This is a genomic window from Cupriavidus taiwanensis, assembly GCF_900250075.1.
GTDB classification, from domain to species: domain Bacteria; phylum Pseudomonadota; class Gammaproteobacteria; order Burkholderiales; family Burkholderiaceae; genus Cupriavidus; species Cupriavidus taiwanensis_C.
Window position 1 is genome coordinate 1,256,969 of sequence record NZ_LT977071.1, and the last position, 112,787, is coordinate 1,369,755.

The 112,787-nt window shown below is 67.9% G+C and carries 104 protein-coding genes (2 of these 104 running past the window's edge); 39 read left to right on the plus strand and 65 right to left on the minus strand.

Annotated elements, in window-relative coordinates; translation table 11 throughout:
• From CBM2588_RS22020 to sctV, 10 genes are all read right to left on the minus strand, one after another.
• On the minus strand, positions 1–1,067 hold the 5' portion of the coding sequence (locus tag CBM2588_RS22020) for a FliI/YscN family ATPase (RefSeq protein ID WP_115682477.1). The gene continues 316 nt to the left of window position 1, outside the view; only the first 1,067 of its 1,383 coding nucleotides appear in the window; it begins with the start codon at positions 1,065–1,067; its stop codon lies off the left edge, out of view.
• A gap of 17 nt (positions 1,068–1,084) precedes the next feature.
• Positions 1,085–1,693 (minus strand): type III secretion system stator protein SctL, encoded by a 609-nt coding sequence (gene sctL, locus CBM2588_RS22025; RefSeq protein WP_115682478.1) that lies wholly within the window; start codon positions 1,691–1,693, stop codon positions 1,085–1,087.
• Positions 1,675–2,526, minus strand: coding sequence for a type III secretion system protein SctK (locus CBM2588_RS22030; protein WP_231942235.1), 852 nt, complete (start codon positions 2,524–2,526; stop codon positions 1,675–1,677). The genes sctL and CBM2588_RS22030 overlap by 19 nt, the downstream gene beginning before the upstream one ends.
• Positions 2,523–3,320 carry a type III secretion system inner membrane ring lipoprotein SctJ gene (sctJ, locus tag CBM2588_RS22035; protein WP_115682480.1) on the minus strand — a complete coding sequence of 266 codons (798 nt, stop codon included), beginning with the start codon at positions 3,318–3,320 and terminating at the stop codon, positions 2,523–2,525. Before sctJ ends, CBM2588_RS22030 begins: the two co-directional genes overlap by 4 nt.
• Positions 3,317–3,796 (minus strand): hypothetical protein, encoded by a 480-nt coding sequence (locus tag CBM2588_RS22040; RefSeq protein ID WP_115682481.1) that lies wholly within the window; start codon positions 3,794–3,796, stop codon positions 3,317–3,319. The genes sctJ and CBM2588_RS22040 overlap by 4 nt, the downstream gene beginning before the upstream one ends.
• A 61-nt stretch (positions 3,797–3,857) precedes the next feature.
• On the minus strand, positions 3,858–4,058 hold the full coding sequence (locus CBM2588_RS22045; protein ID WP_018007336.1) for a hypothetical protein: 201 nt from the start codon (positions 4,056–4,058) through the stop codon (positions 3,858–3,860).
• Positions 4,059–4,164: 106 nt separating this feature from the next.
• Complete coding sequence (locus tag CBM2588_RS22050; RefSeq protein ID WP_115682482.1) at positions 4,165–5,301, minus strand: type III secretion system protein SctD; 1,137 nt, start codon at positions 5,299–5,301, stop codon at positions 4,165–4,167.
• Positions 5,301–7,070 carry a type III secretion system outer membrane ring subunit SctC gene (gene sctC / locus CBM2588_RS22055; RefSeq protein ID WP_115682483.1) on the minus strand — a complete coding sequence of 590 codons (1,770 nt, stop codon included), beginning with the start codon at positions 7,068–7,070 and terminating at the stop codon, positions 5,301–5,303. The genes CBM2588_RS22050 and sctC overlap by 1 nt, the downstream gene beginning before the upstream one ends.
• Positions 7,071–7,123: 53 nt before the next feature.
• Positions 7,124–7,390 carry an EscS/YscS/HrcS family type III secretion system export apparatus protein gene (locus CBM2588_RS22060; protein ID WP_018007333.1) on the minus strand — a complete coding sequence of 89 codons (267 nt, stop codon included), beginning with the start codon at positions 7,388–7,390 and terminating at the stop codon, positions 7,124–7,126.
• 1 nt (position 7,391) lies between these two features.
• Positions 7,392–9,542, minus strand: coding sequence for a type III secretion system export apparatus subunit SctV (sctV, locus tag CBM2588_RS22065; RefSeq protein ID WP_115682484.1), 2,151 nt, complete (start codon positions 9,540–9,542; stop codon positions 7,392–7,394).
• Positions 9,543–9,745: 203 nt separating this feature from the next.
• Between sctV and sctQ the strand changes: the two genes are divergently transcribed.
• Together sctQ and sctR are read left to right on the plus strand one after the other, a co-directional pair.
• Complete coding sequence (sctQ, locus tag CBM2588_RS22070; protein WP_115682485.1) at positions 9,746–10,933, plus strand: type III secretion system cytoplasmic ring protein SctQ; 1,188 nt, start codon at positions 9,746–9,748, stop codon at positions 10,931–10,933.
• A 43-nt stretch (positions 10,934–10,976) separates the two neighbouring features.
• Positions 10,977–11,636, plus strand: coding sequence for a type III secretion system export apparatus subunit SctR (gene sctR / locus CBM2588_RS22075; RefSeq protein WP_115682486.1), 660 nt, complete (start codon positions 10,977–10,979; stop codon positions 11,634–11,636).
• Between the two features lie 42 nt (positions 11,637–11,678).
• On the opposite strand, the gene CBM2588_RS22080 is transcribed toward sctR, so the two are convergent.
• From CBM2588_RS22080 to CBM2588_RS22095, 4 genes are all read right to left on the minus strand, one after another.
• Positions 11,679–11,981 (minus strand): BrnA antitoxin family protein, encoded by a 303-nt coding sequence (locus CBM2588_RS22080; protein ID WP_115682487.1) that lies wholly within the window; start codon positions 11,979–11,981, stop codon positions 11,679–11,681.
• Entirely contained in the window at positions 11,965–12,234 is a 270-nt protein-coding gene (locus CBM2588_RS22085; RefSeq protein ID WP_115682488.1) for a BrnT family toxin, read from the minus strand. The genes CBM2588_RS22080 and CBM2588_RS22085 overlap by 17 nt, the downstream gene beginning before the upstream one ends.
• A 263-nt stretch (positions 12,235–12,497) precedes the next feature.
• Complete coding sequence (locus CBM2588_RS22090) at positions 12,498–13,016, minus strand: GNAT family N-acetyltransferase (protein WP_115682489.1); 519 nt, start codon at positions 13,014–13,016, stop codon at positions 12,498–12,500.
• Between the two features lie 65 nt (positions 13,017–13,081).
• A complete protein-coding gene (locus CBM2588_RS22095; RefSeq protein ID WP_115682490.1) occupies positions 13,082–13,729 on the minus strand; it encodes a TetR/AcrR family transcriptional regulator in 648 nt (215 codons plus the stop codon).
• 69 nt (positions 13,730–13,798) lie between these two features.
• On the opposite strand from CBM2588_RS22095, the gene CBM2588_RS22100 reads away from it, so the two are divergent.
• The gene (locus tag CBM2588_RS22100; RefSeq protein WP_115682491.1) at positions 13,799–15,274 is read left to right on the plus strand and encodes a phytoene desaturase family protein; all 1,476 of its coding nucleotides are present in this window, start codon (positions 13,799–13,801) and stop codon (positions 15,272–15,274) included.
• Between the two features lie 60 nt (positions 15,275–15,334).
• Here CBM2588_RS22100 and CBM2588_RS22105 read toward each other — a convergent pair whose 3' ends face one another.
• From CBM2588_RS22105 to pgaA, 15 genes are all read right to left on the minus strand, one after another.
• Positions 15,335–16,540 carry an MBL fold metallo-hydrolase gene (locus CBM2588_RS22105; RefSeq protein WP_115682492.1) on the minus strand — a complete coding sequence of 402 codons (1,206 nt, stop codon included), beginning with the start codon at positions 16,538–16,540 and terminating at the stop codon, positions 15,335–15,337.
• Positions 16,541–16,574: 34 nt separating this feature from the next.
• Complete coding sequence (locus tag CBM2588_RS22110; RefSeq protein ID WP_115682493.1) at positions 16,575–17,531, minus strand: Bug family tripartite tricarboxylate transporter substrate binding protein; 957 nt, start codon at positions 17,529–17,531, stop codon at positions 16,575–16,577.
• A 154-nt stretch (positions 17,532–17,685) separates the two neighbouring features.
• Positions 17,686–18,492 carry a TetR/AcrR family transcriptional regulator gene (locus CBM2588_RS22115; RefSeq protein ID WP_115682494.1) on the minus strand — a complete coding sequence of 269 codons (807 nt, stop codon included), beginning with the start codon at positions 18,490–18,492 and terminating at the stop codon, positions 17,686–17,688.
• 84 nt (positions 18,493–18,576) lie between these two features.
• Positions 18,577–19,836 carry an MFS transporter gene (locus CBM2588_RS22120; RefSeq protein ID WP_115682495.1) on the minus strand — a complete coding sequence of 420 codons (1,260 nt, stop codon included), beginning with the start codon at positions 19,834–19,836 and terminating at the stop codon, positions 18,577–18,579.
• 63 nt (positions 19,837–19,899) lie between these two features.
• Complete coding sequence (locus CBM2588_RS22125; protein ID WP_115682496.1) at positions 19,900–20,658, minus strand: maleate cis-trans isomerase family protein; 759 nt, start codon at positions 20,656–20,658, stop codon at positions 19,900–19,902.
• A gap of 19 nt (positions 20,659–20,677) precedes the next feature.
• Complete coding sequence (locus tag CBM2588_RS22130; RefSeq protein ID WP_115682497.1) at positions 20,678–21,127, minus strand: acyl-CoA thioesterase; 450 nt, start codon at positions 21,125–21,127, stop codon at positions 20,678–20,680.
• Entirely contained in the window at positions 21,124–22,284 is a 1,161-nt protein-coding gene (locus CBM2588_RS22135; protein ID WP_115682498.1) for an FAD-dependent monooxygenase, read from the minus strand. The genes CBM2588_RS22130 and CBM2588_RS22135 overlap by 4 nt, the downstream gene beginning before the upstream one ends.
• Complete coding sequence (locus CBM2588_RS22140) at positions 22,281–23,159, minus strand: VOC family protein (RefSeq protein ID WP_115682499.1); 879 nt, start codon at positions 23,157–23,159, stop codon at positions 22,281–22,283. Before CBM2588_RS22140 ends, CBM2588_RS22135 begins: the two co-directional genes overlap by 4 nt.
• A gap of 13 nt (positions 23,160–23,172) precedes the next feature.
• On the minus strand, positions 23,173–24,879 hold the full coding sequence (locus CBM2588_RS22145; protein ID WP_115682500.1) for an AMP-binding protein: 1,707 nt from the start codon (positions 24,877–24,879) through the stop codon (positions 23,173–23,175).
• Positions 24,880–24,923: 44 nt separating this feature from the next.
• Positions 24,924–26,111: an alpha/beta hydrolase gene (locus CBM2588_RS22150; protein ID WP_115682501.1), complete on the minus strand. Its 1,188-nt coding sequence runs from the start codon at positions 26,109–26,111 to the stop codon at positions 24,924–24,926.
• Positions 26,112–26,343: 232 nt separating this feature from the next.
• A complete protein-coding gene (locus CBM2588_RS22155; RefSeq protein ID WP_115682502.1) occupies positions 26,344–27,402 on the minus strand; it encodes a porin in 1,059 nt (352 codons plus the stop codon).
• Between the two features lie 208 nt (positions 27,403–27,610).
• Complete coding sequence (pgaD, locus tag CBM2588_RS22160) at positions 27,611–28,120, minus strand: poly-beta-1,6-N-acetyl-D-glucosamine biosynthesis protein PgaD (RefSeq protein WP_231942237.1); 510 nt, start codon at positions 28,118–28,120, stop codon at positions 27,611–27,613.
• A complete protein-coding gene (gene pgaC, locus CBM2588_RS22165) occupies positions 28,120–29,454 on the minus strand; it encodes a poly-beta-1,6-N-acetyl-D-glucosamine synthase (protein WP_115682503.1) in 1,335 nt (444 codons plus the stop codon). Before pgaC ends, pgaD begins: the two co-directional genes overlap by 1 nt.
• Positions 29,451–31,469: a poly-beta-1,6-N-acetyl-D-glucosamine N-deacetylase PgaB gene (gene pgaB, locus CBM2588_RS22170; RefSeq protein WP_115682504.1), complete on the minus strand. Its 2,019-nt coding sequence runs from the start codon at positions 31,467–31,469 to the stop codon at positions 29,451–29,453. Before pgaB ends, pgaC begins: the two co-directional genes overlap by 4 nt.
• 15 nt (positions 31,470–31,484) lie before the next feature.
• Positions 31,485–33,992: a poly-beta-1,6 N-acetyl-D-glucosamine export porin PgaA gene (gene pgaA / locus CBM2588_RS22175; RefSeq protein WP_231942238.1), complete on the minus strand. Its 2,508-nt coding sequence runs from the start codon at positions 33,990–33,992 to the stop codon at positions 31,485–31,487.
• Positions 33,993–35,002: 1,010 nt separating this feature from the next.
• On the opposite strand from pgaA, the gene CBM2588_RS22180 reads away from it, so the two are divergent.
• The 3 genes from CBM2588_RS22180 (at position 35,003) to CBM2588_RS22190 (ending at position 37,863) form a co-directional block, all read left to right on the plus strand.
• Entirely contained in the window at positions 35,003–35,716 is a 714-nt protein-coding gene (locus CBM2588_RS22180; protein ID WP_115682506.1) for a cytochrome c biogenesis CcdA family protein, read from the plus strand.
• Between the two features lie 3 nt (positions 35,717–35,719).
• Complete coding sequence (locus CBM2588_RS22185) at positions 35,720–36,259, plus strand: thioredoxin family protein (RefSeq protein ID WP_115682507.1); 540 nt, start codon at positions 35,720–35,722, stop codon at positions 36,257–36,259.
• Positions 36,260–36,531: 272 nt separating this feature from the next.
• Complete coding sequence (locus tag CBM2588_RS22190) at positions 36,532–37,863, plus strand: nucleobase:cation symporter-2 family protein (RefSeq protein ID WP_115682508.1); 1,332 nt, start codon at positions 36,532–36,534, stop codon at positions 37,861–37,863.
• Between the two features lie 27 nt (positions 37,864–37,890).
• Here CBM2588_RS22190 and CBM2588_RS22195 read toward each other — a convergent pair whose 3' ends face one another.
• Positions 37,891–38,466 carry a M23 family metallopeptidase gene (locus CBM2588_RS22195; protein ID WP_115682509.1) on the minus strand — a complete coding sequence of 192 codons (576 nt, stop codon included), beginning with the start codon at positions 38,464–38,466 and terminating at the stop codon, positions 37,891–37,893.
• Positions 38,467–38,614: 148 nt separating this feature from the next.
• Between CBM2588_RS22195 and CBM2588_RS22200 the strand changes: the two genes are divergently transcribed.
• Complete coding sequence (locus CBM2588_RS22200; RefSeq protein ID WP_115682510.1) at positions 38,615–38,929, plus strand: zf-TFIIB domain-containing protein; 315 nt, start codon at positions 38,615–38,617, stop codon at positions 38,927–38,929.
• A gap of 59 nt (positions 38,930–38,988) precedes the next feature.
• On the opposite strand, the gene ggt is transcribed toward CBM2588_RS22200, so the two are convergent.
• Positions 38,989–40,605 (minus strand): gamma-glutamyltransferase, encoded by a 1,617-nt coding sequence (ggt, locus tag CBM2588_RS22205; protein WP_115683690.1) that lies wholly within the window; start codon positions 40,603–40,605, stop codon positions 38,989–38,991.
• A gap of 368 nt (positions 40,606–40,973) precedes the next feature.
• Here ggt and CBM2588_RS22210 point away from each other — a divergent pair, with 368 nt between their 5' ends.
• Complete coding sequence (locus CBM2588_RS22210; protein ID WP_115682511.1) at positions 40,974–41,783, plus strand: AraC family transcriptional regulator; 810 nt, start codon at positions 40,974–40,976, stop codon at positions 41,781–41,783.
• 9 nt (positions 41,784–41,792) lie between these two features.
• Here the strand turns inward: CBM2588_RS22210 and CBM2588_RS22215 are convergent, their stop codons facing one another.
• On the minus strand, positions 41,793–43,433 hold the full coding sequence (locus CBM2588_RS22215) for a hypothetical protein (RefSeq protein WP_115682512.1): 1,641 nt from the start codon (positions 43,431–43,433) through the stop codon (positions 41,793–41,795).
• Positions 43,434–43,578: 145 nt separating this feature from the next.
• Between CBM2588_RS22215 and blaOXA the strand changes: the two genes are divergently transcribed.
• Together blaOXA and CBM2588_RS22225 are read left to right on the plus strand one after the other, a co-directional pair.
• On the plus strand, positions 43,579–44,418 hold the full coding sequence (gene blaOXA / locus CBM2588_RS22220; protein ID WP_115682513.1) for an OXA-1206 family carbapenem-hydrolyzing class D beta-lactamase: 840 nt from the start codon (positions 43,579–43,581) through the stop codon (positions 44,416–44,418).
• 192 nt (positions 44,419–44,610) lie between these two features.
• On the plus strand, positions 44,611–45,543 hold the full coding sequence (locus CBM2588_RS22225; protein WP_231942239.1) for a hypothetical protein: 933 nt from the start codon (positions 44,611–44,613) through the stop codon (positions 45,541–45,543).
• A 71-nt stretch (positions 45,544–45,614) separates the two neighbouring features.
• Here the strand turns inward: CBM2588_RS22225 and CBM2588_RS22230 are convergent, their stop codons facing one another.
• Positions 45,615–46,328 (minus strand): hypothetical protein, encoded by a 714-nt coding sequence (locus CBM2588_RS22230; protein WP_115682515.1) that lies wholly within the window; start codon positions 46,326–46,328, stop codon positions 45,615–45,617.
• A 247-nt stretch (positions 46,329–46,575) separates the two neighbouring features.
• Between CBM2588_RS22230 and CBM2588_RS22235 the strand changes: the two genes are divergently transcribed.
• Together CBM2588_RS22235 and CBM2588_RS22240 are read left to right on the plus strand one after the other, a co-directional pair.
• On the plus strand, positions 46,576–46,809 hold the full coding sequence (locus CBM2588_RS22235; protein ID WP_197717970.1) for an alpha/beta fold hydrolase: 234 nt from the start codon (positions 46,576–46,578) through the stop codon (positions 46,807–46,809).
• A 154-nt stretch (positions 46,810–46,963) separates the two neighbouring features.
• A complete protein-coding gene (locus CBM2588_RS22240) occupies positions 46,964–47,956 on the plus strand; it encodes an NAD(P)H-quinone oxidoreductase (RefSeq protein ID WP_115682516.1) in 993 nt (330 codons plus the stop codon).
• A gap of 362 nt (positions 47,957–48,318) precedes the next feature.
• Here CBM2588_RS22240 and CBM2588_RS22245 read toward each other — a convergent pair whose 3' ends face one another.
• Both CBM2588_RS22245 and CBM2588_RS22250 read right to left on the minus strand, forming a co-directional pair.
• On the minus strand, positions 48,319–49,194 hold the full coding sequence (locus CBM2588_RS22245; RefSeq protein ID WP_115682517.1) for a LysR family transcriptional regulator: 876 nt from the start codon (positions 49,192–49,194) through the stop codon (positions 48,319–48,321).
• Between the two features lie 118 nt (positions 49,195–49,312).
• Positions 49,313–50,344, minus strand: coding sequence for a LysR family transcriptional regulator (locus CBM2588_RS22250; RefSeq protein WP_115682518.1), 1,032 nt, complete (start codon positions 50,342–50,344; stop codon positions 49,313–49,315).
• A 152-nt stretch (positions 50,345–50,496) separates the two neighbouring features.
• Here CBM2588_RS22250 and CBM2588_RS22255 point away from each other — a divergent pair, with 152 nt between their 5' ends.
• Positions 50,497–51,576, plus strand: a complete 1,080-nt coding sequence (locus CBM2588_RS22255; protein WP_115682519.1) for a maleylacetate reductase — start codon at positions 50,497–50,499, stop codon at positions 51,574–51,576.
• Between the two features lie 13 nt (positions 51,577–51,589).
• Here the strand turns inward: CBM2588_RS22255 and CBM2588_RS22260 are convergent, their stop codons facing one another.
• From CBM2588_RS22260 to CBM2588_RS22270, 3 genes are all read right to left on the minus strand, one after another.
• Positions 51,590–53,053, minus strand: a complete 1,464-nt coding sequence (locus CBM2588_RS22260) for an aldehyde dehydrogenase family protein (protein ID WP_115682520.1) — start codon at positions 53,051–53,053, stop codon at positions 51,590–51,592.
• A gap of 31 nt (positions 53,054–53,084) precedes the next feature.
• Entirely contained in the window at positions 53,085–54,077 is a 993-nt protein-coding gene (locus CBM2588_RS22265; protein ID WP_439897474.1) for a tripartite tricarboxylate transporter substrate binding protein, read from the minus strand.
• Between the two features lie 83 nt (positions 54,078–54,160).
• Positions 54,161–54,445 (minus strand): hypothetical protein, encoded by a 285-nt coding sequence (locus CBM2588_RS22270; RefSeq protein WP_147298423.1) that lies wholly within the window; start codon positions 54,443–54,445, stop codon positions 54,161–54,163.
• On the opposite strand from CBM2588_RS22270, the gene CBM2588_RS22275 reads away from it, so the two are divergent.
• Positions 54,440–56,053, plus strand: a complete 1,614-nt coding sequence (locus CBM2588_RS22275) for an alkaline phosphatase D family protein (RefSeq protein ID WP_115682522.1) — start codon at positions 54,440–54,442, stop codon at positions 56,051–56,053. The two genes, CBM2588_RS22270 and CBM2588_RS22275, sit on opposite strands and share 6 nt — an antisense overlap.
• Before the next feature lie 235 nt (positions 56,054–56,288).
• Here the strand turns inward: CBM2588_RS22275 and CBM2588_RS22280 are convergent, their stop codons facing one another.
• From CBM2588_RS22280 to CBM2588_RS22300, 5 genes are read right to left on the minus strand one after another with little or no spacing between them, the layout of a single operon-like run.
• Positions 56,289–58,019: an acetyl/propionyl/methylcrotonyl-CoA carboxylase subunit alpha gene (locus tag CBM2588_RS22280; RefSeq protein ID WP_115682523.1), complete on the minus strand. Its 1,731-nt coding sequence runs from the start codon at positions 58,017–58,019 to the stop codon at positions 56,289–56,291.
• A gap of 5 nt (positions 58,020–58,024) precedes the next feature.
• Positions 58,025–59,662: a 5-oxoprolinase subunit PxpB gene (gene pxpB, locus CBM2588_RS22285; protein WP_115682524.1), complete on the minus strand. Its 1,638-nt coding sequence runs from the start codon at positions 59,660–59,662 to the stop codon at positions 58,025–58,027.
• Positions 59,663–59,689: 27 nt separating this feature from the next.
• Positions 59,690–60,502, minus strand: coding sequence for a putative hydro-lyase (locus CBM2588_RS22290; RefSeq protein ID WP_115682525.1), 813 nt, complete (start codon positions 60,500–60,502; stop codon positions 59,690–59,692).
• Between the two features lie 33 nt (positions 60,503–60,535).
• On the minus strand, positions 60,536–61,291 hold the full coding sequence (locus CBM2588_RS22295) for a LamB/YcsF family protein (protein ID WP_115682526.1): 756 nt from the start codon (positions 61,289–61,291) through the stop codon (positions 60,536–60,538).
• Between the two features lie 39 nt (positions 61,292–61,330).
• Complete coding sequence (locus CBM2588_RS22300) at positions 61,331–62,578, minus strand: MFS transporter (protein WP_115682527.1); 1,248 nt, start codon at positions 62,576–62,578, stop codon at positions 61,331–61,333.
• A gap of 298 nt (positions 62,579–62,876) precedes the next feature.
• Between CBM2588_RS22300 and CBM2588_RS22305 the strand changes: the two genes are divergently transcribed.
• Positions 62,877–63,545, plus strand: a complete 669-nt coding sequence (locus CBM2588_RS22305; RefSeq protein ID WP_115682528.1) for a GntR family transcriptional regulator — start codon at positions 62,877–62,879, stop codon at positions 63,543–63,545.
• 33 nt (positions 63,546–63,578) lie between these two features.
• Positions 63,579–63,866 (plus strand): hypothetical protein, encoded by a 288-nt coding sequence (locus CBM2588_RS31105; protein WP_231942241.1) that lies wholly within the window; start codon positions 63,579–63,581, stop codon positions 63,864–63,866.
• On the opposite strand, the gene CBM2588_RS22315 is transcribed toward CBM2588_RS31105, so the two are convergent.
• Both CBM2588_RS22315 and CBM2588_RS22320 read right to left on the minus strand, forming a co-directional pair.
• Positions 63,835–64,806 carry a Bug family tripartite tricarboxylate transporter substrate binding protein gene (locus tag CBM2588_RS22315; protein ID WP_115682529.1) on the minus strand — a complete coding sequence of 324 codons (972 nt, stop codon included), beginning with the start codon at positions 64,804–64,806 and terminating at the stop codon, positions 63,835–63,837. The two genes, CBM2588_RS31105 and CBM2588_RS22315, sit on opposite strands and share 32 nt — an antisense overlap.
• 339 nt (positions 64,807–65,145) lie before the next feature.
• Complete coding sequence (locus CBM2588_RS22320) at positions 65,146–65,532, minus strand: hypothetical protein (RefSeq protein ID WP_147298424.1); 387 nt, start codon at positions 65,530–65,532, stop codon at positions 65,146–65,148.
• Positions 65,533–65,916: 384 nt separating this feature from the next.
• On the opposite strand from CBM2588_RS22320, the gene CBM2588_RS22325 reads away from it, so the two are divergent.
• A complete protein-coding gene (locus CBM2588_RS22325; protein ID WP_115682531.1) occupies positions 65,917–66,843 on the plus strand; it encodes a LysR family transcriptional regulator in 927 nt (308 codons plus the stop codon).
• A gap of 7 nt (positions 66,844–66,850) precedes the next feature.
• Here the strand turns inward: CBM2588_RS22325 and CBM2588_RS22330 are convergent, their stop codons facing one another.
• A complete protein-coding gene (locus CBM2588_RS22330) occupies positions 66,851–67,759 on the minus strand; it encodes a LysR substrate-binding domain-containing protein (protein WP_115682532.1) in 909 nt (302 codons plus the stop codon).
• A gap of 186 nt (positions 67,760–67,945) precedes the next feature.
• Between CBM2588_RS22330 and CBM2588_RS22335 the strand changes: the two genes are divergently transcribed.
• From CBM2588_RS22335 to CBM2588_RS22375, 9 genes are all read left to right on the plus strand, one after another.
• A complete protein-coding gene (locus tag CBM2588_RS22335) occupies positions 67,946–68,980 on the plus strand; it encodes an ABC transporter substrate-binding protein (protein WP_115682533.1) in 1,035 nt (344 codons plus the stop codon).
• A gap of 68 nt (positions 68,981–69,048) precedes the next feature.
• Positions 69,049–70,128 (plus strand): ABC transporter ATP-binding protein, encoded by a 1,080-nt coding sequence (locus CBM2588_RS22340; protein ID WP_115682534.1) that lies wholly within the window; start codon positions 69,049–69,051, stop codon positions 70,126–70,128.
• Between the two features lie 34 nt (positions 70,129–70,162).
• Positions 70,163–71,044 (plus strand): ABC transporter permease, encoded by an 882-nt coding sequence (locus CBM2588_RS22345; protein ID WP_172583706.1) that lies wholly within the window; start codon positions 70,163–70,165, stop codon positions 71,042–71,044.
• A 12-nt stretch (positions 71,045–71,056) separates the two neighbouring features.
• Positions 71,057–71,851 carry an ABC transporter permease gene (locus CBM2588_RS22350; protein ID WP_115682536.1) on the plus strand — a complete coding sequence of 265 codons (795 nt, stop codon included), beginning with the start codon at positions 71,057–71,059 and terminating at the stop codon, positions 71,849–71,851.
• A 12-nt stretch (positions 71,852–71,863) separates the two neighbouring features.
• Positions 71,864–73,000, plus strand: coding sequence for an NAD(P)/FAD-dependent oxidoreductase (locus CBM2588_RS22355; RefSeq protein WP_115682537.1), 1,137 nt, complete (start codon positions 71,864–71,866; stop codon positions 72,998–73,000).
• Positions 72,990–73,352: a (2Fe-2S)-binding protein gene (locus tag CBM2588_RS22360; protein WP_115682538.1), complete on the plus strand. Its 363-nt coding sequence runs from the start codon at positions 72,990–72,992 to the stop codon at positions 73,350–73,352. The genes CBM2588_RS22355 and CBM2588_RS22360 overlap by 11 nt, the downstream gene beginning before the upstream one ends.
• A complete protein-coding gene (locus CBM2588_RS22365) occupies positions 73,345–74,724 on the plus strand; it encodes an NAD(P)/FAD-dependent oxidoreductase (protein ID WP_115682539.1) in 1,380 nt (459 codons plus the stop codon). The genes CBM2588_RS22360 and CBM2588_RS22365 overlap by 8 nt, the downstream gene beginning before the upstream one ends.
• The gene (locus CBM2588_RS22370; protein WP_115682540.1) at positions 74,714–75,871 is read left to right on the plus strand and encodes an NAD(P)/FAD-dependent oxidoreductase; all 1,158 of its coding nucleotides are present in this window, start codon (positions 74,714–74,716) and stop codon (positions 75,869–75,871) included. Before CBM2588_RS22365 ends, CBM2588_RS22370 begins: the two co-directional genes overlap by 11 nt.
• A gap of 45 nt (positions 75,872–75,916) precedes the next feature.
• On the plus strand, positions 75,917–76,270 hold the full coding sequence (locus CBM2588_RS22375) for a RidA family protein (RefSeq protein WP_018007284.1): 354 nt from the start codon (positions 75,917–75,919) through the stop codon (positions 76,268–76,270).
• A gap of 55 nt (positions 76,271–76,325) precedes the next feature.
• On the opposite strand, the gene CBM2588_RS22380 is transcribed toward CBM2588_RS22375, so the two are convergent.
• Both CBM2588_RS22380 and CBM2588_RS22385 read right to left on the minus strand, forming a co-directional pair.
• Positions 76,326–76,751: an SRPBCC family protein gene (locus CBM2588_RS22380; protein WP_115682541.1), complete on the minus strand. Its 426-nt coding sequence runs from the start codon at positions 76,749–76,751 to the stop codon at positions 76,326–76,328.
• Between the two features lie 35 nt (positions 76,752–76,786).
• A complete protein-coding gene (locus tag CBM2588_RS22385; RefSeq protein WP_115682542.1) occupies positions 76,787–77,806 on the minus strand; it encodes an aldo/keto reductase in 1,020 nt (339 codons plus the stop codon).
• A 126-nt stretch (positions 77,807–77,932) separates the two neighbouring features.
• Between CBM2588_RS22385 and CBM2588_RS22390 the strand changes: the two genes are divergently transcribed.
• The 3 genes from CBM2588_RS22390 (at position 77,933) to CBM2588_RS22400 (ending at position 83,102) form a co-directional block, all read left to right on the plus strand.
• Positions 77,933–78,859, plus strand: a complete 927-nt coding sequence (locus CBM2588_RS22390; RefSeq protein ID WP_115682543.1) for a LysR family transcriptional regulator — start codon at positions 77,933–77,935, stop codon at positions 78,857–78,859.
• 134 nt (positions 78,860–78,993) lie between these two features.
• The gene (locus CBM2588_RS22395) at positions 78,994–82,464 is read left to right on the plus strand and encodes an adenylate/guanylate cyclase domain-containing protein (protein WP_115682544.1); all 3,471 of its coding nucleotides are present in this window, start codon (positions 78,994–78,996) and stop codon (positions 82,462–82,464) included.
• Complete coding sequence (locus CBM2588_RS22400) at positions 82,461–83,102, plus strand: HD domain-containing protein (RefSeq protein WP_115682545.1); 642 nt, start codon at positions 82,461–82,463, stop codon at positions 83,100–83,102. Before CBM2588_RS22395 ends, CBM2588_RS22400 begins: the two co-directional genes overlap by 4 nt.
• Here CBM2588_RS22400 and CBM2588_RS22405 read toward each other — a convergent pair.
• From CBM2588_RS22405 to CBM2588_RS22415, 3 genes are all read right to left on the minus strand, one after another.
• Entirely contained in the window at positions 83,083–84,114 is a 1,032-nt protein-coding gene (locus CBM2588_RS22405; RefSeq protein ID WP_115682546.1) for a patatin-like phospholipase family protein, read from the minus strand. The two genes, CBM2588_RS22400 and CBM2588_RS22405, sit on opposite strands and share 20 nt — an antisense overlap.
• Before the next feature lie 169 nt (positions 84,115–84,283).
• On the minus strand, positions 84,284–86,428 hold the full coding sequence (locus CBM2588_RS22410; RefSeq protein ID WP_115682547.1) for a xanthine dehydrogenase family protein molybdopterin-binding subunit: 2,145 nt from the start codon (positions 86,426–86,428) through the stop codon (positions 84,284–84,286).
• Positions 86,425–86,910 (minus strand): (2Fe-2S)-binding protein, encoded by a 486-nt coding sequence (locus CBM2588_RS22415; protein WP_115682548.1) that lies wholly within the window; start codon positions 86,908–86,910, stop codon positions 86,425–86,427. The genes CBM2588_RS22410 and CBM2588_RS22415 overlap by 4 nt, the downstream gene beginning before the upstream one ends.
• Before the next feature lie 142 nt (positions 86,911–87,052).
• Here CBM2588_RS22415 and CBM2588_RS22420 point away from each other — a divergent pair, with 142 nt between their 5' ends.
• Positions 87,053–87,919, plus strand: a complete 867-nt coding sequence (locus CBM2588_RS22420; protein WP_231942242.1) for a LysR substrate-binding domain-containing protein — start codon at positions 87,053–87,055, stop codon at positions 87,917–87,919.
• 203 nt (positions 87,920–88,122) lie between these two features.
• Here CBM2588_RS22420 and CBM2588_RS22425 read toward each other — a convergent pair whose 3' ends face one another.
• On the minus strand, positions 88,123–89,085 hold the full coding sequence (locus CBM2588_RS22425; protein WP_172583651.1) for a sialidase family protein: 963 nt from the start codon (positions 89,083–89,085) through the stop codon (positions 88,123–88,125).
• Positions 89,086–89,657: 572 nt separating this feature from the next.
• Between CBM2588_RS22425 and CBM2588_RS22430 the strand changes: the two genes are divergently transcribed.
• Positions 89,658–90,716 carry a glycosyltransferase family 2 protein gene (locus CBM2588_RS22430; RefSeq protein ID WP_115682551.1) on the plus strand — a complete coding sequence of 353 codons (1,059 nt, stop codon included), beginning with the start codon at positions 89,658–89,660 and terminating at the stop codon, positions 90,714–90,716.
• 9 nt (positions 90,717–90,725) lie between these two features.
• Positions 90,726–92,345 carry a mannosyltransferase family protein gene (locus CBM2588_RS22435; protein ID WP_147298425.1) on the plus strand — a complete coding sequence of 540 codons (1,620 nt, stop codon included), beginning with the start codon at positions 90,726–90,728 and terminating at the stop codon, positions 92,343–92,345.
• 30 nt (positions 92,346–92,375) lie between these two features.
• Here CBM2588_RS22435 and CBM2588_RS22440 read toward each other — a convergent pair whose 3' ends face one another.
• The 7 genes from CBM2588_RS22440 to CBM2588_RS22470 all read right to left on the minus strand — a co-directional run bounded on the left by CBM2588_RS22440 (position 92,376) and on the right by CBM2588_RS22470 (position 99,858).
• The gene (locus CBM2588_RS22440) at positions 92,376–93,866 is read right to left on the minus strand and encodes a M81 family metallopeptidase (protein ID WP_115682553.1); all 1,491 of its coding nucleotides are present in this window, start codon (positions 93,864–93,866) and stop codon (positions 92,376–92,378) included.
• A gap of 19 nt (positions 93,867–93,885) precedes the next feature.
• Positions 93,886–95,169, minus strand: coding sequence for a Zn-dependent hydrolase (locus tag CBM2588_RS22445; RefSeq protein ID WP_115682554.1), 1,284 nt, complete (start codon positions 95,167–95,169; stop codon positions 93,886–93,888).
• A 48-nt stretch (positions 95,170–95,217) separates the two neighbouring features.
• The gene (locus CBM2588_RS22450; protein WP_062803034.1) at positions 95,218–95,922 is read right to left on the minus strand and encodes an ABC transporter ATP-binding protein; all 705 of its coding nucleotides are present in this window, start codon (positions 95,920–95,922) and stop codon (positions 95,218–95,220) included.
• The gene (locus tag CBM2588_RS22455; RefSeq protein ID WP_115682555.1) at positions 95,919–96,695 is read right to left on the minus strand and encodes an ABC transporter ATP-binding protein; all 777 of its coding nucleotides are present in this window, start codon (positions 96,693–96,695) and stop codon (positions 95,919–95,921) included. The genes CBM2588_RS22450 and CBM2588_RS22455 overlap by 4 nt, the downstream gene beginning before the upstream one ends.
• Entirely contained in the window at positions 96,692–97,690 is a 999-nt protein-coding gene (locus tag CBM2588_RS22460) for a branched-chain amino acid ABC transporter permease (RefSeq protein WP_115682556.1), read from the minus strand. Before CBM2588_RS22460 ends, CBM2588_RS22455 begins: the two co-directional genes overlap by 4 nt.
• Positions 97,687–98,544 (minus strand): branched-chain amino acid ABC transporter permease, encoded by an 858-nt coding sequence (locus CBM2588_RS22465; protein WP_112776597.1) that lies wholly within the window; start codon positions 98,542–98,544, stop codon positions 97,687–97,689. The genes CBM2588_RS22460 and CBM2588_RS22465 overlap by 4 nt, the downstream gene beginning before the upstream one ends.
• Before the next feature lie 111 nt (positions 98,545–98,655).
• Positions 98,656–99,858 (minus strand): ABC transporter substrate-binding protein, encoded by a 1,203-nt coding sequence (locus CBM2588_RS22470; protein WP_115682557.1) that lies wholly within the window; start codon positions 99,856–99,858, stop codon positions 98,656–98,658.
• Positions 99,859–100,287: 429 nt separating this feature from the next.
• On the opposite strand from CBM2588_RS22470, the gene CBM2588_RS22475 reads away from it, so the two are divergent.
• Positions 100,288–101,112 carry a FadR/GntR family transcriptional regulator gene (locus CBM2588_RS22475; protein ID WP_025585039.1) on the plus strand — a complete coding sequence of 275 codons (825 nt, stop codon included), beginning with the start codon at positions 100,288–100,290 and terminating at the stop codon, positions 101,110–101,112.
• Positions 101,113–101,140: 28 nt separating this feature from the next.
• Here CBM2588_RS22475 and CBM2588_RS22480 read toward each other — a convergent pair whose 3' ends face one another.
• The 3 genes from CBM2588_RS22480 to CBM2588_RS22490 are packed head-to-tail and all read right to left on the minus strand — an operon-like array spanning position 101,141 to position 104,437.
• Positions 101,141–102,355 carry a PLP-dependent aminotransferase family protein gene (locus CBM2588_RS22480; protein WP_115682558.1) on the minus strand — a complete coding sequence of 405 codons (1,215 nt, stop codon included), beginning with the start codon at positions 102,353–102,355 and terminating at the stop codon, positions 101,141–101,143.
• A 13-nt stretch (positions 102,356–102,368) separates the two neighbouring features.
• On the minus strand, positions 102,369–103,391 hold the full coding sequence (locus CBM2588_RS22485; protein ID WP_115683692.1) for a DUF1338 domain-containing protein: 1,023 nt from the start codon (positions 103,389–103,391) through the stop codon (positions 102,369–102,371).
• Positions 103,392–103,444: 53 nt separating this feature from the next.
• Entirely contained in the window at positions 103,445–104,437 is a 993-nt protein-coding gene (locus tag CBM2588_RS22490; protein ID WP_115682559.1) for a Bug family tripartite tricarboxylate transporter substrate binding protein, read from the minus strand.
• Positions 104,438–104,599: 162 nt separating this feature from the next.
• Here CBM2588_RS22490 and CBM2588_RS22495 point away from each other — a divergent pair, with 162 nt between their 5' ends.
• Positions 104,600–105,541 carry a LysR substrate-binding domain-containing protein gene (locus CBM2588_RS22495; protein ID WP_115682560.1) on the plus strand — a complete coding sequence of 314 codons (942 nt, stop codon included), beginning with the start codon at positions 104,600–104,602 and terminating at the stop codon, positions 105,539–105,541.
• A 20-nt stretch (positions 105,542–105,561) separates the two neighbouring features.
• Here the strand turns inward: CBM2588_RS22495 and CBM2588_RS22500 are convergent, their stop codons facing one another.
• Entirely contained in the window at positions 105,562–106,113 is a 552-nt protein-coding gene (locus CBM2588_RS22500; RefSeq protein WP_115682561.1) for a MarR family winged helix-turn-helix transcriptional regulator, read from the minus strand.
• A 96-nt stretch (positions 106,114–106,209) separates the two neighbouring features.
• Between CBM2588_RS22500 and CBM2588_RS22505 the strand changes: the two genes are divergently transcribed.
• From CBM2588_RS22505 to CBM2588_RS22515, 3 genes are all read left to right on the plus strand, one after another.
• Positions 106,210–107,187: a Bug family tripartite tricarboxylate transporter substrate binding protein gene (locus CBM2588_RS22505; RefSeq protein ID WP_115682562.1), complete on the plus strand. Its 978-nt coding sequence runs from the start codon at positions 106,210–106,212 to the stop codon at positions 107,185–107,187.
• Between the two features lie 34 nt (positions 107,188–107,221).
• Positions 107,222–108,790, plus strand: coding sequence for a sulfatase-like hydrolase/transferase (locus CBM2588_RS22510; protein ID WP_115682563.1), 1,569 nt, complete (start codon positions 107,222–107,224; stop codon positions 108,788–108,790).
• Between the two features lie 213 nt (positions 108,791–109,003).
• Complete coding sequence (locus CBM2588_RS22515; RefSeq protein WP_115682564.1) at positions 109,004–109,528, plus strand: host attachment protein; 525 nt, start codon at positions 109,004–109,006, stop codon at positions 109,526–109,528.
• A 54-nt stretch (positions 109,529–109,582) separates the two neighbouring features.
• On the opposite strand, the gene CBM2588_RS22520 is transcribed toward CBM2588_RS22515, so the two are convergent.
• Both CBM2588_RS22520 and CBM2588_RS22525 read right to left on the minus strand, forming a co-directional pair.
• Positions 109,583–109,834 (minus strand): hypothetical protein, encoded by a 252-nt coding sequence (locus CBM2588_RS22520; RefSeq protein WP_147298426.1) that lies wholly within the window; start codon positions 109,832–109,834, stop codon positions 109,583–109,585.
• 200 nt (positions 109,835–110,034) lie between these two features.
• Positions 110,035–110,745, minus strand: a complete 711-nt coding sequence (locus tag CBM2588_RS22525) for a GntR family transcriptional regulator (protein WP_115682566.1) — start codon at positions 110,743–110,745, stop codon at positions 110,035–110,037.
• A 198-nt stretch (positions 110,746–110,943) separates the two neighbouring features.
• Here CBM2588_RS22525 and CBM2588_RS22530 point away from each other — a divergent pair, with 198 nt between their 5' ends.
• Together CBM2588_RS22530 and CBM2588_RS22535 are read left to right on the plus strand one after the other, a co-directional pair.
• The gene (locus tag CBM2588_RS22530) at positions 110,944–112,614 is read left to right on the plus strand and encodes a GMC family oxidoreductase (RefSeq protein WP_115682567.1); all 1,671 of its coding nucleotides are present in this window, start codon (positions 110,944–110,946) and stop codon (positions 112,612–112,614) included.
• Positions 112,615–112,655: 41 nt separating this feature from the next.
• Positions 112,656–112,787: the 5' end (the start) of a TauD/TfdA dioxygenase family protein gene (locus CBM2588_RS22535; RefSeq protein WP_115682568.1), read on the plus strand. The gene runs 780 nt beyond the window's last position; the window shows 132 of its 912 coding nt (coding positions 1–132); the start codon lies at positions 112,656–112,658; its stop codon lies beyond the right edge, outside the window.

Below are 112,787 nucleotides of genomic sequence, written 5' to 3' on the forward strand. Positions count from 1 at the left end.
TGGCCGGCGCTGGCCAGCTTGCGCGACAGCACGATATGTCCATCGAGGATCGAGCGCACCTCTTCGGCAATGGGATCGCTGTCGTCCTCGCCTTCGGTCAGCACGGTATACGCCGCGGTGATCGAGCCCTGCACGCCGGTGCCGGCGCGCTCCAGCAGCTGCGGCAGCATCGAGAACACGGACGGCGGATAGCTGCGCCGCGTCGGCGGCTCGCCGCTGGCCAGGCCGATCTCGCGCTGCGCGCGCGCCAGCCGCGTCAGCGAATCGACCAGCAGCAGCACGCGCCGGCCCTGGTCGCGGAAATGCTCGGCGATCGCGGTGGCGGTATAGGCGCAGCGCACGCGCTCCATCGGCGAGCGGTCGGAGGTCGACACCACCAGCACCGTGCGCGCCATGCCGTCGGGGCCCAGGTTGTATTCGATGAACTCGCGCACCTCGCGGCCGCGCTCGCCCACCAGCGCGACCACGTTGACATCGCTGGACGCGCCGCGCGCCAGCATCCCCAGCAAGGTGCTCTTGCCCACGCCCGGCGGCGCGAAGATGCCCACCCGCTGGCCCTCGCCCAGCGTCAGCAGGCCATCGATGGCGCGCACCCCGGTGGCCAGCGGCTCGCGGATCAGGCGGCGCGTGAGCGGGTCGGGCGGTTCGTTGTCCACCGGCACCCGCGCCACGCCGTCGAGCGCGCCCTTGCCGTCGATGGGCTCGCCCAGCGCGTCCAGCACGCGGCCCAGCAGCGCGGCGCCGGCCGGGCACTGGTGGCCATGGGCGGATGGGATGACCTCGGTCAGCGCCGATACGCCGGTGGTGCGCCCCAGCGGCGTGAGCAGCGCGGTCTGCTGCACGAAACCGACCACCTCGGCCAGCAGCGGCGGCTCGCCGGGCGTGACCAGCTGGCACAGCTCGCCCACGTGGGCCTGGATGCCGGTGGCGTTGATCAGCATGCCAACCGCCTTGCTGACGCGCCCGCGCATCGCCACGGGCGTGAAGTGTTCGAATGCGCGTTCGAGGTCGGCGGCGGCATGCTGCAGCGCGGCTTCGATATCGGAGGCAGGGAGTTCGCTGGACATGGGTATCAACGTAGGAATCAGCCCACCCGCAGCCGGCGCGCAAAGGCTTCGAGCTGGGCCTGCAGGCCCACTTCCATGGTGCCTGAGGGGGTCTGGATACGGCAGGCATCGGGTTCCAGCCCCGGCTCGACCACCACGTTGGCGCGGCGCGGCCACTCCTGCGTCTCGGCCAGCCGGTCGAGCAGGCTGCGCACGGCCTGCTCGCGGCCCAGCGGGATCTGGATGGTGATGAAGGGCTCGGCCCGCACCAGCGCCTCGACGCGCTGCAGCGCCACCTCCAGGATGATGTCGGGGTCGAGCTCGCCGGCGATCTGCTGCACCGCCTTCATCACGATCTCGGCCATGGTGCGGCGCATCGCGCCCAGCTGGCGCTCGGCCTCGGCGGCGGTGCTGACCTGTGCGGCGGCATGGTCGGCGTGCGCGCGCGCCCAGCCTTCGCGGTAGCCATGCTGGCGCCGTTCCTCGGCCTCGCGCTGGGCTTCGCTGCGGATGCGCACGGCCTCGCTGCGCGCGGACTCGATCACCGCGGCGGCGTCGAGCAAGGCGGCATACTCGGCCTCCTTGAGCACCTTGCGCTCGGACAGCAGCTGCAGGTTTTCGCTGGTGATCAGAAAAGCCAGTGCCATGCCGGGAACCGTTCGGGGATCAGGTTGAGCAGCAGCAGCTCGCGCAGCTGCGCGGCCTGCGCCGGGGTCAGCGGTGCCGGCGACAACGCCGCCAGGCGCCGGGGAAACTTGCGCCGCAGCGCTTGCACCAGCGGCGCCGCGGAGGCTTCGTGGCGCGCCTCGGCAGCCAGCAGCCCGCACAGGAGCCGATAGCCGCGCTCGGCCATCAGCCGGCCGGCGCCGGGCGGGTGCGCGCGCAGCGGCGCCAGGTTCATCGGCAGCGCCGGCAGCGCCGGCACGCGCTTCAGGATAAAGGCCACGGCGTGGCGGTCGAGCCGGCGCGCGGCACGGCGCATCGCGCGCGGCGCGCTGCCGATCAGCGGCGCCGCCAGCGCACCGGGCAGCGGCGCGATGCTGTCGGCCAGCTGCGCCGGCAGCATGCGGCGCTCGCTGGCAAAACCCGCCTGGTGCACCGCCAGGCCCAGCCACCACGCCAGCAGGCGCAGGTCGCTGCGCGGCATCAGCACCAGCCGCGCCAGCGAGGGCGGCGCCTGGAGCAGGCGGTGGATCGCGGCGTCACGGTCGCCCTCCGCGCCGAGGCCCAGCGGCTGCGCGAGCACGTCGGCGGCGGCGCGGCCGAAGCGGTCCGCGCGGCGCCAGGCCAGCGGCCAGTCCGCCGGCAGCCAGCTGGGATGCAGATGCGCCAGCGGCCGCTGCGCCAGGTCGGCCACCGCGCGCGCCAGCGCCGGATCCGGCAATGCCGGCGGCGCGGGTGCCAACGCGGCGGCCAGCGCGCCGGGCAGGTAGGCGCCAGGCGCAGCCTCGGCGGCGGCAACGGTGGATAGCAGCGTCAATTTGCGCTCCGCGGCGTGCCGCGCCGCTGCGGCCAGCGCAGCACGCCGCGCTGCCATGCCACCACGGCCGCGACGGCCAGTGCCATCGCCACCGCCGCGCCGACCGCGATCGCGGCGAAGCGTCCCACTGCAAAGCCGGGCCCCGGCCCCGGTGCGCCCGCCTGCGGCGCGAACGGGCGCGCCTCGACCAGCGACAGCGACACGTTGTCGTGGGTCACGCCTTCGATGCTGTGCGCCACCATGTCCTTCACGGTCGGCACCAGCAGGCGCAGGTCGGTATCGGCGCGGTGCTTGATGAACACCGCCGCCGACGACGGCCGGATCTTGTCCGAGAGCGGATCGGTGGCGGGGATCACCACATGCACGCGCGCGGTGACCACGCCGTCGATATTGCGCAGCGTCTCCGACAGCTCCTGCGACAGCGCGAAGATATAGCGCATGCGCTCTTCGGTCGGCGTCGCCACCAGCCCCTGCTTCTGGAACACCTGCCCCAGCGACGCAAAGCGTTCGCCCGGCAGGCCTTCGCTGCGCAGGATCTCCAGCGCGGCAGGAAGTTGCGATTCTTCGACGCGCACGCGCCACTGGCCCTCGCCGGTGCCGCCGCTGGTCTCGGCGCGCGCCTTCTCCGCGTCGATGCCCTCCGCGGTCAGCGCGGCCAGCACCTGGTTGGCCTCGGGTTCGTTCAGCGACGCGTACAGGTCGACCTTGCATGCGGCCAGCGCCAGCGCCATCAGCGCCGGCGCCAGCCGGCCCGCGCGCGCAAGGCGCCGGCACAGCGGTGGCGTGGACATCATTGCTGGTTCTTCAGCAGGCTGTTGAACAGGTTGGTGCCGGCGCTGCCGATGCTGGAGGTCACGTGGATCGACGAGAACAGCTCCAGCGACTGCGTCTGCAGCAGCATGGCCTGGTAGACCACCTCGCTGGTGCTGCCCTCGTAGATCGACGCGAACATGCCGTCGCGCAGCTCCTGCAGGCGCGCGGCCTGGCGCGCCGATTCCTCGCCGGCCGAGACGTAGCTGGCGCGGATGGCGTTGCCGAGCGTGGTCGAAGTCGGGTCTGCCGCCTGGGTCACGTGCGCGGTGCGCGAGCCGTCGGCGGCGCGGCCCTGCTGGACCATCTGCGCGAACTGCCGGGCATCGGCCGGGTCGGGCTGCGCGGCGGGGGCCGCGGCCGGCGACTGGTGCGCGGCGACGGTGGCGCTGTCGGCCGTGGCGCCGGCGGCGGGGGCGGCGGCGGTGGTGGCGGCAATGGCGGCGGTCGGGTCCATCATGGCTCTCCTTGCAAAGCATTGGGCGCCCCGGCGGGCCGGGGCGCATGGCAGGGGCCTGCCGTCAGTTGGTGCGCGAGGTCTGCTTGACGTCCTGCATCGCGCCCTGGACCAGGTTGGCCTTCTGCGTGTTGTGGGCCATCTCGCTGCTGACCACCGCGTTCTGGCGCGTCAGCGTGTCCTGCAGGCCCAGGATGTTCACCGAGAACTCCTGCGCCTTCTGCTGGATTTCCTGCATCTTGGCATTGAGGTCGACTTCAGCCATGACAATCTCCTTCAGGTAGGTTGGCGTCAAACACCTGCCCTCCGGGGGGCAAGCGGCATCTGCGCCCGCGGGCGCAAATCCAGTGGCACGGCGCCGGCGTGCGCCGTCATCGCCGTGCCTGCGGCGGCACCGGGCTGTCCTTCAGCACCACGCCGTCCGCGTCGATCCGTTCAATCTCGGCGCCGTTCTTCAGCACCGCCCCTTCGAAATAGCGCGCACCGTTGGCCAGCTGCACCGAGCGCGTGCCGTTGCCGTCCTCGGTAATGCTCACCACGCGCGCCGGGAACACGCCCTGCCAGTTTTCCATGTGGCCGTCGCGCACCTGCCGGCGCCGGCTGTCGGCGGTTTCGCGGTAATCGATCTTGTCGGACACCAGCACGCCCGGGTGCAGGTCCTCGATCACGCGCCGCACCTTGTCGCGCCCGTGCACCGGGTCGGCGGTGCCGCTCAGCAGCACCCGGCCCTGGCCCTGGTAGGCAATGCCTACGCCGGGCTCGTCCAGATAGCGCTGGATATGCTCGATCAGGTCGTCGGCCGAGCGCACCTGCTGCTGCACGCCGCGGCCGAACGGCGCCAGCGCCTGGACGATGCGCTGCCGGTCCACGCGCGAATTGACGAAACCCTTGACCGTGACCGTGCCGTTGGGCAGCGACACCACCTCCAGCTCCGGATAGGCCGCCACGGTCTTGCGCACCGCGGCGGGATCCGCCTGCTGCGTGCGCGGCGCCAGCCCGCCGTTGGCATAGGTGGCGGCAAGCCAGCCGGCGCCGATCAGCCCCACCACGCCGGCCACGCCCAGCGCCGCCAGCAGCGCGCGCCCGGGCCGGCGCCCGCCCTGCTGCTGCGCGTCGGCATCGCGCGCGGCGCGCCGGCCGGATTCGGCCCAGGCGAAGAGCGTGTCGGTGGCCTCTGACATGCCCGGCTGCGCGCGCAGCAGCTCGACGTCGAGCGCGCCGATGGTGAGGATGTCGCCGCCCGCCAGCGCGAACGCGCGCTGCGTGGTGGCACGGCCGTTGACGTTGACCGCGGCCTCGCCGACGCGCTCGGCCGATACCGCCAGCTCGCCCACGTTGAGCACCAGGTGGCGCGGCTGCACCTCGGCGCCGGGGACGCTGATGTCCACGTCCGCCGCCGTGCCCAGCACATTGGCGCCGCGCCGCAGCGTGACCTGGCGGCCGTAGACGTCGCCGCCGAGAAAGCGCAGCGTCCAGCCCGAGGCGTGAGAGTCGTGCAGGTCGGCCATCAGCTCATCCCCGGGATCACCAGGCGCGGCGTCAGCAGGTAGAAGCGCTCCATGTTGTTCTGGCGCTTCTCCTGGTACTTGAACAGGCTGCCGATGATCGGCACGTCCTGCAGCAGCGGCACGCCGGACGAAGCGTTGATCTTCTCTTCGGTGGTGTAGCCGGCGATCAGCAGGCTCTTGCCCTCTTCCACCATCGCCTGCGTGGTGATGGAGCGGCGCCGCACCACCGGGATACGGTCGACGGTCTCGCCGGACAGGTTGCCGTCGGCGATGTCGATGGTGAGCATCACCGCGCGGTTCTGCTGCTCGTCGACCACCAGCGGCGTCACGCGCACGGCCGTGCCGGCGGTGACGTTGAACAGGCCCGCATCCTGGAAGCCGTCGACGCGCACATAGAACTCCTGCAGGTTCTCCAGCGCGGCTTCGGTGTTGTCGAGCGTCAGCACCTTGGGCCGCGCCACGAAGTTGGCCTGGCCGCGCTCGGCCAGCGCCTTGACGCGCGTGAGCAGGTAGCGGGTCACGTCGCTGCCGATGGCGCCGGTGAACTGCAGCCCGCTGCCGATCGTCGCCGCGGTGGTGCCGGCCTCGTTGGCGAGGTTGCCGAAGCTCAGCCCGGCGTTGCCGTTGCCGCCCCCCAGCTGCAGGTCGACATGGGGCGTATGCAGGCGCCAGTCGACGCCCAGGCTGTCCAGGTCGGCCTGGCTGATGTCCATGATGGTGACTTCGATCTCCACCAGGCGCGGCTTGACGTCGAGCGATTCGATCAGGCGCCGGTACTGCGCCATCTTGTCCGGGGTGTCGCGCACGATCACCGCATTGAGGCGGGTATCGGCCTGGAACTGCGGCAACTGGCCGCTGCCCCAGTTGTTCTGCATGCCCAGGCCGACGCCACCGCCGCCCATGGCATCGAGCATCTGCGACGGGTCGGCGCTGGGGATGCCCATGCCGCCCCCGCCGCCCTCGCCCATGCGCAGCTTGGCCTGGCGCGTGGCGCCGCGGCTGGTGCCCAGGCTGGGACCGGTGCCAGTTGCCAGCGTGCGGTTGCGGCCGTACAGGTTGCGCAGCACCGTGACCACGCCGGGCACGGTCATCTCCTTGCCGGCGCGGTTGATGCGGAAGTCCGAGGCCCATGAGTACTTGAGCGGGAACAGCTGGATCTCGGCGCGCTCGTCGGCGATGGAGCGGTCGTCCACCGCGCGCACCGCGGCGCGCACGGTCTCGACATAGCGCTTGGGCCCCGACACCATCAGCGTGCCTTCCGCGTCGTTGATGGTGATGGGGTAGCGCGAGTCGGGCACCTGCATGCGTTCCAGCGAATCGCGCAGGCGCGCGCCGGAGCCGCGCGCGATCGGCAGCACCTCGCTGCGCGCCTCGCTGGCGACGTCGATATAGAGCAGCGAGCCGTCGTAGTAGTAGGTCAGCCCGAACATCGAGCACACGCTCTTGAGCACGTGCTGCGCGGACTCATTGAACTTGCCGCTGATGGTCCCTTCGACCTTGGGATCGATCACCGCGGTGGTGCCCTGCGAGGCGGTCAGCTCGCGCAGGAAGTCGGCCAGCCGCTTGTCGCTGGCCGACGCCTGGAACGGCTTGTTGGGCCAGCGCAGGTCCGCCGCGCGTGCCGCCTGCGTGCCGCACAGCAGCGTCCCCGCCAGGCACAGCAGCGCCGCGGCGGCGCGCCATGGCCGCCGTGGCGGGCATTGGCGCCATGCCGGCCGGCGCATGGCGCGGCCCGTCGATCCGTGTTCCCCGTGGTGCCCCAGCATCATGTCAGTTTGGTTGTCCGTTGTTCCTGCGTGGTTGCCTGCATGGATTCCGCCCCTTACAGGAAGGTCAGCATGGTCTGCAGCGCGCGCTGCGCGAAGCGCATCACCTCGCCGCCCAGCCAGCCGCCCAGCAGCACCAGCGACACCAGCACCGCGATCAGCCGCGCCGAGGTGCCGATGCTCTGGTCCTGGATCTGCGTCACTGCCTGCAGCACCGCCACCACCAGCGCCACCAGCGTGCCGATCAGCACCACCGGCAGCGTGACCCACAGCACCACCAGCAGCGCCTGGCGCGTGATGTCGAGGATGGTGTCGGCGCCCATCTCACTCTCCGGCCGGGTTCTGGATCCAGCCCACCGGCACCAGCGTCACGTCTTCATCGACCTCCTGGTATGACAGCACCGGGATGCGCGGCGCGACCGGCTCGATCAGCCGCTTGATATAGCGGCGCACGTCGACGCTGACCACCACCACCACGCGCGCGGCGCCGGCACCGCCCGCCGCACCGGCCTTCTCTGCCGCCTTTTCCAGCAGCACGCGCAGCTGCTCGCGGATATCGCGGGTGACGTCGTGGCTGAGCAGCAGCAGGTTGCCGCGCGCCGCCTTCTCGATCGCGCCCTGCACGCGCGCTTCCAGCGCGGGCTCGAACAGCACCGCGTCCAGCGAGCGGTTGGCGCCGACATGGCGGCTGGTGATCAGCCGGCCCAGGTCCACGCGCACCAGCTCGGTCAGCGCGATCGCATCGGTTTCCTTGGGCGCCCAGGTGACCAGGCTTTCGAAGATGGTGCGCAGGTTGCGGATCGGCACGCCCTCCTGCAGCAGCCGGCGCAGCACGTCGGTGACGCGCTGCAGCGGCACCACGCGCGCCAGTTCCATCACCAGGTCCGGCGCCTCGGCCTGGATCACGTGGATCATCGCCTGCACGTCCTGGATGCCCAGCAGCGGCGCCGCATGCTGCTTGATCACCGCGCCCACGTGCACCGCCAGCACTTCCTCGCACGACAGCGTGCGCACGCCGTCGGCGGCGCCAGCCTCGGCCGGCACCCACACCACTTCCGCAAACGGCCCGAACGGCGCGCCGGCCTCGGCCACGCCCTGGTCGACGCGCGCGCGGGCACCCGGCTCCAGCAGCCGCTTGCCGGGGCGCAGCACGCCGCCGGAAGCCACCACGTCCTGCACGCGAATCGCATACGCATCGGGCTCGCCCAGCGCGCGGTGCTGGATGCGCAGCCGCGGGAACACCATGCCGAGTTCGGCCTCGACCTCGCCCTTGGCGGTAGTCATGCGCTGCTCGAACAGCCGCAGGTCGATGCGCCCGCGCAGCGCCTGGTCCAGCTCCAGCGCCAGCGCCGGCGCCACCGCGGCCTGGGTTACGGCCGCCGCCGCGCCTTCATCCGCGTCGGCCATCTCGATCCAGGTGACGGTGCCGGTGCTGCGCCGCGCGCGGCGCAGCAGCAGGTAGCCGCCGCCGGCCACCACCAGCGCCATCAGCCCGAAGGTCCATTTGGGAAAGCCAGGCACCACCAGGAACACCGCAATGGCCAGGCCCGATACCACCAGCGCCTTGGGCTGGGCCAGGATCTGCTTGCCGATGACTTCGCCCAGGTTGGGCGAGCGGCTGCGCTCTTCGTCGGACGACACCCGGGTGATCACCACCCCGGCCGCGATCGACACCAGCAGCGACGGGATCTGCGACACCATGCCGTCGCCGATGGTCAGGATGGCGTAGCGCTGCAGCGCCTCGCCGATGCTCATGTCCTTCATCAGCGTGCCGATGGCGATGCCGGCCAGGATATTGACCAGCGCGATCACCACGCCGGCGATGGCATCGCCCTTGACGAACTTCATCGCGCCGTCCATGGCGCCGTGCAGCTGGCATTCCTGCTCCAGCGCGCGGCGGCGCTCCTGCGCCTGGCCGGCGGTGATGGTGCCGGCGCGCACGTCGGCGTCGATGCTCATCTGCTTGCCCGGCATCGCATCCAGCGCAAAGCGCGCCCCCACCTCGGCCACGCGCTCCGAGCCCTTGGCGATGACGATGAACTGCACGATGGCGATGATCAGGAACACCACCCCGCCGACCACCACGTTGTTGCCGACGATCAGCTTGCCGAAGGTATCGATGATGTGGCCCGCGTCGGCATGCAGCAGGATCAGCTTGGTCGAGGCGATGTTCAGCGACAGCCGGAACAGCGTGGTGAACAGCAGCAGCGACGGGAAGGTCGACAGCGACAGCGCCGACGGGATATAGGTGGCGACGATCAGCAGGGTCAGGCTCATGCCCAGGTTGATCGTCAGCAGCAGGTCCAGCAGGAAGGTCGGCAGCGGCAGCACGAACAGCGCGATCACGGCAAACAGCAGCAGCGTCAGCGCCAGGTCTGACTGGCGCGACGCCGCCGCCGCCATCTGCTGCAGCCCCGGCGCGCCGGGGCCGAGGCCGCGCGGGAACGCTGGGAGATTTGCCGGGAGTTTCGCCATCGTGCTTGCCGGTGGGATCAGTGGGCGCAGTGTATGGCCGCCCCTGCACAGCGACCAGTACCGAGGATTCGTAGCGCGTGCCGCACATCCGGCCTGCGCGGCCGGGGCCTGGCGGTTTCGGGCGCCGGCCTACAAGGCTTCGTAGTGGACGCGGCTGCACCCCGCTGCTTATCGTTGCGTCTCGAGCAACCGAGCCTCCCAACATGTCTTCCGTCCTGCCTCGCCCTGGCCGCGCCCCGTCCGCCCAGGCGCCCGCCGCGGCGCCGCGCGGTGACGCGCGCGTGCTGGTGCACAGCGCCGCGGCGGCGGCACGGCTGGCCACCGCGGGGCTCGATGCCACCCCGGCGCTGCCGCATATGGAGCCCGATACCGCGCGGCTGTCCGGCTGGCTGGCCTGCCGCGCGGCCGCCGTGCCGGTGCGGGCGGGCGGGCACGACTGGCAACTGCGTTTTGTCCCCGCCGACCCGGAGATCGCGGCGCGTCCCGGTGCCGGCTATGCCTTCACCATTGGCGCCAGCCACGGCGTGCTGCGCTGGGATGTGGCCAGCGAACGGCTGCTGCTTGCGGCGCCCGGCGCCGCCGAAGCACTGCCTGCGCTGCTGCGCTACGCGCTGATGGCGGACGCGCTGGCCGAAGCGGTGGCGGCACTGGGCCATGCCGTGCCCGACGCCTTCAGCTGGCAGCCCGATGGCGCCCGGGCGCAGGCAGTGGCTTCGGCCCATGCCTTTGGCTTCGAGCTGCGGCGCGAGGCGTCGCCGGCGCGGCTGCGCGGCACGCTGCAGCTCGACCAGCCCGAGCGCCTCGCAGCGCTGCCCGCAGGGTTGCCCGCGCCGGCACCGGCGTGGATGGAGCGCCTGCCGGTGCCGCTCGCGGTGCGCATCGGCACCACGCGGCTGGCGCTGGGCGAGATGCACGGCATCGAGCCCGGCGACATCGTCGGCATCGACGACTGGCATTCGCAGGGCAGCGCGCTGGTGGTGCGCTGTACCACGGGGCGCCACGGCCCGGGCTGGACCGCGCTGGCCGAGGGCCGGCGCCTGGTGGTGCAGGCCGGCGCCGACAGTACGGACGTTTCAAACGGAGCGCATATGGAAGAGCAAGACCCCGCACGGCAGGCCCAGCCCATTCCTCATCCGGACGCGGTGCAGCCGCCGCTGTCGCGGCTGGACCAGCTGGAAGTGACGCTGCGCTTTGAAGTGGGCGACGTGGCGGTGCCGCTGGCCGAACTGCGCGCGGTCGCGCCGGGCTATGTGTTCGAGCTGCCGCAGCCGCTCAAGCAGAGCGAGGTGCGCATCGTCGCCAACGGCAACCGCATCGGCACCGGCACCCTGATCGCGGTCGGCAACCGCCTGGGGGTGCGCATCACCGCCTTTGCCGGCGGCGACGCATGACTCGCGGCGGGCCGCCCCATCCCGTTCCGGCCGGGTGCATGCGATGAACAGCGGACTCTACAATCCGGTCCTGATCCTGACCATCATCCTGACGTTCGGCATTGCGCCCTTCGTCGCGCTGATGGTCACCAGCTACACCAAGCTGGTGATCGTGTTCGGGCTGCTGCGCGCCGCGCTGGGCCTGCAGCAGGTGCCGCCGAACATGGTCCTGAACGGCATCGCCATCATCCTGACCGCCTACATCATGGCGCCGATCGGCTCCGATGCCTTCGATGCCATCAAGCGCCGCGCCGACGCCAACGCCGCCTTCAACGTCAACGACGTGGTCACCGTCTACGACTCGGTCAGCGGCCCGCTCAAGGAATTCCTGGTCAAGCACACCGAGGAGCGCAACCGCACCTTCTTCGTCCAGTCGGCCAAGCGCATCTGGCCCGAGGGCCGCGCCGACGACCTCAAGTCCGACGACATGATGGTGCTGATCCCCAGCTTCACGCTGTCGGAGCTGACCCGTGCGTTCCAGATCGGCTTCGTGGTCTACCTGGTATTCGTGGTGGTCGACCTGATCGTCGCCGCCATCCTGCTGGCGCTGGGCATGTCGATGGTGGCGCCGACCACGATCTCGGTGCCGTTCAAGCTGCTGCTGTTCGTGATGCTGGAGGGCTGGACGCAGCTGATCCAGGGGCTGGTGCTGTCGTATCGGTGAGGGTCGGTGTCGTCGTGCTCATGCCACGGCGACTACGACGAGTCACGGACGATGCGTACGAAGCCAGTCCTTCAGGGCGTCATTCATCCGCGTTTGCCAGCCGTCGCCACTGGCGCGGAAGGCGGCCAGGACTTCGGCGTCGTAGCGGATGGTCACCGACTCTTTTGGGTTGGCCAGCCTGGGTCGACCGCCTCGATTCCTGAGCGGCTGCATTTGCTTCATCTCTTCTGCGCTTACCTCGTAGGTATCCGGGTCGGCGGCAATGCCACGGTTGATCGCCGCGTCCTCTTCGGGCGTCGGCAGGATGACCGTGCGGCCGGACCGGGTCTTAATAGCTTGCGGCATAGTCCTGTACCTCTCGCGTGTTTGCCTTGCGCAGGCTGATTACGTGGAAAGTCTCGCCCCGCTGCGTGAACACCACGCAATAGAGACGATCCCCGATGAAGCCGAATCCGATCTCGCGCAACTCGCGGTAGTCGCTTCTGGTGTCCGGCCTGGCCATTACATCCGACCAGTCGATCTCGGCCGCCATGGCAAGCGAGATGCCGTGCTTGACGGTGTTGGCGACATCCTTGCCGGGGTCGAAGCTGATTCGCACGGTGTTATTGTAGTTACACAAACTAGCCTGGCGCAACAGCTTTTTGTGGTTACGGATTCATGGCCTTGGCCGAGTGGCCAGGTGCGCCGTCCAGGCATCTTTCCGGCGGTACCGTGCCGGTGTTGAACGTCGTGCTTGACTGAAGCACGGCGGCAAACCTGCATCGTTGCCGACATCCGGTCCGCCGTCGAGATTTGGTACCGCATTGTGACTGGGCTATGCACCAACACCGCCCGTGGTCCGACCCCGACCCCGCCCCGTAGCTAGCCCTTCACCTCAAATGACTCGTGATACCTGACTACACCGGAGGGCACGTGCGGGCCGAACGCAATGGCTTGAAAGTACTCCGCCGCAACCCCGGGCAGTACGAGCGTCAACTGTGCCGAAAATCCAAAGCGGGAATAGTAGGCCGGCTCCCCGAGTACTACGCAGCCTTGCGCGCCGGACTGTCTGAGGCGATCCAGGGCCGCACGTATGAGCTGCGCGCCAACCCCAATGCCTTGATGCGCAGGCAGCACCGATACCGGACCAAGTCCGTACCATCGCGCACTTCCGTCAGAGATTTCGACTGGAGAAATGGCGACATGCCCGACAACCTGGCCGGACAGTTCCGCGACAAGCGAGATCTCCAACTGTCCGGCCGCCCTCAGGGCCGTGATGATCAGTTGTTCCGTGCCACTGGAGTGGGTGGCGACGGCGAAGGCGGCCTGTGTCACCTCGGTAATTGCGTGTGCGTCGTCCGGACGCTCGCTCCTGATCAGGAGCGCATCAGTCGTGGTCATTCAGTTTCCTAAAATCGATACGCATGGAAGCCCAACCGAAAGGCACTGAGTGTTGTGCTGAACGCCTATCGCCTTCGCGATCCCGCTTGGGGCCTGGTAACGGACGCAGTGTCATCAGCATGGGCGGCGCCCTGCATAAAGAAATCCAGGGCTTTGCCAAGCTCGTCCTCCAGGTGCACGTCCGGGCCGCTCAACCAGGCCATGACGGCCCCAAGGTATAGGAAATGCAGATAGTGCGCCAGGCGCTCGGCCGCAGTATCAGGCCGGAGCTCTCCGGCCTGTTGTGCCTGTTCGATGAGTTGCACATACAAGGGGAGCATGTCCGAACTGGTCTGCTGCTCCATGCCATCGCGCACTTGCTGGAAGCGGAAGCGGATATACGGCGCCGCATACTGGCGATGGTGTTCCCACCAGTTGGCCGAGCCATGCCACAGCGTTGCCACGCGTGCGACGAAGGACTCGCGACTCAGAACGTAGTCCTCCACCGCCACTTGCAGGTCTTCCTCGAGTTCGTTGTGCATCCAGTGCACCAGCACCGCCTCTTTGACGGGGAAGTGGTTGTAGAGCGTGCCCCTTGCAACATCCGCCTCTGCCGCGATCTGTTCCATCGTGACCGCTTCATAACCGTCGCGTTCAAATAACGCATGCGCGGTGGCAGCGATGCGGTCACGCGTCTGCTTTCTTTTACGGGCAATCCGATCGTCTTCGCTCATGGCAGTTGCGCCTTAATTAGACATTGTCTAGGATTGTACATTGTCCAATCTTGCAAGGGGAAGTCGTCGATGCGCGCAAGGAAAGAGGTTCCCACGGTGGTCATCGGGGCTGGGCTGTCAGGACTGGCCGCCGCGCTTTCGCTGTCTCGTCGTGGCGTCCCGGTGATGGTCGTGGAGGCGCAGCAGAGCGCGGGCGGATGCTGTTCCACCGAGGTGTCCGACGGATATACCTTCAACAATGGCGCGGTATATGTCGCCGTGCCCTCATTGCTTCATGCTGCCTTCGGGCGCCTGGGCCTGAGCTTCGATGAAGAAGTCGAACTCGTCGGCATAGCCAGGCCCCACGCGACTTATCTGGACAATGGCACTGCAGTGCACCTTTCGACAGCGGAACACTCTTACGTGGACGGCGCCGACCACCACCGCCGCACGCAGGCGCTGCGGGACGGGCTGGCCAAGCTACGAGACGATTGGCGTCCGATCTACGCAACCTTGGTCCGCGACGTGCTTCCGGAAGAACCGTCGCTGCTACGTACGATCGGCAAACTCTGGAGGCACCTGCCGCGAATGGGCGGGCACGTAAACGGCCTGATCGCGTCCTATTTTCCGGACGGGGATCTGCAGGCTGCTGTTGCGTCCACGTTGCTCTACACAGGGCTCGCACCCGACCGGCTCCCGGCGACACAGATCATCGGCTTGCTGGCTCTGCTGGAGGAAGGCTTTCACCTGCCGCGCGGCGGCATGGGCGCCATTAGTGATGCGCTGCTGCGAGCCCTGCAGAGTCAATCCGTCCCGGTGCGTTTCGGTACCAAGGTCAAGGAAATCGTCGTCAGCGACGGTCGAGTGCATGGCGTTGTGCTAACCGACGGAGAACACATCCCGGCCTCGCACGTCGTCGCCACGTGTTCGGGATTGGGTGTCGTGAAGAACCTGCTGCGTGCCGCCGATATCCCGCGAAGCCTGGCCGCAAAGGCGGATAAGGCGCCGTTGTCGCACCGGGCCATCTCCATCCAGATCGGATATTCCGGTGCTGCGGCAGCCGACGCGTTCATCGTCAACCATGTACCGGCGATGGAAAAACAAGGCGTCATGCATGTTCCGAGATCCGACGTCCCGCCATGGATTGCGTACACGCAGCCTACGCGGGTGCTACTGGAACTGGCACCAGGAGGCAGGCATATCATCGAGCTGTACGCGCCCGCCAGCGATATTCGCTCGGTATCCGAATGGAATCCGGCATGGAGCGATTCGGCACTGGAGAGATACCTGGACGCGTTGCAGCAGCGAGTCCCCGGCATGGCCATCGAAAGGACCCGCGTGCTCGACCCGCAGGACTTTTCCCGGGAACGACAGCTGTATGAAGGTGCGCTGTATGGAATTGCCCCGGGTTCTCCACCCTACCGCTTCCTTCCGCATCGGACACCGATCAGCGGGCTATACCTGGGCGGACAGACGACGTTCCCGGGCTATGGCGTGCCGTCGGCAATGCTGTCTGGCATTCAGTCCGCGGAGTCGCTGGTTGCGGACTTGTCTCGGTCGAGCTGACTTCATTGTCCAGGGTGCGCGCCGGCCAGGCGCGCGGACGCCTGGGAAAGATGCGAGACGTCAAGGCGCTGCGCTGCTCGAGCGCTGCTCCCGGGTGTGCACAGCCGTTGCAAGGGGGATCCACTGCAGATCCCGCCCCACGATCACCCTCCCCGAAAAGCCCTTGCTGGCTGACTCCCACCGACTGGGATCGTTGTCGGCAGGCGCGAGATGGGACAGAACAAGCGTTTTGACGCCAGCGGCTTCCGCCACGGCGCCCACTTCGGTCGCCGCGGTATGGGAATGCACCAGGTGGTGCGCCTTAGCCTCTTGTGCGGGGCTTCTGGGCTTTGGATACAAGGCGTCAACCCACGCGGTGTCGATCACTTCGTGCACCAGTATGTCGGCACCGCGCGCCAGCCTGATCAGGTTCGCATGCGGACTCGTGTCGCCGGAGAAGACAACGGAGCCGTGAGCCGTATCGAACCGGTACGCGAATGCCGGAAATACCGGTGCATGGTTGACCAACGTTGCTGTGACCTTGACGTTCTCGTCACGGTAGACCTCGAAAGGTTCCATCACAGGGGCGGGATGCCGATCAGGATCCACCCTGAGACTGGCCGGCAGCGCGATGTCCATCACGTCGACACGGCTATGAGGATTCGGTTTGCGACTATCCAGGATGTTGTCATTGATGTCCGCCGCAAAGGCCCGATAAAGCGCCTCCGTCATGGCAACGGTGCCCGGCATCGGCTGCTCGGGGGCAACGATTTCCGACACCCCTTCTTTGCCTCCACTCGCAGGCGGCAACTTCCCCCGTGGGCCCGGACCGAACACCTTGAGTTTCTGACGTCGCTCCGCCAACCCGTCGGATGCGCCGAACAGTACCAGCGACGGATAGTCCACGATGTGGTCCGCATGCATATGCGTGATAAACGCGGCCCGCAGCGCTTCAAGCCCGCGCCCCGGCGGCGGTGCGCCCAGCCCCGCCTGAAAATAGCGTCGCAGCCATCCCGCTCCGAAGTCGACAAGGTAAACCTGGCCGTTGACTGCCAGGGCGGATGAGATGCCCGCCGATTGCGAGCCCCGCCATGATGTCCGACCGCCTGCCGTTCCCAGAAGGACAAGATTGGGACCAGGATCGGCCAACGATGGCGTCTTCGGTTGGCTGGCTGGATCGGCATGGGCAGCCGAGGCCAGAACGCCGAGCGCCACCGTGGCCGCGACACAAAGTTGACGAAGGTAGAGAGCCCGGCCAGCCAGTACCCGGGTTAGAACGATAGGCATATGTTCTCCGAAGGAAGTTAGTGGTGGCGTACCGTCATTCCGGCTTTACGCCGGCATCGGCAATCACTTTTTCCCAACGGAGCTTCTCGGCCTCGATGAACTTCGCGCCTTCCGGCCGCGACATCGGCATCGGATAGGTGCCCAGATCCTTGAGCCGATCGACAAATGGTTGCTGCTTCAAGGTCTGATTGACAGCCGAATTGACGCGATCCAGCACTGACACCGGCGTCCCCTTTGGCGCAAAGATCGTGAACCATCCCTTGGCCACCAGCCCGGGCGCGACATCCTTTGCAAGCGGAATGCCTTCCAATCCCGGCAAACTGGCGTCCGACGTCACGGCAAGCGCCTTCAGGCGTCCACCACGCACCAGAGGCACCAGCGGCGCAATGCCGTCGACGTAGACGGGGATATCGCCCTTGACCACCGCCTGGATGGCCTGCGTCGTGCCGCTGAAACTCACCTGGCGGAACCTGGCCTTCTGCAACTGCCCCATCATTTCCGCCGTGAGGTGCGGAACAGAGCCACGCGTCGGACTGCCGATCACAACATCGTCCGGCCGCCCTTTGGCGTCCTTGATCACCTCGCCAAGGCTCTTGTACGGAGTGGCCGGTCCCGCCACAAACATCATCGGCGTGTACGCTAGCGTGGCAGCCACTTCCGTATCGCGCTGGATATCGAACTTCGCTTCCTTGTACATCACCGGCGTCGTGACGGCCGCCGCTGCGTGAAAAAGCACGAGCGTATAGCCATCGGCCGGAGCCTGCTTCAGCGCGCTCATTGCGACGATGCCATTGCCACCGGGCTTGTTCTCGACGATGACCTGTTGCTTCCAGGTATTCGCGAGCCGCTCTGCAACCTGGCGCGCAATGATGTCCGGCGCACTGCCCGCGATGGATGGCACGAGCAGCCGAACCATCTTGTCGGGGTAGGTGCTGGCTGCGGCCGGAAGCGCCATAGCCAACAGCGTCAATGCGAGAAAGGGGCGTTTCATGTTGTCTCCGCGTCTGGCGTGCCGGCGACCCCATCGTCGCCGCGGCACTTATTTGATACACAATCAAATAAGCATTGTAGTTTTATTGACTGCATCTCAAATAAGGAGATACCACTAGGGACGCGGTACTGCGCGCGATCTACCCCCTCGGGTGCTAAGCGGAACGAACGCTTTTCTTCCTTGCAGGCTTTGCGTCGCGTTGCCAGGCTTCGATGCCGTCAAGGGTGATGCGCAGCCCTTCCTCGAACGCCGTATCAGACGACAGTTGGGAAAACGACTTGCTCACGAAGCGTGCGCCGGGATACTGCTCGGCGGAGACGGAATCCAGCTTCTTCTGTATGAAAGCCTGATGGTATGCCGGTAGCTGGCGTGAGGCTTCCGCCATGCTTGCCGCAACCAGGTACTGGGCGAGCAAGTGGTAGCCCAGCGCGACCTGTTCGGCGGAAAAGCCGCCCTGCATGATGGCCGACGTCATGCGGTTGAAGAACTCCAGGCCGTAATCGGTTTCGCCCGGTTGCACATCCTGGAACAGGCGATACCTGTTGTGCGACGCCACATAGTTGCTGACGCCCGGATTTTCCACGGCGACCTGGAAACTGAGGCGCGCGATGCGCTCGACATCCGCGCGCCAATCGCCTGTCAGCGGCGGAATGCGCAGCGTGCGCTGGCGATAGTAGTCGTTAAGGACGCCCGAAACCAGTTGATCGCGGCCACCCAGGTAGTAGTGAATCAGCCCGGGCGCCACGCCAAAATCCTTGGCAAGCTGGACCATCGAGATCTGGTCCAGCGGCACCGTTTTCGTCAACTGAATCGCATGCTGCAGGATTGTGGCGCGGCTGAGCATCGGCTCGGCACCGATCGGCGATTCTGTCTTTGGCGGACGGCCACGGCGGCGCGGTGCCGCGGCGGTCGTTTGCTGGGGGGCGGCCTTTGAGACGGGTGACTTGCGGGCGGCAGGCATGAGCGTGGGAGGATGGAACCAGCGGAAATTGGTAGTCTGCCAATTCTATCCGCTAATCCCGTTGACGCCATCGCCTGCATTGCGCTATGCCGACGCGGCCACCGCTGCCCCCTCCCCTGGCGCGCCCACGCTGTAGCGCCCGAGCGACAGGACGAGCATGGCGGAGATCACGAGCATGCAAGGCAGCACAAACAGCGGGACATCGTAGCTGCCATGCCGGTCAAACCACGCACCCAGGGCAATGGGTCCGATGACCGCGCCCAGACCGTAGCCAGAGAAAGCGATACCGAACAGCGAGCCGAACGACGAAAGCCCAAAATATGACCGCACCAGGTAAGAGATCAGATCCCCCTCCGCGCCGATGGTCAGGCCGATCAGCGTCGCGGCGAACAGGAGCGCCGTGTAATCGTGCGCCCCGCGCAACAGGAATACGCCGATGGCTCCGCCGACAAAGAAAACGCTCGCTACCAGCGGTGCATGAATCCGGTCGATCAGCAATCCCGTGAGCAGACGGCCGACCAGCAGTCCGACACCCACCATTGACGCGCTGCGCGCCGCCATGGCCGCATCAAATCCGCGATCTGCGAACAGCGAAGGAAGATGTGGCCCCAACGACAACGTGGCTGCCGAGCTCAACACAAAGACCAGCCAGATCGCCCAGAGACGGTAACTGCGCAAGGCTGCTGCCAGTGGAATCCCTTGCGGTGCGACTGTCACCGCATGCATTGCGTTGCGCGTGCCAGGAAATCTTTCACGCAGAAGACTGCAAGCTACCAGCGACAGCAGGACCGAGCCGATGCCCAGCCCGACGTAAGCCATGCGCCAGCCGAAGCTCGTCACCAGGAACTGCGCGGTGATGGGCAATATCACCGTACCGGCACCGAGGCCGCACATCGCAATCCCGAGGGCCAGCCCCAGGCGACGGTCGAACCACTGTGGCAGCACCGCGAGGTACCCCAGCACCGACGTCGCCGCGCCGGACACGCCGACGACGATCGACAGCGCGACCCACATCAGCATGCTGCCATTCTGCAGCGCCATCGCCGCGGTGGCCAGCCCGAAAACGATTGCCGAGCAGCCGATCACCCGTCGAATGCCGAACCTGTCCATCATGGCGCCGACGATCGGGCTGACGATTGCAAGCCCAAACATGGACGCCGCGTACGACAGTGAGGCCTGCGAACGTCCCCACCCGAACTCGTCAGCCAACGGCCTGACGAAGACACCGGCCGTGGCATTGAACAAGGGCGCGTAACCGGCCAGCATGCCAAGGGCGGCGCCCAGGATCACACTTGCGTAAATCCGGCCCGATACGCGGGGCAATCCCGTGGGGGCGTTGTGCATGGTCTTGTCTCCGTGGCCGTGGCGCCGCTTCCGTGAGCGCCCGCCTTGTCGTTGTGGGTACGTTTAACGCAAACCGGTCTGGCTGCCCAGGTAGGCACCGGCGCCGGGTGCCATGGCTTCCAGGCCGAGCCTGCGCAACATCTGGCGTGCGGTACAGGCTGCCGTGGACGTCACCGGAATGCCCAGCAATTCCTGCGCGGCCTCGAGCGCCGCAAGCGACGGCATCTGGACACAGGCAGACAGCACCACGGTATCCACGCCCCTGGTATCCAGGCGCTTGACGTCCTCCAGCAACTGCAACGGATCGCGCTCGCCGACTTCCAGATTGTCGAGAATCGAGAAATTAATCGCGTCCTTGACCTCGATGCCCTCGTGCTCGATGTACTCGACCACGGTTTTGGTCAGGGCATCGCTGTAGGGCGCCAGCAGCGCAATGCGGCGTGCCCCGAAGTCCTTCAGTTCATCCACCAGCGCTCCGGCCGACGTCATGATCTGCGGACGGTACGGCGCGTCGCCGATGACTGCGCCCAGATCATCGATGACCTGGCGGTGATAGCCTTGGCCCATGCACATGGTCGCCACCAGGCACGCCGTGCTCATCACGTCGACGCGGGCGTCCGCCAGTTCGACGGCGCAGCGGCCCATATCCCGGTTCATCCTCTCCAGCTCCTCCGCCACCACGCGATGCATTCGGACGCGGCTGGAGTGGAAGCTGAACTGTTCCGGCCGCACCTGCATGCGAGCGTTGAAGATGGCCGGCACTTCGCGCTCCATCGTGATATTGGAGCTGGGCACGATCTGCCCGATTCGATACTTCGACATTGAGGGTTTCCAGAACAGTTCAGAGAGCTGGCGACAGGAAGCGGGTGAGCACTGCGCGCAGCGAAGCGGGGATGGGAGTGCCTTCGCGTCGGTCCAGCCGTACGCAGATCGGCGAGAACATCGCGTCGAAGACCGGTGTCCCATCCGGACGCCGGGCCATGCAGCGAATATCGAACGACCTGGTACGGATGGCTTCGACGCTGCAGCGGATGTCGATCACGTCGTCGGGCCAAAGCGTCCCGATGAATTCGAAACGCATCGCCTTGCATGGCGTTCCCACGCCATGCCCTTCTCCCAGTCTGCCGTTACCGCCGGCCATGTGGGAGGTGTAGAGACCGACAGCCCCTAGCAAGTAATCGGTGAAGCGTCCGGTGTAAACCACTCCCGCCGGGTCACAATCGCCCCAGCGTACAGTTCGCCGGACCACAAACGGGGCCTCACTGATGACGTACTCCGTGGCGCGGATCATGACTGCCCTTGCGCCGCCACCGCCCTGACACCGCCCGCGGCGAGTTCCGCCATCAGCGCCGGAAACTGTGCCCGCAACCGCTCGGCGTCAACCCGGCCCGTACGGGTCATGAAACGGAATACGAACTCGTGCGGCGTGGGAAGCTCCATCCACTCGCGGATGCGCTCGTACCAGTTGTACGAAGCCTCGGAAGCACTGATCAGCTTGGCCTTCTCCGGCTTGCGAACGGCCTCGTATTGCTCCAGGGCGGCTGCGACATTGCCGGGATTGGCCACAATGGCGTCCGCCAGCGCCATCGCGTCCTCCATGGCAATCCGGGTACCCGATCCGATCGAAAAATGGGCGCTGGTCAGCGCATCGCCGATGAGCACCTGGTTCCCGACATGCCAGTTGGCATTCAGAATCACCGGAAACTGCCGCCAGATCGAATTGTTGGATACCAGGCCGTGCCCGCCCAGCTCCGGAGCAAAGACGTTCTCAAACAGTGCCTGGCGCGCTTCGGCACTCATTTCTTCCATGCCAAAGTCGACCCACGTCTGGTGATCGCACTCCGCCACGAAGGTGCTCATCGAATCGGAATAAGGATAGTAGTGGGCCACGAAATAGCCGCCCTGGTACTTGCGAAACACCAGCGCGGGGCTGGCGAATGGCTTCGCCACGCCAAACCAGGCGAAGTGGTTGGTCAGCGTGCGGCGGGTCGTGCCAAAGGCGGCCTCATTGGCCGTGCGCACTTGCGAGCCGATGCCGTCCGCCCCCACTACAATGTCGGCGTCCAGCGCATCAAAGTCCGCAATGCGTTTGTTGCAGGTAACCCGTACCCCCAGCTCCTTCGCACGCTCCTGGAGCACCGAGAGCAGGCTGATACGCGGAATCGCCCCACCGCCCGCGCCGGGCTTCTTCATGACAATCGGATGTTCGTGGCTGATGATCGAATGCTGGTCATTGAATCGCATCACCTTCGCCAGGCGATCCACCACCAAGGGTGAAGCCGAGCGGAGGTTGGACAAACCAGTATCCGCAAGAACCACGCCGAAACCAAAGGTCGCATCCTCCGGATTCTGCTCGAATACATCGATGTCGACCGCGGACATCCGTTCCTTCAGCAGGATCGAGAGGAACAGGCCCGACGGTCCGCCGCCAATGACTGCGACCTTCATTGCGCGTCTCCCGGAGCGACCACCAGGGCATCCATGTCGAACTGGCGAATCTTGCCGGCCAGCCCGCCCGTCAACGCGCCGTACCACACCGCTGGCTTGAAGCCGAGCTCCTTGCGCCGGAATTGCAATGCCGGATTGCCATCGATGCGTACATAGCCGTTGCCCAGCGCTGTGGTCTGGTAGCCTTCCGTCTTCCGCGCCACCTCGATCAACGGCGCAAACTCGGGCACATCCAGCACATACACCGACGCCTTTTTGCCATCAGGCACGGCCTGCTCGATCCGTTCGGCCTTGCGCTGCCAGACAGGTTCGATGGAGCCGAAGGCCGCGCCCTTGTCGCGGGCGCGTTCGAGTTCAATGGCCGAGTCGATGGTGAAAGCAGCGTCCTGCCTGTCGGCGCTGCTGAACGGGCGGACCTGCCATGTGATCTCGATCGGATAGCCGTTCGGATCGTTGAAGTAGATCGATTCGATGACTTCGTGGCGGATCTGATAGCGCAAGGGAATGCCAACCGCCTCGACCCGCTGGCGCCACTGCAGCAATTCCGCCTCGTCGCGCACTCGCCATGCGGTGTGCGTGGCACGGTCCTGGTAGTGCTCGCGGACGGTCAGCCAGTCGGGACGTTCCGTACCGATGTAATAGAAGAACGCGATGGTGCTGCCGTTGCCGCTATCGAAAAAGAAGTGCAGGAAGTCGGCATGGTTGTCGGGACCCCAGCCTTTTGCGGAAATCGCGTGTACCAGAGGCAGGCCAAGCAGGTCGCGGTAGAAGTGCACGGTCTCTGCAAGCTTCCAGGTCGGCCGGGCCGTGTGATGAACGCCGTGCAGTTCAACAACAGGGGCGTTCGCTTGCGCGCCTTGGGTGGATTGGTTCATGTCTCGTCCTTCTTCACTTCGCTTGTTCAACGGTGTTCTTGTCAGCTTCCGCGCGCAGCATCTGGACGATGCGGTCACGCAGCAGCACCTTGCTGAGCTTGCCCGATGCGGTCAGTGGAAACTCGGCAATGATCTCCAGCCGCTCGGGCCATTTGAACTTCGCCAGGCCGGCCTGCTGCAGGTATTGGGTCAGTTCGAGCAATGTGAGGCCCGCTGCGGCCAGCGGCGGCTTCAACATTACGAACGCGCATACCCGTTCGCCGTACACCTTGTCCGGCATGCCAACGACAGCCGAGGCCATGACCGCAGGATGCAGGTTGATGACGTTCTCGAGCTCTTCGGCGTTGATCTTCTCCCCGCCACGATCGACCACATCCTTGATGCGACCACGGAAGAAGTAATAGCGCTTGCCGTTCACCACCTGCGACGACATGAGGTCGCCCGATCGGTAGAAGCCGTCAGCGGTAAAGCGCGTGACGTCCTCCTGCTCTGACTTGTAGTAACCACGGATCGTGTAGGGACCGCGGAACAGGGCCTCGCCGGTCTCGCCTTCGGCCACATCGTCTTCCGTACCCGGATGGACGATGCGAACCTCATCTGCGTCAGACACCGGATAACCGACCGACTCCTCACGTATTTGCGCCGGATCGTCCGGGCGCGTGAACATGATCACGCCTTCGGTCATGCCGAAAATGTGATGCGTGGGCGAGCCCGTGAGGCGTGTCAGGTTGGCACCGTTCTTCGGGGCAATGAACGTGCGCCGCGCCTTGTCCGTCGCCGTGCCGCGAACCAACTCCGGCGCAATGCGGTTCAGGATCGGCCCGGCCACGCCGAACCAGGTCGGTTCATAGTCGCGGACCAGGGACTGCAACGTGTCTTCGCCGATATCCGGCGCCACCGTCACCTTGGCGCCGCAAAGCAGAAACGGCCCGAAGAAGCAGCCCATGTTGAGGTTATGCATGTACGGCGTGGGGAAGAACAGCACGTCGTCCGGGCCGTAACCGTTACATGCGGCCACCGCACGCATGTTGTACAGATATTCGTTCTGGAAGCGCGGAATGATCTTGGGCACGCCCGTGGTGCCGCCCGATAACTGGAACACGGCCGCCTGGAACGGCTCGTGCCTGACCTCTGACAGGATCTGCTGGGCACGCACCAGCGACATGTCGCGAATCAGGTCAGCCAGCAGGACGGCACGGCCCCGGCGCTCGCCGCGAGCCTGCAGGATGAACTGCAGACTCGGTACTTCGGCCTGCATTTCTTCCGCAAAGGCCACGTCATCGAACTTCGGATCATCGCCTTGCACGAAATGCAGACGGGCCTCGCAGAGGTTGCCGAGGTAGCCAACTTCGAGCTTGCGGAATGCCTGAAGCGAGCACAGAGGAATGATGCCGGCCTTCAGGCAACCGAGGAATGCGAACAGCAACTCGTTGCTGTTGCCACATTGAAAGACGGCCCGGTCCAGCGGCTTGAGACCCAAGGCGAGCAACGCGGCACCCAGGCGGTCCGTCTGTTGATCCAGCTCTCCGTAAGTGAATTCACCCTCGGGACCTACCAGCGCCAGACGGTCATGATGTTCTTGAAACGATTGGCGCAGGGCTCCGACCAGCGTCTCGGCCGTCAGGTAGCCCTCGCCCACATATCGGCGAAGACGATCTTCATCGGGGTAGCGCACGCCTTCCAGCAAGATGGACGGGCGCACATGGGTGGGTTGCAGCATGTTTTGTCTACCTCTATGTATATATGTGGTCCAGCGTAGTGCGCTCAGACCATCGTTTCGCGCAGCCATTCGACGATGTGCCGGCCGGCAACTTGCTGCCCGGGCTCTTCTTCGCGGCTCAGTGCCATGCCGTGGTGATTGCCGCGCACGCGGATGTGGCGCTTGTGCTGCGCCGGAATCTGATCGTAGATGGCGCGGATATCGGCGGGAAAGGTGCACTGGTCGCCGGTGTATTCAAGCAGCAGGGTCGGCTGATGCAACGCGCCAATGGTCTTGTCCAGTGACGCATTCGACGACAGCCCGGACCATGTGGAAAGCCAGGACTCCGGCGTGACGACACGCCCAAAGCCCACGCTGCCCCAGTTGGACACGAACGGGTCCTTGCCCCACAGCGAACCGGTCTTCCGGTCAGACGGGTCCAGGGAGATGTCCCAGGAACGCAGATCGGCATCGGTACGCCAGACTTCGAAAATCGGCGCGTGGGCGGCCAGGCGTCGGTCGGCATCGGTGCTCGAACCGGACTTCACCTGTCGCCGCGCTTCGAGCTTGGCACTCAGCATGGCCTTCGCCCGGGCGTCGATGCGGGCCACACGCTCGACCTGCGCGGCGCGGTATCGTTCGATGAACTCCGGTGCATAGGTAGCCTTCCCCGTTTCGGCATCGAAGCCATTGCCCCTGGAGAAAGGGTCAAGCGCGGGGTCCGTCTGCATCGGGTCGTCTTCATCCGCGACCGACGGGTCGATGCCGCTCATCAACAGCTTGCCCTGCCCGGGATGGGGCGATACCAGGATGAAGGCGTCCACCTCCGGCATATGCAGTTCGCCCAGATTGGTCGGGCGGCCAGCCGGCGTGCGGGGAATGCGCATTTCGCGTGGCGTCAGCGCCTGCTGGTTGTAGAACGTGTACAACCCGGCGCCACCCGAGTTTCCGAGCAGCACGATCTTTTCATAACCGAGCTCGCGCAGATGCGTCATGCCGGCAGCAACGTCGAACAGCGCGATCTCATGCTCCAGGCGCAGGTCGTTGCCGATGGACCGTGGACCCTGCACCCAGCAGGCGCATCCGGCATCGAGCACAAATGGCACGAGGTAATGGGTAATGGCCATCTCGCGCGGGTGCATCAGGGAGACTACCGTCTTCTCCTTGCCCGTCACGCTGAACAGAAAGCCGAGCGTACGCTGTCCGTCGGCCGTGCCCAGCGCATACGGCACCATCTGGTACGGACGATCCATCAAGCGGGAGTCCCATGATGCACCCCGCATCCCTGCCGTCACCTGCGGCTTGTCTTGTTCAGTCACTGTGCCTCCTTCGTAAATGCCACCGTCTCAATAATCTAGTCATTATTTGATATGCTGTCAAATAATTCCGTATGTCCGAGGGGACTGCCCAGAACGTGAAACAGAGTGTGCCGCGAAGGCGGCACACTGCCAGACGCTATGTAGCCGGCAGGTCTGGCAACAGCGATCAGAAGTTGTGCCGAAGGCCGACCACGGCGCCGAACTGATTCGCGCCTGGCACCACGGAGCCATCGTACCCATTTGCAGCCAGGGCGGAACCTCCCTTGTTCAGGGTGTATGAGGCCGTCAGATAGGCATCCGTGCGTTTCGAGAACCGATAGTCAGCCGACATGACGATCGACATGGGATCCTTGGCCGAGGTCCGATCATTGGTCTTGTAGACCGCGCCAGTCAAAGCGAACGCCTGGCCGAAGTTGTAGGTCGCGCCGGTCCAGTACAGGTCAGTGCGCGACATCGACGCCAGCAACTGGCTGACGAGTCGGCGGTAGCCGAAATAGGCAGTCACGGGACCCAAGTCTCCCGCGATGGCCGCTACATAGCGTCGCTCGGTCGCGCTGGCCGTGGCCACCGAGCGCCCGTTCAACTGGTCATAGACGGCGCCGAAACGTATGTTGCCCATGCCATAGGAGAAGCCGGCGCTCATCTCACGGCCCACACGACTGTTGCCAGGTACCTCGCTGCCGTTAGCGATCGTCGCGTCAACGCCAAAACTGTATAGCGCCGATGCCGTCAACCCGCCGAACTTGCCGGTGTATTTGACGGCGTTATCCGTTCGTCCGGCGAGCCAGGCATCGTGTGAGAACGACGAGTACTTAGGCGCGAAGTACATCGGGTCGAACGGAATAATGAGATCGAACGTCAGGTTGTGATGGCGTCCCATGGAGACCTGACCATATGGCGTGTCGAGGCCGACGTAGGCACGGCGCCCGAACAGCCTTCCGCCCTGGGCGGCCATGCCGGAATCGAGCACCATGCCGCCTTCGAGCAGGAATACCCCCTTCAGTCCGCTGCCCAGATCTTCCACGCCCCGCAAGCCCCAGCGGCTGCCGGCGATGTTGCCCGAGGTCATGCGCACCAGGCTTGAAGCTTGCCTGGCGGGATTCGGTACATGGTTCAGATACTCGATACCCGCATCCGCAACGCCGTATAGCGTGACAGATGACTGGGCGTGCGCGGTCGCACCGGTGGCCAGGAGCACACCGGCGATGGCCAGGCTTCGTGTCATTTCTCCTCCGTAATTTGTCTTCGATCGCGGCCATCAACGGCCTGCGATGTGCTGTCTTTTGCGGGCCGCCATGGGGGATGCGCACCGCATAAATTGATACCAGCACAATTAAATTACGTTGTTTTTGACACCCAGTCAAATAATGGTTTTCCCGAGCCGACCTGAACCAGGGCTACCGGCCCGAGCGACAAAGCGGCGTGAGCACGCGCTAGAACATTGCCGCAGGCGCTGTCGCTTCTTCAGGCATCGTTCGTGCCGTGGGCTTGGTGTTCGCTGCGCTCGTGCTCGCCACCGCCCTCACCTCCGCCACCTCCCCCTCATGCGTATGGTCCACCACCGCCACCTTGGCCAGCTGCAGCGACCGCACGCGCTGCCCGGCCAGGCCGAAGCTGCGCGCCAGTTCATCGATGCGCAGCGCAGGCAGCGGCTTGCGCCGGTCCAGGCCGGCGAAGCGATACTGGTTGTAGAGCGCCCATGACAGCAGCACGATGCCGTTGAACAGCCCCACCAGCACGTAGACCGTCAGCGTGCCCATGGTCGGCAGCAGCGCCGCCCAGAACGGTACGCCGGGGCCGGCGGACGCTTCCTGCAGGATGGCGCGGATGCCGCTCGCGCCGAGGTAGAAGAAGCCGACCCAGGCCAGCGCCGTGAGCACGGCGTCGAACAGCCAGCGCAGGCGCGAGCCGCGGGTACGGATGATCATGGTTTCGGGTTTCATCACGACCTCGTGGTGTGGATGCCCCGGTCGGGGCTGGTCCAGCGCGCGCGCTGGCGCCGGGTCTTGAGCATGACCTTGGGAAAGGCCAGCAGCGTGGTCAGCATGCCCACCATCCAGTACGCCAGCGGATACCAGATGATCCAGTACAGCGTGCGCGCCAGGCGCGGCTCGTAGCGGCGGTCGATCAGCACGCTCAGGGCAAACTGCAGCAGGCACACCGCGGCCAGCACCATGCCGGTAAAGCCCGGCGGCATCAGCTTCTGGATGCGGATATTGGGCGGCAGCTCGATGAAATGCCCCAGTGCCCACAGCAGCAGCGACATGGCGAAGGCAAAGGCCCAGCCCGCCGACAGGCAGTACTCCGCCATCAGCGGCCACAGCCGGCGGTGGCGCCAGATCCAGATCGAGCGGACGTTCTTCATGAACACCTCGGCGCCGCCCTGGGCCCAGCGCAGGCGCTGCTTGAGCAGGCCGCGCACGGTCTCGGGCATCAGGATCCAGCACAGCGCGCGCGGCTCGTAGAAGATCGACCAGTGGTCGCGCTGCAGCTTCCAGCTGATGTCGATGTCCTCGGTGATCATGTCCAGGCTCCAGTAGCCCACGCGGTCCAGCGCGCGGCGCCGGAACGCCGCGACCACGCCCGAGACGGTGAAGACCTGGCCGTAGACGCGCTGGGTGCGCTTGATCAGGCCGATGATCGACGAGAACTCGCCCACCTGGATCCGCCCCACCAGCGTCGAGCGGGTGCGGATGCGCGGATTGCCGGTGACCGCGCCGACGCGCGGATTGGCCACCATCGGTGCGACCAGATAGGCGGCCGCGTCGGGGTCCAGCGCGGCATCGCCGTCGATGCAGACCAAGTATTCACCGCGCGCGGCCAGTGCGCCCATGCGCAGCGCCATGGCCTTGCCCTGGTTGTGCGCCAGGTGCACCACGCGCAGTCGCGGGTGGCGCGCCGCCAGTGCATCCAGCAAGGCGCCGGTGCCGTCGCGCGAGCCGTCGTTGATGGCGATCACCTCGAAGTCGGGATAGCGCTGGGCCAGCGCCGCCAGCAGGGTTTCCTCGCCGTTTTTTTCCTCGTTGTAGCACGGCACCAGGATCGAAATGAACGGCTGGCCCGGCACCGCGGGCGCCTCGCGTTCAGCGCCCCAGCGCCACTTGCGCTCCCAGTGCCACCAGAAGTACAGGCCGCCGGCGATCCACAGGCCGGACATAAACAGCGGATAGAAGAACACAAAGGCCAGCAGCAGGTCACCGGTGGCAAGGGCGGCCAGCGCGAACGGCAGCGCCAGCGCAAGGCACAGGATGACCAGGGCAAACAGTCGTTCGATCATGGTGCGGGGTACCAGGCGTTGGACAGCGCCGGCCGGATCAGCTCGAGCCGGGGCTGGTTGTTGTGGAAGTCGTCCGGGTAGTAGCCGAAATTGCGCGCGCCACGGCGCTGCAGGCGCTGCATCCAGCCGGCCAGCACCGCGCTGTCGACCGGACGGGCCGCGGGACCGCGCCAGTCGCGCGCCTGCAGTTCGAACACGGTGCGCCGCAGCGCGCCCGGGCGCTGCGCGATGGTGTCGACCACGCGGTCAAGCCACGCGTTCTCCTGCCCAGCCGGCACCTGCTCCATGTATGGCATCGCCATCGGCGCGGTCCAGTCGTAGGCGGCGAGGAAGTCGTCCAGGTTCTGCGCGAACCATGCCTCGCTCTCCGGCTGCAGCACCGGCAGCGCGAAGATGTTGCGCGCGGTCTTGATGGCGGGCCCGCGCACCTCGCGCACGCGCGCGGTCAGCTCATGGGTAAAGTCCACCAGCGCCCGGCTCTTCATGCGCGTCCAGCGCTGCATCTGTTCGGGGCTGGCGCGCAATTCGGCGATCGAACCAGGCAGGCCCGCGGCGCGATACGCGGCCAGCGCCGGCGCGCTGGCATCCTCGAAGTCGCCCAGCAAGGCGTCGTCGTGGAACAGGATGCCGTCGACGAAGGCGTGGCGCGCCAGGTCTTCATACAGATCCCCGATCCGGGCCCGGGCCTGCGGATCGAACGGCGACAGGCGCCGGTACTGCTTCGGGTCGGCCGCCGCGGTGCCGGTGACGGGGTCCCAGCGCGCCACGCGCGCCAGCGACGGGTCGAGGTCGAAGCTCAGCACCGGCATCCACGCATACACCTTGACGTTGGCGCGGTTGTCGAGCTGCCAGGCCACCCGGTTGAACAGGTCGGCGCGCACCGGCAGCCAGCGATTGGGGAAGTACACCGACCTGACCAATCCGTCGCCGTCGTCGTCGGAGAACGCCTGCAGGAACACGGTGTCGATCTTCAGGTCGGCGATGCGCTGCACCAGCAGGCCCAGGTTGCGTTCGACCTGGGCGGGATCGGGGTCATAGACATAGTCCAGGTCCACGTGCGCTACGCGCATGCCGTTGGGCTCTTCCATCGCGACCACCGAGCGCGCGAAGCCGCGCAGGCCGGGATCGTCGCTGAGCAGCAGGCGCGCGCCCGACATCATGCGGTCCACCGTGGCCAGCCCGTCTTCCAGCGTCAGCGCCATCTGGTAGCCGTTCTCGGCGACGACGCGCAGCGCCGCGCCGCCCTCGGCACCGTACGGCCAGATCCACACGCGCACGGGCTTGCCGGTCACGGCGCGCACCTTGGCGGTGATGCGGGCCACGTCGGCACGCAAGCGCGCCTGCTGCGCGGCATCGCTTTCATAGCGGCCGGTGCCGGCATCGAAGACGCGCACCGCCGCGGCCGGCTCGGTGTTGCCCTGCGGGTTGGCGCGCACGCCGTAGTGCAAGGCATCCGTGTGCGCGCCGATTTCCACCAGGCCCGACGCGGCGATCTCGCGCACCTGCTGCCAGTCGAGCAGGCGCTCGCGCGCCGTCGGCGTGCCGCCGAAATCCACCGGCTGCCCCGGCGGGGTATCGAGCCAGCTGCCTACCGGCGCCAGCACGGCCGGCCAGCGGTAGGCCTTAAGGATCGGCAGCACGCGCGTGTAGAAGCTGCGGTAGCCGTCGTCGAAGGTCAGCAGCACCGCGCGCTCGGGCAGCGGCGGCCCGCCGCGGCGCGCCGCCAGCACCTGGTCGACCGAGACCGCGCGGTAGCCGTTCTCGCGCAGCCAGGCCAGCTGGCCGACCAGGTGGTCGGTGCGCACGCTCAGGTAGGCCTGGTCGGGGTCCTTGTCTTCGACGTCGTGATAGGCCAGCACCACCACATGGTTGCGCGGCCACGGCTGCTCGGCGGCCGCGGCCGGGCGCTGGGCCGGCGGCGTGAACACCGGGATGTCCTTGGCGCAGGCGGCCAGCAGGCACGCGGCCAGCACCAGCCAGAGCAGGCGGCAGGCGCGCCGCAGGGTTGCGTTCATGGCTTGCATTCCTGTTCAGAAGCGGTAGGTCATGTCAAAGACGATGCGCAGCTCGCGCTCGCGCTGGCCGTCGTAAGGGCGGCTGGTGCCGGTAACGGTGGCGCCGACCTCGAACACGTCGTTGGTTCGGAAGCGCTGGCCGTAGCCCACCAGCAGGATCGCGCCGGTGCCGAAGCCGCGCTGGCTGTAGGCGCCGGTGCCGGCAAGGAACTGCTGCTCCCAGACGGTCTCGTAGCGCCGGTACAGCATGTGCGTCAGGCGCACCGACGGCAGCACGGTCAGGTCCGAGCGCGGGTTGTAGTACGGCGTGTCGGCGCGGCTATTGCGCGATGCCCACAGGTCGACCAGCAGGTCGGCCTTCAGGTGCGGCGCGGTATAGAAGCGCTGCGCGCCGGACACGCCCGCTTCGAGCCGGTCGTTGCCGTCGCTGAAGCGCGACGGCGCCACGGTCAGCATCCATTCGCTGGCCTCGCTGCGGCGCCAGCGCGCGTAGGCCTGCACGGTGTCGGCATAGATGCCGTGCTTGAGCGCCTGCAGCGGCGTGCCGGTCGAGCGCAGCGCCGCCGACGCGCCCACGCGCCAGCGGTCGTCGATGTCATAGTCGGCGGCGATGCGCCCGCCCTGGCGCGCACCCTGGCCATAGCCGTGCAGCGACAGCTCGCCCTCGACGGTCAGGTCGCGCACGCGCCATTGCGCGCCGGCGCGCGCCCAGCGGTAATCGACGCGGCCCTCGTCGAAGCGGCCGGTGGCATAGCCGATGCCGCCGAAGGCGCGCCAGTCGTAGTTGATGGGCGGCGTGTACAGCACCGCTTCGATGCCGAAGTTGCCGTTGCCGACCACGGCGCTGTCGTTGGCCAGCCCGCGGTAGCCCTCGATGCGCAGCTCGGCCTTGTTGTGGACCTGCCACTCGCGGTCGAGGCGCCGCGCGGTGAGGTCTTCGGGGAAGCGCGCCAGTGTGTCGTCGCGCAGCAGCTCGGCCTGGCGCCATTCCTGCAGATCCAGCGCGGCGTGACCCTGCTGCACCTCCACCGGCAGGCTGCGCGGGGTCAGGGTTTCGGCCAGCTTCAGCTCGCCCTCGGCCGCGCGCGGCCAGCCGCGGGCGCGGTAGACGTCGGCCAGCGCGGCGCGCAGGCCGGAATGGCCGGGCGCCTTGCGCACCAGGTCTTCCAGCCTCTGCTGCGCCGCTTCAGTAGCGTCGGCCTGCAGGTCGGCGCGGGTGGCGGTCTGCTCGGCCTGCAGCCACAGGTCGTTGGGCTGCCGCATGGGCTGGCCGCGCACCCAGCGCCAGCGCGGCTGCTCGGTGCTGGCCTGCGCCACGGCCTGCGCGGCGGGATCGAAGGCCTCGGCCTCGGCGTGGGCGTAGTAGAGGCCGGTCTGGGCCTTGAGCCGGGTTTCGGAGTCCAGGCCCTGGGGGTAGGCGTCGCGCACCCGGCGGAACAGCGGCGCGGCCTGCTCCGGCTGACGCAGGTACAGGTAGGCGGCGGCGACATCTCCCAATGCATAGGCCGGGACCTCGACGCCCTCGGCGCGCAGCGCCTCGTATTCGTTCACCACGTCCTGCATCCGGACCCGCGCGTGCAGCGCGGCGAGGCGGTCGATGCGCGCGCGGCGCAGTTGCGGCGCGGCCGGCGGCGCCAGCGCCTGCAGGACGGGCAGCAATGCGTCATAGCGTGCCAGCGCGCGATCGGCAATGGCAAAACGCTCGGCCTCGGTACGCGCCGGCATGTCAGCCAGGCGCACCAGCTCGGCCGCGGCATCGAGCTCCAGCGCCAGGCGCGCGCGCTGGTCGAACAGTTCAGGATGTCCGCCTGCAACGCGCAGCGCCGCCTCCGGCAGTCCCGCGCGCTGCAGCGTGCCGACATATTCGCGCACGACATCGGCGCGCTGCGGCGCGCGCAGGTACGCCTGGTCGACCTCGAACAACGCCGCATACGGCTCGCCGGCGCGCGCTTGCGCGTAGGCCAGTGCCAGGCGGCTGTCGACCGCGGCGGGCTCGCGCTGCACCAGCGCCTGCCCCAGCGCCACCGCCTCGGCGGCCTGCCCGCTGTCGGCCAGCACCTTCACCTCGCCCAGTGCGAACACCGCTTGTGCAGGGAAGCGCTGCCGGCCTTCGCGATAGCGCGCCAGCGCCTCGTCCCAGCGTCGCGCGTCGCGCAAGGCGCCGGCCACGGCCGCCAGCACCTCCGGCGGCAGCGTGCGGGTCTCGGCCAGGTTGCCATGGGCTTCCAGCACTTCGCCGGGCCGTCCCGCCCAGCTGGCGATGACGATGCGGTCCCACGCCGCCCGCTGGTCCGACGGTGCGTGCGCCACGCGCTCGCGCAGCATCGCCAGCGCGGGCGCATAGTCGCCGGCACGGGCGCGCCGGAGCAGAGCGTCATAGTCGGAATCGGCATGCGCGAGTGCCGGCAGCCAGCACATTGCCGCCAGCCCCGCGGTCAGTCCGGTACCCAGCGCGGCCCGAGCGCACCGACGCCTCCCCTGCCGCCGCAGCGCCCCGTCGCGGGCACGCTCACGGCGCTTCATCAATGAATCCATGGGATCCGCAGCCTGTCTCTGTGTTGCCCAAGCTGGCGCCGCGCACCGATGACACAGGCGCGCGCGGGCTTGAGCTCCGTTATCGGCTTATCGCATGGCGGCACGAGGACACGGAACCCGACCGGGCCTGGCCGGATGCGAAAACCGGCAGAACAGGCCTACGGGATCCGGCGCGGCACCGAGGAACTGCGCCGGATGGCCATTCGCAGCGGGAATGGCGTCGTGCAACCGCAGGGGCCGATAAATCGGGCTGCGTTGCCGCTAATGCGAAGGCGATTGTAAGGACAGTGCCGCGATGAGATTGTTAATTTTCGCAAACGGATGAGTGACCGGATAAATGAATTCAATCACTAATTCGTCTATGTCGCACTCGATATATACAGACGATGGCGCGGGATACGTATCCCGCAGCATCGCTGCGATTCGGCACGAAACCAAGCACTGTCAAGGCCATCAAGGAACTTTAGGACTTCTTTTTCGGGCCATTAAAATTCAGGATCTTCCCAAATATCTTCATCAATAAATCGATCAATTCAGACGGATCACTATAGTAACAATTAATTATGATTTTTATGACATAACCCAAATAGGCCAGATGGCAGTTATCCCCCGATCAGGGGATGAAATTTGTATTTGGCTTAACGGATTCGGGGGATTTTGCCGCCGCGAGGACGTGTGTGTGGAATGCCCGTGAACGGACTGTCGAGCAGCGCATCGGGGTCGATGCGGGCCGGGGTCTCGGTGCCGCCCTGCAGGGCGAACGCGCACAGGCCACGCCTTCACGCACCAGGTGCTCCAGCTGGCGCGTCCGGCACTCGCAAGGGCAGCTCAGGCCTGGCCCGGTGCCGCCATTGTGCGGCGCCGGCGGCGCGCTTTGTATCGCTGTGTATCCGGGCCGGGTCCGGACAAGAAACATTGCACAGCGGGCCGGATGCGGAAATAACGCGGATACGCCGGGACGGTGCAATGCAGCCATACCAATCCGGGAGTCCACCGCCATGATCGATGCCTACCTTGCCTTTGCCGCCGGCGTGCTGACGATTGCGTCGCCGTGCGTGCTTCCCGTGCTGCCCATGCTGCTGGGCGCTTCGCTGGGCGAAACCAGCCGCCTGCGCCCGCTCGCGATCGCGCTGGGTTTCGTCTCCGCCTTTTCCGCGCTGGGCATCGTCTTCGGCGCGCTCACCAGCGCCTTCAGCGACGCCCCGGGCGTGGTGCGCAACGTCGCCATCGCGATCCTGTTCGCCGCAGGCCTGGCACGGCTGTGGCCGGCCGGCTTCGGCCGCCTCACGGCACCATTCGCCGCGCCATTCGCCGCGCTCACCGACCGCGCCGCCGGCGCCGGCAACCGGGCCGGGAATGGCCTGGCCGGCGGTTTCGTACTGGGCATGACGCTGGGCGCGGTATGGACCCCGTGCGCGGGCCCGGTGCTGGCCTCGATCCTGGCGCTGGTGGCCAAGGCGCAGGACCTGCACCGCGCCGCCGGCCTGCTGGCACTGTTTGCCGCCGGCGCCGCGGTGCCGATGCTGGGCATCGCCTACGGCGGCCAGTTCGCCACCACCCATGTGCGCCGGCTGGCGCGCCATACGCCGCGGCTGCAGCAGGCCTTCGGCGTGCTGGTGGTGGCCACCGCCATCGCCATGTACTTCCAGTACGACACCCTCGCCGTCGCCTGGCTGACCTCGCTTTTCCCCGCCACCCAACCTGGAGCCTGAACCATGCCCCGCATCCTTCGCACCCTCTTTGCCGCAGCCGCCTTTGCCGCCGCCCCCCTGGCGATCCAGCCCGCCGCCGCCGCGCCCGCCGCGCCCGCCAATTACGGCACGGCGCCCGAATTCACCGGTATCGGCAAGTGGCTGAATTCCGAACCGCTGACCCTTGCCGGCCTGCGCGGCAAGGTGGTGCTGGTCGATTTCTGGACCTACAGCTGCATCAACTGCATCAACACCCTGCCTCATGTGCGCAAGTGGTACGACAAATACCGCGACCAAGGCCTGGTCGTGGTAGGCGTGCACACACCGGAGTATGCCTTCGAGCGCTCCACCAGCAACGTCCAGGCCGCGCTCAAGCGCTTCGACATCCGCTACCCGGTGGCGCAGGACAACGCCTATGCCACCTGGAACGCCTGGCGCAACCAGTACTGGCCCGCGCTGTACCTGGTCGACGCCAACGGCAACGTGGTCTACAAGCACTTCGGCGAAGGCCAGTACGCCGAGACCGAGGCGGCGATCCAGAACGCGCTGGCGCAGCGCCGCTGAGCCGCAAAGTCGCCCTGCAGGCGGCTTCCGGGGCGACCGCCTTGTCTTCTGGCGCATGGGAGTTGATACAAATTGTATGCAATCTTTGTATCACGGTTCGCTGATCCCTGTTATTCTTGCACGCCTGTTGAGGCGGGATGCAGATCCTGCCCGCCTCGCTTGCGGAGCTGCCGCACCTGGCCCGCGAGCGTGCACGAGGGCGCCGGGTTCCCCGCCCGGCGCCAGAAGAACAAGACAGCCCGGAACATCCGGGCAGACGACAGGAGACTCGAATGGCGCCCTTGCTGTTCCAGGTGGAAGACCGCCCCCCACGGTTGACGACGTTCTTGCTGGCGCTCCAGCATCTGCTGGCCGCGCTGGGCGGCATCATTGCGGTGCCGCTGGTGATCGGCGGCGCGCTGCGCCTGCCCTCCGACCAGGTGGTGGCGCTGGTCAATGCCGCGCTGCTGGGCTCGGGCATCGTCACCATCATCCAGTGCAAGGGCGTGGGCCCGGTCGGCATCCGCATGCCGTGCGTGATGGGCACCAGCTTTGCCTTTGTCGGCGCGGCCATCAGCGTGGGCGTCGAGCACGGCGTGGCCGGCATCCTGGGTTCGGCGCTGGCGGGCTCGCTGGTGATGATCCTGGGCAGCTTCTTCATGCCGGCGATCCGCAAGCTGTTCCCGCATACCGTCACCAGCGTGGTCGTCACCATGATCGGCCTGTCGCTGATCCCGGTGGCGATCGACTGGGCCGCCGGCGGCCAGGGCAGCAGCCGCTACGGCGCCCCCGGCAACCTGGCGATTGCCGTCGCCGTGCTGGCGCTGGTGGTGGCGGTGGTGCAATGGGGCAAGGGCATGCTGTCGGCCTCGGCCATCGTGGTCGGCATTGCCGGCGGCTACCTGCTGTGCCTGGCGCTGGGCCTGGTCGACTTTAGCCAGTTCCACCAGGCGCCGGTGTTCGCGGTGCCGCAGCCGCTGCACTTCGGCATGTCGTTCCCGATCTCCGGCATCGTCGCCATGTCGATCGCCTTCCTGGTCACCATCGTCGAATCGACCGGCACCTTCATGGCGCTGGGCTCGGCCACGCAGCGGCCGGTGTCGGGCAAATGCCTGTCGCGCGGCATCCTGTGCGACGGCTTTGGTTCGGCCTTCGCGGCGCTGGTGTGCAGCCCGCCGCTGTCCACCTTTGCCCAGAACGTCGGCGTGGTGTCGCTGACCGGCGTGGCCAGCCGCCATGTGGTGGCGCTGACCGGCGTGATGCTGCTGCTGGCCGGGCTGTTTCCGGTGCTGGGCGCGCTGGTGGTGACGATTCCGCAGCCGGTGCTTGGCGGCGCTGGCCTGATGATGTTCGCGATGATCGTTTCCGGCGGCATCCAGATGCTCAGCACGGTAAAGTTCACGCAGCGCAATACGCTGATTGTCGCGGTGTCGATCGGCTGCGGCCTGGCCGTGACCTTCCGTCCGGAATTGCTGGCCAAGCTGCCCGCCTTTGTCCACGAGGTGTTCGGCTCCGGCATCACGGTGGGCTCGCTGTCCGCGGTGTTCCTGAACCTGCTGCTGCCCGGCGGCAAGGAAGCCGTCGCCGACGAAGCCGGCCACGGCACGGTCGGCGAGGCCGCCTGAACCCCGATACTCCACACACCGGCTGCGCTAGCGCGCGCCGGCGGCCATGGATGGCTTCAGCAGCGGGTAGGGGTTGATCGCCCCGCCCGCGGTGTAGATGCCGTAGTGCAGGTGCGGCGGCGTGCCCCGCGCATTGCCGGTGGTGCCCACATACCCCAGCACGGTGCCGGCGGCGATGATGTCGCCGGCGCGCACGCCGGCATACCGGTCCAGATGGGCGTAGTAGTGCATCTGCCGCCCCGGCCCCATCACCCACACCACGTTTCCCCCCAGCTGGTTGGTCCCTACGCGCGTGACAATGCCGTCGGTGGCCGACACCACTTCCCGGCCACGCGGCGCGAAGATGTCGATGCCTTCATGCTTGCGCCCGCCGGAACGCGCGCCGTGCCAGGTGTCCCGCAGCGCCCCTGGGGCAACCCCGGTGACCGGCATCGGCAGCGTCGCCGGCGCGGGCCGGGCTGACAGCCGGGCCGCGTAGATGGCGCGCTCCAGCGGCGGCTGCAGCCACGGCCAGGCCAGCCAGCCCAGGCCGATCCACAGCGCCAGCCACGCCAGCCGGCGCACCAACGCGAGCACAGGGGGAAGGAGATGCGAGGCGGCCATATGCCTTCGACGGCAGCCTGTCGTGCAAATTCCCTCTCACCCACCCTTCTATGGGCCGTACGCAGCACTTCCGGCCGCCGTGCTGGCCGAACCATCGGCGCCGCGGCCGGTCATAACTGGACCGTTTTTCATTGCAACAGGAGAACCCATGGACTGTCCGGTGTGCCCGCAAACCCAACTCGTGATGTCCGAACGCCAGGGCATCGAGATCGATTACTGCCCCAGGTGCCGCGGCGTCTGGCTGGACCGGGGCGAGCTCGACAAGATCCTGGAACGCTCGGCAGCGGCCGCCCCGCAGCAGGCTCCGATGCAGCAACCGCCACAACAGCAAGCCCCCATGCACAGCGCGCCGCCACCGCAGGGCTACCAGCGCGGCTACGGTGATCGTGACCGCGACCGCCACTACGAGCGCGAGCAGAAGCATTATCGGAAGAAGAGCATCTGGCACGAGCTGTTCGACTAAGCCGGCCGGCGAGTGCAAGAAAGGGCGACCGTGGTCGCCCTTTCCTCGTTTACGTCCCGCTACAGCCCTGCCGCGAGGCCGTCGCCGCGCGGATCGGCCGCGCCATACATCACGCCGGTGACCGGGTCGATCAGGATCGCGCCGGCATGGCCCATGGTGTCGGTAAAGGCCTGCACCCGCTTCACCGGATGCCCGCGCCGCGCCAGTTCGGCGGTCACCGCTTCCGGCACGCGGCCCTCGATCTTGAGGTCGTTCGACGACACGCCCCAGTTGCGCCCATAGAGCAGGCGCGGCGCATTGACCGCATCCTGCGGCGACATGCCGAAATCGACGATGCGCGTCACCAGCGCCGCCTGCGTTTGCGGCTGCCCCTCGCCGCCCATGGTGCCGTAGACCAGGAACGGCTTGCCGTCCTTCAGCAGCAGCGCAGGATTGAGCGTATGGAAGGTGCGCTTGCCCGGCGCCAGGTGGTTCACATGCGCGGGATCGAGCGAGAAGAACGCACCGCGGTTCTGCAGCAGCACCCCGGTGCCCCTGGGCACGATGCCCGAGCCGAAGTCGTGATAGACGCTCTGGATCATCGACACCACGTTGCCGTCCTTGTCGGCGGTGCCGAACCATACCGTATCGCCGTGCGGATCCATCGGCTTCACGTCGGCGCCGGCGCGCAGCATGCTGATGCGCCCCGACTGGGCCTGCCCGTGCCGCGACGACAGCAGCCGTTCCAGCGGGATCTGCACGAAGTCCGGATCGGCGAGGTAGCGGTCGCGATCGGCAAACGCTTGCTTGGTGGCTTCCACCAGCACGTGGTAGTAGTCGGCCGTGCCCTCGCCCAGCGCGCGCACGTCGCGCTTGTCCAGGATGTTCAGGATCTCCAGCGACGCAAAGCCTTGCGTGTTGGGCGGAACGTTGACGGCCTGGTAGCCGCGGTAGTTGACGGTGATCGGCTGGACCCAGTCGGCCCGGTGGCGGGCAAAGTCGGCCTGGGTCAGCACGCCGCCGTGCGCCTGCAGGTCGGCCACGATCTTGCGCGCGATCTCGCCCTGGTAGAACGCGGCGGCACCACCGGACGCGATTTGGCGCAGCGTGCCGGCCAGGTCAGGCTGGCGCAGCGTTTCGCCCATCCGGTAGGCCGATCCGTCCGGTTTCAGGAAGGTCTGGCGAAAGCCGTCGAAGCGCTGCAAGGCGCGGAACTCGGTGTCGGCCGGGTCGAGATTGACGCGGCTCCACGACGCCAGCGACGCCGACACCGGGAACCCGTCCTCGGCATGGCGGATGGCGTCGGCCATCAGCTCCGGCCATGGCAGGCTGCGGCCCATGCCCTGGCGCGCGTACTGGTACGCGGCTTCCCAGCCGGCAACGGTGCCGGGCACGGTGATGGCGGACAGGTAGCCGCGCGCGGGAACCCGGTCGAGCCCCTTGTCCCGGTAAAGCGCGATGGTGGCGCGTTCGCCGGCGCGGCCGCTGGCATTGAGCGCGCGCACCTCGCGCGTGCGGGCGTTGTAGATCAGCCAGAAGGCGTCGCCGCCGATCGAGTTCATGTGCGGGTACACCACCGCGATGGTCGACGCCACCGCGATGGCGGCATCGACCGCATTGCCGCCGCGCTCCAGCACGCGCAGCCCGGCCTGCGTCGCCAGGCGGTTGGAAGAGGTCACCATGCCGCCGGTGGCCATCGGGTTGATACAGGCCGAAGGCGTGTCGCAGTACTTGCCGGCCTCGTCTACGGCCCATGCCGGCGCGGCGGCCAGCGTCAGTGCCGAGCACATGCCGGCCAGGCGCAGAGCGGTGAAGAATCTGGTGCGGTGCATCGCAGGCTCCCTGAGTAACACAGCGAAGTTGCATGCCGGAGCGGACGCAACCGGCACGAGCGGTAGAGCGGATTGCCCGGATTGTCTTGTGGGGCGAGCGCAAGTTAGCCTGCGCCAGACAATCTGGCTAACGGCAAAGTCGCATCCGGTGTCGGCAATCGGACATGAGCGGACCTCGGCCGCGGCGCTGCCCGTGCCGCCAGTGATCGCCCACCACTACCACCGGACCACGCATGCCTGCCCATGATCCCGCCCTGCGCGCGCTCGCGCGGCTGCCTCGCCCGCTGTACGGCCACATCGAAGCCCTGCCCAACCGCGTGCTGGGCTACCGCCACCGGCATCCCTGGTGCCAGTTCGCCTATGCCTTGCAGGGCGTGCTGGAGGTATGGACCGAGCGCGGGCGCTTTGTCGCGCCACCGCAATGGGCGGTGTGGATTCCGGCCGGCGTGGCGCACCGCGTGCGCTGCGCTTCGGGCACGCGCATCCGCAGCCTCTACCTGGACAACAGCGTCGACAACAGCGTGTGCGCCGCGGCGCGGGCCCGTTGCCGCGTGCTGACCGTCAGCCCGCTGCTGCGCGAGCTGATTCGCGCCTTCAGCCACCTGCCGGCGGAATACGACGAGCGCGGCGCCGACGGGCGCCTGGCGCGCGTGCTGATCGACCAGCTTGGCGCCGCACCCGAAGTCGAATTCATGCTGCCGCTGCCCGCCGACCCGCGCGTGCGCCTGGTCTGCACTGGCCTGCAACGCCATGCCGACCGCGACACCAGCCTGGCGGCGTGGAGCGCGCGGCTGGCGGTCTCGGGCAAGACCCTGACACGGCTGTTCCAGCGCGAAACCGGGTTGACCTTCCGCGCCTGGCGCCAGCGGCTGCGGCTGCTCGACGCCGTGCCCAGGCTGGAGCGCGGCGAAGCCGTGACCGAAGTGGCGCTGGATTGCGGCTATGAGTCGCTGTCGGCGTTCATCGCGGCGTTCCGGCGGCTCTACAACATGACGCCGGGCGAGCTGTCGCGCGCCAACCGCGTCGTTCCCGCGGCCAGTTAGCGAACGCCGTCAGGCACGCTTGCGGTGGCGCCGGGCCGCTTCCGCCGCGGCGTCGCGCAACGCCGGCGGCAGCGCGCGCAGCTCGGCCGTGAAGAAGGCCCGTTCCGCCGGACGCAACCCGGGCAGTTGGCCGGCCAGCCGCTCCACCGCGGCGCATGCGGCGGCGGTGACGCCCTGTTCATGGGTCAGGTACCAGGCCGATTCCAGCAGCAGGTTGGCCAGCTGCAGCGGCGCCAGCCTGACGTGGCCGGCGTCGTGGTCTTCCAGCGCGAAGGCGGCCACGGCGGACCAGCGCACGAAGCCCCTGGCCGGCGCGAATGGCGCATGGAACGGCCGCAGCGCCTCGACCGCGTCGGCCACCGAAAGCGGCCGCTGGCGGCGGAACATGGCCATGCTGTCGCTGGCGCTGGCCGGGCGGTCCAGCGGCGGCGCATCGGGCCCGCAGCTGCCGCGCGCAATGCGCAGCAGGAAGATCGCGTTCCACGCCGTGCCGCCGCCAACGCCAAAGCGGTCGCAGATCCATTCCGACAGCCCCAGCCAGCGCATCGCCTGCCGCTGCACGGCGCTGGCGGACAGGCTGCGCCCGCCATCGATCAGCCCATGGCGCCAGAACAGCCACAGGCTCAGCCCGATATTGGCCGCGGCATGCTGCACGGCATCGATCGAATCGGCCTCGTAAGCGGCCTGCAGCGCGCCCGAGAACGCGTCCAGCGCGCACTGCGCCGCGGCCGCCGCGGCCGCATGCGCGGGGCGCATGGCATCGGCCTTGTGCAAGAGCGCTTCGAGGTTCAGCACCTCGAAGCGCACGCGCGGGTTGTAGCGCACCACCAGGCGCAGTTCCGCATCGGCGTGCAGGTGTTCCAGCCCGGCGCGCGCACCCTCGCCGTCGCCGCGCGTGTAGCGCTCCCAGGCGCGCACCACCTGCGCCATGGCCTGGAACGCCGGCGTGGCCGCGCCCGCGTCGGCCGCCTGCGCCAGCCGGTCGAAACGCCGCAGCGCGGCGCGGCTCTGCTCGAGGCGCCCGCAGCGACGCCACGCCTGGCTTTCCTTCAGCAACGACAAGGCCTGCTGGAAACCGTCGCCGGCCAGCCGGCGCGCCGCGCCGAAGGACTCCGCCACGGCAAAGCCGTGGGCGCCCGCGTGGCCGTCCTGCGCGCTGCGCATGGCCTGCGTCAGCTCGCTCCAGAAGGCCATGTCGCGCATCACGTAGCCGGTGCCTTCCGGCTGCCCAGGCGGCATGAGCTGCGCGCCGGCATGGAAACCGAAATGCCGCGCCAGCGCAACCGGGCCGAGCGTGCGTCCGTTGGCGACGAAGCGCAGCCGGCGCGCGCTGGCCGCGGGCAGCCAGAACGGCCCGCGGCTGCGCTGTGCCGGGTGGGCCGTGGCCGGATCGCGCGCACGATCCGCGCCCCACCCCACCACGATCCCCCAGCGGCCAAAATCGGCAAACGCGCGCGACACCAGCATGCGCAGGTTGGCAGCCGTGGGAAACGCGCTGCGTACCGCGGCGGCAGTGACCACGCCCTCGCCGCTGCGATGCGCATGCCAGGCGCGCGCCAGCAGCCAGACCGACTGGTAACGCGCGGGCTGGCCATCTACGCGGTAGGGACTCGACACATCGATTTGGATCGGGGCAGGCGAAGCGGACATCGATCTGGAAGGCAGCATCAGTGGCGATGCCCGCCATGTTACGCAAGTTACAGGGCAGGCGGTTGGCGCTGCGCAGGCGCTCTCCTATGCTGCGCATCACGGTCCGGGCCCGGATTGTCATTCCCCTAACTTCCCACGCACAACCATGAACAATCGTCTTGCCCGTCTGCTGACGCCGGTGGCCTTGAGCCTCGGCCTGCTTGCCGCCCACCTGCCCGCGCTGGCCGCGCCAAAGGAAGCGCCGCTCGACGCCGCGGCACTGTTCCGCCAGGCCGAGACCACCGGCACCATGGTGATCTACGACCTGCGGCGCGACCGCATGCTGACCTACAACCCCTCGCGCGCCGCCACGCCGTATTCGCCGGCATCGACCTTCAAGATCATGAATTCCCTGATCGGCCTCGAGACCGGCGCGGTGGCCGACGTCGACCACGACAAGCTGCCGTGGGACGGCAAGGTCTGGCTGGTCGGCGGCAAGGCCGTGCTGCCCGAGACCTGCAACGCCGACGTGCCGTTGCGCGTGGCCTTGCCCAATTCCTGCGTGCCGGCCTACCAGGCACTGGCGCGCCGGGTCGGCAGCGCGGCCTACCAGCGCTACCTGACCGCGTCGCACTATGGCAACGCCGACAGTTCCGGTCCGGTCGACCTCTTTTGGCTGAACGGCAAGCTGCAGATCACCGCCTACCAGCAGATCGATTTCCTCAAGGGCCTGGTGCAGCGCACGCTGCCGTTCTCGCCCGCCACCTTCAACGCCGTGGACGACATCACCGTGCTGGAGCGCACCGCCAATTACACCCTGCACGGCAAGACCGGCTGGGCCAACTCGGCCAAACCGGCGGTGGGCTGGCTGGTCGGCTGGGTCGAGCGCGGCAATGACGACTATCTGTTCGCACTGAATCTGGATCTGCTGCGGCCGGAACATGCCAAGGCGCGGATGGAGATTGCGCGCGCGGCGCTGCGCAAGGTGGGGGCATTGCCGGAGTGAGACCGGCCTGGCGCTGTAGCGCCGCAATTACTGAAGCAATTTTAGGATTGCGCTGATTTACCGGTGTGCATTGGATCTCTAGCTTGACTCGGCCGGCGTTTCCCGCGTCTTCCAGCCCTGCTTGTCGCGGGAACCTGCCGGCGTCCGAGCAACGGGACGGCCAGGACCGTCCCCATCCTGAGGTGAAATCCAATGAGACAACTGGTCATGCCGGCAGCCCTGCTGTCGGCTCTCGCTTTGCTGGCCGCCTGTGGCGGCGGCGATGACGGCACAGGCAATGCGGCGCCACAGACGCCGCCATCCGACAACAAGCCCGCGCCGGCGCCAGCCCCTGCGCCGGCACCCGCACCGGCACCCGCACCGTCGCCTGACCCTACGCCAGCGCCCGTACCCAAGGGAGAGTTGCTGCCAAGCCTGAACGCCCCGCAAGCGGGCTCGACCGCCGCGGTAGGCAATGGCAGCGAAGGTATCTGGGTCAGCTTCGCGACGACCACGCTGGTCGGCCCCGGCGGAAATTTCGTCCAACCGCGATTGCTGGGCGTGCTGGGAGGCACGTTCCAGTTCTCGGGTTCGACCTGGACGCTGGGCCCTGGCACCTTGTATGAGACCGGACTCGCCATGCCGGTCACCGGGAGCGGCACCATTACCCCCGGCCAGCGCCTCGATGGCAGCTTCGTCATTCCGCCGTCCAACGATGCCAACGATCTGTCGGGCACCTACCATGCGTCCAACGCGCTCGCCGTGGACCAGGCGGCCATCGCCGGCAACTGGAAGCAGAGCGGCTTCGCCATGCAGATCGACGACGCCGGCAACGTCACCGGCACTCATACCAACGGCACCCGCGTGTGCGACCTCCAGGGCACGGCCACGCTGGCCACCCCCGGGTCGGCCAAGAACATGTATACGGTGCGCATGGTCGCCCAGGTCTCGACACAACCTGGCACCACCGGCTGCTCGCTGTCGACCGGCATCCCGCACAACGGCCTTGCCGCGCTGCGGCTGATGCCGGCCAACGGCGAAATCGTCATCAACAGCAGCACGCGCTATGTGCGCACGTTGGTGATGGTCGCCAGCACCGGTACGGGCGGGTACTTCGCCACGCAAATGTCGAAACCAACGCAGTAAGCGGGACTCCGGCGGAGCGGCGACCGGCACTCGCCGCCCGCCCCCACGCGGCAAGAGCCGCCAACCGTCCGCTACGGCAGGAACGGCGGCGACAGCAGGCGCAGGCCCACCGTAAAGAAGCGCGCGCCGGTGCCGCCGCCGAACACGTTGCCATAGGTGGTGTCGACCTGCACCCGGTCCTGCACCACCCAGAAGCGAAAGCCCGCCTGGAATGACGGCTTGCCGCGGTTCTCGCCGAAGGTCTCGGCGATCAGGAACACGCGCGGGTGCAGCTGGGTCTCGGTGCCCACGCCCCAGGTCATGCGCGTCTGGCGATTGGCGGTGTCGCGGTTGGCGCCGAGGTTCAGGTGCGTGACGAAGCGGTCGTCCGCGAACGAGAGCGACACCGGCACGTTGACATACAGGTTGCCCAGCACCTTGCCGGGCTCGGCATCGGGATGGTGGATCACCCCGCCCGATAGCGCGATGCCGTAGCCGTTGGTTTCCAGCGGCTTGAGCAGGGTCTTGGCCTGGAACTGCACGTTGGTGCCGTCCCAGCCGCCATCGATGCGCTGCAGCGAACCGCCCAGCGTCAGCTCCAGGTTGCCGGTGGGATTGCAGCCGGGCAGCGCCCACAGCTCATTGCCACCGGACTGGAACTGCATCCACGATTCCAGCTGGCAGGCCTTGGGATCGACGATGCGGGCATCGTCGGTGATGAGCGGCCGCGCCGCCAGCGCCGGCCGGCAGGCCGCTGCCACGATGGCCACCGCGGCCAGGCGTACGAAGAACTGGTGCCACACCATTTGGCAACCTCCTGAGCAAATACAGCCATATGGCTGGCGACGATACACGCCGGCCATGACAAGACATCGAAAGGCAGCAAGGGAGGTCGGGCACCGGCGGTCGCAGGCGTGGGCCTGGCCACATGGGCATGGCAGCGCCGGGGGGCGGCACTGCAGCGGATGACCGCAGTGTCTCAGCGCGCCGGCGCGTCCGGAGAATCTCCCGTTGCGCAAGAAGGACTGGGACAACTGTCCACGGATAGCTCCGTTGGGAAGAACGGGGCGCAGTGTAATCCCGGCCCAGGGTGCGGTCAACCCGATCCATGCGCTGTTCCTGCACGGCGACGATGACCAGAACGTGCCGCTCGAGATCTCCGCGCGCCTCGCCGTAGAGCTGGTGCCAAATGCCGTGCTGAAGGTGTACCGCGGCGGTTCGCACGGCCTGATCGTCACCAGCGCCGACACGGTCAATGCCGACCTGCTGGACTTCGTGAAGACGTAAATTCCCCGTGGCAGCGCTGTGGGCGGGCCGCTGCAGAATTGCATGGCACCAAGGGAAAAGTCCCTGCAATTTCCGCGCAATCGCCAACCTATACTGGGCTTCCCTTATCGGCTTGCGCGCCCGTCCTCCTGCGCAGGCCACTCCAGGAGTCCAAGTGAAAGCCATCACCCTCCCCGCCTTCGGCGATGCCGATGTCCTGCAACTGGCCGAGGTCCCCGATCCCGCGTTACGCCCCCACGACCTGCTGGTGCGCAACCACGCCGCCGGCGTGAACCGCGCCGACGTCAACCAGCGGCAGGGTGCCTATGGCCGCGCCGACTTTGGCGACTCCGGGCTCATGGGCCTGGAGATTGCCGGCGAGGTCCTGGCCGTTGGCGACGCAGTACAGGGCTTCGCGCCGGGCGACCGCGTCATGGGCATCGTCGGCGGTGGCGGCTATGCGGAACTGGCGCGGATCGACTATCGCATGGCCATGCCGATCCCGGCGGGCCTGACCTACGTGCAAGCCGCGGCCATCCCGGAAGCCTTCGTCACTGCGCACGAGGCCCTGCTTCACCTTGGCCAGCTCCGCGCCGGCGAGCGCGTGCTGATTCACGCTGCGGCCAGCGGCGTGGGTTCCGCCGCGGTGCAGCTGGCCGCGGCATGCGGGGCGCAGGTCTTCGCGACGGCCAGCGGCCACAAGCTGGCTCCGCTGCATGCCCTCGGTGCAAGCGTGCTGATCGATTACCAGCGCGACGACTTCCAGGCCGTCGTCGAGCAAACCACCGCGGGACGTGGCGTCGATGTCATCGTCGACTTTATCGGCGCCCCGTATTTGGAGCGCAATATCCTGTCGCTCGCCAATGGCGGCCGCCTGGTCCAGGTCGGGCTCCTCGGCGGCGGCGGCGGCGCCAGCGTGCCGCTGGAACGCATTCTGTACGGCCACCTCAGGATTCTCGGCACGGTGATGAAGTCGCGCACGCCAGCGGAGAAGCACGCGATGGTCAGCCGCTTCAGCGCGCACTGGCTGGCGGAGTTCCAGGCCAGCGGACTGAAGCCGGTGGTCGACAGCGTGGTGCCGCTGGAACGAGCCGCCGAGGCCCACCGGCGCATGGAGTCCAACCAGAGCATCGGCAAGATCGTGCTCGCCGTGAGCCATCACGGTTAGCAGCGAGGGCCGGCCGGCATCCGATGCCGCCGCCAGGCGCCAGAGAAAAAACCAGCTTACCGTCAGCGGCCACGCGCAGGCAACGAACGATCAGCGGCGGCACCAGCGGCGCATAGGGGAATCGCGCCAGCCCGATGCTGACGAGGCGGGCCGAGAATCCGGCAAGGAGGTATTGCCAGACGCGCGAAGACGCCGTGGCATGGGATGCGTGGGGAGTGGGATTCGAAGACATGGCGGCATGCAGGTGGGGACCGGCCGATGCGGTCCGGTGCCTGCGAGTATAGGTAGCCCCCTTGCCAGAGCCGCGTGGCAGTTTGCCCGCGCTGGCATGCAGATCTGCAGCACCCTGCCGGCGGCCGCCGCTAGCTGCCGCGAGGCTGGAAAGCGTCGACGATGCTGTCGATCATCGCCCTGACCCGCGCGGTATGCCGCAGGTCCTGGTGCGTGACCAGCCAGACTTCATAGCGGCCGGCACGCTCGCGCTCGGGCCAGATCCGCACCAGCCCGTCGCGCTCGGCCAGCGGCACCGGCACCTCGCCGATGGCCATGCCGGTGCGGATCATGGTACGCAGCATCAGGCTGGAGTTCACCGCCGCCACCAGCCTGCCCGTGTGGATCGGCTCGCCGACGAGGGTCGGCACGGCACTGCCGTGCAGGTACGGCTGGTACATCACCAGGTCATGGCCGGCAAAGACATCGGCCTGCGCGGGCGTGCCGCGGCGCGCCAGGTATTCGGACGATGCGAACAGGCCGACGGGCCAATGCGCCAGCCGGCGCGCCACCAGGTCCGGATTCTCCGGCTTCATGTTGCGTATCGCGATATCCGCCTCGCGGCGCGCCAGGTTCAGCATCTGCGTCGAAGTATTCAGCATGACGCGCACATCCGGATGCTCGGCATGCACGCGTGCGATCGCCGGGATCACGAATTCGAGCGCCAGCGAATCGGTGGTGGTCACCTTGACCTCTCCTGCCAGCCGGCTGTCCGCGCCCTGGGCCTGCCTGACCAGGTCATGGGCAAACTTCTCCATCTTCTCGGCCGAGCGCAGCGCATTCTCGCCGGCGGGTGTCAGCACATAGCCTTCGGAAGTGCGCAGGAACAGCGTGGCGCCCAGCGCATGCTCCAGTGCCGCCAGCCGGCGCCCTACCGTCGCCTGGTCGACGCCGGCCACGCGGGCGGCCTGGCGCAGCGTGCGCTCGCGCTGGAGCGCGAGGAAAATTCGAGTATCGTCCCAGTTCACTTCGATGCGGCGCCTGGCGCCGGTTCTGAATCATCGTGATGCGCCGGGGCAGGACTCCGCGGCGAGATCGCCTGGCCCTTCCCCCGCGCCCTTATGTCCGCGCCATGATGTCGCGCACTTATGCCCGTGCTTCACGCGCGCTCGTCCTGCTCCCGGTCTTGACCGACGGCGCGCGCCGTGGCCCCTCCGGCAACGGTGCGGCCGGGTTGCGCCGACCGCTCTCGCGCGACGGCACCATCGCCAGTTGCCAGCTTGGCGGCGAGCCGATGCCATGCGCCAGATGGGCGCAGAACGCCTTGACCTTCGCCGTGGCGCGAGGTGCCGCGCGCAGCAGGTAGATATTGCTTTGCGGCTGCGGCAAAGTGCCTTCCAGCAACAGTTCCTCGAGACGCCCGGCGCCGATGTCCTCGCCCACGGACCAGTCCGGCATCAGCGCGATGCCCAGCCCCTGCAGCACCGACAGGCGCCTGGCATCGCAATCGTCGCACTCGACCGCGAACGCCACGCGCGCGGCATGGGCGGGCGTCAGCAGCTCGCGCCAGCCGCGCATGCTGGTGCTGTGCGCGCGGTCGATCAGGCGATGCCGGGCCAGGTCGTCGACATGCGTCGGACGCCCGTGCATGCGCAGATAGTCCGGCGTCGCGCATACGACATAGCGCTGCGTGGCGATCGAACGGGCGATCAGGTTGCTGTCGGCCTGCTGGCCCACGCGGATCACCAGGTCAAAGCGCTCGACCACCGGGTCGACCACGCGCTCGGTCAGCTCCAGCTCGACCGACAGGCCGGGATACTGCGCGTAGAGGCTGCCCAGGTGAGGCACCACATGGCGGCGGGCGAAGGCCGGCAGGCAGGCGACACGCAGCCGTCCGGCCACGCCCTGCTCCAGCGCCGCCACCGCATCGCGGGTTTCGCTCAGGTCCTGCAGGATGCGCGCCGCGCGCTCGTACAGCAGGTCGCCCGCGTCGGTGCGCGCCAGCGCCCGGGTCGAGCGCGTGAACAGCGCCACGCCCATTTCGCGTTCGAGCGCGTCGATCTGGCGCGCCACCGACGACGCCACCTGTCCGCGCTGGCGCGCCACGGCGGAAAAGCTGCCGGTACGCGCGACGTCGACAAAGGTGGCCAGGTTTTCGGCAAAGCGGACAAATTCCATTTGTGCTTCCTCCGCAAAGGCATTGCGCGGCCGCGACGGCTTCCCGCAGCCATCGCGCTGCCCGTAGTATCGGTGGCATTGAGGCCCGCGACAAGTCTTTGCACGCCGTGCAAAGCGCTAAGGCCGGCCACGTTATCCGACGCGAGTCCTGCATGCATCCCTTTTCCTACCAGACCTTGCCCCAGCGTGTCGTGTTCGGCCATGGCAGCCTGGCACGGCTGCCCGATGAAGCCGACGCACTCGGCGCCGGCCGCGTGCTGGTGCTGTGCACCCCCGGCCAGCGCGGCCTTGCCGAGCGTGCTGCCGCGCTGCTGGGGCCACGCAGCGCCGGCATCTTCGATGGCGCGGTCATGCACGTCCCGATCGAACAGGCACGCCGCGCGCGCGAGGCTGCCGCGCGCAGCGGCGCCAGCGGCGTGGTTGCCATCGGCGGCGGCTCGACCGTCGGCCTGGGCAAGGCCATCGCGCTGGAATCGAACCTGCCGGTGATTGCCGTGCCATCGACCTACGCCGGCTCCGAAATGACCACGATCTACGGCCTGACCGACGCCGGCCTGAAGCGCACCGGCCGCGATGCGCGCGTGCTGCCGCGCACGGTCATCTATGACCCCGAGCTGTCGCAGGCGCTGCCTGCCGCGATCAGCGTGACCAGCGGCATCAATGCGATCGCGCACGCGGCCGAGGGGCTCTATGCCGCGGACCGCAACCCGGTCAGCGAGTGGATGTCGCGCGAAGGCATCGCGGCGTTGAGCCGGGCCCTGCCGGTCATTGCCGACGCGGCGTCGCCGGCGGACGCGCTGCGTGCGGCGCGCGGCGATGCGCTGTATGGGGCCTGGCTGTGCGGCGCCGTGCTCGGCAGCGTCACGGTGGGGCTGCATCACAAGCTGTGCCACACGCTGGGCGGCACGCTGAACCTGCCGCACGCCGAAGTGCACACGGTGGTGCTGCCGCACGCGCTGGCCTACAACGCCGCGGCCGCGCCGCAAGCCATGCAGGCCATCGCGCAGGCCATGGGCGCTGCGCAGGCTTGCGGCGCGCGCGCCGTGTTCGACCTGTCCCTTCGGCTGGGCGCGCCGACCTCGCTGCGCGAACTGGGCATGGCGGCGGCCGATCTCGACCGGGTCTGCGCGCTGGCGCTGCGCGACCAGTATCCGAACCCGCGCCCGCTCGAACCCGAAGGCATCCGGCAACTGCTCGACGATGCCTTCGCAGGGCGGCCGCCGCGCAACTGACGCGCCAGCCGCCTCAGCGGCGGTAGTGCGGTGCGATCTGCGCGTCGACATTCACCCACACCGAGCGTGCCTCGGTGTAGTCGCGCATGGCCTCGAAGCCCATCTCGCGGCCGTAGCCCGACTGTCCGACGCCGCCAAACGGGCTGCCGGGGCTGACACGCTTGTAGCAGTTGATCCAGCACATGCCGGCATGCATCGCGCCGGCCAGCTGATGCGCCCGTGACAGGTCGCGGGTCCACAGGCCGCTGCCGAGGCCGTACGGCGTGCCGTTGGCAATGGCCAGCGCCTGCTCGTCGCTGCCAAAGCGCAGCACGGTGACGAACGGGCCGAACACCTCTTCCTGCGCCACGCGGTCATCGGGACGCGCCTGCACGATGGTCGGCTCGACGTAGTAGCCTTGCGCCAGCGCCGCCGCCGCGGGCGCCTTGCCACCCGCCAGCACTTCGCCGCCCTGCTCGCGCGCGACATCCACATACGACAGCACCCGGTCGCGATGCTGCGCCGACGTGAGAGGCCCCATCTCCGTCTCCGGGTCCAGCGGGTTGCCGATCCGGATCGAAGCCGCCAGCGCGCTGAACCGGTCCAGGAACGCATCGGCAATGCGCTCGTGCAGCACCAGCCGTGAACCGGCGATGCAGGCCTGGCCCTGGTTATGGAAAATGGCCCAGGCCGCGCCGTTGACCGCGGCATCGAGATCGGCATCGTCGAAGACGATGTTGGCGCCTTTGCCGCCCAGCTCCAGCTGCACGCGTTTCAGGTTGCCCTGCGAGGCCTCGACGATCCTGCGCCCCGTGGCGGTCGAACCCGTAAAGGCGATCTTGCCGACGCGCGGATGCCCGGCAAGGCGCTGGCCCGCCGTATGGCCGTATCCGGGCACCACGTTGACCACGCCGTCGGGAAAGCCGACCTCGGCCATCAGCTCTGCAATGCGCAGCGACGACAGCGGCGTCAGCTCTGACGGCTTGATCACCACCGTATTGCCCGCCGCCAGCGCCGGGCCCATCTTCCAGCTGGTGAACATCAGCGGGAAGTTCCACGGCACGATCTGCCCGACCACGCCGATCGGCGCCCGCTGCACGTAGTTGAGGAAACCCGGCTCCACCGGCACCACCGTGCCTTCGAGCTTGTCGGCCATGCCGCCGAAGTAGCGGAAGCAGGCGGCCGTGCGCGGCACATCGAGGGCGCGGGAATCGCGAATCGGATGGCCCGTGTCCAGCGATTCGAGCCGTGCCAGCTCTTCGGCGTTGGCTTCGATGGCATCCGCCAGCCTGAGCAGCAGGCGCCCGCGCTGCGCGGCGGCCATGCGCGACCACGCCGGGAAAGCGCGCGCGGCGGCTTCCACCGCCACGTCGACATCGGCCGCCTCCGCGGCCGCGATGTGGGTGATGACGCTGCCGTCGTGCGGATTCAGTACTTCGATGGTGGCGCCGCTCAGTGCGTCGACGAAACGCCCGTTGATAAAGAGCTTGTTCTGCATGCTGGATGGTGGACTGGTTAAAGCCGACGAACTAGTCGGCAACGATATTGCGGGACTTGATCAGCCGGCCCCAGCGCGCCGATTCCTGCCGGACCAGCTGATTCGCCTGGGCGCCGTCGCCAGCCACGATGTCGAAGCCGCCCTCGGTCAGCTGCCTGGCCACGGCCGGATCGCGCAGCGTCGCCGTCACCGCCGTGGCAAGCCTGGCGACGACCGCGGGCGGCGTCTTCGCCGGCGCGATCATGGCAACCCACGAGTACGCCTCGAAGCCCTTGTAGAGCTCCGCCACGGCCGGCACGCCGGGCAGGCGGCCATCGCGTTGCGTCGACGTGATCGCCAGCGCGCGCAGCTTGCCGGCCTGCACATACGGCAGGCACAGCGCCAGGCTGGCGATCATCGAATCGACGTGGCCGCCGAGCAGGTCATTGATGGCCGGGCCGCCACCCTTGTAGGGGGTATGGATGCCGCTGGTGCCGGCCGCCTCGTGGAAAGCCTCGGCCACCAGCTGGTTGGAGCTGCCGGACCCGACCGACGCGTACGACACCTTGCCCGGTGTTCGTGCCGCCGCTACGTACTCCTGCACGGTCTTGTAGGGTGAAGCGGCGGGCACGACCAGCACCATCGGCGCCCGTACCATGTACGAGACGCCGGCGAGATCCTTCTGCGCGTCATACGGCAGCTTCGGATAGAAGTGGCGCTCGGTGGCAAAGCTGTCGAACACCATGCCAATGGTGTACCCGTCCGGCTGGCTGCGCGCGATCTGGGCCGTGCCAATGGTGCCGCTGGCGCCGGGGCGGTTGTCGATGATCACCGACTGGTCCAGGCGCTTGCGCAGGCCCTCCTGCGTCTGGCGCGCGACCTTGTCGACCACGCCGCCGGCGGGAAACGGCACGATCAGCGTGACCGGCTTGGCTGGCCAGTTCTCGCCCGCGGTCGCCGCGGCGGGCAGGGCCAGCGCCAGGGCAGCCAGCGCCGGGAGCAGCCACCGGACGCCCGGCACTGGCGGCGCCGCCAGCGGGACCATGAAACGTTGCTTGCGTACAGTTGCCGTCTCCATTTGCTTCACCTCGCTTTGCATTGCCTTGTTTTGTGGCGGGCACATTGCACCTATTGCTTTCTGAGCAAAGATGAGAGGCCGCTTTTTGCCGATCCAATAATATGGGCCGCTGCGGCGGGCGATAAGACCTTCGCACTGCCTAATGCCTTTGCGGCCAAAGCAAAGATATTGGCAAGGTTCGCCGCCAAGCCTGCCAGCGCAAAGGTGAAGGTTCGCCCGCTCATAAAGCTGAAGGACGCGACTTCCCCTGTCCAGAACCGGTAGAACGGATTGGCTATAGTTCTGCACATCGACAGCGCGACACCAACCACGGACATCCCGGAACCGGCATGCAAAGAAGAACCTTCCTGACGCTGGCGGCAGCCTCTGCCCTCGCCACCCAGCTGCCCCGCTGGGCCATCTCCGGCACGCTGCGCGAACACGATCTGTTCCAGCTGGGCGTGGCCAGCGGCGCGCCGACGCCCGATGGATTCGTGCTGTGGACGCGCCTGTTCGCCGGCGCCATCCCCGGCACGCCGCAGGCCGATGCCCTCGGCGCCACGCCGCTGCAGGGGCCGCTGACCGTCGGGTGGGAGGTTGCCGAGGACGACGCATTCCGGCGCATCGTGCGCCGCGGCCAGGCGCAGGCGCTGCCGGAACTCGGCCATTCCGTGCATGTGGAAGTCGACGGGCTGCGCCCCGACCGCTGGTACTACTACCGCTTCATGCACGGCGACGCAGTCACCACCCCGGCCCGCACCCGCACCGCGCCGGCGACAGACACGCTGGCGGCGCGCGTGCGCTTTGCCTTTGCCTCCTGCCAGCGCTGGGAGCAAGGTCACTACGCCGCCTACAGGCAGATGGTGCAGGAAGAACTGGACCTGGTGGTGTTCCTGGGCGACTACATCTACGAGGGCGCGGTGCCGGCCAGTGCGCGGACGCACCTGCCGCGCACCCACAGCTTGCCCACCGCGACCAGCCTGCAGGACTTTCGCGACCGCTACGCGCTGTACAAGAGCGACCCGCTGCTGCAGGCTATGCATGCTGCGTGCCCCTGGCTGGTAACCTGGGATGACCATGAGGTGCAGAACGACTATGCGGGACGCGCGGGCAGCGAGCCTGCCACCGCATTTCTTGCAAGGCGCACGGCCGGATACCAGGCGTTCTATGAAAACATGCCGATCCGCGCAAGCACGCTGGTGCACGGCACGGCGGGCCTTGGCAGGCCCGATGCGCTGAGCATCCATGCACGCCATCGCTGGGGCCGGCTGGTCGATTTCCATGTGCTGGACGACCGCCAGTATCGCGATATCCAGCCCTGCCGTGAACCTGGACGGCCTCGCAAGGGCGCAGTGTCCCCCGGCGAATGCAGCGCGCTCTACGATCCGCGCCGCACCATGCTGGGCAGCGCGCAGGAGCGATGGCTGGCACAGGGGCTGGCGCAGGACCAGCACGACCAGACGCGCTGGAGCGCGATCGCGCAGCAAACCATCTTCTCGCGGCGGAACTACAAGGCGCCGCCGGAAGAAGCCTTCCACAGCGATACCTGGGATGGCTATCCCGCCGCGCGCCAGCGCCTGCTCGACAGCATCGCCGCGGCGGCGCCGCGCAATACCGTGTTCATTGGCGGCGATATCCACCAGCACTACGCTTGCAATGTACTGGCGGACTTCGGCGACCCGTCATCCCGCGTGATCGCCAGCGAGTTCTGCACGACCTCCATTGCCTCGGCCTCGGGCAGCAGCGAGCGGAGTGTGGCAAAGATCGTGGCCCACAACCCGCATATCGTGCATGCACGGCCGGACCAGCGCGGCTACAGCGTGGTCGAGGCCACGCCTGCGCGCTGGGCCGCCACGCTGCGCGCCGTGGAAGACGTGGCGCGCGCCGACAGCGCGGTCGTCACGCAGGCGGCGTTCGTGGTAGAGGATAGGCGGCCGGGCGTGCAGCGGGCCGGGGCGGGCTAGGTCGGCGCCCGCAGCACACTGCGGTGGCACGAACCTGCTGATTGTTTGCTACCTCTCCCGCTTGCGGGAGAGACCACCGCCCGCTTGCACGTGCCCGATCGGACAAAAATCGGCCAAATAACCGGCCAAATAACCGGCCAAATAACCGGCCAAATAACCGGCCAAATAATCGGCCAAATAATCGGCCAAATAATCGGCAAACGAATCGACAAACCAGGCCGGCGGCCGTCCGCACTCACTCCACGCTGGCCAGCCGCGCCCCCGCGGCCAGGAACACCCCCGATTCAGCCTGCCACGTAACGCGGCCGCTGCGATGGGCGTGGACCTGCACCTCCATCTTCATCGCTTCCATCACCGCGAGCAGGTCGCCTTCGCTGACCTCGTCGCCCGCGTTGACCTTCCAGGCCTGCACGGTGCCGGCGATCGGCGAAGGCAGGTCGGCGGCGTTGGTGGGCGCAGCCGGCGCGGGTGCGGCCGCACCGCCCTGCCCCGGCGCTTCGGCCAGGCCCCGCAGCAGCTGCGCCGGCAGGCCCAGCACCATGCGGCGGCCGTCGATCTCGATCGCGGTGCGCAGCAGGCTGCCATCCGGCTGAGGCTCGGCGCGCACGGCGGCGGCCAGCGGCTCGGCGAAGTCTGACTCGATCCAGCGCGTATGGACCTTGAAGCCATCGGCGCCCAGGAAATCGGCATGGTCGATCACGGCGCGATGGAACGGCAGCACCGAGGCCACGCCCTCGATCCGGAACTCGCGCAGCGCGCGGCGCGCACGCGCCAGCGCCTGCTCGCGCGTGGCGCCCGTCACGATCAGCTTGGCCATCAGCGAGTCGAAGGTGCCGGGCACCACCGAGCCGGTCTGCACGCCGGAATCGACGCGAACGCCCGGGCCGGACGGTACCTCGAAGCACTGCACCGGGCCCGGCGTCGGCAGGAAGCCACGGCCGACGTCCTCGGCGTTGATGCGGAACTCGATCGAATGGCCCAGCGGCGCCGGCGTTTCGGTGATCGACAGCGGCAGGCCGTCGGCCACGCGCAGTTGCTCGACCACCAGGTCGACACCGGTGGTCTGCTCGGTCACCGGGTGCTCGACCTGCAGGCGGGTGTTGACCTCCAGGAACGAGATCGCACCACCGGCGCTGAGCAGGAATTCGACCGTGCCGGCGCTGGTGTAGCCCGCGGCGGCGCAGATTTCGCGCGCGGCGGCGTGGATGCGGGCGCGCTGTTCGTCGCTCAGGAACGGCGCCGGGGCCTCTTCCACCAGCTTCTGGTTGCGCCGCTGCAGCGAACAGTCGCGCGTGCCGAGCACCACCACGTTGCCGTGCCGGTCGGCCAGCACCTGTGCTTCGATATGGCGCGGCTTGTCGAGGAACTGCTCGACGAAGCATTCGCCGCGGCCGAAAGCCGTGACCGCCTCGCGCACGGCTGACGCGTACAGCTCTTCGACCTCATCCATGCGCCAGGCGATCTTCATGCCGCGGCCGCCGCCGCCGAAGGCCGCCTTGATGATGATGGGCAGGCCGTGGCGCTCGGCAAAGGCCAGCACTTCGTTGGCATCGCTCACCGGGTCGGGCGTGCCGGCCACCAGCGGCGCGCCCACCTGCAGCGCGATCTTGCGCGCTTCCACCTTGTCGCCCAGCCGGGCAATGGTTTCCGGCGACGGTCCGATCCAGGTCAGGCCGGCATCGATCACCGCGCGGGCGAAGGCTTCGCTTTCCGACAGGAAGCCATAGCCCGGGTGCACCGCGTCGGCGCCGCTGCGGCGCGCGATCTCCAGCAGCTTGGGGATATTCAAGTAGGTGTCGGCCGGGCGGTCGCCGTCGAGGCCGTAGGCTTCGTCGGCCAGGAGCGCGTGGATCGCGTCGATATCGGCATTGGCATAGACAGCGACGGAGGCCACGCCATAGTCGGCGCAGGCGCGGATGATGCGAACGGCGATCTCGCCACGGTTGGCAATCAGGACTTTCTTCATGGCAGTTACGGTTGCAGTTCTTCGAAGGCGCCGACGGGATGGAAGCGCAGCCAGGCACCGACGGGGATTTGTCCGGCGCGGTCGAGGTGATAAGGCGCCACGGAGCCGATCACGGGATAGCCGCCGGTGAGCGGATGGTCGGCCAGGAACAGGACGGGCTGGCCGCTAGGCGGCACCTGCAGCGCCCCGAGCGCTGTGCCTTCGCTGGGCAATTCGCCCGCGATGGCGCGCTCCAGCGCCACTTCGCCGGCCAGGCGCAGGCCCACGCGGTTGGATTGCGGCGTGACCTGCCAGCGCTGCGCGGCAAGCCGTTGTACGGACTCGGCGGTGAACCAGTCGGTGCGAGGGCCGAGCACCACGTCGAGCACGACTTCCTGCTCCACCGTGGGCAGGTTTTCGGCGGGCGTTTCGGGGGCGCCAACGATGGCACCAGCCGGAGCCTGCCGCAGGTTGATCACATCCCCAACCGCCAGCGGCGCCGGGCCGACCTTGGCCAGCGTGTCGGCGGCACAGCTGCCCAGCACCGGCGTGACCGCAAAACCGCCGCGCGCCGCGACGTAGCAGCGCGCCCCGGCCAGCGGCTGGCCGACGGACAGCGTGTCGCCATCGGCAAGCGCCACGGCCTGGTGGTTCGGGACGTCCCATTGACGGCCATCGGCCGTGCACACCGTCAGCGGCGCATCCGCGCCGGTGACGGCCAGCACGCTCTCGCCCACGCTCTGCAGCTGCAGGCCGGCGCCGATGGTCTCGAGCGCCGCGGCATCGCTGCGGTTGCCCACCAGCCGGTTGGCCGCCTTGAGCGCCGCCTGGTCCATCGCGCCCGAGGCCGAGACGCCCTGTCTCGCCTGGCCGTGCCGGCCCAGGTCCTGGAACAGGGTCTGCAGGCCGGTGCCCTTCACCTTCAGCGCCGCGGCTGCAGGCGCGCTATCAGACTGCAGGGACTGCAGGGACTGCAGGGACTGCAGGGACTGCACGGGCTGGCGCACCGGCGTCGCGGCAATGCTGCCGGGGGGATGCGCCCCGCCATTGAGCGTTGCGATATCGACAAAGCGCACGCGATAGCCGGGCTGCAGCAGCGCTGGCTGGTCGCGATCCAGGTCCCACATCGGCACCGGCGTCACGCCGATGATCTGCCAGCCGCCAGGGCTGGCCTGCGGATACACGCCGCTGAAGGTGCCCGCCAGGCCGACGGCGCCGGCGGGGATGCGCGTACGCGGCGTACTGCGGCGCGGCACGTCAAAGCTGGGATGGCCGCCGCTGAGGTAGGCAAAGCCCGGAGCAAACCCGGTAAAGGCCACGGTGTATTCTCTGCCGGTGTGGCGGCGCACCACTTCCTCCGGCGTGATGCCGAGCAGTTGCGCGACCTCGGCCAGGTCCTCGCCGTCATAGCGCACCGGGATCTCCACCAGCACGTCGCTGCGCTCGACGCGTTGCGACAGGTCACGCACGGCGATGGCGCGCACCAGCACGGCGGCGCTGGTCGCCCACGGGCGGAAGTGAACGAGAATGGTGCGCGCGGCGGGCACCAGCTCGGCCACGCCAGGCAGCGGATCGCGCTGCAGGGAGGCCAGCAGGGCCAGGGTCTGGTCGAGATCGGGCAGCTCTACCAACAGGGCATTCGAGGTGACGGGCAGGAAACGCAAGACTAGCTCCGCAGAAGACCCGGGGTCTCAGACGTGGTACGTGCTGTCCGGCACGTCGGTGATGAACATATGGCCCGGCGCGTGGGTCACGGCGAACGGCACGCCGGACGCCATCACGGCCGCCTGGGGCGTCACGCCGCAGGCCCAGAACACGGGGATCTCGCCCGGCTCGATGCGCACGGCGTCGCCGAAGTCGGGCTTGCCGATATCGGCGATGCCCAGCGCGGCCGGGCAGCCCACGTGCACCGGCGCGCCATGCACCGAGGGGAAACGCCCGCTGATGGAAACGGCATCGGCAACGCGGTGCGCGGGGATGGGCCGCATCGACACCACCAGCTCGCCATGCAGGCGCCCGGCAGGCCGGCACTGGCGGCTGGTGCGGTACATCGGCACGTTGGAGCCGTCGGCGATATGGCGCACCTCGATGCCGGCCTCTTGCAGCGGCGTCTCGAAGGTAAAGCTACAGCCGATCAGGAAGGTGACCAAGTCCGGATGCTCGGCCCACAGCGGCGTGGCGTCGGCCACCTCTTCCGCCAGATTGCCGTCGCGCCAGACGCGGTACAGCGGGATGTCGGTGCGCACGTCGGCGCCTTCGGCCAGCTGGGTCTGGTGCGCGCCCGCCTCGATCACATCGAGCACGGGACAGGCCTTGGGATTGCGCTGCGCGTACAGCAGGAAATCCCAGGCCCAGTCGCGCGGCAAGGCGATCATGTTGGCCTGTGTCATGCCTGGCGCGACGCCGGCGGTGGGCTGCACGGTGCCGGCGCGATAGCTTGCGCGCGCGTCGCGCGCGGCGTTCACCGAGGCGATGCGGGCGCGTTCCAGTGCGGATGCTTGCATGGGTATTTCTCCAGTGTGTTCAGGGTCGCGGGCTCACGCAAACGCGCGGATCGCGATGCCGTCGCGCTCCAGCGCGGCGCGCACCGCGCGCGCCATCTCGAGCGCGCCGTCGCTGTCGCCATGCACACAGATCGATTGCGCTTCCACGCGCGCCACGCTGCCGTCGATGGCAAGCACCGTGCCTTCGCGCGCCAGGCGCAGCATGCGCTGGGCCACGTCGGCGGCGTCGTGCAGCACCGCGCCCTTCTCGCGGCGCGACACCAGCGTGCCCTGCGGCGTGTAGGCACGGTCGGCGAACGCTTCGGCGATGACACGCAGGCCGGCCTCGCGCGCCCAGGCCACCAGCGGCGAGCCGGCCAGCGCTACCAGCGCCAGCTCCTGGTTCACCGCGCGGATCGCGGCGATCACGTCTCGCGCCTGGCGTTCGTCGCTGGCAATGGTGTTGTAGAGCGCGCCGTGCGGCTTGACGTAGCGCACCGCGGTGCCGACGGTGGCGGCCATGCCCGACAGCGCGCTGATCTGGTAGATCACGTCGGCCACCAGGTCGGCGCTGGCCACGTCCATGTTGCGGCGGCCGAAGCCCTGCAGGTCGGGATACGAGACGTGCGCGCCCACGGACACGCCGCGCTCCGCTGCGGCCTTCAGCGTCTGCAGGATGCCTGCCGGATCGCCGGCATGGAAGCCGCAGGCCACATTGGCGCTGCTGACGATATCCAGCATGGCGGCATCGTTGCCCATGCTCCAGGCGCCGAAGCTCTCGCCGAGGTCGCTGTTCAGATCGATTTGCATAGGTGATTCGGTGCTTCAGGACTTCAGTGCTGCGGTGCTTCAGTGCGCGGCCTCGGCCTCGCCCAGCAGTTCGCGGCCACGGGTCTCCGGCAGCATCAGGCACGCGACCACCACCAGTGCGTAGGCGCCGGCGGCCATGTAGCCGATCGCCACGCCCAGCGACATCTTTGCGCTCAGGTGCCCGATCAGGGCCGGGCAGATCGAACCGACCGCGCGGCCGAAGTTGTAGCAGAAGCCCTGCCCCGAGCCGCGGATATGGCTGGGATACAGCTCGGTCAGGTAAGCCCCCATGCCCGAGAAGATGCCCGACAGGAAGAAGCCGAACGGGAAGCCCAGCAACAGCATCGCCGCGTCGGTGATGGGCAGCTGCGTGTAGCAGACCACCAGGATGGCCGCGCTCACGGCGAACAGCATGAAGCAGCGGCGGCGACCCAGGTGGTCGGACAGCCAGGCGCTGGTCAGGTAGCCAGCGAACGAGCCGGCGATCAGCACCATCAGGTAGCCGCTGGTGTTGAGGACGGACAGGTTGCGCTCCATCTTCAGGTAGGTGGGCAGCCAGGTGGTTACCGAATAGTAGGCACCCTGCATGCCGGTCGCGAGCAAGCTGGCCAGAACGGTAACGCGCAGCACGCCGGGCTTGAAGATCAGCATGAAGTTGTTGCTTTCGCCGGTGCGGGCCAGCTTTGCCTGGGTTTCGCGATACACCTTGGGCTCGCTGATATTGCGGCGGATGTAGAGGATGAAGATCGCGGGCAGCACGCCGATCCAGAACAGCACGCGCCAGGCGTATTGCTGCTCGACCAAGGCATAGACCGCCCAGAAGGCGACCGCCGACAGCCCCCAGCCGACTGCCCAGCTGCTCTGCACCAGGCCCACGGCCTTGCCGCGGTGGCGGGCGCGGATCATCTCGGCGATCAGCACCGAGCCGACCGACCATTCGCCGCCGAAGCCCAGGCCCTGCAGCATGCGCGTGACGAACAGCTGCTCGGGAGAATTGGTGAAGCCGCTCAGGAAGGTGAATAAGCTGAACCAGAGCACGGTCAGCTGCAGGATCCGCACGCGGCCGTACTTGTCCGCCAGGATGCCGGCCAGCCAGCCGCCGACGGCCGAGCTGATCAGCGCGCCGGTCGCGATATAGCCGGCCTCGGCCTTGGTCATGCCCCACACGAGAATGAATGTGGGGATCATGAAGGTGTAGATCATGTAGTCGAAGGCATCGACGCCATAGCCGACGAAGGCGGCAAAGAGCGTCTTGCGCTCCTCTGCGGTAGTTTCTTTAAGCCACATGGTTGCGCTCACTAGGACAAGGACAAAGCGTGGGAAAAGCTCGCCGCACTGACTTGGCGACGACTTCGTTTCATCGGCGTTGTTTAGCAAATCGCATGCCATGTTGACCTATCGGCACGTATCACTCAACCAACACGCTAGTATTGTTGAACAATCTATGGCGTTGATCGATCATGGTATACACCTAAGGCACCGCATGGGCCATCGCCCGCACCAATTCCGTGCAAATTGTTGAACAAAGTGCGTTAACATCCGGTCACGTGCGCACCGGAATGAGCCGGCGCCCGATCCAGTCACCATGTCCTCAACACCTGACGTCAAGAATCTGGCCGAACGGGTCACAGAACAGATCCGCCAGCGCATCGTGCATGGCGAATTCGAGCCGGGGCAGCGCCTGTCGGAAGCGGCGCTGAGCGAAAGCCTGCAGATATCCCGCAATACGCTACGCGAGACATTCCGCGTGCTGACCAAGGAAGGCCTGCTGAAGCACGAGCCCAACCGCGGCGTGTCGGTGGCGATTCCGAGCATTGCGTCGATCATCGATATATATCGGGTGCGCCGGATGATCGAATGCCAGGCCATCGCCCAGGCCTACCCCAGCCATCCGGCCCGCAAGCATCTGCGCCAGGCGGTGGAGGCCGGTCTGCGCTGCCGCGACAGCGGCGACTGGCAGGGCGCGGGCACCGCCAACATGGAATTCCACATGGCGATCGTGGAGCTGGCCGACAGCGAGCGCCTGAACGTGATGTTCTCCCACCTGCTCGCGGAACTGCGCCTGGCGTTCGGCATGCTGCACGACCCGGAATTCCTGCACGGCCCTTACGTCGAGATGAACCAGCACATCCTGGAGCTGTTCGAGGCAGGCAAGCTGGCCGAGTGCGCGGTCGCGCTGAACGACTACCTGACGCAGTCCGAGCGCATCGTGCTGTCGGTGTGCGCTCGGCATCCGGTGTTCAAGGGGCGCTGAAGCGATCGCACCATTATCGAAGCCAAGGAAGTCATGGCCGGCAAGAAGCGGATCGGCTTCAAGAACCGCTACCGGCACCAGACCGGCAGCGGCGTCCCCAAGAGGTGGCCGGTTACGTCAGGCTGCTACCGCCTGGCGAGACATAAGGCGCAGCTGGGATTCGGTGCGCCATTGATCGCGAAAGTCAGTGCCCCGGATTTTGGGGCGATGCACCACAGTGACCGGATGGAACCGGCCGCGGCGCGCGCGTTCCGCAACTGGCTGGTGCGCCAGGCGGCGTCGCGAAGGCTCAGGAACCCGCCTTGTAGTTCGTTTCCCTGACGATCTTCGCCCATCTTGCCGCGTCCTCGGCGATGGTGGCGGCGAACTGTTCCGGGGTGCCGCCCACCACCTCGTAGTCGATCGCGGCCAGCCGTTGCCGGATCTCGGGCTGCGCCAGGATGCGGTTCATCTCCTGGTTCAGCCGCGTGACGATCTCCTTGGGCGTGCCGGCCGGCGCCAGCAGGCCGGCCCACGAATTGAACGCCATGCCGTCGAAACCGGCCTCCTGCATGGTCGGGACATCGGGCAGCGCGGGCGAGCGCTTGGACGCGAACACCGCCAGCGGGCGCAGCTTGCCGGCCTTGATCATTGCCATGCCGTTGAACGGGTCGATGGTCATGTCGACCTCGCCCGAGACCACCGCCTGCATCTGCGGGCCGGTGCCGCGGTACGACACGCTGACCACGTCGGGCGTGCCCGCGGCGCTCTTGAAGGTGGCGCCGATCAGCTCGATCATGCTGCTGCCGGCCGACAGGCTCAGCGGCCGGGACTTTGCCTTGGCCAGCGCGACGAATTCCTGCACGGTCCTGGCCGGCACCGAGGGATGCACCACCATCACGAAGCCGATATTGCTGATCTGCGAGATCGGCGCAAAGCTTTTCAGCGGCTCATAGCCGGCCTTGTACAACACCGGGCTGAGGGTCTGCGCGCCGGCGGTATTGAGCAGCAGCGTATAGCCGTCTGGCGCCGCGCGCGCCACCGCGTCGGTGCCGATGATGCCGTTGGCGCCGGGGCGGTTCTCCACCACCACCGACTGCTTCAGCGCCTCGCCCAGCTTCTGCGAAATCAGCCGAGCCACCACGTCGGTGGCCCCGCCGGGGGCGAACGGCACCACCATGCGGATCGGCTTGCTGGGGTAGCTGTCGCCCCAGGCCAGCGCGGGCATCGCGCTCAGCACGGCGGCGCACAGCATCAGGCGGCGGCGAGGATTAGGTTGCATCGGGGTGTCTCCTGGATGGCGGTGATCGGACGCGGTGCCGGCATCGAGGCGGGCACCTGCCATTATTCATAGTTATGAATTAAATTTTACGCACATAAACTTCACCGTCAATTAGGGGTATGTGCGGACTGCGCAGGCGATGAAGTGCCGCACGGCGGACGCCGGCAACACAGTGCCCCGCGGGAGCCCGCCATGGCGCGTGCCTTGCGTTTCGATCAGGCGTGGGACGTCGGGAATCAGGCCGCGGCGCCAGGCGCCGGGATTTTGAAATGCGGGGAGAATCCAGATCGGGGCACGTAGCAGAGACCACCGCGCATGCCATAGCCTCCGCCCGGGATTTCAGCGTCGATCGCTGTACAGCGGATCCAGGTCATGCCGGAACAATCTCCGCAGCGGCACCGGGTACTGGAATGCCAGCACCGGCTCCAGGACGCCCTGCTGGTTCCGGAACACCTCGAACAGGCGGCGCCTGCCGCCGCTGTCCCAGCCAAAGACATAAACGTAGGCGCTGCCCCGCCACGCCAGCGTTTCGGCGCCGAACGGCGGGCTCACGTCCGCGAGCCGGCAATAGCGGGCACAGAGCGCCAGGGCAGTCCTTTCCGGTTCGGTGTGCTCATGGTTGATGGCTGTTTCAAGCGTCGCGCCCAGGCCGGGAGCGAGCGACAGCGGAGGGCCGTTGGGGTGTGCCGGCGCAAGGTGGTGAACTGGCGACTGGTGGGCAGGCACTGTCTCACTCCTTTTTCTTGAGGGTTCCATATCGCGCGCCGACGGCTCCAGCCGATCAAACGCGAATGATTCGCGCCTTCATATCGCCTTGCTGCTCCCCAAAAGAAAGCGCCCGCGGGTGGGACCTGGCGGGCGGTGACTTTCCTGGATGCGGATGGGCGCATTCGGACCGTGCCGATATTGCCCTGCTATGTCGGTCGCAGCATATCCCTCTAAAGCACTACGGTGGCAACCGGACGGCCTGGCGCCGCAATGGGACTGAGCGACCCGAAGAACTGATGAGATAAACGCCTTTACTGGACAAAAATATTTGATTTGAGGTCAAGGATTGCCACGCGCTGGCGCATCGTCTATAAACCAATCTGTCTTGATTCCGGCGCCCCCATGAAAATCACGCTCGACGAACTGCTGGCCTTTGCCACCGTGGTGAACAGCGGCTCGATCACGGCCGCCGCGCAGCAGCTCGACCTCACCGTCTCGGCAACCAGCCGCACCCTCGCCCGCCTCGAAGAAAAGCTCAAGACCACGCTGCTGCGCCGGACCACGCGCCGCCTCGAGCTGACCGAGGAAGGCCAGGCCTTCCTGCACGACGCGCGCGCCATCATCGACTCGGTCGAAAGCGCGGAAGAACAGATGCTGGCGCGGCGCGAGAAGCCGTCCGGCCGCCTGCGCGTCGATGCAGCGTCGCCGTTCATGCTGCATGTGATCGTGCCGCTGGTGCGCGGCTACCGCGAGCGCTTTCCGCAGGTAGAGCTGGAGCTGAACAGCAACGAGGGCATCATCGACCTGCTCGAGCGGCGCACCGACGTGGCCATCCGCATCGGCCGCCTGAAGGACTCCACGCTGCATAGCCGGCTGATCGGCAACAGCCGGGTGCGCATGCTGGCCAGTCCGGCCTACCTCGACGCGCACGGCCACCCGCGCAAGGCGCAGGATCTCGGCAAGCATGCGCTGCTGGGCTTCAACCAGCCCGAATCGCTGAACGTGTGGCCGATCCTGGGTGCGGACGGAGAGCCCTATCGGATCGAGCCGGCGGTGTGGTCGTCGAGCGGCGAGACGCTCAGGCAGCTGGCGCTGGAGGGCGCGGGGATCGTATGCCTGTCGGACTTCATGACCGCGCAGGATCGCGAGGCGGGCCGGCTGGTGCAGGTGCTGGCGCGCCAGACCCAGGACGTGCGCCAGCCCATCCATGCGGTCTATTACCGCAATACCGCGATCTCCGCGCGGATCGCGTCGTTCGTCGACTATCTGGTCGAAGCGATCGGCGGCAAAGGCGGCGCGCGCCAGGCGGCGGCGTGGACCCAGCCGTGACGATGTCCTAGGCCACCACGAACCTGGGATCCAGCCGCGCCAGCGCAAACGCGCGAGTGTGCGCGACAAAGGCCTTGAGCAGGATCGACGGCGCGCGCTGCGCCGAGAACAGCACCGAAAAGTCGGTGGTCAGCAAGGGGTCGAACATGCGGAAGCAGACCCCGTCGCCCTTGTACTCCAGCGCCGTGATCGGATCGATCAGCGCCACCCCCAGCCCCTCTTCCACGAACGCGCAGATGCTCCACGACACCTGCGTTTCCACCTGCACCTTGCATTCGATACCGTAAGAGGCAAAGAGCGCATCGATCTGCAGCCGCGAGTCGAGCATGCGCGGATGCGACACGAAGCGCTCGCCGGCGAGGTCCGGCGGGCGGATGACTTCCTGGCTGGCCAGCCGGTGCCCCGCCGGGATGGCGCACACCATCCGGGTCGACAGCAGCCGCTCGCCGTGCGTGCTGGGGTGGTTCATCGACAGGATGGCAAAGCCGACGTCGCAGCGTTGCTCGGTGACCATGTTGACCACCGTGCGCGACGAGTGCGGCAGCATCGTGATCTGGATCTGCTGGTGGTCGGCCATGAACGCCGCGATCGCGCGCGGCAGGAACGACAGCGCCAGCGCCGGCGCGGCGGCGATCTGCAGCGAGCCGCGCTGCATGTCGCGGATATCGAGCGCGGTCTGCGCGATGCGGTCGATGCCGACCAGCGAGCGCTGCACTTCCTCGAACAGCGCCTGCGCCTCGGCGGTGGGGTGCAGCCGCCCGCGCATGCGCTCGAACAGGGAAAACCCTAGCGCCTCTTCAAGATCGGCGATCAGCCGGGTCGTCGCCGGCTGCGAGATGTGGAGCATCTCGGCGGCGCGCGTGACGGTCTGGCAAAGCATGACGGCCCGGAAGGCCTCGAGCTGGCGGATTTTCATGCCGCGAGTCTATAACACAATGTTATTGACGGCCCAAAAAAAAGAATTTTTCACGCGCAGGGCATCCTCCTAATCTATCCCGACACCGCATGTTTGCGCATGTTCTTCGTTGCGGTGCAACGATAACCACCCTGCATGGTTTTGGGGATCGATGGCAAGTTGACGGTGCATAACAGGGAGGAAAGCATGAAACAGCAAGTTCTCGCCGCGGCCGTGGTCGCGTTGTGCGGCACCTCGGCCGCGCTGGCGCAGCAGCCGACGCTCTACGTCGGTTCGTACGGCGGCTCGACCGAAAAGGTGTTCAAGGAAAAGATCATCCCCGCCTTCGAGACCCGGCATAAGGTCAAGGTGGTCTATGTCGCCGGCAATTCCACCGACACGCTGGCCAAGCTGCAGGCGCAGAAGGCGCGCCAGGAACTCGACGTGGTGCTGCTCGACGACGGCCCGATGTACCAGGCGCTGCAGCTGGGCTTCTGCGATGCCGTCAAGGATGCGCCGGTCTACAAGGACCTCTACCCGCTGGCGAAGCTGGGCGACAACAAGGCCACCGGCATCGGCGTGGTGGCGACGGGCCTGGTCTACAACACCGAGGCATTCCGCAAGGCAGGCCTGCCGAAACCGGAATCGTGGGAGGTGCTGGCCGACAGGAAATTCCGCCAGAAGGTCGCGATCCCGCCGATCAGCAATACCTACGGGCTGCAGACGCTGATCATGTTCGCCAAGCTGCGCAAGGGCGGCGACCAGAATGTCGAGCCGGGCTTCGCCGCGCTGACCAAAGAGGTCGGGCCCAACGTGCTGGCCTGGGAGCCGTCGCCGGGCAAGATGACCGAGTTGTTCCAGAACGGCGACGTCACGCTGGCGGTGTGGGGCAGCGGCCGCGCGCAAAGCCTGAAGGACACCGGCTTCCCGGTGGAATTCGTCTATCCGAAGGAAGGCGCCCCCGCGCTGCTGACCGCCGCCTGCCCGGTGGTGCAGAGCGACGTGGCCGAGGCCTCGCAGGCCTTTATCCAGTACCTGCTCACGCCCGAGGTGCAAACCGTGCTGGCCGACAGCCAGGGCTGGGGACCGGTCAATGCCAGGGTCAAGCTCGAACCGAAGGTGGCCGCCAAGGTGCCGTACGGCAAGGCCCAGATCGAGGCGCTGCTGCCGACCAACTGGACCGTGGTCAACGAGAAGCGTGCCGAGTGGACCAACCGCTGGAACCGCACGGTCGAGCGCTGAGCAGGCGCGCCAGCGGCACCCCGCCCCCACTGCCCCACGATCGCCACCACGACTGCCCCCGCAAAACCATGAGCTTCCTCACACTGAGCGGCCTCGCGAAGGCCTTCGGCAGCTTCCATGCCGTTGAAAACCTGAGCCTCGAGGTCGAGCGCGGCGAATTCCTGTCGCTGCTCGGCCCGTCCGGCTGCGGCAAGACCACCACACTGCAGATGATCGCCGGCTTCGTCGAACCCACGCGCGGCCGCATCGTGCTGGACGGGCGCGACATCACCGCGCTGCGCCCCGAAAAACGCGGCATGGGCGTGGTGTTCCAGAGCTACGCCCTGTTTCCGCACATGACCGTGGCCGCCAATATCGGCTTCGGCCTGGAGATGCGCGGCGTGGCAGCCGCCGAGCGCGGCAGCAGGATCGAAGAGGCGCTAGAGCTGGTGCGGCTGGGCGGCCTCGGCCAGCGCTATCCGAAGGAGCTGTCGGGCGGCCAGCGCCAGCGCGTGGCGATTGCCCGCGCGCTGGCGATCCGGCCAGAGGTGTTGCTGCTCGACGAGCCCATGTCCAACCTCGATGCCAAGCTGCGCGAGGACATGCATATCGAGCTGCGCGCGATCCAGCGCCAGCTCGGCATCACCACCATCCTGGTCACGCACGACCAGGTCGAGGCCATGACCATGAGCGACCGCATCGCGGTGATGCATGGCGGCCGCATCGTCCAGCTGGCCACGCCGTTCGAGGCCTACGAGCGGCCGCAGTCGGCCTTCGCCTCGGGTTTCCTGGGCAAGACCAACAGCCTCGCCGGCGTGGTCGAGAAGAGCAACGCACGCTGCTGCGAAGTGCGCCTGGGCGACACGCTGGCGTACGTGCCGCATGAGGGCCGCCAGGTCGGGCGCGAGGTGCAGGTCTACGTGCGCCCCGAAAAGATCCGGCTGGGCCAGTCCGGCGACGGCGGCATCCCCGGCACGGTTCACACGCGGCTGTTCCTCGGCAACCACTGGATGCTGGAGATCGACAGCGCGCTGGGCCGGCTGCGCGTGAGCCAGCCCAACCTGGGCGAGACGCCGCCGGCCGAAGGCGCGGCCGTCAGCGTGCTGTGGCACGACCAGGACCTGCGCGTGCTGGCCAGCGAAACCGCCACGGAGGCGCGCCATGCCTGATACCGCCACTTCCAACCTTGCAGGCGCGCACGCGATGGCGCCACGCCTGCCGCGCAGGCCGTTTGCCGGCGCGGCCCCGTGGCTGCTGTCGGGCCCGGCCCTGCTGCTGTTCTGCGCGATGCTGCTGGTGCCGCTGCTGCTCACGGGCCTGCTGTCGCTGCACGCCTTCGACGGCACCCGCGGCGTGGTGCCGGCGATGACCGCGGCCAATTATCTCGAGATCCTCGGCGACAGCTATTACCACGAGATCTTCCTGCGCACGGCCGGCATGGCACTGGCGGTAACGGTGCTTGCGGTGGTGTTCGGCGTGCCCGAGACCCTGATCCTGTCGCGCATGCGCAGTCCGTGGCGCGGCCTCTTCCTGATCGTGATCCTCGGGCCGCTGCTGATCTCGGTGGTGGTGCGCACGCTGGGCTGGGCCATCCTGATGGGCAACAACGGCCTGATCAACGAGACCCTGCAGTGGCTGGGCCTGGTCGATGCGCCGGTGAAGCTGGTGTTTACGCAGGCCGGCGTGATCATCGCGCTGACGCACGTGATGATGCCGTTCATGGTGATCTCGGTATGGGCCTCGCTGCAGAAGCTGGACCCGCAGGTCGAGCAGGCCGGCCAGGCCTTCGGCGCCCCGCCCTTCACGGTGTTCCGCCGCGTGATCCTGCCGCAGATCCTGCCGGGCATCCTGTCGGGCAGCATCATCGTGTTCGCGCTGTCGGCCTCGGCCTTCGCCACCCCGGCCATCCTCGGCGGGCGGCGGCTAAAGGTGGTGGCCACCGCCGCCTACGACGAATTCCTGAACACGCTCAACTGGCCGCTCGGCGCCGCCATCGCGGTGCTGCTGCTGATTGCCAACGTGATCGTCATCGTCGGCTGCAACCGGCTGGTGGAGCGCCGCTTCCGCCCGGTCTTCGAAGCCTGAGGAGCTGATGCCATGCGCAAGAACGGTCCCCTGTCCCTGCTGTACCACGCCTTCTTTATCGCCTTCATGGTGGCGCCGCTGCTGGTGGTGGTCGCGGTGTCCTTCACCGGCAAGGGCTATATCTCGATGCCCACCGACGGGCTCTCGCTGCGCTGGTTCCGCGCCATTGCGGATGCGCACGAAATCGTCGATGCGATCTGGCTGTCGCTGACGCTCGGCCTGGTCAGCGCCACCATCGCGGTGGCGCTGGCGGTGCCCGCCGCGCTGGCGCTGATCCGCCATCGCTTCCCCGGCCGCGGCGCGCTGATGGCCTTCTTCCTGTCGCCGCTGATGATCCCGCACGTGGTGCTGGGGGTGGCCTTCCTGCGCTTCTTCACCACGCTGGGCGTGACCGGGTCGTTCTTCTGGCTTGCGCTGACGCACGTGGTGGTGGTCATGCCCTACGCGCTGCGCCTGGTGCTGGCCGCCGCCACGGGGCTCGACCGCGATGCCGAGCGTGCCGCGCTCTCGCTCGGCGCCAGCCGCTTCACGGCGTTCCGCCGCGTGGTGCTGCCGCTGATCCTGCCCGGCGTGGTGGGCGGCTGGATGCTGTCGTTCATCCAGAGCTTCGACGAGCTGACCATGACCGTCTTCGTCGCCACGCCGGGCACCACCACGCTGCCGGTGGCGATGTACAACCAGATCGCCCAGACCATCGATCCGCTGGTGGCCTCGGTGTCCACGGTGCTGATCGTCGGCACGCTGGTGCTGATGGTGCTGCTGGACCGCATCGTCGGCCTCGACCGCGTGCTGATCGGCAAGAACTGAACTTCGACTGACATGACCACATCCGATCTGATCGTGATTGGCGGCGGCCTGGTCGGCACCGCCATCGCCTACGGCGCCGCCGGGCACGGCCTGCGCGTCACCGTGCTGGACGAAGGCGACGACGCCCTGCGCGCCTCGCGCGGCAACTTCGGCCTGGTCTGGGTCCAGGGCAAGGGCCTGGGCATGGCGCCCTACGCGCGCTGGACACTGGGCTCGGCGCGGCTGTGGCCGCAGCTGCGCGATGCGCTGCGCGACGAGACCGGCATCGACGTGTGCCTGCGCCAGCCCGGCGGCTTCCACCTGTGCTTTTCCGAGGCGGACATAGCGGAGCGCCGACAACGCCTGCAAAGCATCCAGGACGCGCTGCACGGCGACTATCCGTTCGAGATGCTCGACCACAGTGAACTCGCGCAACGGCTGCCCGGCGTGGGCCCGGAGGTGGTCGGCGCCAGCTATACGCCGATGGACGGGCACACCAATCCGCTCAAGCTGCTGCGCGCGCTGCATGCCGCCTGCCAGCGGCGTGGCGTGCGTATCGTCGGCCGGCATGGCGCGCACTCGATCACGCCTGAAGCGGGCGGCTTTACGGTCCATGCGGGCGAAGGCTGCCAGGTGCGCTTTGCCGCGCCGCGCGTGGTGCTGGCCGCCGGCCTCGGCAACCGCAAGCTCGCCGCGGAGGTCGGCCTGCACGCGCCGGTGGCACCGAACCGTGGCCAGGTCCTGATCGGGGAGCGCGCCACGCGCTTCCTGGACTTCCCCACCACCTACGTGCGCCAGACCGACGAAGGCACGATCCAGCTCGGCGACTCGATGGAAGACGTCGGCTTCGACGACGGCACCACCGCCGGCGTGCTCGCCGACATTGCGCGCCGCGGCGTGCGCAGCTTCCCCGCGCTGGCCGGCCTGAAGCTGGTGCGCGCCTGGGGCGCGCTGCGCGTGATGAGCCCCGACGGCTATCCGATCTACCAGGAAAGCCCGACCTGTCCCGGCGCCTTTGTCACCACCTGCCACAGCGGCGTCACGCTGGCCGCGGCGCACGCACTGCGCGTCGCTCCTTGGATAGCCGGCGGCGAGCGACCGCAGGAGGTCGACGTATTCACTGGCGACCGCTTCCTGAACTCCAACCAGACCTTCCACCATGCCCACTGATCGCCTGTTCAAGCGGCGTGCCACCTCCGGCACCGGCGCGGATACCGTCACCATCGAATTCAACGGCGCGCCGCTGCGCGTGCCGGCCGGTTGCAGCGTTGCCGCGGCGCTGCTGGCCAGCGGCGTGACTCGCCTGCGCAACTCGCCGGTCAGCGGCGAGCCGCGCGCGCCGTATTGCATGATGGGCGTCTGCTTCGAATGCCTGATGGAGATCGACGGGCAGCCCAGCCGGCAAAGCTGCCTGGTGACCGTGCGCGAAGGCATGCGCGTGCACACGCAGGACGGCGCGCGCACCCTGCCCTTGCCCGCGCCGGTAGCGGCTGGCCACGCTCCGGAGGTGGCCCATGGCTGAGCGTGACGTCGACATCGCCATCATTGGCGCCGGCCCGGCCGGCATGGCGGCCGCGGTGGCCGCCGCCGCCAGCGGCGCGCGCGTGGCCCTGCTGGACGAGCAGGAAGCCTGCGGCGGCCAGATCTACCGCGCCATCGAGAGCGCGCCACCGGAACGACTGCGCATCCTCGGCCCCGACTACGCCGCCGGCCGCGCGCTGGCGGACCGCTTCGCCGCCAGCGGCGCGCAGCACATCACCGGTGCCGCGGTGTGGCAGGTCACGCGCGAGCACGCCGTGCATTACCTGCGCCAGGGCCGCGTTGCGACCCTGCAGGCGCGGCAGGTGATTCTCTGCACCGGGGCCATGGAGCGCCCCTTCCCCATCCCTGGCTGGACGCTGCCCGGCGTGCTGACCGCCGGCGCCGCGCAGATCCTGCTCAAGAGCGCCGACGTGGTGCCGGCCGAACCGGTGGTGCTGGCCGGCTGCGGCCCGCTGCTCTACCTGCTCGGCTGGCAATACGTGCGCGCCGGCGTGCCGATCCGCGCCATCGTCGACACCACCGACGGTGCCGACTACCAGCGCGCGCTGGCCCATCTGGGCGGGGCCCTTGCAGGCTGGCGCTACCTGAGGAAAGGCCTGGCGCTGATGCGCACCCTCAAGCGTAGCGGCGTGCCGTTCTACAAGGGGGCCACGGACCTGTCGGTCGAGGGCGACGAGGCGGTGCGGGCGCTGCGTTTCACCAGTCGCGGGCAATCGCACCGCATTGCCACGCAGGCCGTGCTGCTGCACCAGGGCGTGGTCCCCAACACCCAGTTCAGCTGGGCGCTGCGCGCGGCGCACCGCTGGGACGACACGCAGTTGTGCTGGCAGCCGGTGGTGGATGACTGGGGCGCGCTCGACCTGCCGGGCATCTTCGTCGCCGGCGATGGCCGCGGCATCGGCGGCGCCGTTGCCGCCGCACTGCAAGGCGAGCTGGCTGGCTTGGCCGCGGCCCATAACGTCGGCCGCGTCGACGCCGCGCAACGCGACCGCCAGGCCGCGCCGCTGCGCGCCGCGCTGCGCTCGCACCTGAGCATCCGGCCCTTCCTCGATGCGCTGTACCGCCCCAAGCCGGCCAATCGCGTGCCGGCGGACGACGTGGTGGTCTGCCGCTGCGAGGAAGTGACCGCCGGCGCCATCCGCGGCTTCGTCGCCCTGGGTTGCAGCGGGCCCAACCAGGCCAAGTCGTTCGGCCGCTGCGGCATGGGGCCGTGCCAGGGGCGCCAGTGCGGATTGACGGTCACCGAGATCATCGCCGACGCGCGCGGCGTACCGCCGCAGCAGGTCGGCTACTACCGCATCCGTCCGCCGGTCAAGCCGGTCACGCTCGGAGAACTGGCCAATGAAGGATGACAGCGGGGCCGATGCCGACGCGATCGTCATCGGCGGCGGATTGCAGGGCACCTCGAGCGCGCTGCACCTCGCGCGCAAGGGCTTGCGCGTGACGCTGCTCGAGGCCGAGTATTGCGGCCGGCATGCGTCGGGGGTCAACGCCGGCGGCGTGCGCACGCTGGGGCGCCACATGGCCGAGATTCCGCTGGCACTGGCTTCGCTCGAGCTCTGGCACCGGCTGGCGGACCTGACCGGCGACGACGCCGGCTTCGTCCCCAGCGGCCAGCTGAAAGTGGCCGAGACCGACGCCGAGCTGGAGGTGCTGCGCCGGCGCGTGGCGCAGCTCGAGGCCCTGGGCTTTACCCACGAAACGCTGGTCGACGCCCACACGGTACGTGCCCTGGTCCCGTCGATCGCACCCCATGTCACCGGCGCGATCTGGGCAAGCCGCGACGGCCATGCGCTGCCCTACCGCGCGGTCACCGCATTCCGCCGCGCCGCCGAAGCGGCCGGCGCCGCCATCCACGAAGCCACTCCCGCCGAACGCCTGGAATACGCGCGCGGCCGCTGGCACGTACACACGCCGCGCGGCGTGTTCCGCGCGCAGCGGCTGGTGAACGCGGCCGGCGCCTGGGCCGGCGCCTTCGCCGCTCAGCTCGGCGAGCCGGTGCCGGTCGAAGCCGGCGGACTGATGCTGATGATCACCCACCGCGTGGCGCCGTTCGTCAGGCCGGTGCTGGGCGCGACCGGGCGCGCGCTGTCGTTCAAGCAGTTCGGCAACGGCACCGTGCTGATCGGCGGCGGCCTGCGCTGCGCCGCCGACGCCCAGGCCCGGCATGGCGAAGTCGACATGCTCGGGCTCGGCACCAGCGCGCAGACCGTCACCGCGCTGTTCCCGCATCTGGGCCCACTGGGCATCAATCGCGCGTGGGCCGGGGTCGAGGCCTTCCTGCCAGACCAGATACCGGTGATCGGACCGAGCCGGTCGGCACCGGGCGTGGTCCATGCCTTCGGTTTCTCCGCGCATGGCTTCGAACTGGGGCCGATCGTGGGACAGATCGTCGCCGACCTCGTCACCGAGGGCCGCTCCACCCTGCCGATCGAGGCCTTTGCCATCGACCGTTTCGACAAACCCCGCAGTGCCACGGCCGGCGCGCTGCGCGACTAGCTTCCAGCCGGCTCCCTATCCAACTTTTTTCCCGAGGTCATACGGATGAGCAATATCCAGCGCTTCCAGTCCACCAAACGTCTTTCCCGCCTCGTCGTGCATAACGGCGTGGTGTACGTGGCCGGCGTCACGGCCACCGATCCTTCCGGCGATATCGGCGCGCAAACGCGCGATGTGCTGGAGAAGATCGACGGCTACCTCGCCAGCGTCGGCAGCGACCGCAGCCGGCTGCTCTCGGCGCAGATCTGGCTCAAGGATATCGACCAGGATTTCGCCGGCATGAACGCTGCCTGGGAAGCGTGGATCCCCGAGGACGCGGTCCCCACGCGTGCCACCTGCGAGGCCCGGCTGGCGCGGCCGGAACTGCTGGTGGAGATCATCGTGACAGCGGCGGTCTGACGCGTCATCGCGCCAGCCTGGGCCGCCAGGGCCCTCCCTGGCGCAATCAGCCGCTTCATGAAGCCGCGCCGGCCAGCGTCGCTTGCAGGGCTGTCAAGCCATCGCGATAGATGCCCTCGAACAGCCGCGATGCGTAGTCATCGCTCACGCCGTCCGGCGTGAACTGGCCGGACCACTCGACGCGCGCGGCCTGGTCCCCGTCGATGCCGACCACGCGCAGCGTGGAGCGGTAGCCGGTGACCGGGAACGGCGCCTGCAGGATCGAGTAGGTGTAGCTGCGCGCGCCCTGGTCGAAGGCCTCGAGCCGTTCGACGATGGCGTCGCCGTCCGGGTTGACGAGGCTGCGCACGCGGCCGCCTTCGCTCAGCTGGCTCTTGGGGATATACGGCAGCCAGTCGGGCAGCGAATCGAAGCCGCCAATCAGTTGCCAGACGCGGTCCGGTGACACCGGCAGCGTGATCGTTGCAGAAGCTTGTGCCATGGTTGGCTCCTTGAAATCAGATTGCAGTATTGGCATCAGACGCGGTCGCCGGGCAGCGGCGCATTTGCCGCGACCAGCTGCTGCGCGCGCAGCTCGCGCCAGAAATCGGCCGGAATCTTCTCGTTCAGCGCGGCGACGTCCTCGGCGATGCGCTCGGGCCGGCTCGCGCCCGGGATCACCGCGGCCACCGCGGGATTGGCCAGCACGAACTGCAGCGCCGCGGCCTTGATGCTGACGCCGTGGCGTTGCGCGACCTCCTTGATGCGCTCGACCCGGGCGATGATCTCGGGCGGTGCCTTCTGGTACTCGAAATGCGAGCCGCCGGCGAGGATGCCGGAGCTGTACGGGCCACCGACAACGATCTCGGTCTTGCGCTCGGCCGCCTTCGGCATCAGGCGCTGCAGCGCGCGCTCATGGTCGAGCAGCGAATAGCGGCCCGCCAGCAGGAAGCCGTCGGGCTGCGCCTCGTCCAGGTCCAGCGTCAGTTCGATCGGCTCGACGCGGTTCACGCCCAGGCCCCAGGCCTTGATCACGCCCTCTTCGCGCAGCCGGGTCAGCACCTTGAAAGCGCCCTTGCGGGCCGTCTCGAAATAAGCCAGCCACTCGTCGCCATAGAAGTCCTGGGCGATGTCGTGGACCCACACGATATCGAGACGGTCGGTCTTCATCCTCTTGAGGCTGTCCTCGATCGAGCGCAGCGTGGCGTCCGCCGAGTAGTCGTTGACCAGCTTGTTCGGGCGCCCGGCGGCAAACAGGCCACTTTTCTCGCCCAGCGCCCGCGCGCTGGCGTCTTCGACTTCGTCCAGGATCAGGCGGCCGACCTTGGTGCTGAGCACGTATTCGTCGCGCGGGTGGCGGGACAGCGCTTCGCCCAGCCGGATTTCGGCCAGCCCGGCGCCGTAGAACGGCGCGGTGTCGTAGTAGCGCACGCCTTGCGCCCAGGCCGCGTCCACCGTGGCCTGCGCCTCAGCTTCCGGGATGTCGCGGAACATATTGCCCAGCGGGGCGGTGCCAAAGCCGAGCACGTTGCCGGCAAGTTTGTCTTTGATACTCATGACTGCTCCACAAAGTAAGTTGGGGTGAAGGCAGTCTAGGGTGGGCAGTTGAGTCTGTCCAAGACGGAATTTGAAAGACTTGATACCCTATAGGTCTGACTTTCCAGGTATCACTCAGGGGCAGACATGCTGGATATCCGTCAACTTCACTATTTCGTCGCCGTGGCCGAGGAAGAGCACGTCGGCCGCGCCGCCGAGCGGCTCCATATCTCCCAATCGCCACTTAGCCGGCAGATCGCCCAGCTTGAAGAGAAGCTCGGGCTGATGCTGTTCGAGCGCTCCCTGCAGCGCATACGCCTTACGCGCGACGGCCGCACCTTTCTGGCCGAGACCCGGGCTTTCCTGACCCACGGCACCCGGCTCGAATCGCTGGCCCGGCGTCTTGGGCGCGGCGATGAAGGCGGCCTGTGCATCGGCTACCTCGAGTACGCGATGCACTCCGGCATCCTGCCGAACGCGCTGCGCGAGCTGCGCCAGGACCGGCCCGCCGTCCATATCGCGCTGTACAACCAGCAGTCGGCAACGCAGCTCGAAGGACTGCGCCAGCGCAGCCTCGATATCGCGCTGGTGTGCGAGCCGCCCTTGCCGGACGATCCGGACCTCGAGGCCGCCCAGGTACTCAACGACCCGATGCTGCTGGCGCTGCCCGAGGGCCACCCGCTGGCCGGGACCGAGCCGCTCACTCCGGCCGACCTCGCCGCGCAGAAGTGGATCGGCGTGATGCACCAGGAAACCGCGCTGCGGCACGACGCCTTCATCGCGGCCTGCGCCCGGGCGGGTTTTACCCCCACCATCACCATGGAAGCGACCGAGCCGCTGGCCGCGCTGGGGCTGGTGGCCGCGGGGCTGGGCGTGACCACGATCCAGCAGAGCCTGCGCCACCAGGCACCGGCCGGCGTGGTGCTGCACGAACTGTCGTGGCTCGACTACCGCACCCCGTTGTGGGCTGCCTGGCACAAGGTCAACCTGCGGCCGCTGGTCGAAATCTTCCGCAAGACCTTGCTGCAGTCGAGCATGATGGCCACCGCGCACACCGCGGCACAGGCAGCGTGAGCCGCACCGGTCTTGCGCGGCCACGCCAGCCCCCATCGGTTGGTTGCCACGCAGCGGCGTCCTTGACACCCACGCGATCCCGCCTCTAATAGCCTTAGGTACCGTCAAGCTGGCAACGACGGCCGGGAGGCGAAATGCGCTGCAGCCAATGCGGCTTCGGCAATCTTGCTGGCGCCAACTTCTGTGAGGCGTGCGGGGCCCGGCTTGCCCGCGTGTGCCCGCAATGCGGCGCCGAGGCCACCGCGGCGGCACGGTTCTGCCGCGTCTGCGGCGTCGGCCTGCCCGACGCGCCCACCGCCGCCATGCCAGCGCCCGCCGCGCCGCGCCCGGACAGTCCGGCGCCGGTCCACTACACCCCGCCGCACCTGGCCGGGCGCATCCTGGCCGAGCAGGCGGCGATGGAAGCCCGCGGCGAAACCGCCGGCGAGCGCAAGACCATTACCGCGCTGTTTGCCGACATGGCCGGCTCCACCGCGCTGACCCAGGACCTGGACCCGGAGGACGCGCGCCGGCTGATCGATCCCGTGGTGACGCTGATGATGGAAGCGGTCCACCACTACGAGGGCTACGTCGCCAAGTTCCTCGGCGACGGCATCCTGGCGCTGTTCGGCGCGCCCATCGCGCACGAGGACCACGCGCTGCGCGCGCTGTACGCGGCGCTGCGCATGCAGGACGCGATGCACCGGCACAGCGACCGCGTGCGGCTGGAGCAAGGCATTCCGCTGCAGGTCCGCATCGGCATCCATACCGGCGAGGTTGTGGTGCGCTCGATCCGCAAGGACGACCTGCACACCGACTACGATCCGGTCGGGCACACCATCCATATCGCCTCGCGCATGGAAGGCATCGCCACGCCGGCGTCGATCCTCGTGAGCGAGTCGACCCACAAGCTGACCGAAGGCTATTTCGAGTTCACGGCGCTGGGCACCACCAGCGTCAAGGGCGTGCGCGAACCGCTGGCGGTGTACGAGGTGATCGGGCCGGGACCCTTGCGCACGCGGCTGCAGGTGGCCGCGCACCGCGGCCTGGCGCGCTTTGTCGGGCGCCAGGACGAGCTGGCGCACCTGAACGCGGCGCTGGAGCAGGCCAAGGCCGGCCACGGGCGCATCGTCGCGGTGGTCGGCGAGGCCGGGGTCGGCAAGTCGCGGCTGTTCCATGAGTTCAAGGTCAGGTCGCAGCAGGGCTGCCTGGCGCTGGAGACGTTCTCGGTCTCGCACGGCAAGGCCTTTGCCTACCTGCCGCTGATCGAGATGCTGAAGAACTATTTCCAGATCACGGCGCATGACGGCGACCGCAGCTGCCGCGAGAAGTTGACCGGCCGGCTGCTGACGCTGGACCGCTCGCTGGAAGAGCACCTGCCCTACCTGCTCTACCTGCTCGGCGTGGTCGAGCCCGACTCGGCGCTGCCGACCATGGACCCGGCGCTGCGGCGCCAGCGCACCTTCGACGCGATTGCGCGGCTGCTGGTCCGTGAAAGCCAGAACCAGCCGCTGGAAGTCATCTTCGAGGACCTGCAATGGCTGGACGGCGAGACCGAGGCCTTCCTCAACATGCTGGTCGACCACGTGCCCGGCGCGCGCATCGTGCTGCTGGTGAACTACCGGCCCGAATACCGCCACCGCTGGGACGCGGGCGCGCATTACTCGCAGCTGCGCCTGCAGCCGCTGGGACAGGCCGAGGCGCAGGAGCTGCTGACCGCGCTGCTCGGCGACGACCCCAGCCTGGCGCCGCTGAAGCGGCTGATCCTCGACAAGACCGAAGGCAATCCCTTCTTCATGGAGGAAGTGGTCCAGACCCTGGCCGAGGAAGGCGCGCTGCTGGGCCAGCCGGGCAGCTACCGCATCGAGAAGGCGCCGGCGCTGCTGCACATCCCCACCACCGTGCAGGGCGTGCTGGCCGCCCGTATCGACCGGCTGCCGCTGGCGCAGAAGGAACTGCTGCAGACCCTCGCCGTGATCGGCAAGGAGTTTCCGCTGGGCCTGGTGCTGCGCGTCACCGGCCTGCCCGAAGAGCGCCTGCATCCGCTGCTGCGCGACCTGCAGGCCGCCGACTTCATCTACGAACGCCCTGCGTTCCCCGAGGTGGAGTACGCCTTCAAGCACGCGCTGACCCAGGAGGTGGCCGGCAGCTCGTTGCTGACCGAGCGCCGCAGCGCCCTGCATGAAAGCTCGGCGCAGGCGATCGAGGCGATGTTCCACGGCCGGCTCAAGGACTACTGCAGCGAGCTGGCCCATCACTACAGCCACAGCGGCAATGTGCCGAAGGCGGTCGAGTACCTGCACTGCGCCGGCCAGCAGGCGCTGCAGCGCTCGGCGCAGGAAGAAGCGATCCGGCACCTGAGCGAGGCCATTGCCCTGCTCAAGCGCCAGCCCGACAGCGCCGAGCGCGCACGCCTGGAGCTGACGCTGCTGCTGACGCTGGGGCCCGCGCTGATCGCGGCGCGCGGCCAGGCCTCGCCCGAGGTCGAGGCCAATTACCGGCGCGCGATGTCGCTGTGCGAGCAAGGGCGGCAGACGCCCTATGTGTTTTCGGCGCAGCTGGGCATGTGGGCGTTCTACCAGCTGCGCGCGCAATACCAGGTGTCGCTGCCGCTGGCGCGGCGCCTGCTGGCGCTGGCCAACGAGTCGCAAAAGCCCAAGCAGCTGGCCGAAGGCCACCGCGCGCTGGGCGCCACGCTGTTCCGCCTGGGCCTGCTGGAAGAAGCACGCGCGCATATGGAGGCCGTGCTGGCCGTGCCGCACCCCGAGCACTCCGCCTATGACTTCCTGACCGGCTACGGCCGCGACCCGATGGTCCATGCCACCAGCACGCTGGCCTGGATCCTGTGGTACCAGGGCTTTGCCGACCAGGCCCTGGCACGCAGCCGCGAGGCGCTGGCCCTGGCCCGCGCGCGCCCGGATGCCTACAACCTGGCGCTGTGCCTGGTGTTCGCGGCGGAACAGTACCGCTGGCGCCGCGATCCCGCGCAGACCAGGGAATATGCCGAAGCCGCCATTGCGATTTCGTGCGAACAGGGCTTCCCGATCTACCTGGCCTGGGGCACCGTGCTGCAGGGCTGGGCGCTGTCCGAGCAGGGCAGCCACGAGGAAGGCATTGCCCAGATGCGACGCGGCCTGGCCGCCTACGAGGCCACCGGCGGCGAACTCGGCATGCCGAACCTGCTGGCGATGCTGGCCGAGGCCTGCGGCAAGGCGGGCCAGCCAGCCGCCGCGCTGGACGTGCTGACGCGCGCGCAGGCGATGATCGAAGAGACCGGCGAGCGGCTCGATGAAGCCGCCGTCTATCGGCTGCGCGGCGACATGCTGCTGCAGCTGGCCGCGCCCGATGCCGGCGCCGCCGCCAGCCATGAAGCCGAGGCCTGCTTCCAGCGCGCGCTTGCGGTCGCGCACGGCCAGGGCGCCAGGCCGCTGGAACTGCAGGCCGCGCTCAGCCTGGCCCGGTTGTGGCATCGCCAGGGCAAGGGCGACGCCGCGCGCGAAGCGCTGGCGCGCATCCACGGCAGCTTCAGCGAGGGCACCGATGGCGCCGACTGGCAGGAGGCGCGGGCCCTGCTGGCCGAGCTTGCCAGCGATGCGGACCGCGACACGGGTCCGGCGCGCGCATGATCACCGCCGCCGCCAACCCGTTGCAAGAGCGCTTTGTCGCGCTCTGGACCCTGGCGGGCGGCACCCGCGCGGCGGACGCGTATGCCGACCTGGCGCGCTGCTACGGCGAGCCGACCCGGCACTACCATACCCTGGACCATGTACGGCGCTGCCTGCAGGACCTCGACTGGGCCCGTAGCGCGATACCCGATGCCGCCGACGTGGAGCTGGCGTTGTGGTGCCACGACGTCATCTACGTACCCGGCGCCGCCGACAATGAAGCGCGCAGCGCCGCGTGGCTGCAGCACTGGTCCGCCGGCACCGTCGCCGCCGCCGCGCGCGTCGCCACGCTGATCCTGGAAACCACGCACGCCGACGTGCCCGCCAGCCTGGCCGGGCGCTTCACCGCCGACATCGACCTGGCCGCCCTGGGATACAGCCGCGCGCGCTTCGAGGACAACGGCGCGCGCCTGCGCGCCGAGCGCACCGACCTGGACGATGCCGCCTATGACGCCGCCGAGCGCGCCTTCCTGCAGCGCCTGCTGGCCAGTCCCCGCATCTATGCCACCGACCTGTTCCAGTCGCGCTACGAGGCGCAGGCGCGTGCCAATCTGGCCTGGCGGCTGGCCCAGCCGGCGGCTACAGGAATTCGCCGGTGATATCGACGCTGGAGCGCTGGCCCACGCAGTCATAGTTGCGCTCCAGCCAGACGGTGGCGGCCTGCCGGCCCTGGTCGCGCAACGTGCACAGGAAGTTCCAGTCGGCGTTGTACTTGGTCGAGACCCCGAGCGACGCCATGGTCTCGTCCGAGCGGATCGAATGAATCCACATCTCCTTCATCTCGCTGCGGTCGATCTTGCCCTGCTGGATCAGCGTGGTGACGAAGCCGATCGCGCGCATCTCGCGCATCAATGACGAATTGAAGCTGACCTCGTTGACCCGGTTCAGGATCTCCGCCGCCGTGGTCGGCACGCCGCGGCGCACGATCGGGTTGATGTGGACGATCACGACATCGTGGGTCTCGCAGTGATAGATCAGCGGAAAGATCGCCGGATTGCCGACGTAGCCGCCGTCCCAGTAATGCTGGCCGTCGATGCTGACCGCCTGGAACAGCGTGGGCACGCAGGCCGAGGCCAGCACCGCGTCGACGCTCAGCTCTTCCTGCGCGAAGATGCGGATGCGGCTGGTCTCGATATTGGTCGCGCACAGGTACAGCCGGATCGGGCAATGCGCGCGCAGCGCCGCGAAATCCACCTGGCCGAGCAGCACGTCGCGCAGCGGATTGGCATTGCCAGGGTTGAACTGGTACGGCGACAGCAGGCGCAGCGTGATGTCGGCCATGGCGTACAGCGGGGAATGGTTCAGCCCCAGCGTATGGCTGCCCTTGAACCACGGCAGCCAGCGCAACGGGTTGAAGCGCTGCGCCGAATGCGCGATGGCCTGCCAGAAGTCGTGCAGGGCCTGGCGCGCGCCGTCGCTGCCGCCCTGCATCAGGCCATAGGCCAGCACCGTCCCGTTCATCGCGCCCGCGCTGGTGGCGCTGACCCCCTCGACTACCAGCCGGCCATCTTCCAGCAGGCGGTCCAGCACGCCCCAGGTAAATGCGCCGTGCATGCCGCCGCCTTGCAAGGCCAGCGCCACGGGCTTGGCTTGGACAGGCTCGGGCGGCATAGGTGTGCTCCCCTGGGCGGCGACAAGGCGCCATGCTCAAGTGTAGGGAAGAACCGCGGCGGCCGCGTAGGGCGCCGTGCGTGGTATGACACACACAGCGGCGCCGCTATGTCATGATGGGCCCCGCGATCGTGGCAGCGGCATCACTTGCGGGCGTGCCCGCGCCTCGCTACGCCAGCTCGAACCCGTGCCGCGCCAGCGGCAGCGAGCGCAGGCGCTGCCCGGTCGCGGCGAACAGCGCATTGGCCAGCGCCGGCGCCAGCGTCGGCACCGCCGATTCCCCCACGCCGCCGATGCGCTCGCCGCTGGGCGCCAGCACCGCCTCGAAGCGCGGCGTCTGCGCCAGCCGCAGCAGCGGATAGTCGTGGAAGTTGGCTTGCTGCACGCAGCCGTCGGCAATGGTGATGGCGCCCGTCATGGCCGCGCTCAGGCCCCAGATGCTGGCGCCCTCCAGCTGGCGCTCGACCGTCGCCGGGTTGATCACGGTGCCGCAGTCGATGGCATTGACGACGCGGTGCAGCGTGATGCGCTGGCCCTGCACCGACAGCTCCACCACCGTCGCGCACAGCGAGCCCCACGCCTGCGACAGCGCCACGCCGTGGAAACGCCCCGCCGCCGCGCTGCCCCAGCCGACGTGCTGCGCCAGGCGCTGCAGCAAGCGCGCCGGGCGCGGGCGCTCGGCCAGCAGGTTCAGCCGGAACTGCAGCGGATCGGCTTTGGCGTGATGGGCCAGTTCGTCGATAAAGCTCTCGGCGAAGAAGGTGTTCTGCGTATAGCCCACGCCGCGCCAGAAGCCCACCGGCACGATGGTATTGACCATCGCATGGCGCACGGCGACGTGGGGCAGCGCGTAAGGCAGGTCCACCACCCCTTCGACCGATTTGGGGTCGACCCCGCCCTTGACCCGGTCCGGGAAATTGCGGACATAGATCGACGAGCAGGCCAGGCGCGCATCCAGTGCGCGGATGCCGGCCGCGTCCGGGGCCAGCACCGCGCTGAAGCGCGCCGCCGCCGCGGGGCGGTAGAAATCGTGCTGGATGTCTTCCTCGCGCGACCAGATCAGCTTGACCGGCTGCCCCGCCGCCTTCGACGCCAGCGCAGCCTGCACAAAGACGTCGAACTCCTCGCGCCGGCCGAAGCCGCCCCCGACGAAGGTTCCATGTACGACGATGCGGTCGGCGGGCAGTCCCAGCACGCCCGAGAGCCGCTGCGCGATCTCGCCGCAGACCTGGGTCGGGCCCCAGATCTCGGCTCGGTCGGCGCGCACATCGGCGGTGGCGTTCATCGGTTCCATGGTGGCGTGGGCGAGGTATGGCACTTCGTATTCGGCGGTGTAGGCCTGTGCGCCCTGCATCTGCGTGTCAGGATCGCCGTGGCGCAGCGCCATCGCCGAGGCGCTGCGCGCGGCCTCGCGGTAGCCGGCCATCAGCGCCGCGTCGCTGGCCAACTGGCCTTGCGGCAACTGCCAGTCAGGCTGCAGCGCGGCCAGGCCCTTGCGCGCGGTCCAGTAGCTGTCTGCCAGCACTGCCACGGCATCGTCCAGCGGCACCACGCGCCGCACGCCGCGCAGCGCCAGCGCCGGCCGCGCATCGACCCGGCGCAGCGTGCCGCCGAAGACCGGGCATGCCATCACCGAACCCACCAGCATGCGCGGCACCTTGACGTCGACGCCGAACACCGCGGCACCGCGCGTCTTCAGCGGAATGTCGAGCCGGTCCGTCGGGCGACCCAGCAGCTTCCAGTCGCGCGGGTCCTTCAGCGCCACGTTGGCCGGGCGCGGCAGCGTGGCGGCGCGAGCGGCCAGCGCACCGTAGCCGAGCGTGCGCCCGCTGGGCTCATGCCGCACCACGCCCTGCACGGCGCGGCACTGCGCCGCCGGCACGCTCCAGGTTTGCGCGGCGGCCTCGCGCAGCATCTCGCGCGCGGTGGCGCCGATGCGGCGCAGCGGCTCGTACGACCAGCGTGCCGAGGTGCTGCTGGCGGTCGCCTGCACCTTGAACATGCGGTTGTTGTAGACCGGGTCGGTGGGTGCGAGCTCGGCGCGCACCTGGCGCCAGTCGCACTCGAGTTCTTCGGCGATCAGCATGGGGGCCGAGGTCATCACGCCCTGCCCCAGTTCGGCCGACGGCACCATGATGGTCACACCGCCGTCGGCATCGATGCGCAGCCAGGCGTTGACGTCGTCCGGGTCGCGCGCGGGCGCGTCGGCGTCGGCCGCCTTCGCCAGCGGCAAGTGGAAGCCCAGCACCAGTGCGGCGGGGACCGCGCCGGCGGCTTGCAGGAAACGGCGGCGGCTTGCGTGGAGATGGCTCACGATGACGCCCTCCCCTTCGGGTCGCCGGCGTTCAGCGCCGTGGCGGCGCGCAGGATGGCGCGTTCCACGCGCGGATAGGTGCCGCAGCGGCACAGGTTGGTGATGCCGGCGCGGATCTCCTCCGGCCGCGGCGACGGGCTGTCCTGCAGCCACGCGCAGGCGGCCATGATCATGCCCGACTGGCAATAGCCGCACTGCGGCACCTGCTCGGCAATCCACGCGCGCTGGACCGGGTGCGAATTGTCGGCCGACAATCCTTCGATGGTGGTAATGTCGGCGCGCGCCACGGTGCCCACAGGCGTGATGCAGGCGCGCACCGCCTTGCCATCGACATGCACGGTGCACGCCCCGCACAGGCCCGCACCGCAGCCGAACTTGGTGCCGGTATAGCCCAGGTAATCGCGCAGCACCCACAGCAGGGGCATGTCGCGTTCGGCCTCGACGGCGTGGCGCTTGCCGTTGATCTTCAGTTGCAGCTTCATGGGGTCTCCTCGTTGCGCACCGGCTTCGCAGCGGCCGGTTCGGTGCGGCCCAGTATCGGGCGCGCGGCGTGGCAGGACAATCGACTTGTTTTGCCATCACCTGTGAGGCAAGATCACAGCCATGATTCGCCGGCTCCCTTCGATGCAAGTCCTCCAGGCCTTTGCCGCCACCGCGCGCACTGGCAGCATGACGCGCGCCGCCGATGCGCTGTGCGTGACGCACGGCGCCGTCAGCCGGCATATCCGTGCACTGGAGTCACAGCTTGGCTGCACCTTGTTCCTGCGCGCCGGCCGGCAGCTGGAGCTGACCGCCACCGGCCGCGAACTGGCCGACGACCTCGAGCGCGCCCTGCGCGCGGTGGAACTGTCGCTGGCCGGCGCGGCCGCGCGGCGCGCGCGCGAACGGCAGTCGCTGCATGTCAATGTCAGCCCCGAACTGGCCAGCGCATGGCTGGTGCCCAAGCTGCCGCAACTGCGCGAGGCGCTGCCCGGCCTGGACCTGTCCATCGCCGCCAGCACCGAGGACCCCGACTTTGCCCGTGCCGACCTGGACGTCAGCCTGCGCTACGGCCCCGCGCCCTTCACCGGCTACCAGTGCCTGAAGCTGCTCGACGACGACATCATCGTGGTCTGCAGCCCCGGCTTCGCCCAGCGGCATGCCGGCATGACCGCGGCCGATGCCGCGCACCTGCCGCGGCTGCGGCACGCGCGCTTCCGCTGGTCGCAGTGGGGCGCCGCGGCGGGCGTGGTATTGGACGAGCCCGAGGACGGCGTCGTCTTCGACTGTCGCGCACTGCTGATCGAAGCCGCGGCCAGCGGCATGGGGCTGGCGCTTACGCGAGGCTTGCTGGCACGCGAGGCTATCGCCGCGGGGCGGCTGGTGCGGCCGTTGGGAGATAGTTTTCCGGCCAGTCATAACTGCTACATCGTATGGCGTGGGGATAATCCCAAGCAGGGGTTGATTCGGGGCTTTGCGGAGTGGTTGCGGGGGGTGGCGCTGCGGGGGTGAGAACGCCTGCCTAGTGCATGCATCGGCCCAAGGCAGCCCAAGGCGCGACCGTCGGAAATGCCCCGGAGCTGCCGATGACCGCGGTGAGCCACTTGAGCCAAAGCCCGGGCAACTCGCGCACCCCCACCTCATTAACGCAAACTGACGGCTCTCCAGGGCAACAGATTTGGCTATTTCGACAGCTTCGGCCAAGGAGTGTCAGCCTAGTTTACTGAGCAGGTGGATGCCCAGTCATAGCGCCGCACGATTGTCCTCTGCCCTGGGTAGCCGTCGGTGTAGTACTGGAAATAGCCGCGGCAACCGATTGTGAACGCAGGGTCGATGTTGTAAGGCCCACCCCACATGGACGTCGACATCAATGTCGGAGGTGACCACGATATTCCTTGATTTGAGGACGAGATCTTATAAACACCGAATTTTCCAGAATTGTCTGGCATAGCAAATAGAATTGCCCAGCCACATCCGGCGCACGGTGCTTGTCTATATCCGGTTTCAGCAGCAATGTATGGATGCAATGCAGAGCCGTTCGGCGTGTGAAACAGAGTCGATTCACCCGTCCACGTTATACCGTCATCGCTTGACCAAATTTGATGCAGATCGGTATAGGGATATCCGTTTGGCCGAACTCCGTCGGTGCACGTCGAATTTCTATTTGGCGCAGAATCGTAACGGGAAAAGACCAGCATGATAGCGCCGTAACTATTCTGAACCGCTCGGGGATACTCAGCGTCGCATGTGTTGGTGATGTGCATCGGCGAACTCCAAGTTCCGCCACCATCGAATGATCTTGCCAGCTTAATACGACCGCTACCAACGCCCCCCACACCCTCCGGTCCGTTCATCGTGAAAAACGCCAGCATAGTGCCGTTTTGCAAGGTAAGCAGGCTAGGAATCCAGTAGTCATTCACACCGTCTCCCGTGACCATAGTAGGTCCTGACCAAGATCCATTTGCGGCCGCTTTGGTCCGAAGCATGATGTTGTTCTTTTGCGTTCCGGAGGGGTCACGCCATTTTGCATAAACGAGGTTCATACGATCGCGCAACGAGTCGTACTCCAGGTATGGGTCGTACTCATCGCCAACATCATTCGTTATCATCAGTGGCGTTGACCAGGTGACCCCTCCATCAGTCGAAGTTCTCTCGTAGACGTTCTGGCGAGTGGACACTCCGCTCCAGTCAAGGTAAACACACGAAATAACTTTCGCAGTCGCGAAGTTCGCGCAACTCGCCTTTGGGGAAGTCAATGCCGTGTTGTAGAGATTGCTCGTGGCGATAACACCCTCTGCGCTCCATTGTGCGATGGCTGGGGCCACGCTGATGGAGAGACCGGCTGCACACAGAACGATCGAAATCGTTGCTCTTACCCTATATATCATTTCTTCTCCATGGAAAGTCAGACAACCCATACTCATGCACTCAATCAAATCAACGGCATGACTCTATTCGGAAAGAACTGATCACTAAACGTCTTGTTTCGGCAATGAAGCTCCCTCCATTCCGACCAAGCACCTAACGGGACAGACGCCGCAAGATTCTCTCGCTCTGCCTAAAAAATAAACTGGATTGGCATCGCCATCTCGAATTGTTAACCGATTGTGATGCCCGTCACGAAACTCAGCTCCACGCGCCATTAACCTAGCTCCCTCGATGCAGGAGACGTGTGGCGCGGCCGGTACGCTTTCCACCCGGAATGCATGCGCTACGCCCGACGTCCTGACAGAAACGATAGCGAGATGGCATGACTGACTCTGAAAGCGGGTCCCTGGCCGTGGTGGTCCCTGTCTACAACGAAGAAGCCGTCGTTCGGGAGTTTCACGCGCGGTTGTCAGCAACGCTCGATGGGATCGGGCGTTTGCGCGCGACCGTCATTTACGTGAACGACGGAAGCAACGATCACACGCTCGGCATACTGCGGGCGCTGCGGCAGCAGGATCCCCGCATTGCCATCGTCAACCTGAGCCGCAATTTCGGCAAGGAGATTGCTCTGTCCGCGGGGCTGGACTATGCGGACGCCGATGCCGTCATTGTCATCGACGCCGACCTGCAGGATCCGCCGGAACTGATTCCGGAATTCCTCCGGCTATGGGAAGCCGGGAACGATGTCGTGTACGGTCAACGCGTCAGCCGACGGGGCGAAACCGGATTGAAGAAGGCAACGGCATACCTGTTCTATCGGGTCATTCAATCCCTTAGCCGCGTTCACATTCCGGAGGACACCGGGGACTTCCGGCTCTTGAGCCGGCGCGCAGTGACGGCGCTGCGGTCGCTTCGCGAGCAACATCGCTACATGAAAGGGTTGTTCTCATGGATCGGATATTCGCAGGTGGCGCTGCGCTATGAGCGCGCTCCGCGGTCTGCGGGCACGTCGAAGTTCAATTACGTGAGGCTTTGGGCTTTTGCCCTGGAAGGGATCACGTCGTTTTCGATTGCGCCGCTGAAGATCGCCACCTATGTGGGACTTGGGATTGCCGGATTATCGTTCATCGGCGCGGCGTTGGTGTTCTACAAGGCCATGGTCTACGGCGATCCGGTGCGGGGCTATCCGTCGCTCATGGTCACGAACCTCTTCCTGTCAGGGGTACAGCTGATCGGGATTGGCGTGCTGGGCGAGTATCTCGGCAGGATGTTCAATGAGAGCAAGAATCGGCCACTGTACTTTGTCGAAGAGCATATCCCGGCCGGCATGGCTGATGACGCCAGAACGCTGGCGAGGCTCGTTTCGGGCATGGGCAGCACAATTGGGATTGACCGGGAGGCTCAGCAGCAGCCAGCGGTCAGGATCGCAAGTGGAATTTAGTTGGTGGTGATGTACCAGATCCTGGCCGCGGTATTTCGACCGCTGCGCTCCCCTCTTCGCATGCCAAGTGGCAAGCTCGCAGCCAGGCATGCGGATACCGTGCCAAGCAAAACCGCCAAGCTGCATATCGCCACGGCAGTCGCCCTCGTTACGCTCGTCGTCTTCTGGTTCCTCGGACGCGGTCTCGTTGTCGGGACGCTTGCCAACGTAGAACAGCTGACCGGCCACTATGTAGCCACCGCATTCGCCTGGGCAAGCCCGGCGGCTCATCTCAAGCCCGAGCTCCTGGCTGGTTCCGGCGCCTTGCAACTGACGGGTCATGCGCCGCATGATCAGCGCTGGACCCTGCGCTGCGGCAACGCTCTGGAACTTGTCATAGAGCGGCCCGCCGGCCTGTTTCGCCAGTGGATTCCGCTGGTGTCAGCGTGCGAGAGTTCCGGCCTGTCGATTCGCTCTGACTGGTCAATGGTTCCCGCTGACGGCTCGGGGGCCCGCGATCCGCGCCAGCTTTCCTTTCAGGTCTTCGAAGTCCGCGACAACGCCGGGCCGATACCGCTGGCACGCCTCGTTTCGGCATCGACCGGCTTCTTTGAGGTCGAGAAGCACGATTTCGGCACCTCGGCAGAGCATGTTCTCACCTCCCGCTGGGATGCCGACTGGTACCGCCGCATTGCAACCCATGGCTACCACTACGACGGTGACAGCGGCAGGCAGCAAAGCGTCGCCTGGCCGTTCCTGTACCCCATGGCCGTGAAGGCATTGGCTGCCGTGCTCGGCAAACCGGTAACGTCGATGATGCTGGCATTCAATGCCGTGTGTCTTCTCCTTGCACTCGCGCTACTGTTCGCCATCGGCCGCACCGCGGGCCTCGACGCTGGTCCGGCGCTCATTGCACCCGCGTGGCTGGTGTTCAATCCGTTCGCATTCTTTCTGGTAGGAGGCTTCTCCGAGTCGCTGTTCCTGCTGCTCGAGTGCGCGGTCGTGTTGTCGCTGCTCTATCGGCGTTACTGGCTAGGCGCCTGGGCCGTGGCACTGCTGACCGCAACGCGTTTTATCGGATTGCTGTCCGTGCTCTGGCTGGTCCACGGCATCTGGTCCGACAGGACCTCGAGCCCGCGCAAGCGGATCCTCCAATCCCTTGCCGTGGCTGGAATCGCGATGCTGGGAGTGGTGGGCGACATGGCTGTCAAATGGATGCAAACCGGTTTTCCCCTTGCTGCCTTTACGGTGCGCAAGGCGTGGCAGGTTACCCCACCAGCCCAGTGGCTGGGCATGCTCGATCTCGGGACATTGTTCGAGGGTGAATACCTGGCCCTCGTCCTCCCGGGGCTGCTGGTCTTCCTCTCGTGCATCGCCGCACTTTGCAAGGCCATCCGGCAGTCTTGCCGTGCGGCGGCCATGCTGATTGGCATTGGCATCACGCTGGTAGGCGGAACGCTTCTGCTGAATCCCGAATTGCACTCGGTGGGACGCTACCTGCTGCCATTGGCGCCGTCCATCGTGGGGGTGCTCGCGTTGGGCCGGGGTCATGGCAGGCTGGTCGCTTGTGCAGGGGTTATCACGGCGGCTGGGGCGGCAGCCATGCCATTCATCGTGCAGCGCATTGCCATCGGATGGCCGCCTTATTGAATTCCGGACGGAAGCTCGCGGCAAGCACTCCTATCCCGCCCAGGCAACGCTGTCATCCAGCGGATAAACCGGCCTCTCAACCCGCCTGAACGGAAACCGCTCATAGCGCGAACTGGTAACCCCCTCCCCGTCGCACTCGACCACCGCCTTGGCAATCGGCACGAACATCGGCCTGCAGTACATGCGCGACTTCAGCAGCAGGAACCTGGCCCGGTGCGGATCGATGCCGATATGGGTGAAGATCCCCAGGTCCCAGTGCTCTTGCGGGGTCTCGGTCACGATCACCTGCGCCGCGCCGATGTCGAGCAAGGCGGTGCGTCCCATGCGGACGCGTTGCCCGGTGTAGGTCGGCCCGGTGATGGTGTACTCGCCGTCGGTGATCGCGCTGACCGTGCCGGTCAGCGGCCGGCTCTCGGGATAGACCTCCAGTTGGGGCAACGCCACCTTGTCGCCGACCGGCAGCGTGATGCTGGCCCCGACGCCGGCGTCGACCAGCGCGGCCACCGCTTCCGGGTCGCACACGGGTCCGACCGCGATGCCGGTCAGGCCCTGCGCCAGTGCTTCGTGCAGTACCGCCATGTTGTCGCAGGTGCCGCCGGACATGCAGTTGTCGCCATGGTCGAGCAGCAGCACCGGCCTTGCATCGGCACGGTCCGCGCTGTCGGCAAGCTGCGCGGCGCGCGCGATGGAGCTGGCGAGCGGCTCGGCCTGGTAGGCGAAGGCGTCGCGCTCGGCCCAGGCCTGCGCCGCGATCCGGCTCGCAACCTCGTCGGCCCTGGCCGGGTCGCCGTCGCCGACGACAATCACGCTCAGGCAAGGCGCGGCGATGTCGGCCAGGCCGAAGCCGGCCAGCACCGACACCGCCAGCATGCCGTCCCGCTCGGCCTCGCGCGCCAGCGCGACGGCGCGCTGCATGGCGCCTTCGTCGGTGCGGCTGCGCAGGGTGTGGGTGATCAGCGGCGGGCGCCGCCACGCCATCACCGGGCGCACGCGCCCGGCAATCATGTCGAGCAAGAGGCGGCCGGCATGGGCGCCGGCTTCATACATGTCCACGTGCGGATAGGTCTTGAAGCTGACCGCGATGTCGGCATGGTCGACCAGCGCCTGCGTGATGTTGCCGTGCAGGTCCAGCGCGACCGCGACCGGCGCATGCGGCAGCACGGCACGCAGGCGGCGCAGCAGGTCGCCTTCGCCGTCGTCGCTGTTCTCGGCCACCATCGCGCCGTGCAGGTCCAGCATCACCGCATCGCAGCCCTCGGCGGCGGCGATGATGGTGTCGCACAGGTGGGTATAGGCCGCGGCGGCGACGCGGCCGCTCGGGTTGGCGCCGGCGATCACGGGTACCACGATCTCGGCGCCGGCGGCTTCGGCCAGGTCGATGAAGGCGGCGGCCGCGGTGCGGGTGCCTTTGGCGACACGATAGGCGGCGTCGCCATAGGCCGGCGCGAACGCAGCCAGCGGCGTCGGCACCGGCGAAAAGGTATTGGTCTCGTGATTGAGTCGGGCAATCAGGATTTTCATCGGGCAGTCCGTTCCGGGTTCAGGGTCGCGTGGCGGCATCGAGCATGGCGTGCAGCAGCACGTTGCAGCCGGCCTCGAGGTGCTCGGGCCGGGCATCTTCGATTTCGTTGTGGCTGATGCCGTCCTTGCACGGCACGAAGATCATCGCCGCCGGGGCGACGCGGGCCAGGTAGACCGCGTCATGGCCGGCGCCGCTGATCACGTCCATGGCGGAATGGCCAAGCCGTTGCGCGCCGTTGCGCACCGCCTCGACCAGCCGCGCATCGAACGGCTGCGGCGGAAAGTACACCACCTGCCGCAGATCGATGGCGATGCCGCTGCGCGCCGCCAGTGCGGCAACCTGCGTACGCAACGCCGCGTCCATCGCCGACAGCAACGTGTCGTCGCCGGCGCGCAGGTCCACTGTCATCGTGACCTTGCCGGGGATGACGTTGCGCGAATCGGGATGCACGCCGAGGCAACCCACCGTACCGCGGCCATGCGGGGGATGATCGAGCGCGATGCGGTTGATGATGCCGACCAGCTCCGACGCCGCCAGCAGCGCGTCCTTGCGCAGCGCCATCGGCGTGGGGCCGGCATGCGCTTCCATCCCGGTCAGCACCACGTCGTACCAGCGCTGGCCGAGCGCGCCCGTGACCACGCCGATGGTGGTGTCGTTGGCCTCCAGCACCGGGCCTTGTTCGATATGCGCTTCAAAGTAGGCGCCGACCGCTCGCGCACCAACCGGTTCCGGCCCGGCATAGCCGATGGCCTGCAGCGCGTGGCCGACGCTGATGCCGTCGCGGTCGCGCTGCTGCAGCACGTCCGCCAGCGCAAACTCGCCGATGAACGCGCCCGAGCCCATCATCACCGGCACGAAGCGCGAGCCTTCCTCGTTGGTCCAGACCGCGACCTCCAGCGGGGCGTCGGTGACGATGCCGGCGTCGGCCAGCGTGCGCAGCACTTCGATGCCGGCGAACACGCCGTAGTTGCCGTCGAACTTGCCGCCGGTCGGCTGGGTGTCGATATGGCTGCCGGTCATCACCGGCGGCAGGGTGTCGTCGCGCCCGGCGCGCCGCGCGAAGATATTGCCGATGGCATCGACGCGGATCGTGCATCCGGCCGCCTGGGCCTCGGCGACGAAGAAGTCGCGGCCCTGGCGGTCCAGGTCGGTCAGCGCCAGCCGGCACACGCCGCCCCTGGGCGTGGCGCCGATGGTGGCCAGGCGCATCAGGGTGTCCCACAGGCGCTGGCCGTCGATGCGCAGGTCGGCGCGCGCGCCGGCGCTCGCCGCGGCCGCGCGCGCTGCTTGCAATGTCGTCATGTCATTCCTCGTATCGGTCGGCCGGCATTGCGGCCTCCAAAATCGGGTTCAAGCCGCCAGGCCGACGCCGAGATAGCGGTCCTTGACCGCCTCGTCGGCGCGGAACGCGTCGTTGCTGCCGGTGTAGACCACCCTGCCCTGCTCGATGATCACGTGGCGGTCAGCCAGCTGCGTGCAGACCTCCAGGTTCTGCTCCACCAGCAGGATCGGCACGCCGGCGGCCTTGATGACCTTGAGCTGCGCCACGATCTCTTCCACGATCACCGGGGCCAGCCCTTCGACCGGCTCGTCGAGCATCAGCAGGCGCGGATGGTTCATCATGGCGCGCCCGATCGCGAGCATCTGCTGTTCGCCGCCGGACAGCTGCGCGCCGCCGTTGCCGCGCCGCTCGCGCAGGCGCGGGAAGATGCGGTAGATGTCCTGCAGCTGCCACGGCGAGTCGCGGCGCGCGGCCAGCTTGAGGTTCTCTTCCACCGTCAGCAGCTTGAAGATGCCGCGGTGCTCGGGCACCAGGCACAGGCCTTCGGCGGCAATACGGTGCGGCGGCATGCCGGCGACGTCCTTGCCGCGGAAGATGACGCGCCCGCCGCGCGGCTGGACTACGCCGGCGATGGCCTTGAGCGTGGTCGACTTGCCGGCGCCGTTGCGCCCCAGCAGCGTGACCAGCTCGCCTTCGCCGACCGCCAGCGACACGCCCTGCAGCACATGGCTCTTGCCGTAGTAGCCATGGATCTCCTGTACATCGAGCATCATCCCTTGCCTCCGGTAATCATGTTGCCCAGATAGGCGGCGCGCACGCGCGGGTCGCCCCGCACGGCCGCGGGCGGCCCTTCCATCAGGACCTTGCCTTGCTGCATCACCGTGACGGTGTCCGAGATATCCATGACGATGTCCATGTTGTGTTCGATCAGCACGACGGTGTGGTCCTGCGCCAGCCCGCGGATCAGGCGCTTCATCGCGCCGAGGTCGTCGACGCCCATGCCCGAGGTGGGCTCGTCCAGGAAGATCGCGCGCGGCCGCGCCGCCAGCGCCATGCCGACTTCCAGGCGGCGTTGCTGGCCGTGCGACAGCGCGCCCGCCGCGCTGTCGGCGACCCGCGCCAACTCCAGCCGTTCCAGCACCTGGTCGACCACCTCGCCGCAGGCGAGTTCGCCCACCGGCAGGCGCCATCCGCTCATGGCCTTGCGCGGCGACGTGCCCAGCGCGGCCAGGCGCAGGTTCTCGCGCACCGGCAGGCTCGGGAACAGGCTGGTGACCTGGAACGAACGCGCGATGCCGCGCTGCACGCGCTGGTAGTCGGCCTCGGCGGTGACGTCCTTGCCGTCGAAGACGATGCGGCCGGCGCTGACTTCCTTGGTGCCGGTCAGCATGTGGAACAGCGTGGTCTTGCCGGCGCCGTTGGGGCCGATCACCGAATGGATCGTGCCCGGCATCACGCGCAGGTCGACCCCGCCGAGCGCCATGAACTTGCCGTACTGCTTGACGATGCCGGTGGCTTCGAGGATGGGAGTGGTGTTGGTGTTCATGCGCGTTCCTCCTGCGTGACGGGCGCGCGGCGTGCGCCGCGCAGGCGATCCCATGCCGCGGCGCCCAGCCCCCACAGCCCGCGCTGCATGAACAGGCTGACGGCGATCAGCAGGAAACCGAGCAGCATCAGCCAGCGCGGCCACAGCGTCGACAGCCAGTCCGCCAGCAGCACGTAGAAGGCGGCGCCCAGCACCGAGGCAAAGATATTGCCGGTGCCGCCGATCACGGTCATCACCAGGATCATCTCGCTGGCGTGGTAGTCGATATTGGTCAGCGGCGCGATGCCGGTCAGCATCGCATGCAGCGCGCCGGCCAGCCCGGTGACCGCGCCGGACACCATGAAGGCCAGCAGCTTGAATGCCTTGACGTTGTAGCCGACCGCCAGGGCGCGCTCTTCGTTGTCGCGGATCGCCAGCAGCGTGCGTCCCAGCACCGACTCGGTCACGCGTAGCACCGCAAGGAAGACCGCCAGGAACAGCACCGCGACGAAACCATAGAACTGCCACGGCGATGCCAGCGACACCAGCGCATTACCGGCGACGGACAAGGGCGGACGCGGGATGTCCAGCAGGCCGTTGTCGCCGCCGGTGATGCCGGGCGCCGTATAGGCGAGGAAGTAGAACATCTGCGCGAACGCGAGCGTCAGCATCACGAAGTAGGTACCGCGCTGGCGGATGGCGAACCAGCCGACCAGCGCCGCCGCGGCCGCGCCGATCGCGATCGCCAGCAGCAGCGCCAGCGGCACCGGCAGGCTGGCGCGCGTCAATGCCAGCCCCACCGCATAGCTGCCCAGCCCGAAGAAGATGCCCTGGCCGAACGACAGCAGGCCGGTGTAGCCGAGCAGCAGGTTGCACGCCATCGCCGCCATCGCGTAGATCAGCACTTCGGTGGCGAGCGTGCCGGAGCGCATCGTCAGCGGCAGCAGCAGCGTGACGCCAAGTGCCAGCCACCAGAAGCGGTAGCGCAGGAGCCATTGTCTTTGCATCGCAATCATCCCCTCCCCAGCAAGCCATGCGGACGCAGCAGCAGCACCGCGGCCATGGCGACATAGATCATCAGCCGCGCGCCCTCGGGCCACAGCGTGCTCATCAGGCTCTGCACCACCCCCACCAGCAAGCCGCCCACCAGCGCGCCGGTGAAGCTGCCCATGCCGCCGACCACGACCACGATAAAGGCCACGCCCAGCGCCTCGACGCCCATGAACGGCTCGGCGCCGCGGATCGGCGCGGCCAGCACGCCGGCGATCGCCGCGGTGGCGGCACCCAGCGCGAACATCAGGCTGAACAGCCGGAACACGTTGATGCCGAGCAGCGACACCATTTCGGTCGATTCGCTGCCCGCGCGCACCGCGCTGCCCAGGCGCGTGCCTTCCAGCAGCCACCACAGGCCGATGGCCAGCAGGCCGGTGAAGCCGATCACGAACAGGCGGTACTTGGGATAGACGAAGTCGCCCCACATCACCACGCCCTGCAGCGCATCCGGCGGCGGCACGTCGACGCCGAGCGGCCCCCAGCCGACGATGATGAGTTCCTGGATGGCCAGCGCCAGGCCCACCGTGACCAGGATGTGGAACTCGTGCGGCTGCGCATAGACGTGGCGCAGCATGACCTTCTCGGTCAGCCAGGCCAGCGCGCCGATGATGATCGGGGCGAATACCAGCGCCACCCAGAAGTTCATCCCGATCTGCAGCGCCTGGAAGCAGAGGTAGGCGCCCAGCGCATAGAAGGCGCCATGCGCAAAATTGACGAAGCGCAACAGGCCGAACACGATCGACAGCCCTACCGCCAGCAGGAAGTAGAGCATGCCTATCCCAACGCCGTTGATCACCTGCAACAGATAGACGTTCATGAGTCGTACGGATGTAGGAAGCCTCCATGCCGCGCGGGACTGCGCGGCACGGTGCTTCGGTGTGCTTCAGTGTGTGATTCGGCGGGGCGGCCGCCCCGCGGTGTCAGGGCATCAGGCCATCTTGCACTGGGTCTGCTCGACCGGCAGGAAGGCCTTGCCGACGCTGACGATCTCGGCGTAGTCGTCTTTATCCTTCATGCGCGACTTGGCCTTGCCCTTGAGCAGGTAGTAGTTCTTCAGCACCTGGTGGTCGGCGGCGCGGATTTCCTCCGGCCCGGTCAGGCCCTCGTACTTCATGCCCTCGAGCGCGGCGACCACCGCCTTCGGATCGGCGCTGCCGGCCTTGATCATGCCGTCCACCATGATCTTGGTGCAGATGTACGAGCCCGCCAGGCTGTAGTTGGGATTGGACTTGAACTTGGCCTGGGTGCGCTTGACCAGGTCGCGGTTCAGCGGCGTATCGACGCCGTGCCAGTACTGCGCGCCGAAGTAAACGCCCTCGCACAGGTCAGCACCGAGCGACTCGAATTGCTCCAGCCCCGAGGCCCACGCCAGCAGGATGGTGGTGTTCTTCTTCATGCCGAAGCTGACTGCCTGGCGCAGCGTGTCGGCGGATTGCGAGCCGAAGTTCAGGATCAGCAGCACGTCCGGCTTGGCGGCCAGCGCATTGGTCAGGTAGCCGCTGAACTCTTTCTCGGTCAGGGCGTGGTAGCTGTTGCCCACGTGCTCGATGCCCTTCTCCTTGAAGATCGCCTTCGCCGCCGACAGCAACCCGTCGCCAAACACGTATTGCGGCGTGATGGTGTACCAGCGCTTCGCCTTGGGCATCGATTCGATCAGCGGCCGCACGGTGCGCTCGATCGCGCCGAAGGTCGGCACCGACCAGCGGAAAGTGGCGCGGTTGCAGTCCTTGCCGGTGATCTCGTCGGCCCCCGCGGTGGTCACGAACACGCCGCCGAATTTCTCCGCCTCCTTGCCCATGGCCAGCGATTCGGACGACAGGATGCCGCCCGCGAAATAGCGCGCCGCCTTCTGCTGCGCCAGCTCCTGCACCTTGCGCACCGCGGTGGCGGGCTTGCCTTCGGTATCGAGCACGCTGTAGCGCAGCGGCCGGCCCAGCACCTGGCCGTACTGGTCGATGGCGAGCCGCATGCCCAGGTCGGCGAATTTGCCGTTGGCGGCGAAGGCGCCCGACATCGGCACCGGGCAGCCGAATTCCAGTGCTTCGCCGGCGGCAAGGGCGCTGCGGCCATGGATCAGGGAGGTGGGAACGGCGGACAACGCCGCCAGTTTCAGCAGGTCACGACGATTCAAGGCTCACTCCTCGTTATGTGGGGATCGGGCTGCACGGGGCGAAAGTCTGGCCAACGCCATGGCCTGGCGCTGCGCCGTCTCCCCGACATGCTGGTGACTTTCGCCCGGCGCCGAGACTGCCCGAGCAAGAATCGAACCTGTTTATTCTATTTATACGTATAAATAGAATAGAATCATCTTAGGAGTCGGCCGGAATCGTTGTCAACAAAGGAAAGGTCAGGGTTTACGCACCCTCGGCGCAGCGGCTCAACTGCCCTGCGCAAGGGGGCGAAGGCGGGACCGCAAGGTGCCAGCCGAACCCCGGCCATGCCAGCCAATCGGGCAGCGTGCACAGGGCTGGGGCAAGGTGCGACGCCTGCGCCGGCGCGCTTGGCTAGAATGCAAGCGCCCGCGCCTCCATGGCTTGCGGCGCATGACAAGGAAAGAGCAATGGCGATGTTTCGGGAGGGCAAGACCGGGGCCATCGAGATCCGCAAGCAGAAGCGCGCGGACCTGGTGGCGGAAGAGCTCAAGCGGCTGATTACCCAGCGCAACCTGCGCCCGGGCGACAAGCTGCCGCACGAGGTCAAGCTGCAGCAGATGTTCTCGGTCAGCAAGAGCACCATCCGCGAGGCACTGAAGTCGCTCGAGGTACAGGGCCTGATCCGGGTCAGCACCGGGCCGGCGGGCGGCGGCACGATCGTCGAAGTGCCGCTGGACCGCACCTTCCAGCTGATGCAGAACTACCTGTTCTTCAAGGACGTCGGCATTGCCGATATCTACACCGTGCGCCGGCTGCTGGAGCCGGAGCTGGCCGCAGGCGCGGTGCCGCATCTGACCGATGACGATTTCAAGGCGCTGGAGCGCACCATCGACCTGTGCGACCCTGCGTCGGCCGCGGCGGCGACCCCATTGCTGGACCAGCGCCAGGAAGACCTGACCTTCCACGACATCCTGGCCGCCGCCAATCCCAACCCGATGCTGCGGTTCTCATGCGAGCTGATCAACGAAATGATTCGCCAGCTGGTGGTGTTCGGCAACGACACCCCTGCGTGCGAGCACGAGAAATTCGGCGCGGCCAACGTCAAGTTCCACAAGCGCATTGTCGAGGCGGCACGCCAGCGCGACGCCGAGACGGTGCGCGCGCTGATGTCGGCGCATATGGAAGAGTGCACGCATTACGTCACGCGCATGAACGGGCGGGTCCACGGCCGCCTGGTGCTGGACTCCGAGATGCCGCGGCGCGGCCGGATGCTGCCGGCGGACGACGAATGAACCCCGGGCCGGCGCACCCGCGATCGCGTCAGCCAGCCGCGTCCAGGCGCGCCGCCGCCCGCTTCAGCCGCGCCACGCCTGCGGCGATCTGCTCCGGCGCCGCGCCCGCGAACGACAGCCGGAACGCGGGCCGTGCGCGGCGCTGCGCGTAGAAGCCGGCCCCGGGTACGAACAACACCTTTTCGGCGATCGCATGCGGCAGCAGCGCGGCGGCATCGTCGACGCCCTCCAGCGCAGCCCACAGGAACATGCCGCCAGCCGGCAAGGCAAAGCGGATCCGCTCGCCGAAGGCCTGCCACAGCGCCTGGGCGAGCCGGTCGCGCTTGTCGCGGTAGAACGCGATCTCCCGCTCCACCTGCGCCGGCAGCCGCCCGTCCGCCAGGTATTGCGCGACCGCCAGCTGGATCCACGGCGGCGTGCAGAGATCCGACACCTGCTTGGCAATCACCGCGCGGCGGATGATTTCCGGCGCGGCCACCATCCAGCCGATGCGCAGGCCGGGCGCCAGCGTCTTAGACAGGCTGGCCAGGTGCACCAGCCACGGACGGGCGCCGGGCACCTGGTCGCACAGCGCCAGCAGCGACGGCGGCGCGGCGCCGTCGAAACTCAGCGCGCCATAGGGATCGTCTTCGACCAGCACCACCTGGTGCCGCGCCGCCAGCTCCAGCAGCCGCAGCCGGCGCGCGTGCGACAGCGTGGCGCCGGTCGGGTTGGCGAAGGTCGGCACGGTGTAGATCAGCCGCGGGCGCGCCGCGCCGTCGGCCAGCATCGCCGCGAGCGCGTCGACGTCCATGCCGTGCTGGTCCGACGGCACGCCGCGCACGTCGGCGCCCGCCAGCCGCAGCGCCTGCAATGTCGCCGAATAGGTCGGCTCCTCGACCAGCACCACGCTGCCCGGCTCGACCAGCGCGCGCACCAGGAAATCGAAGCCCTGCTGCGAGCCGCTGGTGACCAGCAGCTGGTCCCGCGTCACGGCGGCACCGCGCCCGGCCATCAGCGCAACCAGGGCGTCGCGCAGCACGGGCGCGCCTTCGGTGGCGCCGTACTGCAGGCATTCGGCGGGCCGCTCGCGCAGCGCCTGCGCGGACGCGGCGCCGATGCCGTCGGCATCGAACAGCGCGGCGGACGGGTAGCCGCCCGCGAAGGAGATCATCTCCGGATCCGACAGGTACTTGAACAGCTCGCGGATCGGCGAGCCTTCCGGCTCGCGCAGCGCGGGAACGAACGGGTAGGCGACGGTCATGGTCGGCTCGGCGTCAGCATGCCGCGGCGGTCATCTTGAAGATGCCCTGCGCATTGCCCGCATCGAAGCCCAGGTCGGTGCGCGTGACCGCCTGCGCGTCATCGACGTAGCGGTCGCGGGTGATGAACTCGTAGAACGAGCCCGGCACCTCGCGCACCACCTCGGCGCCGTCCGCGCCGACAAAGGCACGGCGCACCGGGTCGGCGCGGAACGCGGTCTGGCGCACGCGGCCGCTGCGCGACACTTCCACCTTGTCCTTGATCGGACGGCCCAGGCGCTTCTGCGCCTCGGCCAGGGCGAACACGTCTTCGACGCGGTCGGTGGCGTGGTTGAAGGCATTGCCCTCGGTGGCGATCCACGCCATCTCGGCCGATTCGGCCAGCAGGGCCTCGTAATCGGCCAGCCGCGGCGCTGCGTGATGGCGTTCGAAGCAGCGCGCCAGCGCACCGATCAGCTCGCCGGCATCCGCCAGCGGCAACGACCCTTCGCGCTCGAGCTCCCACAGCAGGGCCTGCGCGCGCGGCGTCAGCGGATCGACCGAAGTTTCCAGGACGCGGCTGACGGCCTGCTGGAAGCCTTCACTGAAACGCTCCGGGTGCAGTTCGCTGACAAAGAACTGCGCGATCTCTTCCGGCGCGTCTTCATGCGCGTACGAGCGCCCGGTCATGCCGATGCGGTCGAGCGGATAGGTGCCGTTGAGGCGGTAGCCCAGCGGACGCAGGATGCGCGTGAAGGCGGCCTCGCCGGCTGGCAGCGCGCCGTGGTCGGGCCAGCGCACGGTGCGCAGCGCGCCATGGTCGAAGTGGACCTTGCCGCCCGCTGCGGCCACGTCTTCGGTGTAGGCCTTGCCGGTCGGCACGCGCTCCAGGATGCCGGCGAACAGCACCAGGTTCAGCGCATGGGCAATCTCCGCGCGCGACGGGCGCCCGGCTGCGCCGGCCGGCAGCTGCGTGGGCGCGCTCACCAGCGCGGACAGGCGCTCGGCGCCGGTGGCGCCAAGGTGCAGGGAAACGAGTTGGTTGATGTTGTTGCTCATGATGCAGGTAAGGCTCATCGGCCGGATAACGAGATGGAAATCAATGACGGCTTTCAGTCCACCGAAGCGCCGGACAGGCGCACGATCTCGCCCCACTTCTGGCGGTCTTTCTTCAGCACCTCGGCGAAGGCTTCGGGAGTGCTCGGCGCGGGTTCCGCGCCGAGGTCGCGCATGCGGGACTGCACGGCGGGATCGCCGAGCGCGCGCGCCAGGTCCTGGCTGATCTTCTGCGCCACCGCGCTGGATACGCCGCGCGGCGCCAGCAGGCCGAACCAGGGGCTGGCGTCGAAGCCCGGCACCGGACCGGCGGCGGCCACGGTCGGCACGTTGGGCAGCGCCGACGAGCGCGCCGGCGTGGTCACCGCCAGCGCCTTGAGCTTGCCGGAGCGCACGAACGGCAGCGACGCCGGCAGGTTGTCGAACATCACGTCGACGCTGCCGCCCATCAGGTCGGCAATCGCCGGGCTGCTGCCCTTGTAGGCGACGTGGCTCATCTCGGTGCCGGTCATGCGCTGGAACAGCTCGCCGGCCAGGTGCGTCGAGGTGCCGTTGCCCGCCGACGCCATGTTGACGCGCTTCGGGTTGGCCTTCAGGTAGGTAATGAACTCGGCCAGCGTCTGCACGTGCGCGCGCTCGGCAAAGGCGGGCGACAGCACCACCACGTTGGGCACGCGCGCCACCATCGTCACCGGCGCGAAATCGGCCACGGCGTCATAGGGCAGCTTCTTGTACAGGGTGGGATTGATGCCGAACTCGCCCACCGAGCCCATCAGCAGCGTATAGCCGTCGGCGGTGGACTTGGCGGCGACGCCGGTGCCCACGATGCCGCCCGCCCCGGGCCGGTTCTCCACCAGCACCGGTTGCTTCCACTGCAGCGCGAGCCGTTCGCCGACCAGCCGCGCCACCATGTCGGTGGTGCCGCCCGGCGGGTACGGCACGATGATGCGGACGGGCTTGGCGGGGAAATCCTCGGCGGCGACGATGCCGGATAGGGTCATGCCAAAGGCAAAAGTGCCGGCGGCCAGCGCGCTGAACAAGCGTTTCATTGTTGTTTTCCTGTCTACCTGATGGTTGTCGTTATGGCGGTGCCGCGATGGTGGGGGCCGCGGCACCAGGGCTGAATCATTTCTCATCAAGTCCGCCGGTTCAAGCGAGATTTCGGTATAGGATGATGACTTTATGTCATCAACTACCCTTCCCTTCCCGCGATGCGGCAACGCCTTCCCAGCCTTTCCAGCCTGCGCGCCTTCGAAGCCGCCGCGCTGCACCTCAACCTGCGCCGCGCCGCCGCCGACCTGTTCATCACGGAAAGCGCGGTATCGCGCCAGATTGCCGCGCTGGAAGGCCTGCTCGGCGTGCAACTGTTTCACCGCGCCAACCAGCGCATCACGCTGACCGCGGCCGGTGCGCTCTACAGCGTCCAGGTGCGCGAGATGCTGCGCAAGCTGCAGCGCGACACGCTGGAGGTGATGGCGCATGAAGGCGCGGGCGGCACCGTCGAGCTGGCGTGCGTGCCGACCCTGGCGGTCGAATGGCTGATCCCGCGCCTGCCCGATTTCTACGCGCGCCATCCCCGGGTGGTGGTCAATATCAGCGCCCAGTCCGACGTGTTCCTGTTCGACGGCACACCCTACGATGCGGCGATCCACTTCGGCGAAGCGGTCTATCCCGGCGCGCGGGCGGATCTGTTGTTCCGCGAGGAATCCGTGGCGGTGTGCCACCCCCAGCTGTTCGGCCGCAAGAAGCGCCTCGACGCGAGCGACATCGCGCATGCGCCGCTGCTGCACCTGGCCACGCGCAGTTTTGGCTGGAAGCAATGGATGGAGGCGGCCGGCATCGACGACGTCAACGCCATGCGCGGCGCCCGCTTCGACCACCACAGCATGGTGATCGCCGCGGCGCGGGCCGGCCTGGGCATCGGCCTGGTGCCGCGCTTCCTGGTGGAAGAGTACCTGGCGAGCGGGCAACTGGTGAGCCCCGTGGCCCGCTCGCTGCGCTCCACCAGCGCGTATTACCTGGTCCAGCCCGATACGCGCCCGATGAGCCATGCCATGCAGCATCTGCGCGCGTGGCTGCTGGAGGCGGCCTCGGCATTTGCCGAGGGCCAGGGCGTGGGATCCGCGGGCCCCAAGTCAGCAGCGCGGGGTTGAAGGCTGCAGGCGTGCGCGGCCTACCCCTTGTCCCCGCGCCACACCCGCTGCAGCTCCCACGCCGGCGCCACGCCCGCCGGCTGCGGCAAGGCCTGGGCCTCGGCCAGCATGGCGCCGGCCTGCGCCTGCAGCTTGTCGAGGCAGCGCGACAGCACCCGCGCCTCTTCGGCCGTCAGGCAGGCGGCCAATTGCGTATTGAAGTCGCGCGCCTGCGCAAAGGCGGCGCGGTAGACCGCGTCGCCCTCCTCCGTCAGCGTGAACGCGGCCGCGCGCCGGTCCTGCGCGCGCGTTTCCCGGCGCACCAGGCCACGTTCCACCAGCGCGTGCACGGCGCGGCTGGCCAGCACCTTGTCGAGGCCGGCACTCTGCGCCAGTTCGGTCAGCCGCGTGCCGGGCTGCTCCCCCAGGAAGGAAATCATGCGCCATTCGCGCCGCGTCACGCCCGCCCGCGCGCGCAGGTGCAGCGCGGCCGCGCCCAGCGCCACGCGGTTCAGATGGTAGACCCGGTAGTTGATGAAATCGGCCAGCCGGCGGGGCCGCTGCAGGCGGTTGCCGTCGTTGTCGCGCGCCATGCCACACCCTGGATTTAGTTGACTTTGTCAATTATATCGGCGGGTGTTAGCTTCCTCTCCATGCCGGCCGCCGGCACATAACAGACAGGAGACACCGTGAGCCCCAACAACCTCGTTCCCCGCCTCGTCGCATGCCTGCTGGCAGTCGCCGCGGCCTGGTCCGCGCCGGCCGGCGCGCAGTCGGACCGGCCGCTGCGCATCCTGGTGGGCTACCCCGCCGGCGGCACCGCCGACCTGGCCGCACGCCTGGTGGGCGACAAGCTGCGCGAGACCCTGAACCAGACCGTGGTGATCGAGAACAAGCCCGGCGCCGGCGGGCGGCTGGTGATGGACTACGCGCGCACGCAGCCGGCCGATGGCAATACGCTGGTGGTGGCCAACTCGGCGGTGATGACCATCGCGCCGCTGGTCTACCGCAAGCTCAACTACGATATCCAGCGCGATTTCACGCCGGTGGCGCAGGCCGCCAACTTCCAGCTGGCGCTGGCCACCGGTCCGGGCAGCCCGGCGCGCACGCTGAAGGATTACGTGGCGTGGCTCAGGGCCGCAGCGCAGAACAACTCCTACGCCTCGCCCGCGCTCGGCAGCATTCCGCATTTCTTCGGGCTGATGATCGGCAAGCAGGTGGGCGTCGACATGCTGCACGTGCCGTTCAACGGCTCGGCGCCGCTGATGAGCGCACTGGTCGGCGGGCAGGTGCCGGCCTCGGTCGACACCCTCGCCGACCTGACCGAGATGCACCGCGCCGGCAAGATCCGGGTGCTGGCAACCTCGGGCACGCACCGCTCGGTGGCGCTGCCGGACGTGCCCACCTTCACGGAACTCGGCTACCAGGGCATCGAGGGCGAAGGCCGCTATGGCGTGCTGGCGCCGGCAGGCACGCCGCGCGCGGCGCTGGCGCGGCTCAACGCCGCCATCGTCAAGGCGGTGCAATCGCCCGACGTGCGCGAAAAATTCCTGAAGCTCGGGCTCGAACCCGCCACCGGGCCGGCCGAGGCCTTCGCCGGGGTGCTGAAGGCCGACGCCGCCAAATGGGCGCCGGTGGTCAAGGCCTCGGGCTATACCGGCGACTGACACCGCCAGCCGGCTTCCCGCAACCTTACCGACCATGACGATCCGCAATACCCTCTTCATCATGTGCGACCAGCTGCGGCGCGACCATCTCGGTTGCTACGGGCACCCGACGCTGCGCACGCGCAATATCGATGCCCTGGCCGCACGCGGCGTGCGCTTCGACCGCGCCTATGTCACCTCCGGCGTCTGCGGCCCCAGCCGCATGAGCTTCTACACCGGCCGCTACGTCAGCAGCCACGGTGCCACCTGGAACCGCGTGCCGCTGTCGGTCGGAGAAGTCACGCTGGGCGAATACCTGAAGGACAGCGGCCGCGCGCTGGCGCTGGCGGGCAAGACCCATGTGATGCCCGACCACGCGAACCTGAAGCGGCTGCACCTGGACGGCGGCACCGAGCTGGAGACGCTGCTGCGCAGCGGCCACTTCACCGAAGTCGACCGCCACGACGGCCACCATGCCGAGCCGCGCAGCGCCTATGCCGACTGGCTGCGCCGGCAAGGCTACGACAGCGCCGACCCGTGGACCGACTATGTGATCAGCGCCGAGAATGCGCACGGCGAGATCGTCTCGGGCTGGCACATGCGCAATGCCGGGCTGCCCGCGCGGGTGGCCGAGCCGCATTCCGAGACCGCCTACACCGTCGGCCAGGCGATGCAGTACATCGCCGCGCGCGGCGACGATCCGTGGGTGCTGCACCTGTCGCTGGTCAAGCCGCACTGGCCCTACCTTGCACCCGCGCCGTACCACGCCGCCTATTCGCTGGACGACTGCCTGCCGCTGCAGCGCCACCACGCCGAACTGGAAGACCCGCACCCGGTGCTGTCGGCCTATCGGACGCAGGAGGAATGCGCCAACTTCATGCGCGCCGAGGTCTCGGACACCGTGCGCCCCGCCTACCAGGGCCTGATCCAGCAGATCGACGACCGGCTGGGGCTGCTGTGGGAACAGCTGGACCGGCTGGGGCGCTGGGACGACACGCTGATCGTCTTCACCGCCGACCATGGCGACTTCCTCGGCGACCACTGGCTGGGCGAGAAGGAGCAGTTCTACGACACCGTGCAGAACATTCCGCTGATCGTCTACGACCCCTCGCCGCAGGCCGATGCGACCCGCGGCACCGCGCAGGACAGCCTGGTCAGCGCGGTCGACGTGGTGCCGACGGTGCTCGATGCGCTGGGCCTGCCGCCCGCTGACCACCGCGTCGAAGGCCGCTCGCTGCTGGACCTGACGCGCGCCACCGAGCGCGACGGTGCCGGTGCGTGGCGCGATGCAGTGGTCTCCGAGCTGGACTATGCCTATCGCGGCGCGCGCGTCGCGCTGGGCCGCCATCCCGGCGAATGCCGCGCCTGGATGGTGCGCGACGCGCGCTGGAAATACGTGCACTGGCTGGGCTTCCGGCCGCAGCTGTTCGACCTGCACAACGATCCGCAGGAGTACTTCGACCTGGGCTCCGACCCCGGGCATGAAGCCGTGCGCAGCGCCATGCGGCTGCGCCTGCTGGACTGGTTCTGCACCCTCAAGCCGCGCGTCACGGTGACCAACGAGGAGGTCGCGGCCAAGACCAATGTGTACAAGCAGGCCGGCGTGTTCTTCGGCGTCTGGTAATCCGATCGCTGCCGCCCTGGCCTGAGCGCCCGGTGCCGGTTGCCTGAAAAAGTTGCACGGTTTGCCTGTCGATACTGCAACCGTGTGCCGCGACCGGCATCTCAGGCCGCGTCTGGCGCCGCCTGCAGCCAAAACGTGGCGCCAGTCCGGATGGCGTATCCCTTGCAACGGGTGCCAGAGGGCCCTGTGTTCGGGCCGGCAACCGGAGCGATCATGAAGAACATCTGGATCCTGGTGGCGGATGAATCCGTCGCCCGCATCTTTGCCTCGCACGGCGACAGCGCGCCGCTGGAAGTCGTCGAGGAAATCACCGACGCGGCCGCGCATGCCGACCGCGCCGACCTGCGCCGCGACGCCTACGGCCGCCGCGGACAGGCCGCCGCCCAGGGCGATGCGGGACACCCCGGCGCTCACCAGGTCGGACCGTCGACGGTCACGTCTTCGGCGGGCGAGGACGAGTTGCATCAGGAAGCGCAGCTGTTTGCCCGGCGCGTGGCCGATTACCTCGACGACGCGCGCAACAAGCAGCGCTTCGATGAACTGGCGCTGATCGCGGCGCCGCGCTTCCTGGGGCTGTTGCGCAAGACCCTGCCGCCCGGCGTCACCGATGTGGTCACCAGGGAAATCGACAAGGACTTCAAGTACGTGGCCAACAACGACCTGCAGCAGCGGCTGGCCGATGAAGGCATCGTGCCGGCGCGGCGCGACGAACGCGTCAATACCGGCCGCGACCGTTAGCGGGAAGGCATGACAACGCAGCCGCCCGTGCTGGCGCAGGCGGCTGCGCCGTCGTCACCGGGCGGTGCCGGAACCGCTGGCGGCGCCACTGCCGCCGCTCGGGGTACCGCTCGGGCTGGTGGTGCTGGTCGCGCCGGAGGTGCCGGTGGAAGTGCCGGCCCCAGGCGTGCTGCGGCTGCGGTTCTGTTCCGTCACCGAACCCGATCCGGAGAGCGAGCCGGAACCGCTGGTGCTGCCGGTGGCGGTGCAACCCGCCAGGATGCCAAGTGCAAGCAAGGCTGTGCCGATGCGCAAGGGTGTTTTCATGTTGTCCTCCATCTGGCAGGTTGGCGGCAAGCCTCGCTGCATGGCGCAGCCTGCCGGCGGGGCGCCGATGGCGCCGCTGCGCTGGAGAAGACGCAACTGACGTACCAGCCGGTAAAAGTTACCGTGCGGGTACCTGATGACGGCGGGCTCGGCGCGCGGTTGCGGCGCTGGCTGCAACCGGCGGCCTTGGACTGAGCACTTTAGCGCGTCAGCGTCCACTTGTAGGCATAGCGGTCGGGCCGGAACAGCAAGTCCGCGCAGAACAGCGGCGTGCCTTCGATGTCGTACGGCGTGCAGCGCAGGCGCAATAGCGGCAGCCCTTCGGCGACGCCGAGCTTGCGGGCCACGTCGGCCGGCGCCGGGATCGCGCTGGCTTCCATCGCCACGTCGCGAAAGCGATACCCAAGCCGGCTTTCGAACAGCGCCATGGCGTCGTTGGTCTCGACATCTTCCTGCACCATGCGGCGCATCAGCGGCTCAGGCCCCATCAGGTTGAAATACGCGACCGCCACGTCGTCCCAATAGCGCACCGTGGCCACGCTCAGCACCTTCTCGCCCGGCTGCAGGCTCAGCGCCGCCGCCACATGGGGCGGCGCCCGCAACAGCCGCACCGATGCCAGCTTGCCGTAGGCCAACTGGCCCCGCGCCCGGCCGGTCTCGTAGAAACCGGTCAGCGCGCCCAGGCTGGGGGTATCGGCCGGCCGCGTCACGAAACTGCCCTTGCCATTCACTTTCTCGATCAGGCCGGCGTTGTGAAGGCCGGACAGGGCCTGCCGCACGGTGATGCGGCTGACGCCGAACTCGGCCATCAGTTCGGCCTCGGACGGCAACTTGGCGCCGGGGGCGAAGGTGTTGCTGGCGATTCGCTGGCGAATCTCGCTTTCTATCTCTTTGAACCTGGGCAGCGCCACGTGTGTCCCGCCCCGCGGGCGGCTCCGAACTGAGTGATGCGGATTAGTGAGGCGGATTAGTGAGGCGGATTATACCTATCATGACAGGTACCGTCATAACCTATTGACCTGTTATAACAGGTAATGGCAGTATCCGTCGTCACCAGCGCTCTGCGCCCCCACCATCACCGCGTGCTGGCAACACAGGAGACAACTCAATTGGAAACCAGGGCAAAAGACACCGCCGGCGCGCCGGCGGAGTTCGACTACATCGTCATCGGCGCGGGATCGGCGGGCTGTGCCGTGGCCGGGCGCCTGGCCGAGGACGCCAGCGTCACGGTGGCGCTGCTCGAGGCAGGACCGCATGACCATCACTACGCGATCTGGGCGCCGGTCGGCATCGCCGCCGTGGTGCCCAGGGCCGGGCCGCGCAACTATGGCTACTACACCGAGCCCCAGGCGGGGCTGAACGGCCGCCGCTCCTATCAGCCGCGCGGGCGCGGCCTGGGCGGCAGCTCCTCGATCAATGGCATGGTCTATATCCGCGGCCACCGGCGCGACTATGACGACTGGGCTGCGCTGGGCTGCCGCGGCTGGGGCTTCGACGACGTGCTGCCCTACTTCCGCCGCAGCGAGCGCAATCCCCGCCTGGGCGGGAAGCAGGACCCGCTGCACGGCGACGACGGTCCGCTGCACGTCAGCGACCTGCGCTCGCCCAACCCGTTCGCGCAGCGCTTCGTCGAGGCCGCGATGCAGGCCGGGCTGCCGCGCAACGACGACTTCAACGGCGCCACCCAGGAGGGCGCTGGCCTGTACCAGGTGACGCAGCACAACGGCGAGCGCTGGAACGCGGCGCGCGCCTACCTGCACAGCGGCAACGCAGCCGACGCCGCGCTGAACGGTGGCCGCCGCGGTCTGGCGGTGATGACCGATACGCAGGCACTGCGCATCCTGTTCGACGGCAAGCGCGCCACCGGCGTGGAGGTGGTCCGTGGCGGCACGGTGCAGGTGCTGCGCGCGCGGCGCGAGATCGTGCTCAGCGGCGGCGCCTTCAACTCGCCGCAACTGCTGCTGGCCTCGGGCATCGGCCCGGCCGCGCACCTGCGCGAGCTTGGCATCGACGTGGTCCACGAACTGCCGGGCGTGGGCGAGAACCTGCAGGATCATCTCGACATCATCGTCAACAAGCAGCTGCAGACCACCGAGCTGTTCGGCAAGACCGGCCGCGGCATGCTGCGGCTCGCGCGCGAGGTGATGCGCTACCGGCGCACGCGCACCGGCATGGTGACCTCGAATATCGCCGAGGCCGGCGCGTTCCTGCGCAGCCGGCCCGAACTGGAGATCCCCGACGTGCAGCTGCACTTCGCGGTGGCGCTGGTCGGTAACCGCAACCTGGGCAACCTGGGCCACGGCTACTCCTGCCATGCCTGCGTGCTGCGCCCCAAGAGCCGCGGCCACGTGCGCCTGCGCAGCGCCGACACGCGCGAAGCGCCGCTGATCGATCCGCGCTTCCTCTCGGCCGAGGAAGACATGGCCGGCATGGTCGAAGGGGTGCGCGCGATCCGCCGCATCTTCGCCCAGCCCGCACTGGCGCAGCACGGCGGGCGCGAGGTGCTGACCGATGCGTTCGGCCCCGACAGCGGCAACGAGGCGGCGATCCAGGACTTCGTGCGCAACCACGCCGATACGGTCTACCACCCGGTCGGCACCTGCAAGATGGGCGTCGACGACATGGCCGTGGTCGACCCGGAACTGCGCGTGCGCGGCGTGCAGGGCCTGCGCGTCGCCGATGCCTCGATCATGCCGACCCTGGTCGGCGGAAACACCAACGCGCCGGCCATCATGATCGGCGAAAAGGCCGCGGACCTGCTCAGGGCCGCGCTCCGCTGAGTCCCATCTGCATTGGCACAAACACTACCAAGGAGACCACCATGCAAGCCACCGCACCCGCCACCATCAGCCCGCAAGACTACCGTGCGCTCGAGCCGGAGCCGTTTCCCTTCACCGTGCGCCGCTGCACGCCGACCATCGGCGCCGAGGTCGAGGGCATCGATTTCCGCGAG

Excerpts from the sequence above, each read along its gene's own strand:
- sctL (WP_115682478.1), bottom strand. The coding sequence starts at position 1,693 with ATGGCACTGGCTTTTCTGATCACCAGCGAAAACCTGCAGCTGCTGTCC.
- sctJ (WP_115682480.1), bottom strand. The coding sequence starts at position 3,320 with ATGATGTCCACGCCACCGCTGTGCCGGCGCCTTGCGCGCGCGGGCCGG.
- CBM2588_RS22040 (WP_115682481.1), bottom strand. The coding sequence starts at position 3,796 with ATGATGGACCCGACCGCCGCCATTGCCGCCACCACCGCCGCCGCCCCC.
- CBM2588_RS22045 (WP_018007336.1), bottom strand. The coding sequence starts at position 4,058 with ATGGCTGAAGTCGACCTCAATGCCAAGATGCAGGAAATCCAGCAGAAG.
- CBM2588_RS22050 (WP_115682482.1), bottom strand. The coding sequence starts at position 5,301 with ATGGCCGACCTGCACGACTCTCACGCCTCGGGCTGGACGCTGCGCTTT.
- sctC (WP_115682483.1), bottom strand. The coding sequence starts at position 7,070 with ATGATGCTGGGGCACCACGGGGAACACGGATCGACGGGCCGCGCCATG.
- CBM2588_RS22060 (WP_018007333.1), bottom strand. The coding sequence starts at position 7,390 with ATGGGCGCCGACACCATCCTCGACATCACGCGCCAGGCGCTGCTGGTG.
- sctV (WP_115682484.1), bottom strand. The coding sequence starts at position 9,542 with ATGGCGAAACTCCCGGCAAATCTCCCAGCGTTCCCGCGCGGCCTCGGC.
- sctQ (WP_115682485.1), top strand. The coding sequence starts at position 9,746 with ATGTCTTCCGTCCTGCCTCGCCCTGGCCGCGCCCCGTCCGCCCAGGCG.
- sctR (WP_115682486.1), top strand. The coding sequence starts at position 10,977 with ATGAACAGCGGACTCTACAATCCGGTCCTGATCCTGACCATCATCCTG.
- CBM2588_RS22080 (WP_115682487.1), bottom strand. The coding sequence starts at position 11,981 with ATGCCGCAAGCTATTAAGACCCGGTCCGGCCGCACGGTCATCCTGCCG.
- CBM2588_RS22090 (WP_115682489.1), bottom strand. The coding sequence starts at position 13,016 with ATGACCACGACTGATGCGCTCCTGATCAGGAGCGAGCGTCCGGACGAC.
- CBM2588_RS22095 (WP_115682490.1), bottom strand. The coding sequence starts at position 13,729 with ATGAGCGAAGACGATCGGATTGCCCGTAAAAGAAAGCAGACGCGTGAC.
- CBM2588_RS22100 (WP_115682491.1), top strand. The coding sequence starts at position 13,799 with ATGCGCGCAAGGAAAGAGGTTCCCACGGTGGTCATCGGGGCTGGGCTG.
- CBM2588_RS22105 (WP_115682492.1), bottom strand. The coding sequence starts at position 16,540 with ATGCCTATCGTTCTAACCCGGGTACTGGCTGGCCGGGCTCTCTACCTT.
- CBM2588_RS22110 (WP_115682493.1), bottom strand. The coding sequence starts at position 17,531 with ATGAAACGCCCCTTTCTCGCATTGACGCTGTTGGCTATGGCGCTTCCG.
- CBM2588_RS22115 (WP_115682494.1), bottom strand. The coding sequence starts at position 18,492 with ATGCCTGCCGCCCGCAAGTCACCCGTCTCAAAGGCCGCCCCCCAGCAA.
- CBM2588_RS22120 (WP_115682495.1), bottom strand. The coding sequence starts at position 19,836 with ATGCACAACGCCCCCACGGGATTGCCCCGCGTATCGGGCCGGATTTAC.
- CBM2588_RS22125 (WP_115682496.1), bottom strand. The coding sequence starts at position 20,658 with ATGTCGAAGTATCGAATCGGGCAGATCGTGCCCAGCTCCAATATCACG.
- CBM2588_RS22130 (WP_115682497.1), bottom strand. The coding sequence starts at position 21,127 with ATGATCCGCGCCACGGAGTACGTCATCAGTGAGGCCCCGTTTGTGGTC.
- CBM2588_RS22135 (WP_115682498.1), bottom strand. The coding sequence starts at position 22,284 with ATGAAGGTCGCAGTCATTGGCGGCGGACCGTCGGGCCTGTTCCTCTCG.
- CBM2588_RS22140 (WP_115682499.1), bottom strand. The coding sequence starts at position 23,159 with ATGAACCAATCCACCCAAGGCGCGCAAGCGAACGCCCCTGTTGTTGAA.
- CBM2588_RS22145 (WP_115682500.1), bottom strand. The coding sequence starts at position 24,879 with ATGCTGCAACCCACCCATGTGCGCCCGTCCATCTTGCTGGAAGGCGTG.
- CBM2588_RS22150 (WP_115682501.1), bottom strand. The coding sequence starts at position 26,111 with ATGGATCGTCCGTACCAGATGGTGCCGTATGCGCTGGGCACGGCCGAC.
- CBM2588_RS22155 (WP_115682502.1), bottom strand. The coding sequence starts at position 27,402 with ATGACACGAAGCCTGGCCATCGCCGGTGTGCTCCTGGCCACCGGTGCG.
- pgaD (WP_231942237.1), bottom strand. The coding sequence starts at position 28,120 with ATGAAACCCGAAACCATGATCATCCGTACCCGCGGCTCGCGCCTGCGC.
- pgaC (WP_115682503.1), bottom strand. The coding sequence starts at position 29,454 with ATGATCGAACGACTGTTTGCCCTGGTCATCCTGTGCCTTGCGCTGGCG.
- pgaB (WP_115682504.1), bottom strand. The coding sequence starts at position 31,469 with ATGAACGCAACCCTGCGGCGCGCCTGCCGCCTGCTCTGGCTGGTGCTG.
- pgaA (WP_231942238.1), bottom strand. The coding sequence starts at position 33,992 with ATGAAGCGCCGTGAGCGTGCCCGCGACGGGGCGCTGCGGCGGCAGGGG.
- CBM2588_RS22180 (WP_115682506.1), top strand. The coding sequence starts at position 35,003 with ATGATCGATGCCTACCTTGCCTTTGCCGCCGGCGTGCTGACGATTGCG.
- CBM2588_RS22185 (WP_115682507.1), top strand. The coding sequence starts at position 35,720 with ATGCCCCGCATCCTTCGCACCCTCTTTGCCGCAGCCGCCTTTGCCGCC.
- CBM2588_RS22190 (WP_115682508.1), top strand. The coding sequence starts at position 36,532 with ATGGCGCCCTTGCTGTTCCAGGTGGAAGACCGCCCCCCACGGTTGACG.
- CBM2588_RS22195 (WP_115682509.1), bottom strand. The coding sequence starts at position 38,466 with ATGGCCGCCTCGCATCTCCTTCCCCCTGTGCTCGCGTTGGTGCGCCGG.
- CBM2588_RS22200 (WP_115682510.1), top strand. The coding sequence starts at position 38,615 with ATGGACTGTCCGGTGTGCCCGCAAACCCAACTCGTGATGTCCGAACGC.
- ggt (WP_115683690.1), bottom strand. The coding sequence starts at position 40,605 with ATGGCCACCGGCGGCATGGTGACCTCTTCCAACCGCCTGGCGACGCAG.
- CBM2588_RS22210 (WP_115682511.1), top strand. The coding sequence starts at position 40,974 with ATGCCTGCCCATGATCCCGCCCTGCGCGCGCTCGCGCGGCTGCCTCGC.
- CBM2588_RS22215 (WP_115682512.1), bottom strand. The coding sequence starts at position 43,433 with ATGTCCGCTTCGCCTGCCCCGATCCAAATCGATGTGTCGAGTCCCTAC.
- blaOXA (WP_115682513.1), top strand. The coding sequence starts at position 43,579 with ATGAACAATCGTCTTGCCCGTCTGCTGACGCCGGTGGCCTTGAGCCTC.
- CBM2588_RS22225 (WP_231942239.1), top strand. The coding sequence starts at position 44,611 with ATGAGACAACTGGTCATGCCGGCAGCCCTGCTGTCGGCTCTCGCTTTG.
- CBM2588_RS22230 (WP_115682515.1), bottom strand. The coding sequence starts at position 46,328 with ATGGTGTGGCACCAGTTCTTCGTACGCCTGGCCGCGGTGGCCATCGTG.
- CBM2588_RS22250 (WP_115682518.1), bottom strand. The coding sequence starts at position 50,344 with ATGGAATTTGTCCGCTTTGCCGAAAACCTGGCCACCTTTGTCGACGTC.
- CBM2588_RS22255 (WP_115682519.1), top strand. The coding sequence starts at position 50,497 with ATGCATCCCTTTTCCTACCAGACCTTGCCCCAGCGTGTCGTGTTCGGC.
- CBM2588_RS22260 (WP_115682520.1), bottom strand. The coding sequence starts at position 53,053 with ATGCAGAACAAGCTCTTTATCAACGGGCGTTTCGTCGACGCACTGAGC.
- CBM2588_RS22265 (WP_439897474.1), bottom strand. The coding sequence starts at position 54,077 with ATGGTCCCGCTGGCGGCGCCGCCAGTGCCGGGCGTCCGGTGGCTGCTC.
- CBM2588_RS22275 (WP_115682522.1), top strand. The coding sequence starts at position 54,440 with ATGCAAAGAAGAACCTTCCTGACGCTGGCGGCAGCCTCTGCCCTCGCC.
- CBM2588_RS22280 (WP_115682523.1), bottom strand. The coding sequence starts at position 58,019 with ATGAAGAAAGTCCTGATTGCCAACCGTGGCGAGATCGCCGTTCGCATC.
- CBM2588_RS22290 (WP_115682525.1), bottom strand. The coding sequence starts at position 60,502 with ATGCAAGCATCCGCACTGGAACGCGCCCGCATCGCCTCGGTGAACGCC.
- CBM2588_RS22295 (WP_115682526.1), bottom strand. The coding sequence starts at position 61,291 with ATGCAAATCGATCTGAACAGCGACCTCGGCGAGAGCTTCGGCGCCTGG.
- CBM2588_RS22300 (WP_115682527.1), bottom strand. The coding sequence starts at position 62,578 with ATGTGGCTTAAAGAAACTACCGCAGAGGAGCGCAAGACGCTCTTTGCC.
- CBM2588_RS22305 (WP_115682528.1), top strand. The coding sequence starts at position 62,877 with ATGTCCTCAACACCTGACGTCAAGAATCTGGCCGAACGGGTCACAGAA.
- CBM2588_RS31105 (WP_231942241.1), top strand. The coding sequence starts at position 63,579 with ATGGCCGGCAAGAAGCGGATCGGCTTCAAGAACCGCTACCGGCACCAG.
- CBM2588_RS22315 (WP_115682529.1), bottom strand. The coding sequence starts at position 64,806 with ATGCAACCTAATCCTCGCCGCCGCCTGATGCTGTGCGCCGCCGTGCTG.
- CBM2588_RS22325 (WP_115682531.1), top strand. The coding sequence starts at position 65,917 with ATGAAAATCACGCTCGACGAACTGCTGGCCTTTGCCACCGTGGTGAAC.
- CBM2588_RS22330 (WP_115682532.1), bottom strand. The coding sequence starts at position 67,759 with ATGAAAATCCGCCAGCTCGAGGCCTTCCGGGCCGTCATGCTTTGCCAG.
- CBM2588_RS22335 (WP_115682533.1), top strand. The coding sequence starts at position 67,946 with ATGAAACAGCAAGTTCTCGCCGCGGCCGTGGTCGCGTTGTGCGGCACC.
- CBM2588_RS22340 (WP_115682534.1), top strand. The coding sequence starts at position 69,049 with ATGAGCTTCCTCACACTGAGCGGCCTCGCGAAGGCCTTCGGCAGCTTC.
- CBM2588_RS22345 (WP_172583706.1), top strand. The coding sequence starts at position 70,163 with ATGGCGCCACGCCTGCCGCGCAGGCCGTTTGCCGGCGCGGCCCCGTGG.
- CBM2588_RS22350 (WP_115682536.1), top strand. The coding sequence starts at position 71,057 with ATGCGCAAGAACGGTCCCCTGTCCCTGCTGTACCACGCCTTCTTTATC.
- CBM2588_RS22355 (WP_115682537.1), top strand. The coding sequence starts at position 71,864 with ATGACCACATCCGATCTGATCGTGATTGGCGGCGGCCTGGTCGGCACC.
- CBM2588_RS22360 (WP_115682538.1), top strand. The coding sequence starts at position 72,990 with ATGCCCACTGATCGCCTGTTCAAGCGGCGTGCCACCTCCGGCACCGGC.
- CBM2588_RS22365 (WP_115682539.1), top strand. The coding sequence starts at position 73,345 with ATGGCTGAGCGTGACGTCGACATCGCCATCATTGGCGCCGGCCCGGCC.
- CBM2588_RS22370 (WP_115682540.1), top strand. The coding sequence starts at position 74,714 with ATGAAGGATGACAGCGGGGCCGATGCCGACGCGATCGTCATCGGCGGC.
- CBM2588_RS22375 (WP_018007284.1), top strand. The coding sequence starts at position 75,917 with ATGAGCAATATCCAGCGCTTCCAGTCCACCAAACGTCTTTCCCGCCTC.
- CBM2588_RS22380 (WP_115682541.1), bottom strand. The coding sequence starts at position 76,751 with ATGGCACAAGCTTCTGCAACGATCACGCTGCCGGTGTCACCGGACCGC.
- CBM2588_RS22385 (WP_115682542.1), bottom strand. The coding sequence starts at position 77,806 with ATGAGTATCAAAGACAAACTTGCCGGCAACGTGCTCGGCTTTGGCACC.
- CBM2588_RS22390 (WP_115682543.1), top strand. The coding sequence starts at position 77,933 with ATGCTGGATATCCGTCAACTTCACTATTTCGTCGCCGTGGCCGAGGAA.
- CBM2588_RS22395 (WP_115682544.1), top strand. The coding sequence starts at position 78,994 with ATGCGCTGCAGCCAATGCGGCTTCGGCAATCTTGCTGGCGCCAACTTC.
- CBM2588_RS22400 (WP_115682545.1), top strand. The coding sequence starts at position 82,461 with ATGATCACCGCCGCCGCCAACCCGTTGCAAGAGCGCTTTGTCGCGCTC.
- CBM2588_RS22405 (WP_115682546.1), bottom strand. The coding sequence starts at position 84,114 with ATGCCGCCCGAGCCTGTCCAAGCCAAGCCCGTGGCGCTGGCCTTGCAA.
- CBM2588_RS22415 (WP_115682548.1), bottom strand. The coding sequence starts at position 86,910 with ATGAAGCTGCAACTGAAGATCAACGGCAAGCGCCACGCCGTCGAGGCC.
- CBM2588_RS22420 (WP_231942242.1), top strand. The coding sequence starts at position 87,053 with ATGCAAGTCCTCCAGGCCTTTGCCGCCACCGCGCGCACTGGCAGCATG.
- CBM2588_RS22430 (WP_115682551.1), top strand. The coding sequence starts at position 89,658 with ATGACTGACTCTGAAAGCGGGTCCCTGGCCGTGGTGGTCCCTGTCTAC.
- CBM2588_RS22435 (WP_147298425.1), top strand. The coding sequence starts at position 90,726 with ATGTACCAGATCCTGGCCGCGGTATTTCGACCGCTGCGCTCCCCTCTT.
- CBM2588_RS22440 (WP_115682553.1), bottom strand. The coding sequence starts at position 93,866 with ATGAAAATCCTGATTGCCCGACTCAATCACGAGACCAATACCTTTTCG.
- CBM2588_RS22445 (WP_115682554.1), bottom strand. The coding sequence starts at position 95,169 with ATGACGACATTGCAAGCAGCGCGCGCGGCCGCGGCGAGCGCCGGCGCG.
- CBM2588_RS22450 (WP_062803034.1), bottom strand. The coding sequence starts at position 95,922 with ATGATGCTCGATGTACAGGAGATCCATGGCTACTACGGCAAGAGCCAT.
- CBM2588_RS22455 (WP_115682555.1), bottom strand. The coding sequence starts at position 96,695 with ATGAACACCAACACCACTCCCATCCTCGAAGCCACCGGCATCGTCAAG.
- CBM2588_RS22460 (WP_115682556.1), bottom strand. The coding sequence starts at position 97,690 with ATGATTGCGATGCAAAGACAATGGCTCCTGCGCTACCGCTTCTGGTGG.
- CBM2588_RS22465 (WP_112776597.1), bottom strand. The coding sequence starts at position 98,544 with ATGAACGTCTATCTGTTGCAGGTGATCAACGGCGTTGGGATAGGCATG.
- CBM2588_RS22475 (WP_025585039.1), top strand. The coding sequence starts at position 100,288 with ATGGCGATGTTTCGGGAGGGCAAGACCGGGGCCATCGAGATCCGCAAG.
- CBM2588_RS22480 (WP_115682558.1), bottom strand. The coding sequence starts at position 102,355 with ATGACCGTCGCCTACCCGTTCGTTCCCGCGCTGCGCGAGCCGGAAGGC.
- CBM2588_RS22485 (WP_115683692.1), bottom strand. The coding sequence starts at position 103,391 with ATGAGCAACAACATCAACCAACTCGTTTCCCTGCACCTTGGCGCCACC.
- CBM2588_RS22490 (WP_115682559.1), bottom strand. The coding sequence starts at position 104,437 with ATGAAACGCTTGTTCAGCGCGCTGGCCGCCGGCACTTTTGCCTTTGGC.
- CBM2588_RS22495 (WP_115682560.1), top strand. The coding sequence starts at position 104,600 with ATGCGGCAACGCCTTCCCAGCCTTTCCAGCCTGCGCGCCTTCGAAGCC.
- CBM2588_RS22500 (WP_115682561.1), bottom strand. The coding sequence starts at position 106,113 with ATGGCGCGCGACAACGACGGCAACCGCCTGCAGCGGCCCCGCCGGCTG.
- CBM2588_RS22510 (WP_115682563.1), top strand. The coding sequence starts at position 107,222 with ATGACGATCCGCAATACCCTCTTCATCATGTGCGACCAGCTGCGGCGC.
- CBM2588_RS22515 (WP_115682564.1), top strand. The coding sequence starts at position 109,004 with ATGAAGAACATCTGGATCCTGGTGGCGGATGAATCCGTCGCCCGCATC.
- CBM2588_RS22520 (WP_147298426.1), bottom strand. The coding sequence starts at position 109,834 with ATGAAAACACCCTTGCGCATCGGCACAGCCTTGCTTGCACTTGGCATC.